Source organism: Bradyrhizobium sp. F1.4.3, assembly GCF_040548375.1.
GTDB lineage: Bacteria > Pseudomonadota > Alphaproteobacteria > Rhizobiales > Xanthobacteraceae > Bradyrhizobium.
Genome location: NZ_JBEPRN010000020.1, coordinates 1 through 113,451, shown reverse-complemented (window position 1 = coordinate 113,451; position 113,451 = coordinate 1). Strand labels below are relative to the sequence as shown.

Below are 113,451 nucleotides of genomic sequence, written 5' to 3'. Positions count from 1 at the left end.
GTGCACTGCAAACGGCGACGACCCTATGAACTCGTTCACAGCAGACGGCCCGCGGGACGAAGATGTCGTGGCAAAGCGCCACACCGGTTAAACCGATCGCAAGGTCTCGCCGACAGACTATAAATAGCGCTGCGCTTCGCCTGCACATTCGTGGCGCCAGGCCCCGGCCGCATGATCGGTCGGGAACGGCAGCCACGTCCCGCCGTTACCCCGGTCTCGCGGGCGGAGGACGCCAAACGGAGGCTGGTCAAGTGTTTTGGATTTATTGGGACACCGCCTGGTCGATCATCATCAGCGGCATCATGTTCGCCACCATCGTCACGCATCCGGATGCCGAGTTCGTGGAAATGCACGCCGCAAAGCGCCAGATGTGAACTTTCGTCCCTCCCTGGATGTCAAATTGCCGACCGCTGCGTCGCCTTCACGGCCAAGTCTGAGGTCCGGGTTGGATTCGCCTCCGTTTCCGGACCTCGTCCGGGGGGCTCGTGACGCCCACGCAATAGCCGGGAAATCGCTGCGGCTCACTGCATCGCAGCAGCGATTTTTTCCGCCGACATCAGCACCGGAAAATTGGTGTTGGCGCATGGCACCACCGGGAAGATCGAGGCGTCGACGACCCGCAGGCCCTGGACGCCTTTGACGCGGCCCTGGTTGTCCACTACCGCCATCGGATCGTCGGCCCGGCCCATGCGGCATGAGCATGAGGCGTGCCACACGCCGATGGTCGCCTTCCGCACAAACGCCTCCAGCGCCTCGTCGTCGTTCATCACGTCATCAAAGGTAAAGCCTTCGACCACGAAATTATCGATCATGTAGTGGCGCAGCGCCGACGGCCCGTCCATCAAGGCCGCGGCGATCGTGGTCAGAATTCGATTCTTGGTGTTGACGACGCCGATCTTGCGCACGCGGTCGGTATAGGAGGCCGGGAACGGCTTGTCTGTCACCGCTCTGACGGAGTCACTCATTTGCGCGACCGCCATCTTGCGGAAACCGCTCATCAGGCGATCGAGGTCGCGCCGATCCGACAGAAGGTTGAACTCGACGATCGGTTCGGCTGCGGGATCGCGCGAAGCAAGTTTGATCTGGCCGGTCTCGGAATAGGTCTTGTTTACGAAAGTCAGCAGCGAGCCGATTTGCGCGCCGACCGCGTGCCATGCCGATTTGCTGAGCACGACGACGAACATGTCGCCCTTCGGCACGCCTTCCAGCCCGGACGAATAGCGCAGGCCAAGCTGCATGTGGCGCCTGGTATGCTCGTTCATGCGCGCGCCGCGGCGGACAAAGGACGATAGCGAAATCGAGGGATGATCCATCAGGCGCTGACCGACGCCTTGCAGTCCCATCAGGACCGGAATCCCCAAGTCCTTGAGGTGACCGACCGGGCCGATGCCGGCGCGCAAGAGATGCGCCGGCGAATGGATGGCGCCGCTGGAGAGAATGATCTCGCGGCCACGGAATTCCTGCTCGCGTCCGTCGACCATTGCCTTCACGCCGACGCAACGCGTGCCTTCGAACAGCAGTTCCTGAACTTGCGTGTTGGTCGAGATCGTCAGGTTGGCGCGCTTGCGCGTGTCGCGATCGAGATAGCCCATCGCGGCCGAGACGCGTTGCTCGGCCTGATTGGAGTGCGTCACCGGGAAATAGCCATCGACGAACTCGCCGTTCTGGTCCGGTACGAATGGATGGCCGGCTTGCTGGAAGGCCTCGGCGAACGCCTGCGAATGCCGTGTCCAGTGCTCCCGCGGGATTCGGCGGACCGGGATCCGGCCATCCTTGCCGTGGAACGGCCCGTCGAAATCGAGGTCGCGCTCGACCTTCTTGAAATAAGGGAGCACTTCGTTCCAACTCCACCCCTCGGCGCCGCGCGCTTCCCATTCATCGTAGTCGGTTGGTGCGCCGCGGTTGGCCATCTGGCCGTTGATCGACGACCCGCCGCCGAGCACGCGCGCCTGCTCGTATTTGCGTAAGGGAGGACGTCCCTCGGTCGGATTGTTGTGGCTGACGATTTGGGTCGTGACCTTGAGTTCGGTCCAGTGGAAGCGCGGATCGAAATAGGCCGTGCCTGGATAGCTGTCCCTGATCTCGGCCGGCTCGTTGCCGGGTGGTGTATCTTGTCCGGCTTCGCAGAGCAGGACCTTGTTGGCACTCCTTGCGGAGAGCCGGTGGGCCAGCACGGACCCCGCCGAGCCGCCGCCCACGATAATGAAGTCGTACACGATTGGCGCTTCCTCTTGTTCTTGTCCCAAGAGGGTAGCGTGGTTTTATCGCGAGGTCACGTCGCTCTCGTTGATTGCCGATGAGGTCCGTAGGGTGGGTTAGCCCCGCGGCTGCGCGAAGCGCAGTCCGCCAAGTGTAACTTACCATGCCCGCGCGAGGTGCGCGGTGGGCCACATCATCCCGGACGGTGAACCCTATTGCAGCAGCACCTTCGGCATCACGACGACGATATCGACCTGCCGCTTCAAGACCCGCGCCGCGACAGACGCGATGTAGAGCGAATAGCCGTCCTCGATATCGGACGCGATCTCCTCGTCCTTGGCGAAGGCGTAGAGCATCGTGCCATCGATCTTGTCGAAGCGGATGCCCGCGAACAGTCGATCGAACGTCTCGGCGCCAACGACGCCGGCCATGAGCGCCTGGATAGCCTGGTCCTGGACGGGTGTGAGATTCGTCATCCCGATGAGATATTGAACCCTCGCTGGAATACAAGGTGCGAGGAACGATGTCGGCTTGCTCTCATGGATGAATTTCAACGGAGGGAGAGAGCGGCTGCCCGAGGCGAATCGGTTCCGAATTCGCCTCGGCGGCTCTTCGCCGCGCCAGCACTTGGAACGATGGCGAGATAGCCCGGTTCACAGGAAACAGAAATGGAGGTTTCCGATGCCCCGTGGAGACGAATCGAGCTACAGCGACAAGCAAAAGCGGATGGCTGAGCACATCGAGGATGGCTACGAGAAGCGTGGCGTTTCCGAAGACGAAGCCGAGCGCCGCGGCTGGGCGACCGTGAACAAGGAAACACACGGCGGCAAGAAAAGCGGCTCCGGACGAGGCACAGAGGAGGATCACGCTCCATCCCGCAAGGGTGGGAAGCTCGGCGGCGAAGCATCGGCGCACAGGCGCGCGGCAGAGCGCTCCGCTTCAGCCAGGAAGGCCGCCCGTACCCGCAAGAAACACGCCGCGTAGGCGTGCGTCATGACCGCGGAGATGACGCGCTGCATCGAGACATGCTTGTCCTGCTACAAGACCTGCCTCTCGATGGCGATGAACCACTGCCTGGAGATGGGCGGCAAGCATGTCGAACCCGCCCACTTCCGCCTGATGATGGCATGCGCGGAGATGTGTCGGACCTCGGCCCACATCATGTTGATCAACACGCCGCATCACAAGCACACTTGCAAGGAGTGCGCGGAGATCTGTGTGGAGTGCGCCAGGGACTGCAAGCGGATCGGTGACATGGACGAATGTGTCGCCGTCTGCGAGGCCTGCGCCGAATCCTGTCGCAAGATGGCGGCATAAGCGAACGCGCGGGCCAGCTCCTGCACGTCGCTGGATGACCGCGCGTTCTGGCGCCTGCTCAGGCTGCCATCAGGTTCGGTTGTGCTCGTACCGGTCCCGGACAAGCTGATCCGTCATCCGGTCCCGGCGGCTGTCCCGGTAATGCCAGTTCAGCGTCCCATAGATCAGTGTGACGAGGAGCACGAACGCTCCGATAAAATAGAAAATCTCCATGGCGTCTTTCCTTGGCGTCTTTCCTTGCGCTTGTGCGGGAAACACGGTGCACGCGTCGAGCGTTCCTATCGATAGCTCCTGCCAGGAGGCCAAGATGCGAGACAAGAGCCAAGGCATTACGCTCGACGAAAAGGATCACCCCAGCGATAAGCAACGAGCCCGGACCGCGCACAAGACCGAGCCGGGACACATGACAAGGACGACGAGCTTCAGCCGCTGCGCGAGAAGAGCGGCTTCTAGCTCAAGGTCGAAATAAGATCTGCGCATCCAGGCAAGTCCGGCGCTGGAGCCAAGTCTCCAGCCAAGTCTCCTAGTTCCTTTTAGCTCCCGGGATTTCTCCAAGCATCGCTCCTCGCGCGTCCCGGACCGACACCGTGCGCCCTGTCTGATCAGCGATCCGCTTTGCTAGCCTTAGTGCCTCCGCTTCGTCGGTGAGGTCGACAACCATCGAGAGAGCTCCGACGCCCGCGCCGGTTATGACGATATTCTTGCTCTTGTCGGTGTCGCTCTTATCCGCCATGGCGTGGTTCCTCGATCGGCCTTGATGTCACGACGGAGGCTGAAGGCAGCTTGTCAGGCGCCTGATGTCGTTTGAGATCAGCGGATCGGCGATCAACTTGGTCTCCATGAAACGACACTTCGGGCATCCAAAGATGCGCTTTTCGGAATTGTCGGGTTTGGGAGATGCGCTCAGCAGATCCATTCGCGTCTGGCATCTCCCACAACGCGGCCGTTCGATCGCGATCAATGAAAGCATTGTCGGAGAAGACATGGCCGCTCGCCGGCAAAGATAAAAAACTAACAAGCCGTGAAAATCCCGTCGGTCCGGAAGCCGACATAAGGGCTTAAAAATTCTGACTTGAGGGGTCCCGTGTCAGGACTAAAATCGCGCAACCAAACGAGTTGCCGATGACTGCAAAGCGAAGACGATTCAAGCAGACGCTTTCGCTCGATGAGCGTCTCAGGAAAACTGCGGAAGAATATCGCGCCAAAGCAAAGCTTCTTCAGGGGAAGGAGAAGCAGGAGCTTCTGGAAAAGGCACGCGCGTTCGAGGGGCAGGTCTCGATCAACAGGCTGTTCGACTAGAGCGTCTTCGAGCGAGGCGGATCCGGTTCGCGTCAAGAAAACGCGTCAAAACAGGAACTTGTAGCCCGTTCCGATTCCATCGGAACGGACATGGCTAGATAGCGTTCTGCTCGCGAAGTGTCTCAAAGCACTCGCAGGACCGTGCTTTCAATGCATCGCGGTCGAGGATGTTGATGACCCCGCGCGAGCAATTGATGAGCCCGGCCTCTTGCAGTTTTTGTGCGACCTCGGTGACTGACGTCCGGCGGACGCCGAGCATTTCAGACAGGAATTCCTGGGTGAGCTGAATGGTCGTGCTTTGCGTCACCGAGCTTGTCTGCAACAGCCACCTGCAAAATCGCTCCTCGATCAAATGCAGGGCATTGCAGGCGGCCGTAACGCGGGCCTGAGCAAGCAAGTTCTCGTTGAACCGCATGCACATTAACTGAAGAGCTTTGCTGGTCTCGCCGTGCCGCCTCATGGTCGCAGCGGGAATGAGGGCTGCGGTCATCGAGATTTGAATGATCGCCCGAACCTGCGACTTGTACAGGCCGAACGTCGCGGCAGCGCCAAACGCTCCGTCCTTGCCAATCGTCGATGTCTCAATGGCTTTGCCATTTTTCATGATGATGCGGAGTGAGATCATTCCGCCGAAGGGAAAATAGACCTGGTCGATTTCGTCGCCGACCTCGGCAAGTACCTTGCCTTGCGCCAGGGATGTCACTGTCATCTGCGGCCGAAGCTGGTCAAACTCGGCCCGCGGCAGACTGGCCAGCAGGGAGTTGGCGAGCGGAGCGGTCGGCATTGGGTATCCCGCCCGGTCGGTCTGGGCCGTCTTCCGCAGGGATTGACGCGGCGTTCCGAGTTGACGCCTCCACGGGAATTTCTAGGTAGGCTACAAACCGGCTGTTCGTCGGTACGATTTCCGACACATGCCAGGAGCTGAATTCCACGAGCGTTGTTAACTAGGCGCCCGATTCCGGCGTAATACTAGGGCGAATGAAATATTTAATGTCCGGAACCGGACTCAAGAGGGAAAGATGTCGCGATTCTTCTTTGTCGTCGCCGATGATCGAAACATGGAGGTCCAGAACGACGGGTTGGAACTTCCCGACCGGGAAGCCGCCTGGGTCGAAGCCACAACGGCATGCGGAGAACTGCTCCGCGACCTCAACGGCAAGCTCAAGCCGGGAGATCAGTGGAGCATGAAGGTCCAGGATGCTACCGGCGCTGACATCTATTTGTTGGAGTTCAAGACCAGGGCGATGTGACGACACAGCGTGCTGAAGGATCCGGAACTGCATCATCCGAAGGAACCAAGCGCCTCCCGTTGTGTCCGGTACACGACATAATATGATCTACCTTCATCACCGTCCCGTTCACGGCTTCGACCGGTGCCTGAGAGAGGATCGTGCTCCCGCCGGGTTGCTGGCCGTGCAGATGGATGACTCCCAATCCACGACGATTTTCGTTCAAGGCGGAACGTCTTGCGTAAACGCGGCTCGGCAGCCCCGATGAAAGCAATATCGCTGATGAAGGGCCGGGGATTTGCGAACGCGCGCTAAGCTGCCACCGCCTGCGCCGACAACAACAGTTTCAGCTTCGCCGCCGGCACGGCTGGGCTGAACAGCCAGCCCTGCATCTGGCTGCATCCGAGTTGCCGCAGCACGTCGCGCTGCGCCTCGGTCTCGACGCCTTCCGCCGTCGTCGCCATGTGGCGGGCCGCAGCCATGTGCACCACCGCCTGGACGATCGGGGAGGAATCCTCGGGCTCGCCGATGTCGCTGATGAAGCTGCGGTCGATCTTGATCTTGTCGAAGGGGAAGCGGTGCAGATAGCTCAGCGACGAATAGCCGGTGCCGAAATCGTCGAGCGCGATGCGCACGCCGAGCTCACGCAGCTGCTGGAGGATCGTCAGCGCCTCCTCGTCGTCGCGGATCAGCACCGTTTCGGTGATCTCGAGCTCGAGCCGTCCGGGCGCCAGGCCCGATTCCGCGAGCGCGGCGGCGACCTTCAGTGCCAGCGTCTTGGAGCGGAACTGCACCGGAGAGACGTTGACCGCGATGTGGATATCGCCTGGCCAGCTGGCAGCTTCGGTGCAGGCCTGCTTCAGCACCCATTCGCCGATCTCGCCGATCAGGCCGGTCTCTTCCGCGACCGGAATGAAGTCCACGGGCGAGACCATGCCGCGCTCCGGATGGTGCCACCGCAGCAGCGCCTCGCAGCCGGTGACGACATTGGCCGCAAGATCGACCAGCGGCTGGTAATGCACCTCGAACTCGCCGCGGGCGAGCGCCTGCCGCAGGTCGAGCTCGAGCTGGCGGCGCAGCCTGGCCTTGGCGTCGTATTCGGGCACGAAGATGCGGAAGGTGCCGCGGCCCTCGGATTTCGCCGCGTACATCGCGAGATCGGCGCGCTTGAGCAAATCGTCGAGATTGTCGCCGTGATCGGGCGCGACCGCGATGCCGATGCTGGCATCGGTCGAAATCTCCTGGCCCTTGCAGTCCACCGGCGTGCGCAGCGTCTTAAGGATCTGCTCGGCGAGCTCGGTCAGCTCGGCCTGGTCGCAGGTAGCAGCCTTGACGATCGCGAACTCGTCGCCGCCAAGCCGCGCGACGAGATCGTTGCCGCTGACGCAGGCGCGCAGGCGGTTCGCGACCTGGCGCAACAGTTCGTCGCCGACCTCGTGGCCGAGCGAGTCGTTGACGCCCTTGAACTCGTCGACATCGATATAGAGGATCGCGAACGGATTGCCCTGGCTGAGCTCCGCCACGCGGCGCTCGAGGTGCCCGCGCATCAGCACGCGGTTGGGCAGGTCGGTGAGCGCGTCGTAATGCGCCATATGCGCGATGCGCTCGTCGGCGCGGATGCGTTCGGTGACGTCGTCATGGGTGGCGAGCCAGCCGCCGGCCGTGCCGGGCTGGTTCTTGATTTCGATCAGGCGGCCGTCGGCAGTCTCCACGATGGCGCTCTGCGTCAGCCCGACACTGCTCAAAATGCCGTCGCAATAGGCGTCGACGTCGCCCTCGAATGAGCCGGTGTCGGCGCGGTGCTGGATCACGTCGCGGAAATGGGCGCCGGGCTTCACCACGCCGGTCGACAGCCGGTACATCTCGATGTAGCGGCGGTTGCAGACGATGAGCCGTTCGTCCTGATCGAACATCAGGAGGCCCTGCGTCATGGTGTTCATCGCGGTGTCGAGCCGCTGTTTCTCCGCCGAGAGCCTGCGCGTCACCTGGCGGAAGATCAGGAACAGTGTGAGCACGAGCAGGCCGATGGACAGCACGGCCACCGTGACGAAGAATTTCGTTTGCGTGCGCCAGGTTGCGAGCGTCGCGTCCAGCGATTTGGTTGCGACGATGACCAGCGGCTCGCCGGTCAGGAGGCGCGAGGCGACGATGCGGTCCTTGCCGTCGATCGGGCTCGCGAGCTGGGTCGTGACGAAGGTGCGTTCGAACACGGCTTTCTGTTCGGGCGAACCGGTGCGGTAATTCTGCCCGATCATGTCATCGACATGGGGGATGCGCGCGAGCAGCTGGCCGTTCTGGTGGTGCATGGCGATCGAGGAGTCCTCGCCCAATCCCGTCGAGGCGAAGAACGATTCGAGCTGGTCCGGTGAGATCGCGCGCGAGACCATTCCGAGGAATTCGCCATGCGGGCCGGATACGCGCCGTGCGAGCACGATCGCCGGACCGTTGCCGAACCGGCCGGGCACGACCTCGATCTCTTCCTGCGAAATCGGATCGTTCTTGAGCCGGTTGAAATAGCCGCGGTCGGCGACAGAGATCTCGGCGACCGGCCAGCGCCGCGACGAGTTGATCAGCATGCCCCTGGAATCGAACACATTGGCGCCGGCGACGTCGGACCAGCCGCTGGCCTTCGCGCGCAGCACCTCGTGCATGGCGAGCGTGCCCATCTCGCTGCGGAACAGGTCCGCGGATTCGATGCCATGGCTTTCGAGTTCCGCGATGACGCTCTTCTGCAGCACCGCGAAGTCCGCGAACTCACGGTCGAAATGACGGGCGAGCAGCCGCACCGCGCTCTCAAGGCTGTCGCGACCACTTTCGATGGCGTTCTGGCGGAAGCGATCGACAGTGAGCCCGGTGCCAACAGCGGTTGCGGCCATCAGCACGAAGCCGCCGACGATCAGCCACGTCAGCGGTGCTCCCCGCCAACGGCGAAGCAGCGCGCGCATGCGCGCGGTCCATCGAATTGATGTGCCCATCCAGCCCTCCCGTGGGATGCAAGATGCAGCAAAACCGACAAGACCCCGTTACCAGTGAGGGTTAGGGAAGTATGAATCGGAGCGGAATCAGGCGGTGGCGCTCCGGCCGGCGGAAGGCCAGTCCGTCGCGTGGGTTAGGCGTCGCCACCCCGCCCGGCAGTTCTACTTTGCATGGGGTTGTTTTCGAGATTTTTGTCCTGCGAGGCCGAAATTTTACCGGCGGATCTCCCATTTCAGCGCTTCCGCATTCTCCCTGGCGAACAGCGCCGGCACGTCGAAGCTCCCGGTCTTGAGATCATAGCGGCATTTCCAGTCGCCCAATCCCTTCACGGCGACGTTCTTCGGATGCTTGTCCATTTCGCCCGACAGCGAGATCACGAGGTAGCGGTTGTCGGGCCATTTCACGCCGAGCCAGCGATAGGCCTCTTCCGTGCCTTTCACGAGATTGGCCGAGATGTGGAAGTCGAGCTTCATCTTGGTGTCCGGCCGGCTGTGGAAATAGGCCCAGGCGAGATCGCTGAGCGATGTCTTGGTCGCGCTTGCGAAGGCCCCCTTCTCGACATGGTAGAGATAAAGGTCCTGCTCGCCCGAGCCGGTCTTCTGCATCCGCACCAGCCATTGCGAATCGTTGGTGAAGCGGAAGCCGGCCGGATAACCCTGCTCCGGCTTCAGCTCCGTCATCTGCTCGCCGTGCCGCGCCCAGGCCTGCCATTTGACGTCGAAATCCCCGCTGTCCCTCATATACTGCTCGAGCTTGGTGGCGCCGTCGGGCGAGGTGAAGGCGAGATCGGCATTGTCGGTGAGGATGTAGTCCGGCGGCGGGCCGGATGCGGCGAGCGCTGATGAGGCGGCCAGCGTCAGGGCAAGCGCCAGCCATGGCGCGGGACGGCAAAATGCGTTCACGGGAAAAAGCCCTTAAAAAAATGGCCGCAAGAAAGAAAATAGCCGCCTTGCGGCCTCGCTGATTTGACGCCGACAGGACCGCGCCGGTTCATCCCATCGACCGTCTTGCTGCCGCAGCCAAATCGGCGCAGGTTGCCGGGGCTGATTTGCGACCCAAGGTTTCGATCAAGGTTTCGATCAAGGTTTGTTTCCTGATGATAACCGCATCCAAGGCCTTCATTGCATTCTGTGTGGTCGCGGTAGCCGGGACCGTGCTGGTGATCGGCCCCACCGAGCTGCGCCGCCTGCTGCCGGGCGGGTCGAACAGCGAAATCGCCGTCGCCGCCAGGCCTGAGGCAAAAGCCGAATCCAAAGCAGCGCCGAAGGCGGAGGAACCGAAGCTCTCCGCCAGCGCACAGCCCACGCCATCCGCGTCTCCGGCGGCCGCGCCGCCGGCGGGCGCCCTGGCCGAGACCCAGAAGCAGGTTACGACCGCGCTTGCCGATCTCGCACCGGTCAAGGCGCCGCCGGCCGCAACCGACGCTGGGCCCCGTTTCGACGTGGCGCGCGTTGACGATCATGGCGAAGCGGCGGTGATCGCGGGTCAGGCCACCCCCGGCGCGAAGGTCGAGCTGCTGCGTGACGGCCAGCCGCTCGACACGGTGGTGGCCGATGCATCGGGCCAGTTCGTGATGACCCCGCCAAAACTTCCCGCTGGCAGCTATGAGCTGACCCTGCGCGCCAAGTCGCCGGACGGCACCGTCATGCAATCCAGCCGCACCATGCCGGTGACGATCGCCGAAGCGGAGCTGCCGCCCGTGCGCGTCGCACCGCCCGCCGCCAGGCCGGAGACGAAGCAAGCCGGCAAGCCGGACAAGGCATCGGACGTCGTTGCGTCCTTGCCGTCGCCGCGCCTGGCCTCGGCGGCGGACCGGCCCGCAGTTCGGCCCAGAATGATGGGCGCACCGAAACCCAGGATCATGGCGAGAGCGCCGGCGGTTGCTGCTGGTGCAACGGTCGCATCGGCCTCGCCCGCCGACGTCTTCAACACGGCGCCGGCGGAGGCCGGCGGAAGCCGGGTGGTATCCCGCGGCGACAGCCTGTGGGCCCTCAGCCGTCGCGCCTATGGCGACGGCGCCCGTTACGCAGTGATCTTCAACGCCAACCGCGAAAAAATCCACAATCCCAACCTGATCTATCCGGGTCAGACGGTTGTGCTGCCGCAAAAGGCGCAGTGACGTTCGGGCAGCTTCGCTGCCCGGCATTTCGACCCCTCCTTCTGCGACGCTTTGACCCGCGCCCCGGAACCTTTGGTTCCGCTGCGAGTCATATTCGTGCGACGCGATGTGCGCTTGGCGCTGGAGGAGAGCCAAGAAGTGGTCAGCTCAGTGGTCATGTCGAGATACCGCATGGGACTGGCGCTCGCCGGCGCGGCTATTCTGATTCTGACAGTGCCTGATACGGCGGAGGCGCAGTTCGGACTGCGCGGCGGACCCCTGGGTGTCGCGCGCTTCGCCGTCGGTCACGTGATCGGCCTGTCGCGGCTACGCCATGCCCGCATGGCGGTGCGGGGCGACCGCTATCGCTCCGCTGCGCTGAGGCCGCAAGACCCTCGCGGCGCCGAGCGCGACCAGCCCGCCAATCCCACCATCCTGCGCGCGGCACTCTCGGCGCAAGCTGCGCTGTCGGGCTGGCATGGTGGTCGCCGTCCGCAGGGCTGGTGGCGGCATCCCGACGGCAGCTACGGCTGGGTCGGGCCGGTATTCTGGCCGTTCGCGCATGACGATCTCACCAATGCAGTCATCTTCGGCGATGCGACCAGCGTCTCGCTCTATGGCTATGGCGATATCTATGCCGCGATCTTCGCACCCTATGCGGCCCCGGAGCTCGCGGCCTATACCGCGCCGCAAGGCAGGCGCGCGCGAAAAATTCCGTCGACGGAGAATGTCTGCGATGCCAGCGTCACCGGCGGCCTGCCGGTCGACCGCATCGCAGCTTTGGTACAGCCGAACGAATTGCAGCGCACCGCCCTCGATGAGCTTGCAGCCGCCTGGACGGCAGCGCGCGATACGATCCGGGCCTCATGCCCGACGCAGGCGCCGGCGACAGCCTCGGAGCGCCTCGGTGTGATGCAGGCGCGCCTGGATGCGATGATCAAGGCAACGGACGCGGTCGCACCACCACTCGCCAGATTTGTCGATCTCCTCGATGACGATCAGAAAGCAAAACTCGACGCGCCCGCCCAGGATCCGCTTGGAAAGGACCGCCGCGCCGCGCCTGCGTCAGGCCAGCACAAGGACGCGCTGGCTGTAGCCGCCTGCCAGTCGGACAGCGATCCCCGCTATGACGAGCAGGCCCAGCGCCAGTACGAACAGTTCGTGCAGCAGCAATGGCCCGCCGCCGACATCGCCACCACGTTGCGCCTCGACGACACCGCCCGCGCCCGGCTCGACGTGCTCCAGGACACCACGCTGCGCACCATGGAGACGCTGAGCGCCTGCCCGTCAAAGCCAGCAGCAGCGCCGCAGGCCCGCCTCACTGCTGTGAAGGCGCGGCTGGAGACGATGCTGCAAGCCGTCAACGGCGTCGGCGATGCGCTCGATGACTTCGTGTCCGGCCTGAGCGACGAGCAGAAGGCGGGGTTCGAGGCGATCGGACCGAAGCGGGGGGCGTGATTGGAAGCGGCTGGCGAGCGCATTCGTGCGCGCGCCAGTGAGATCACATCCTAGCTGAAGAAATGCCCGCCAGAGGCCTGCGCGTAGGCCTGCCATTGATGATCGAGCACGATGGTCTCGTGGCTGCCATTGCTCTGGCTGACGTCGATCACGAGGTCGTTGAGGCCACCGCGTTGGGCGGTGACGTCGGACGAAGCCTTGACGAGATCGGCCAGTGCCGCCATCGAGTTCACCACCACGCCGGAGCCAGCGCCCTCGCCAGTATTGAGCACGGTCGCAGGATGCGCTCCGGATGAGGCGAACGAGCCGGCCTCGTAATCGTAGAACACCAGCGCGTCGCCCTTGCCGAAATTGAGGTCGAACACCGTGTCGGTGGCGCGCTGGCCGGCCGCCTGGTCGGTGCCGTTGAAGCGGAACTGATCGGCGCCGGCGCCGCCATAGAGCAGGTCGTTGCCGCCACCGCCATTGAGCACGTCGGAATGCAGCCCGCCGATCAGGATGTCGTTGCCGCCCTTGCCATCGAGGAAGCTGCCGACCGGGCTGAACAGGTTCGCGACCAGCAGATTGTTGCCGTCATTGCCCTGGACGAAATTGTCCGAGACGAGGGTGATCTTGGTGCCGCCATGGCCGTCGGAGGCAAGCTGGTAGTTCAGCCCCGAGGCATAGGCATGCGAGTCGAGCTGAAGCGTGATGGTGCCGGATGCGCCACCACTGATCGTGAGCACGTTGTCGGCAGAGAGTGTTGCTTTTGTCGCTTTGCCGATGCCGGCGAGGTCGATGGTGTCGCCGACACCAAAGCCTTCGATGGTGTTGTCGAGGTGGCCGTGGTCCAGCGCCGCCTTGTCGATCTTCAGCGTTTGCGCGCCGCTCTCGAAGGTGATCGCCCCGGTGCCGGCCGCATCGAGTGCGGCGAGCTCCAGCGTGCCGGCATGCAGCGCCGTGCCGCCGGTATAGCTGCTGGTCTGGCTCAGCACAGTGGTGCCGGTGCCGGCCTGGTCGAGGCTGCCGCTGCCGGAGATCGTGGCGTTGAACACAAAGACGTCGGAATGCGTCGACGCAAACACGCCGTTGTTGGTGACGTTGCCCGTGAGCGACCCGCCGTCGGCGACGGCGAGCCTGGCGCCGGTCTCGATGGTGATGCCGGAGGTGAAGCTTTCGGCGTCGGTGACGCTCCAACTGCCGCCCTGCACGTCGAGCATTTCGAAATTCACGGTGTGCGCCAGCGTGCCGGAGCCGGTGCCGAGGAGGTTGAACGTATCGGTGCCGGTGCCGCCGTCGATCGTCGCGGTGAAGGTCGATCCCGTGTAGTCGTTGACAATGTCGTCGCCGCCGCCGAGCGCGACGCTGCCGTCGATCGTGCCGTGATTGGTGATGGTGTCGGCGAAGGTGTCGGTGATGGAGATGGCCTCGCCATTGCCGCCGTGGATGAGGCCCCAATTCGTGATCGTCGTGGGCGCCCAGCCATTGCCGCCATTGCTGCCGTTGCTGCCATTGGGCCCGCCGGTGCCGTCGCTGTCGTTGACGGTGATCGCGCGCTCGAAGCTGGTGATGACGCCGCCAATCTCGTTGATGATCGTGCCGCCGCCGATGGTGACGGCTTCCTGAAGATCAACCGTTCCGTCCGCCTCGATGACATGCACGCCGGTGGCCTGGATGGTGCCGAAATTATTGAGCGTCAGAAGACCGTCCACGTCGACGCCGTCGCCGTCCACGGCAGTGCCGGCGAGATAGCCGCCGGTGCCGATGATCGTGCCGTGATTGGTCACGGTGGTCATCGACAGGCTCGGCGTATCAAGGTTGATGCCGCTTCCGAGATCGCCGGTGATCGTGCCGTCGTTATTGACGGTCACCGGCTGGTCGCCGGTGATGCCGTGGCGCGTGCCCTCGATGGTGCCGCCTGTGTGGTTGTTGACGGTGCCACCGGCATTGCCCTGGAAGTCGATGCCGTCGTTGTCGTCGCCGCCCGAATTGCCGCCAAAGATCCTTCCGTAATTGTCGATCACCATGTTGACGCCGCCGCGGATCGCGTCGGCATCGGCCGCCTTGATCAGGCCGGTCGCCTCGTTGGTGAGATGGATGGTGCCATTGGTCGAGACCAGGTCGGTGAAATCGATCGCCTGACCGTTGCTGGATCCGGATCCGGTCGACTGGATGGTGCCGGCATTGTCGACCGTGACCGAATAGGTGGCGGATATAGTGAGCGTGGAGGCTGTGATACGGACCGCATCGCCCTGCGACTGGATCACGCCGTGCTGCTCGTTGTCCAGCGTGAACGAGGTGATGTTCGTGAGGTTCGAGGTGCTGAGGTTGATCGCGCGGCTTGCCGAGGCGGTTGCATCGATCAGCCCGTCATTGTCGATGGTAATGATGCCGGCGCCGGGCCGGATCGCGTCATTGCCGGAAGCGCCGATCACCGTGCCGGCGTGGTTGGTGATGTTGATCACCTCGCTCGCCGAGACGACCGCGGCGAAGTCGAGCGCCTGGCCGCTCGAGCCTGCAACGATGTTGCCGGACGCATCCACCGTGCCGGACACGATCGTTCCGGAATTGTCGACCGTGATCGTGCCGCCCGAAAGGGTGGTATTGATCCGGAACGCATCGTCGCCTGAAACCAGGCTGGCGCCGGCCTCGTTGACGAAGGTGAGGTTGCCCGAGGTGAAGCTGCCCTTGGTATCGATCCCGCGCGTGGTGGCCGCGATGGTGCCGGCGTTGTCGATCACGACGGTCTGGCCGGCTGTCCCGCCGGTCCAGGTGATATCGGTGGTGTCGGACAACGTGCCGCCTGCCGCGATGGTGCCGGTGTCGGTATTGCTGACGGTCTTGGCGGTCGTGACGGTCGAGCCGCTTGCCACGCTGAAAGAAGCCATGATTCCCCCTATCGAGACTTGGAAAAGCGACGCCCGGATAGCGTCATGAGTGACGTGGGCGCAGGCCGCGAGCGGTAACGGGAGTGGATGACGCTGGAATGACGCCCGGAGACGGAGGCGCCGGCGTTTTCGGGGTGGCCGGCGATCTTATAGTGACGTTGCCCAAATGAGCTGATCGAGGCGCTCGGCCTGAAGGAGGGTGACGAGCTGGAGTTGTTGCGGTCCGCGAAGGCGTGATTGAGCTCGTGCGAGCGCAGGGCCTGTCACGTAGCGATCAACGGGATCGCGACCGCCGGATCGACTGCCCCTTCGAAGGCACACCAGAGCGCGATGAATTTGGGAGGCTCGGCGCAGAAGCCCGATGATGCCATCCTGCCGGTGTTTTGCCCGACGAGTCAAACCGCGTCGTCACCCGCGTAAGTCATTGATCTTACCAGCCCCCGGCTACTGTGCATGGGGTTGTTTTCGACTTTTTTGGTTTTGGCTACCCTCGCCGCCTTGCCGCCGACGCATCCACCACGTTCTCCACGTCCTCGCGCCACGACAAGATCTCCATCGCCAGCACGGGATGATTGAATCCCTTCAGCACGAGATCGTCGAGCGCGCGGGCCTCGACGAAAGGTTCGACCATGCCGTAGACGCGGCGGCTGACGACGACCTGGCCGGCCTTGGCTTCGTCGCAGAGGCGCGAGGCGAGATTGGTGACGCTGCCGATCGCGGCGTATTCGAGCCGCTGCTCGAAGCCGATCTGGCCGAGCGTGGCGTAGCCCATCGCGACGCCGACGCCGAAGCCGAGCGAATGGCCTCGGTTCTTCCACTTCTCGGTCAAGGCGCCGATGGTGTCGCGCATCTCCACCGCCATCTTCACCGCACGCTTGGTGTGGTCGGCGAATTGAATGGGCGCGTTGAACAGGATCATCACGCCGTCGCCGGCGAAGCGGTCGAGCGTACCTTCATAGCGATGGATCAGTTCGCCGAGCGCCGCGTGATATTCGCGCAGCACGTTCATTGCCTCTTCCGGCTCGGTCGCCTCCGTGAAGGAGGTGAAGCCGCGCAGGTCGCAGAACACGACCGTCACCTCGCGGCGGTGGCTGTCGAGCAGCGCATCGTGGCCATCGGAGGAGGCGATGAGCTGCGCGACTTGCGGCGCGAGGAAGCGTTCGAGCCGCTTGATGCGGCCGATCTCGCCGAGTTGTTTTTCGACGCGCTCTTCCAGCGAGCGGTTCCAGTTGCGGAGCTGCTCGGTCTGCTCCTGGAGTTTTGCCGCCTGCTGCTGCACGGTGTTATGCGCGGCGGCGAGCTCGCGGCCCTTGTGGTCGACTTCGGTGAACAGCCGCGCATTGCGCATCGCCAGCACCGCCTGGTTGGCAAAGGTGCGCATCAAGGCGGTGAGGCTGCTCGCAAACTCGCCGCTCGGGCGGCGCAGCACCACCAGCGAGCCGAGCGTGCCCTGCTGGTCGACCAACGGCACCACCAGCACCGAGTGGAAGCCGGCATTGACGGCGACATCGCGCAGCGGCTGCTTGGCGGCATGGTCGAGATCGGCGATCGCGATCGGCTCACTGCTCGCCGCGGCATCGCTCAGGATGCTCTCACCTTCGTCGATCGTGACATGCGCGCCCTCGGCCGATTGGTCGATCCCGTTGGCCTCGACCAAATTGAACCGGTGCGTCGCCGCGTCGTAGCCGTAGATTAAAACCGCATCGGCATGGCTGATCTCGAGCGCGCGGGCGGCAATCGTCGGCAGCACGGCGTTGAGATCGAGCGAGGAGGCAACCGCGCGGCCGACCTCCTCCAGCACCTTGAGCTCGTTGATCGACTGCGCGAGGTCGCGGGTGCGCGCGTCGACCTTGGTTTCGAGGTCCGAATAGGTCTCCTGGAGCTGCCCGGCCATGCGGTTGAATTGGCCAGCGAGCTCTTCCAGCTCGTCAGAGGTGTGCACGTCGATGCGGTGGCTGAAATCGCCCTCGCCGAGCTTGTGCGCACCGTCGCGCAGCGCCGTGATCGGGATGATCATGCGGCGCGCGAGAAGCGTGCCGGCGAGGATCGCGACCATCAGGCCCATGCCGATCAGCAGCGCGATGCGCACGAGCTGGTCGCGAATCGGCGTCAGCGCCTGCATCGTCGGCTGCTCGAACAGCACGCTCCAGCCGAGCTTCGGCACGGTGCTTGCGGCTGATAGCACCGAGTGGCCGTTGAAGTCGGTGCCTGACGTGTCGGGCTCACGGCCGGGTGCGATCGCAGCAGCAACTTGCGGCAGCTTCGACAGGTCCTTGCCGACATCAGGCCCCTTCGACGACGTCGCCAGCACGCGGCCGCGCGGATCGACGACATAGGCAAAGGCCACCTTGCCGACCTGGGCATCCGACAGGAAATCGGAGAGGAAGCTGAGATCGATCTCGGCCACGGTGACGCCGGGCTTGAAGCCGGAATGCGCCACCGAGATAGACATCATCGGTTTCTGATCGACGAAATAGGCCGGCGCATAGCTCACGCCGCGCGCAACCGTGTCGGTGAAGCGCATGTCGCGGGAGAGGTCGGCATCGCTGCCGGTCGTGGTCGCCTGGCGCGAGACGCGCAGCACCTCGCGGCCTTCGCCGTTGAGCTGGAACAGCTGGGAGACCACAGAGACCTGATGCAGCAGCTGGGCGTAGTCGGCGCGGCGCTTCTCGAGCGTGTCCTGGCTTGCCCGCGTCACCCAGCTGATCTGGCGCTCGAGCTCGGAGACCGACTGCTCCATGCGCCGGGCGGCGGCCTGCGCCTTGTCCTCCAGGGCGTCGGTCAGCGACGTTTTGGTGGCACGGTAGGAGATCCAGGTCTCCATCGCGCCGTTGACGGCGAGCACGAACACGACGAGGCCGACGAGGGATACGACGTATTTGGCGAACAGGCCCTCGCGCAGAAACCGGGTCTTGTCTTTCGCTCCTGCCATCCGGATCCTCTCGCGCCACGACCGACGCCGGCGCTACGGGCCCTCCAGGCCCTTAGGGCCTTCTATCACAATTTGGGCCAAGGACCGGCAAGGGACCGGCAAGCGATCGGCTTGGTTACCCGCTGCAGGTGGCCGGCAGGGTGGTGAAATGTCGCAGTCGCCTTCTGCCTCATCCGTTCGGAGGAAGAAGTGGACGGGGGGCGGGTGTAAACACCGCCTCGGAGTCCAAAGCGTTGGTCTGCAAACTACCGATTGAAGAGCTGCCGCATCACGTCGTTCATCGGCTGGCTGTCCTGCTGCGCGGCCGGCGGGTTCTCCTGGGTTGGGGGCGCGGGCGAGGCCTGCGGTGCCGGCGTGGATGGCGTTGCGGGCAGGCTGCGGCTCCGGCCGGTGCCGGTTCCGGCGCCATTGGAAAGCCCCTGTTGGATCAGGTTGCCGATCGTCTCCCCCAGCTGGCCGCCGAGCAGATTGTTCTGGCCCGGCTGCTGCGGCTGTGGATTGGCATTGCCGGTCGCGTTGCCACCAGCCGGCGCCGCGCCGCCGAGCCCAAGGTTACCACCAAGGTTACCACCAAGGCTGCCCAAAATGTTTCCGAGCCCGCCGCCGTCAGGGCCGAACAGGCCCTTGCCCATCTCGCGCAGCTTGGCGTAGGCGGCGTCCGGATTGTCCAGCACGCCCGCCAGATCCGGAAAGATCCGCGGCTGCGACCATGAGCCCTGGATCATCACGGGGATGCCGAAGCCGACCGGCTCGGAGGTGCTGCCTTGGCCTTCAGTCGTCATCACGAGCTTCGGCTCGACGCGAAAACCCATCATCTTGGTGTCAAGGGCGATGGTGCCGGCGCCGGTGACGCGCACCAGCGGTCCGATCAGGTTGAGATCGGTTGTCACCGCCTGGCCCTTGTCGATGCGGAAGGAGGCGGAGAGCTGCGACAGGTCGGTGCTCTGCTCCTGACTGTCCTGCCAGCCCGACAGCGTGCCCGACGTCAACGAGCGGATCATCTGCGCGACATTGATGCCGCGGATGGCGCCGTCCTGGAAATTGACGAAGGCCGTGCCCTGCATGTTCGCCATCAGCGCGCGCTGGCTGCTGCCGGCGCTGCGCAGCGCGAGCTTGGCCTGCAGCTTGCCGTCGATCCGGTCGAATTCGGCAAGTCCCTGGAGCAGCGGCAGCGCGCGCACGCCGGCGAGATCGGAATGCATGGCAAAGCTCGGCGCGCCGCTGGTCGCATCGAGAATCACTTCGCCAGAGACCTGGCCGCCATAGGCGCCGAGATTGGCGGTGCCTGCCTTCAATATGCCGCCGGCGAGTTTTGCATCGAGCGCCAGCGGCGCAAGGCGCGCCTCGCCGATGACGGCTTCGTTCGCCGAGATCCTGATTTGCGCATCGACATAGTTGAGCGCGGAGACGTCGATCGGCGCATCGCTCCACGGCTGTCCGGACGCGCCCTCAGGCGATTTCGCCAGCGGGATCGCAAGCCGCTGGAAGTCGAGATCAACCTTGACCAAGGGCTTGCTCGCGATGTCGACCGAGGCCCAGCCGTTGAAAGCGCCATCGCCGAGCGTGCCATTGACGCCGTTGATCATCACGATCCCGCCGTTGAGGCGCAGCTCGGCATGGCCTGCGAGCTGCGACGACAGCACGTCGGGCATATCAATGGCGAAATCCGCCGGGATGGTCTGCCGCTCGAGCGGCGGCGCCGGCGTGGTCGCCTTGATGTCGAACTTGGTCGGGTGCTCACCGACGCGCGCGGTGCCGGTGACATTGACCTTGCGGTCGCGCCCCATGACGGCGTCGGTATTGATGGCGCTGATGCGGCCCTCAATGCGATCGCGCACGCGCGAGAATGCGACTTCACCGTCGGTGACCTTGATGCGGTCGATGCTCACGCCATCCATGTCGAGCGCGAGCGGCTTCAGCGACGCATCGGCGTTCGGCAGGCGCTCACGCAGCAGCGGCTGGTAGAGCACGGGATGGGTGATGACGAGCTCGCTGATTCTCGGGTGACCCGACCATGCGCTGGAGAGCGACATGTCGGCCTGCACACGGTCGATCGTCAGGCGGGTGATGCCGCTGCGGTCCTTGGGGTCGGCAAGCGCGAGGTCGTTCAGCGTGACGTTCAGCGTCGGCCACAGGCTGATTCTCGTCGTGCCGTCGATCGACAGGCGATAGCCGGTGGCGCTCTCGACGCGCGACGCAATCGTCGAGGTCAGGAAGCTCGAGGGGATCCCGACCACCAGGAGGAGTGCGATCACGATGATGACGGCGGCCACCGCCGCGCAGGCGAATTTCACTGCTCTCATGTCGACTTTCCAACGACGGACAAGCGGCGTCGAATCCGGCAGATTCCCGTCTTTTGCAGCTGAGTTTATCCCGGGACGGGAAGCGGGTCCAAGCGGACAAAAATAGTCAGGGGGAGCTGCAAAGTTATGTGACTTATGACACACTTCTCCGGCGCGGTTTTACGCGATTCTGATGTTGATGCTTCCAAGCGATTTGCCAAGGTAATTCACAAGGACGTTAAAATGAGCAAGCAGGCCGAATTTGCGGTCATTCTGAAAATGAATGCCATGTTCGCCGATCTCGGTTCGGACGAACTCCAGCGTTTGTCCAACCTCTGTCACACCCAGCATCTGGGGAACGGCGAGGTCCTGTTCCAGAAGGGCGATGCCGGCGATGCGCTGTTCGGCGTGCGTCGCGGCCAGGTCCGGATCGAGACCGGTGCCTCCGACGGCAGCCGGCTGACGCTGAACTTCATGGGCTCGGGGGACCTGTTCGGCGAGGTCGCGGTGCTGGATGGCCAGAGCCGCACCGCGGATGCGACCGCCGGCGAGGCCAGTGAACTGTTCGTGCTGCGGCGCGAAGACTTTCTCGCCTTCCTCGAGCGCGAGCCGAAGGTCGCGATCAAGATCATCGCGCTGCTGTGCCAGCGCATCCGATGGCAGAGCGAGCGCATGGAGGAATCCATGTTGCAGCCGCTGCCGGTGCGGCTGGCGCGGCGGCTCTGCGCGCTCGCCGCCGATTTCGGCTCCGAGGTGCACATTTCGCAGGAGCAGCTCGGCGTCTTCGTCGGCGCCGCCCGCGAGAGCGTCAACCGCCAGCTTCAGGCCTGGCGCAAGGAAGCGATCCTCGATCTCCAGCGCGGGCGGATACTGCTGAGGAACATGACCAAGCTGACGGCGATCGCGCGTAACGAGTAAGGGGTCAGGTGCGCGCCTCGCGACCGTGCCAGATTCGCGTGATGAGAATATCGCCTGTCTCTGGAACGATGGCGTATCGCACAATGTAGCCCGATGACCCAAAACGGACGATGATCTGACGGATGTCCGCATCGTCAGTCGGTTTACCCAAGGCCGGCAACTCCGGCAGCCGGTCGATCGCCTTCCAGATCAGCGTCAATGCACGCTTTGCTGCGTCTGGATTAGCGGTGTTAAGGAAGGTTCGCAGCCGCTCGATATCTTCGAGAGCGGCCGGCGAAAGCAGAATCATTTGATTTTGATCTTGCGTGGTTGGGGGCGAGGCAGCTCGTCAACAGAGCCCCAGCTCCCGACCCACGTCTTGACGTCATCGAGTGAGACCGCAAGCGCGGTGCGCTTATATTCTTCGTAACGGGTGCGATCTTCTTCGATATCCGGATCAGCAAGGTCAACGACCGAATCCAAAAGTGCAACGGCCTCGGCCAGCACTGTTGCGACATCCTTTCCGCGCTCAAGGGCTATCTCCCTGAGCCGGGCATCGGTGTCAGCGTCGATCTCAAGCGTGCGGCTTACGAGGTTCATGCACGAAAGATAGCACTTCGTTCGCCCATGTCGAGCCCGGGATTCCGGGGGAATATCTACTCCGCCGCCGGGTGCACGATGCTCTTCGGAACTGGCGCTGCGTCCGGGGGCGCAGCTCCGTGATGATCGCCAGTCTCGGCATCCTCGCTGTGCACGATCAGCCGCTTGCCGAAGCGCCAGATCAGGGCGCCGAGGTCGTCCATCACCATGAACATCGCGGGCACGAATACCAGCGACAGGATGGTCGAGAAGATCAGGCCGCCGATCACTGCGAGCGCCATCGGCGAGCGGAACTCGCCGCCGGCGCCGACCGCGAGCGCGCTCGGCATCATGCCGGCGGCCATCGCGATCGTGGTCATCACGATCGGGCGGGCGCGCTTCATGCCGGCGTCGATCATCGCCTCGTGGCGCGGCTTGCCGGCGCGGATCGCCTCGATCGCGAACTCCACCAGCATGATCGCGTTCTTGGTGACGATGCCCATCAGCATCAAAATGCCGATCCAGACCGGCGTGGTGAGCTGCTTGCCGGTGACGAGCAGGGCCGCGATGGCGCCGCCGATCGACAGCGGCAGCGAGAACAGGATGGTGATCGGTTGCAGGAAGGTGCCGAACAGCAGCACCAGCACCGCATAGACCATCATCAGGCCGGCCGTGATCGCAGTCGCAAAGCCATCGGACAGCTCGTTGAGGCTTTCGGCGTCACCGGACGGTGAGACCTTCACGCCCTTCGGCAGGCTCTTCATGACAGGGAGATCGTAGATCTTCTTGGTGGCATCGCCGAGCGCTGCGGAGCCGACGAGGTCGGCGGCAACAGTTGCCTGCCGCTCGCGGTCGTAGCGGTTGATGCTGGTCGGGCCCTGGTCGAGCTTGACGTCGGCGATGACCGAGAGCGGGACGCCGCCCTTTTCGCCGTGCTCGCCGAGCGGCACGCGCAACTGCTCGAGCGTCTTCAGATTGCCGCGCGCGGCGTCCTCGAGCTGCACACGGATCGGCACCAGGCGGTCGCCGACGTCGAATTTGGCGAGCGCGGGGCCGACGTCGCCGATGGTCGCGACGCGGATGGTCTGCGACAGGCTTTCGGTCGAGACGCCGAGCCGAGCGGCGAGGTCGGCGCGCGGCTCGATGCGCAACTCGGGGCGTTCCAGCGAGGTTTCCGAGATCACGTCGGAGATGGTCGGAATCCGCTTCATCTGCGTCGCGAGTTCGCTGGCGACGTTGTTGACGATGTTGGCGTCGACGCCGGTCACGACCAGCGAGATCGCGCGCAGGCCGTTCTCGTCCAGGAACCAGAACCGGATGTCGGGGATGTTCTCCAGCTCCTGGCTGATGGAGAATTCGAGCTCACGCTGGGTGATGTCGCGATCGGTCTTGGGCGTGTAATTGATGATCAGGGCGGCGCGGCGCACTTCCTGCGTTCCCGGCGGGACACGGCCGCCGTCGACGAAGATGCTCTTCACCTCGGAGCGCTTGCGCAGCCGCGCGACGATGTCTTCGGTGACCTTCTCGGTATAGGACAGCTGGGTGCCGGGCGGCAGCTCGATCGCGAGCAATGAGCGTGCGCTGTCCTGCGCGGGCAGGAAGCCCTGCGGCAGCAGCGTGATGCTCCAGATCGAGGCGGCGAAGATCCCGAAGCCGATCAGCACGGTGATGAAATAGTGCTTCACTGACCACGTTACGACCTTGTGATAGCCGCGCAGAACGCGGCCCGGCGGCGGCTCCTCGTGATTGGAGTGCTTGAGAAAATAAGCCGCCAGCATCGGCGTCACGAAGCGCGCGGCGAGCAGTGAAAAGAATACCTGCACCGACACGGTGATGCCGAACTGCTTGAAGAACTGTCCGGCGATGCCCGACATGAAGCTCGCAGGCGCAAAGATCGCGATGATGGTCAGCGAGATCGCGATCACGGCGAGGCCGATTTCGTCGGCGGCTTCGAGCGCGGCACGGTAGGGCGATTTGCCCATGTTCATGTGCCGCACGATGTTCTCGATCTCGACGATGGCGTCGTCGACCAAAATACCGGTCGACAGCGTGATGGCGAGGAAGCTGACGAGGTTGAGCGAGAAGCCGAGGATGTCCATCGCCCAGAAGGCCGGGAAGATCGACAGCGGCAGCGAGATCGCGGCGATGATGGTGGCGCGCAAATCGCGCAGGAACAGCAGCACGATGATGACGGCGAGGATGGCGCCTTCGAACAAGGTCGAGATCGCGGCCTCGTAATTGCCCTTGGTGTATTCGACCGAGGTGTCGATCAGCTTGAGGTCGACGTCGGGATAGGCGGCCTTCAGCGCGTCGATCCGCTTCTGCACGGCGGCTGCGACAACCACGTCGCTGGCGCCTTTGGAGCGCTTGATGCCGAGCGCGACCACCGGCTCGCCGTTGAAGCGGGCGAAGGTGCGGCGATCGGCGATGGTGTCGGTCACTGTGCCGAGATCGTCGAGCCGGACTTCGCCGCCGCCGAACAGCGGGATCATGGTGCCGGTGAGGTCGCTCAGCGTCTTGGCGCCGGCGAGCGTCCGGATCGCCTGGTCGTTCTTGCCGATCTCGGCGCGGCCGCCGGCGACGTCGACATTGGTGCCGCGCAGGCTCTGGCTGACATTGACGGCGGTCAGCCCCATTGCCTGCAAGCGGTCGGGATCGAGCGAGACCAGAATCTCGCGCTCGACACCGCCGATGCGCTCGACCTGGGCGACGCCGCGCACGCCTTGCAGTGCGCGCTTGACCACGTCGTCGACGAAATAGGACAGCTGTTCAGGCGTCTTGCCGGGCGAGATCGCGGCATAGGTGACGATCGGCAGGCCGATGACGTCGACGCGCTGGATCAGCGGCTCGGTGACGTTCTGCGGCAAATTGGAGCGCACGCGCGTCACCGCGTCCTTGACGTCGTTGAGCGCGCGGTCGGTGTTGGTCTCGAGCGCGAACTGGATGGTGGTGACCGACAGGCCGTCGGTGATCGACGAGGTGATGTGCCGCACGCCCTCGACGCCGGAGACCGCGTCTTCAACCGTCTTGGTGACCTGGGATTCGAGCTCGGCGGGCGCCGCGCCGAACTGCGACACCGCGACCGAGATCACGGGAATATCGGCCGAAGGCAGCCGCGTCACCGCGAGCTTGGTGAAGGAGACCCAGCCGAGGATCAGGAGAATGATCGAAAAGACGACCGACGGCAGCGGATTGCGGATCGACCATGCCGAGATATTGAGAGCCATCAGCGTACCCGCGTGCGATCGAGTTCATCGGCGAACATGGTCTTGATCTGGTCGCCGTCATGGAGCGAAGAGCCGGCGTCGGCCACGACGATTTCGCCGACGTCGATCCCTTCCAGGATTTCCGTTTGGCTGTCGGACGTCAGCCCGACCCGCACCTTGCGCGTCTCGATCGTGTTGTTCTTGACGACCTGCACGGTGAGATGGTCGATCGCGGTCTTGGGAACCGCAACGCCGCAGCTTCGCTTGGCATCGATCGAGGCGCGGGCGAACACGCCGACCTTGAGCGACGGATTGTTGGTGACACTGATACGGACGCGGCCGAGCTGTGTGGTGCGATCGATCTCGGGCGCGACCAGCCGGACCCGGCCAATCAGATCGGCGGCGTCATCCCTGCTGATCCGCACCGTCGCGCCGGGGCTGAGCTTTGGCATATGCACGGCCGGAACCTGCGCCTCCAGCTCGATCTCGCCGCTGACGGCAATGCGGAACATCGGGCCGGCCTGCGGCGAGGCCGGCGCGCCGACGACGGTGCGAACTTCGGTGACGAGGCCCGGTGCGGGCGCCTTCAGCGAGATTGGGCCCTGCGGGCCCGGCCTTTGCGGCTGGCCAGGCATCTGCGGCGGCGCCGTCAGGCGCGCCAGCTCCTGATTGTCGGTGACGACAGCGCCTTCGGTGACGAAGAGGTCGGTGACCTTCGATCCCTCCTGGTCGGCGATGACCACCGCCTCGCGCCGCGGCACGAAGAAGCCGGTCACCCGCACCAGATCGGAGAAGCAGGCATTGGTCGACTTCGTCACGATGACGAGCGCCTCGCCCGGGGTTTCCTTCGCCTCGGGGCGATGCCGATGCTCGAACCAGTAATAGCCGATGCCGAGGGCGACGATGAACACCACGGTTCCGGCAGGCTTGAGATATTCGGAGATGTTCATCGCCGGATCATCCTGGCCTGGCTCGCGGTTGCTGAGAGCGTTTCCCTGAAACGAAGCGGCGTCCCGCAAGGCTGCGGGACGCGCTTTGGGAGCAAGACTTTACACCACATCACGACTTGTCACTTCAACGGATTACGTCGTGGTCACTTCGATGCGGTGGTCTTGTTTTCCATATTGACGACCTGCACGCGGCGGTTCACCTCCGCCATCGGCTGGCTCGGGTCCTTCAGCTTGCTCTTGCCGTAGCCGACGGTGACGAGGTCAGTCGCGGCGATGCTGTACTTGTCGACGAGATAGCGCTTGATCGAATCCGCGCGCCGCTCCGACAGTTCCTGATTGTAGCCCTCGCCGCCGGCGGCGTCGGTGTGGCCGGCGACCACGAAGGTCGAGCCCTTCAGGTCGGGGCTGGTCAGCGCGCGACCGAGTGCCTGCACCGATGGCAGCGACTTGGTGCTGATATCGGCTGAGTTGTAGTCGAAGGTGATCTCGAGGTCGATGTTCGGCTTGTCCTTGGCGGCCGACGCGATCTCCTCGCGCTCGGTCGACGAGAGCGAACGCGTGGCCCGGCCGCGGACGATCTGGAGCAGCTTGGTCTCCGCCGCGCTCGGCGCTGGATCGGTCTGCGGGCCGATCGAGAGGCCACGGGTCAGGGGCTTCTTCGGCGGCGGCGCCAGCGCCCGGACAATCTCGTCCTCGGTGACGTTCTTGCTGTTGCCGTCGTCGCCTGCGAACGCGGGTGAGACCGGCAGCGACAGCGCGGCGCCGATGGTGATGATGGACAGGATCGCGGTAAGTCCTTTTGCAGCCAATCTCATTGCCAGTCCCTCCTGCGCTGCCCGCGCGGTTCCAAAATTCCTGCAACAGGCCCACGGCAAGTCCGCTTGCGGCATCCGTTCGACTAGTCTTGCCGATTAGTCTTGGCCATGCCGCCAGGGGTTCGAGGCGTGTCCGGCCTCAAATCAGAAAAATATCAACGCACTCCGTAACTTGCGAATTCCTGGACGATGTTCGGGTCCATCGCCTTGGCATTGGCGATGTCGAGCGCCCCTTCCTGGGCCGAGCCGTTGCGCTGCTTGGCGATCCCCCGCCCAAAGAGGGAGGAGGTCAGGCGCGGGTTGATCTTCAGCGCCGCGTCGAAATCGGCGATGGCGTTCTTGGCCGCCCCGGATTTCAGGTTGACCAGCCCGCGGCTGTCCAGCGCATCGACGAAATTCGGCCGCAGCCGCAGCGCCTCGTTGCAATCCTTCAGCGCGCCCTGCAGGTCTCCGACCACGGTGCGGGTCCAGCAGCGGTTGTTCAGGGCCTCGACGTCCTTCGAATTGATCCGAAGTGTGTCGTCAAAATCCTTGATGGCGAGTCCGTAGGCCCCCTTGCTGGCATAAACCTGGCCGCGCCGGTACAGCGCATTCACGTCGTCCGGATTGGAGGCGATCTTGGCCGTCAGGCTCTTGATGGTGGGGTCGTCGGCCAGCGTGGCCTGGCTCGGGCCAGAGTCTGTGCTCGGTGCGGTACCGGTATCAGCCGGTTTGACCGGCGGCGGCGAAGGCGGAGGCAGGGCGGCGTCGACCTGCGACTTCGGCGACGGGGGCGGTGATGGCGGCGCGGGAGATGCCGGTGGCGGATTGTTCGCGACCACGGGCGGCGGGGCGGGCGGAGCCGGTGACGGGTTGTTTGCGACGGCGGGGGCCGGGGGAGCAGCGGGAGGGGGCGGTGGCGGTGTCATCGCCGTCGGGCGCGATCCGCTGGCGCCCGGAATGAACGAGAAGTCCTCGGCCAGCGAGGAGGAGATCCACGGCACCTGCTCGCCGCGCGAGGCGCGGGTGACGCCCATCTTGGTGCGGTTCAGCGTCTCCTCCGCCATCAGATCGGGGACGCGGATTTCCTTGAGCAACTCCTGGACGAACAGGCTGTGGTCGCCGCCGACATCCGAGACCACGGAGGCCAGCGCGGCTGAATACATCACCAGCGTGCCGTTCGGCGCGATGACCGGCGTCAGACCGGCGGAGAAGCTGCGGAACCGGCGCTCGAACGGGTTGCGCCTTGAGGCGTCGATCAGCGCGATCTTGACGCCGGCGCCGCGGGTATTGAGCTCGCCAAGGATGGTTTCGATGCTGAAGCCGTCGCGGCGGACGTCGGATTCGGTCCAGATCTGGGCATCGACCGGGATCATGAAGCTCTGGCGCGCCGACTGGATGCCGAACCCGCTGTAGAACACGAGCGCCACCGAGCCCGGCTTGATCTTGCCGTAAAGCTTGTCGAAGGCGCGGCGCATGCCGTCGCCGGTCAGGTTCTCGCCGGTCTCCACGGAAAAGCCGTCGCGCTTGAGCTCGTCGGCGATATCGCGCGCGTCGTTGAGCGGTTCCTTCAGCGGGGCATCCGCGTCGGGATATTTGGCATTGCCGATGACGAGCGCATAGCGGTCGCCGGCCGCAAGCGACGGAGCGATCGGGACGAGCGAGGCAAGCAGAGGCAGAAGAAAAATGAAGCGAATTTTCATAATCAGCGCGGTCCAGCCAAAAAGGCGCCGTTCCCAGCTTGCGCCGCGGCGACCTTAACTTACGCAATGTGCATTATCAAACCGGGGATAGGAGGCGTCAACCGCTTGGAGATTCGGCACTATCGCGACAATTGACCGCGACGCATCGGCCCTCCGTGAGGGGAATAAACGGGCTGTTGCGGTTGAGCTCGGCATAATTTGTGTTCGGTGTTCCCTGAGCCACGCTAGGGCAGCCATAGCGACAAAAATGTGATTGGTCTCACATTGCGGGCCTGCGTCCGTCGCTGCCTTCGGCGTTTGACCTTTGCGACCGACAATGGCTTGGTGTGCCGGATCGTCCGGTCCAATCAGAAAAAAGCAAAACCATGGGAAACGCCTACGAAATCTTCGCGCTGCGCTATGCGACGATGTCGCCGCGCACCCCAAGTATGAACTTCCTGTCGCCGGATCCGCATGATAGCGCGGCGCAGGATCTCGACTATTTCGTCTGGCTGATCCGCGGTGGCGGCCGCGAGATCCTGGTCGATACCGGCTTCAATGCCGAAGAGGCGAGCCTGCGTGCGCGCAAGCTGACGCTCAATCCGGTCGACGCGCTGGAGCGCTTTGGCGTCGCGGCGTCGAGCATTCGCGACATTATCGTGACACATCTGCATTACGATCACGCCGGCAATCTCGATCGCTTCCCCAATGCGCGCTTCCATCTCCAGGAACGCGAGATGAGCTATGCGACGGGGCGCTGCATGTGCAACGGACTGCTGCGACATCCGTTCTCGGTCGAGCACGTCACGCAGATGGTGCGCCACGTCTATGGCGAGCGCGTCACGTTCTATTCAGGCGATGGCGAGGTCGCGCCCGGCGTGACCGTGCATCGCGTCGGTGGTCACTCCGATGGTTTGCAGGTGGTCAAGGTCGAGACCGCGCGCGGGCCGGTGGTGCTCGCCTCCGATGCCGCGCATTACTACGCCAATCTCCAGCGCCGGAGCCCGTTTCCGATCGTCTACAATGTCGGTGACATGGCAGTGGGCTGGGAGACGATCGAACGCCTCGCCGGCCATCCCGACCGCTTCATTCCCGGGCACGACCCGATCGTGACGCAGATCTATCCGCGTGCGAGCGATAAGGTCGACGCCTGGGCGCTGCATCTGCCGCCGTCGAGGTCGTTTGCGAAGTGACGAAGGCGGCTAATAGGCCTGCTTGGCGTCCGCCTCCTCGCTGGTCTGGATCAGGTCGAGACTCGCCTCGATCTTGCCGAGCAGCGCCGAGAGCTGCTTGCGCTCCTGCGCGGAAAGGCAGGCGAGGATCTCGTCTTCCCGCCGCAGCAGTTGCGGGAACAGCTCTTCGTAAAGCGCGCGGCCCTTCTTCGTCAGTTGCAGGCGGAATTCGCGGCGGTCGGCTTCGTTCTCGACCCGCTCGATCAGGTCTTCGTGCATCAGCGTGGTCACCGCGCGGCTGATGGTGGATTTGTGCGTGCGGGTGCATTGCGAGATGTACTGCGCGCTACAGGCATCGTTGCGGAAGCCGAGCGTTGCAATCACGCGCCAGGCCGGAATGTCGAGGCCGTGGCGCTCCTGATACTCGACCGCGAGCGCGGAACTGACTTCGGCTGCGAGCCGGTTGAGACGGAACGGCACGAACTTGAACAGATCGAGCCGCGACTTTGGCCGCGGCGACGACTCGTCCGCCTCGCTTGCCTTCACTGCGATATCGCTGGATGTCCTCGCCAAGAAGTGCGCTCCGAATTCCAGTTGACGGCCGGCCGGCTCCGGTCCAAAATAGTTGCACGTGAGACTATCTAGCAGATCAGTCCTCTCCTGACCAGAGCCGAGGTTAGCGCATGGCGCAGGCCAAGACCCAGCAGGCCAAGACCCAGTTCGGCTACCGCCGCCACCCCGACCAGGATCGTCCCGGCCAAAGCCCGGCCGAGCACGCGGTCGTTGTTGTCGGCGCCGGACCGGTCGGGCTGTCGCTCGCGATCGATCTCGCCCAGCGCGGCCAGCGCGTCGTCCTTCTGGATGACGCCGACCGCATCGGCGAAGGGTCGCGTGCGATCTGCTTCTCAAAGCGCTCGCTGGAATATTGGGACCGGCTCGGCGTCGGCGACCGCATGGTCGAGAAGGGCGTGGTGTGGAGCGTCGGCCGCATTTTCCACGGCGAGTCCCAGCTCTACCAGTTCAATCTTCTGCCGGAAGACGGCCACAAGCGGCCGGCGTTCATCAACCTCCAGCAATATTACGCCGAGGCCTATCTGGTCGATCGCATCAGCGATCTCAACGGGATCAACCTGCGCTGGCGCAACAAGGTGACGGCGCTGGAGCAACGCAACGATTCCGTGGCGCTGACGATCGAGACCCCCGAAGGCGCGTATCGCCTGCATGCGCAATATGTGATCGCCTGCGACGGCGCTCGCTCTTCCTTGCGGCAGATGGTCGGCGCCGAATTCGCCGGTCAGGTGTTCGAGGACCAATTTTTGATCGCCGACGTCAAGATGACGGCGGAGTTTCCGACCGAGCGCTGGTTCTGGTTCGATCCACCGTTCCACGCCGGCCGCTCGGCGTTGCTGCACCGGCAGCCTGACGACACCTGGCGCATCGATCTTCAGCTCAGCCGCGACGCCGACCCCACAGTCGAGAAGAAGCCCGAAAACGTGCGGCCGCGGATCGCGCGCATGCTCGGCCACGACAAGTTCGGGTTCGAATGGATTTCGCTCTATAAATTCCAATGCCGCCGGATGGACCGCTTCATCCACGGCCGCGTGATCTTCGCAGGCGATTCCGCGCATCAGGTCTCGCCTTTTGGCGCACGTGGCGCAAATTCGGGCTTGGAGGACGCGGAGAACCTGTCCTGGAAACTCGACCGCGTGTTGCGCGGCGTCTCACCCGCGGGCCTGCTCGAGAGCTATCATGTCGAGCGCAGTCTGGCCGCCGACGAGAACATCCGCGAATCCACCCGTTCGACCGATTTCATGGCGCCGAACTCGTCGCAGGAAGCGCGGTTGCGCAAGGCGGTGCTGTCGCTTGCCAAGGAAACCGAGTTCGGCAAACGCATGGTCAATGGCGGCCGGCTCTCGGTGCCTTGCAGCTATGATTCGCCGCTGTCATCGCCCGATGCGGCTGCGTGGCGCGGTGGGCCATCGCCCGGGTGCTCGATGCTCGATGCGCCAATCGTGGGCGAGAATGGCTATTTGACGGACGCATTCCGGGAAGGTGGAACGGATTTCACCTTGCTGTCGTTCAGCAATGGTGCGGCGATTGATGCGCCCGATGGTGTGAAAGACATCCGCATCGGCGGCGAGGGCGGACTTGCCGATCCCCTAGGCCTTGTCGCAAAGCGCTACGATGCCGAGTCTGGCTCAGCCTATCTGCTCAGGCCCGATGGGTATGTCGCCGCTCGCTTTCGCCATCCAACGCGCACGGCGATCACTGCCGCGCTGTTGCGGGCCGAAGGTCTGAATTGAGGTTTCGCATGCCGCTTTCCACCAACTCCAACTTCGCGCGGCCCGACGACGCCTTTCGCGCTATCGTGGAGGCACATCGTGGTCTCACGGACGAGCAGAGCGCGGATTTCGACACGGCGCTGGTGCTGATCCTCGCCAACCATATCGGCGACATCGACGTGCTGCGCGAGGCGATCATGCTTGCGAAGCGCCGAATGATCGACGGCCAGCAGCAACAACAGCAACAACAATAACCCAAAGACCTAAGGATGAACTGATGGCGAAGAACTTCGCATCCACCGGCGATCTCTCCGAGAAGAAAATCACCTTCTCCGAGATCGGCACCGATCTCTATGCTTTCACCGCCGAGGGTGATCCGAATACCGCGATCATCGTTGGTGACGACGGCTGTCTCGTGTTCGACGCGCAGTCGACGCCGGCGATGGCCAACAAGGTGATCGAGCGCGTGCGCACCGTCACCGACAAGCCGATCAAATATGTCGTGCTGTCGCATTATCACGCTGTCCGCGTGCTCGGTGCCTCCGCCTACAAGGCGCAAGGAATCGTGGCCTCGCAGGAGACTTATCGCCTCATCGAGGAGCGCGGCCAGCAGGATTGGGATTCCGAATATGGCCGCTTCCCGCGCCTCTTCCAGGATGCGGCAAGCATCCCCGGCTTGACTTGGCCGACGCTGACCTTCGAAGGCGAGATGTCGATTTATCTGGGAAAGCGCGAAGTTCGGCTGATGCAGCTTGGCGCCGGCCACACCTCCGGCGACATCGTCGCCTGGGTGCCGGACGCGGAGGTCATGTTCTCCGGCGACCTCATCGAATATCACTCGGCCTGCTATTGCGGCGATGCGCATTTGCGCGAATGGCCGCTGACGCTGAACGAGATCCGCAACTTCAATCCCAAGGCGATCGCGCCGGGCCGCGGCGATGCGCTGAAGGGCCTCGCCACGGGGCGCGAGGCGATTGCGATGACGCGCGATTTCGTTTCGACGCTCTATGGCGCCGCCGAGATCTCGGTCGCCAAGGGTCGTACGCTGAAGGAGACGATGGCCGCGTCGCGCGAGGTGATGGATCCGAAATTTTCGAGCTTCGCCATCTACGAGCACTGTCTGCCGTTCAACGTGTCGCGCGCCTTCGACGAAGCCTCGGGAATCGACGATCCCGTGATCTGGACCGACAAGCGCGACCAGGAGATGTGGGCCGCCCTGCAAGGAGGAGGATAGTCATGAACATCAACACCTCGCCCGATCAGATCATCCGCAGCTCGGCGCAGGTCACGCCGGGCTACATGTCCGGCTTCGGCAACAGCTTTGAGACCGAAGCGCTGCCGGGTGCGCTGCCGATCGGGCGCAACTCGCCGCAGCGCTGCGCCTACGGGCTCTATGCCGAGCAACTCTCGGGCTCGCCCTTCACCGCGCCGCGCGGCACCAATGAGCGCTCCTGGCTCTATCGCATTCGCCCGTCGGTGAAGCATTCCGGACGCTTCGAGAAGGCCGATGTAGGCCTGTGGCGCTCGGCGCCGTGCCACGAGAATGATTTGCCGATCGCGCAATTGCGCTGGGACCCGGCGCCGATCCCGAAGGAGGACACGACTTTTCTCCAGGGCGTGCACACCATGACGACGGCCGGTGATGTGAACACGCAGGCCGGCATGGCCGCGCATGTCTATCTCATCACCAAGTCGATGGTGGACCAGCATTTCTACAATGCCGACGGCGAGATGATGTTCGTGCTTCAGCAGGGCAATCTGCGCCTCGTCACCGAGTTCGGCCGCATCGACGCCGAGCCCGGCGAGATCGTGGTAATCCCGCGTGGTGTCAAATTCCGCGTCGAGATTCCGAACGGTCCGGCGCGTGGCTATCTCTGTGAAAACTATGGCGGCGCCTTCACGCTGCCGGAGCGCGGCCCGATCGGCGCCAATTGCCTGGCCAATGCGCGCGACTTCCTGACGCCGGTTGCCTGCTACGAGGACAAGGACACGCCGACCGAGCTGTTCGTGAAATGGGGCGGCGCGCTGTTCAAGACCACGCTGCCGCACTCGCCCATCGACGTCGTCGCCTGGCACGGCAATTACGCACCTTACAAATACGATTTGCGCACCTTCTCGCCGGTCGGCGCGATCGGCTTTGACCATCCCGATCCGTCGATCTTCACGGTGCTGACCTCGCCGTCGGAGACGGCGGGCACTGCGAATATCGACTTCGTCATCTTCCCGGAGCGCTGGATGGTCGCCGACAACACGTTCCGTCCGCCCTGGTATCACATGAACATCATGAGCGAGTTCATGGGCCTGATCTACGGCGTCTATGATGCCAAGCCGCAAGGCTTCGTGCCGGGTGGCATCTCGCTGCACAATTGCATGCTGCCGCATGGCCCGGACCGCGATGCCTTCGAGCACGCCAGCAACGGCGAATTGAAGCCGGTGAAGCTGACGGGCACCATGGCCTTCATGTTTGAGACCCGCTACCCGCAGCGCGTCACTGCGCATGCCGCGAACGCGTCCACGCTCCAGGATGATTATGCGGATTGCTGGAAAGGCCTCGAGAAGCGGTTCGATCCGAATAAGCCGTAGTTACGTTGTCATTCCGGGATGCGCCGAAGGCGCAGGCCCGGAATCCATAACCACGATCGTGAGTATGGATTCCGGGCTCGCGCTCCGCGCGCCCCGGAATGACGGCGGAGAAATGTCAAAAAACATTCCGCAGGAAACAAATGCCCCACCCCAACGACCCCAGCCTCCGCTCCTTCATCGACGTCGATCCCGCCTCCGACTTCCCGATCCAGAACCTGCCTTATGGCGTGTTCTCGACCGCGGCCAATCCGACGCTGCGCGTCGGCGTCGCGATCGGGAGTTACGTGCTCGATCTCTGGGAGCTCGAACAGGACTCTCGCCTCGATGTCGGCCCGCTCGGCGTGTTCTCGTCGCCGTCGCTCAATCCCTTCATGGCGCTGGGGCCGAAGGTCTGGGTGAAGACGCGGGCGCGGATCAGCGAGCTCTTGCGCCACGATCATCCCGAGTTGCGCGACAATGAAGAGCTGCGGAAGCAGGCGTTGGTGCTGATGCGCGAGGCGCGGCTGCATCTGCCGTTCGCGGTCTCCGGCTATACCGATTTCTATTCGTCGAAAGAGCACGCCACCAATGTCGGCGTGATGTTCCGCGGCAAGGACAATGCGCTGCAGCCGAACTGGCTGCATATGCCAATCGCTTATAATGGCCGTGCGTCCACCGTCGTGGTGTCAGGTACCAAGGTGAAGCGTCCGCGCGGGCAGTTGAAGCCGCCGAGTGTCGAGGTGCCGAACTTTGCGCCATGTAAGCGGCTCGACTTCGAGCTGGAGATCGGCGTCGTGGTCGGCCAATCTTCCCCGATGGGCGGCATGCTGACGGAGCAACAGGCCGAGGAGATGATCTTCGGCTTCGTGCTGCTCAACGACTGGAGCGCGCGAGATATCCAGCAATGGGAGTATGTGCCGCTTGGCCCGTTCCTGGCAAAAGCGTTCGCGACCTCGATCAGCCCGTGGGTGGTGACGCGTGAAGCGCTGGAGCCGTTCCGGCTGAAGGGGCCGGAGCAGGAGCCGGCGCCGCTGGACTATCTGAAGCAAAGCCGACCGCAGAACTACGATCTCGAGCTCGACGTCTCCCTGCACGCCGCCGGCGCCAATGCACCCGGCAGCATCAGCCGCACCAATTTCAAATACATGTACTGGTCGTCGGTGCAGCAGCTCATGCACCATGCCTCCAGCGGCTGTGCGATGAATGTCGGCGATCTCTTGGGCAGCGGCACCATCTCCGGTCCGGAGAAGAACCAGCGCGGCAGCCTGCTGGAGATCAGCTGGAACGGCACCGAGCCAGTCGAACTGCCCGGCGGCGCCAAGCGTACCTTCCTCGAAGACGGCGATAGTCTCGCGATGCGCGGATGGTGCCAGGGCGACGGCTATCGCGTCGGGTTCGGCGAGGTCGAAGGGACGATTCTGGCGGCGGAGTAAGGCGCGGCACACTCAGACTTCGTAGGATGGGCAAAGGCGCAAAGCGGCGTGCCCACCATTCTTCTCCGCGATTGCGGTCGTCTACAGATCATCGCTTCTCCGGCGGCACGTCGCGTATCCCTGCACAATGCGCGGCGACATCCTCCAGGCTGTACTTCAAATGCACCCGTTTGTCGGACGGCGCTTGCTTCGCCGTGCACAGGCCCGGTCGCCATTCCTGCGTTGGCCTGATCGGACGCGGCGCGAATCCGCCGCCGCAGTTCGGACAGACGTTGGAGAGTTTCGTCTCGACGCAGTCCGCGCAGAACGTGCATTCATAGGAGCAGATCCGCGCATCCGTTGCATTTGGCGGCAGGTCGCGGTCGCAATATTCGCAGTTGGGTCGAAGCTGGAGGGCCATGGCTGAATCTCCCGGATTGACGGGGATCATTGCAGATCGCGCGCGCGGCGCGAATGCCGCATTTCCCTCAATTTCCGCCAGGCTTGAGCTCCTTCAGCGGCAGCCGCGTGCTCTCCTTCAGCCTGTCAAGCACGATCGAGGAGCGCACATGCGCCACGCTCTGGTGCGGCATCAGCACGTCATTGACGAGGTTGGAGAGCCCCTTCAGGTCGCGCAGTACGGCCTTCAGCACGTAGTCGGCGTCGCCCGTGAGCGAATAGGCCTCCTGGATCTCGTCGATGCGATTCACGAGCGTGCGGAAGCGCTTGGAATTGTCTGGCGAGTGAGTGGCGAGCGTCACCTGGATGAAGGCGATTACGCCGAAGCCGAGCGCCTCGCTGGAAAGATCGGCGTGATAGCCGGCGATCACCTTCTCCTCCTCCAGCCGCATCCGCCGCCGCGAGCATTGCGAGGCCGACAGCCCCGCGAGCTCGGCGAGCTCCTGGTTGGTGAGGCGGCCGTCGTCCTGGAGCGCGCCCAATATCTTGAGGTCGAAGGCATCAACCGAAATCATGCGCCATTTGTCCATTTTATGCACAAACCGTGCGCAGGATAGCGAAACCACGTCCCATTTGCACGCTCCTTGCGCTCCCGATGAAGGATAGTTCAGGGCAGCAGCAATTTGGGAGAGCACCATGGGTCCGTTTCCGCACGATGCACCGCCGGCCACCATCACCGCCGACAATCCGATGGGCACCGACGGGTTCGAGTTCGTCGAATATGCGCATCCCAATCCGGAAGAGCTGCACACGCTGTTCAAGCTGATGGGCTATGCGCCCGTCGCGCGCCACAAGACCAAGACAATCACCGTCTACCGCCAGGGCGACATCAACTATCTCGTCAACGAGGAACCCGGTACCCATGGCTTCGATTTCGTCGCCGCGCACGGCCCCTGCGCGCCGTCGATGGCGTTCCGCGTGGTCGATGCAAACGCGGCCTATGAGCGGGCGATCGCGCTCGGTGCCGCGCCGGCCGATGTGTCATCCGTGCAGAAGACGCTGGATGTACCCGCGATCAAGGGCATCGGCGGCAGCCTGCTCTATTTCGTCGACCGCTACGGCGCCAAGGGCTCGGCCTATCATGCCGAGTTCGAATGGCTCGGCGCGCGAGATTCGCGGCCCGATGGTGCCGGCCTGTTCTATCTCGACCACCTCACCCACAACGTCCATCGCGGTCGTATGGATGTCTGGACCGGATTCTACGAAAAGCTGTTCAATTTCCGCCAGATCCGCTTCTTCGACATCGAGGGCCGTGCATCGGGCCTGTTCTCGCGCGCGCTGACCAGCCCGGACGGCAAGATCAGGATTCCGATCAACGAGGACGCCGGCGATTCCGGCCAGATCGAGGAATATCTGAAGATCTATCGCGGCGAAGGCATCCAGCACATCGCCTGCGGCTGTTGCGACATCCACCAGACCATCGAAGGCCTGCGCGAAGCCGGCCTGCCGTTCATGCCCGCGCCGCCGGAGACCTATTTCGAGCGGATCGACGCGCGCCTGCCCAAGCACGGCGAGGACATCGCGCGGCTCAAGACCAACGGCATCCTGATCGACGGCGAAGGCGTGGTCGACGGCGGCCAGACCAAGGTGCTTCTTCAGATATTCTCGGCCAACGCGATCGGCCCGATCTTCTTCGAGTTCATCCAGCGCAAAGGCGACGACGGCTTTGGCGAGGGCAATTTCAAGGCCCTGTTCGAGTCGATCGAGGAGGATCAAATCCGGCGTGGGGTGCTGAAGGTGGATGCGGCGTAAATAATCTCCGTCGTCCAAACTGCAGCGTCAAATACAACTGTCGTCCCGGCGAAGGCCGGGACCCATACCCCTAGGGAGTGGTGGTCGCACGACAGCGGTAACTCCGAGTCCCCGTAGCCACGATGTCCTGTGGTCATGGGTCCCGGCCTTCGCCGGGACGACAACGGAGTTTGGCGCGGTAGCGGAGATTATCGCTTCCACGCGCTCGTCACCGCCCCGATCTCCGCTCCCTCCGGCTCACGCACCGCGGATGGCGTGCGCGAGAACCGCGGCGCCGGTGCGGGTTGTTTCACGCCATGGCGTTCGAGGAAGACGTTGCGCGCGACCATGTGCGGATGCTCGGTCGCTTCCGACATGGTCAGCACCGGCGCGAAGCAGATGTCGGTGCCTTCCATGATCTTGCACCAGTCCTCGCGCGTCTTGCTCTTGAACACCGCTTGCAGCTTCGCTTTCAGCGCGGGCCAGGCCTTGCGGTCCATCTGCGCGTCGAAATCGGCGTCGGTCAGGCCGGCGTGCTCGCGCAGCAGCGCGTAGAACTGCGGCTCGATCGAGCCGATCGAGACGAAATGGCCGCAGGCGCATTCATAGACGCCGTAGAAATGCGCACCGCCGTCGAGAAAATTCTGCACGCGGCCTTCGGTCCAGCGGCCGATCGTGGTCATGTCGAAGAAGAACGACATCAGCGAGGCCGCGCCGTCGCACATCGCGGTGTCGACGACCTGGCCCTTGCCGGATTTTTGCGCCTCTAGCAGGGCGGCGAGCACGCCGACGACCAGATAGAGGGCACCGCCGCCGAAATCGCCGACCAGATTGAGCGGCGGGACCGGCGCTTCCCTGGTGCCGATCGCGGCGAGCGCGCCGGTGATGGAGATGTAGTTGATGTCGTGGCCGGCGGCGTTCGCGAGCGGGCCTTCCTGGCCCCAGCCGGTCATGCGGCCGTAGACGAGTTTTGGGTTGCGCGCGAGCACCACGTCGGGGCCGAGACCGAGCCGCTCCATCACGCCGGGGCGGAAGCCTTCGACCAGGGCATCCGCATTCGCAAGCAGGTCGAGCACCTCCGCGATCGCCGCCTTGTCCTTGAGGTCGAGCTCGATCACCTTGCGGCCGCGGCCGGCCACCGACTTCATGCTCTTCTTGGCGCCGACGCGGTCGAGCGTGACGACGTCGGCACCCATGTCGGCCAGCATCATGCAGGCGAACGGGCCGGGTCCGATGCCGGCGAATTCCACGATTCGAAACCCTGCGAGCGGGCCGGAGGTGCGGACGGAGGAGCCTTCTGATTTTTCTTGGGCTGGTTTATCGAGCACGTTGTTATTTCCTCGGGTCGCGGGCGGATTACCGATGGTCCGGCGATCGCCTCAGACATTCCTCTACGGGGCGAGTTAATTGACCGATTAACTTTTCTCGCCTTCATGCCAAGGAGGCAAGCGCTTTTCACGCATGGGCGCATAATAAAAGCGGCGCGCATTGCTGCGCGCCGCGAAAGATTTGTGTTGAGGCGCTAAGCGCGATCGTCAGCTTGCGGCGGCCGCCGCGCGCTGCGCCATAACCTTGATCAAGTTCGCGCGGTACTCCGCTGTGCCGTGGATATCGGCAAGCAGATTGCTCGCCGAAATGCTGACGCTGTCGATCGCTGCCGGCGACCAGTTCGCCTTCAGCGCGGCTTCGATCGCGGGCACCCGCATCACGCCGCTCTGCGAGGCGCCCGTGGCGGCAACGCGGATCTCGCCCGACTTCGTCTGCGCCACGAACACGCCGGTCAGCGCAAAGCGCGAGGCGGGATGCGGGAATTTTGCGTAGCCCGCTTTCGCCGGAACCGGGAACGAGACGGCGGTGACGATCTCGCCGTCCTCGAGTGCTGTGGTGAACAGGCCCTGGAAGAAATCCTCCGCCGAGATCGAGCGCTTGTTGGTCTTCACGGTGGCACCGAGCGCGAGCAGTGCGGCTGGATAATCCGCGGCCGGATCGTTGTTCGCGATCGAGCCGCCGATGGTGCCGCGATAGCGTACGGCGGGATCGCCGATCAGCGACGCCAGATAGGCAAGCGCGGGGATCGCCTTCTTCGCGGCATCGCTGGTCGCCACGTCGTAGTGCGGCGTGGCGGCCTTGATGGTCAGCGTATCGCCGGACGCTTCGACGCCGATCAGCTCCTTGATCTTGCCGAGATCGATCACATCCGAGGGGCTGGCGAGCCGCTGCTTCATCACAGGCAGCAGCGTCTGGCCACCGGCCAGGAATTTTGCCTCGGTGCCTTTGGCGAACAGGCTGGCGGCCTCGTCGACTGAGGAGGCACGATGATAAATGGTCTGGTACATCTTCGTTTCTCCTCTCAGGCCGCGTGGATCGTGCGCCACACCCGATCCGGGGTTGCGGGCATTTCCAGATTGTTCTTGCCGATCGCATCCGTGATCGCGTTGATCACGGCCGCGGAGGCGCCGATCGCGCCGGCCTCACCGCAACCCTTGATGCCGAGCGGATTGCCCGGGCACAGCGTCGTGGTGTGGGAGAGGTTGAACGACGGCAGATCGTCGGCGCGCGGCATGGAGTAGTCCATGAACGAAGCCGTGACCGGCTGGCCGTTGGCATCGTAGATGGCGTGCTCGAGCAGTGCCTGCCCAATGCCCTGGGCGAGGCCGCCATGGACCTGGCCCTCGACGATCATCGGGTTGATCAGGCGGCCGAAATCGTCGGCCGCGACGAAGTTGACGAAGGAGGTCTTGCCGGTGCCGGGATCGACCTCGAGCTCGCAGATATAGGCCCCGGCCGGGAAGGTGAAGTTGGTCGGGTCGTAGAAGGCGCTCTCCTTCAGGCCGGGCTCCATCCCGTCAGGCAGGTTGTGCGCGGTGTAGGCCGCGAGCGCGACCATCGGGAAGGCGATCGCCTTGTCGGTGCCGGCCACCTTGAACTCGCCGTTCTCGATGACGATGTCGCCTTCCGACGCTTCGAGTGCATGCGCAGCGATCTTCTTGGCCTTGGACTCCATCTTCTCCATCGCCTTCAGGATCGCGGTGAGGCCGACGGCCGCGGAACGCGAGCCATAGGTGCCCATGCCGAACTGCACCTTGTCGGTGTCGCCGTGGACGATCGAGACCTGGCTGATGGGAACGCCGAGGCGCTCCGCGACGAGCTGGCAGAACGTGGTCTCGTGGCCCTGGCCGTGGCTGTGCGAGCCCGTCAGGATCTCGATGGTGCCGACCGGGTTGACGCGGACCTCGGCGGATTCCCAAAGGCCGACGCCGGCGCCCAGGCTGCCGACGGCCTTCGACGGCGCGATGCCGCAGGCTTCGATGTAGCAGGACACGCCGATGCCGCGCAGCTTGCCGTCGGCCTTCGCCTTGGCCTTGCGCCCGGCGAAGCCGGCGTAGTCGATCGCCTTCATCGCGGCGTCGAGCGAGGCATTAAAGTCGCCGGTGTCATAAGCCATGATCACGGGCGTCTGGTGCGGGAATTCTGTGATGAAGTTGGTCCTGCGCAGCGCTGCCGGATCGACCTTGAGCTGCCGCGCCGCCGTCTCCATCAGCCGTTCGATCAGGTAGCTCGCCTCGGGGCGGCCCGCGCCGCGATAGGCGTCGACCGGCGTGGTGTTGGTGTAGACGCCGATCACCTCGGCATGGATCGCCGGGATGTTGTACTGGCCTGACAGCAGCGTCGCGTAGAGATAGGTCGGCACCGACGACGAGAACAGCGACATGTAGGCGCCGAAATTGGCGTAGGTCTTCACCTTCAACCCGGTGATCTTGTTGCTGGCGTCGAACGCCATCTCGGCATGGGTGACATGGTCGCGGCCATGTGCGTCGGTGAGGAAGGCCTCGGTGCGGTCGCCGGTCCATTTCACCGGGCGGCCGACCTTCTTCGAGGCCCACAGCGCCACCATCTCCTCGGGATAGATGAAGATCTTGGAGCCGAAGCCGCCGCCCACGTCGGGCGCGATTACGCGCAGCTTGTGCTCGGGGGCTATGTTGTAGAACGCCGACAGCACGAGGCGGGCGACGTGCGGATTCTGCGACGTCGTATAGAGCGTGAAATGCTCTTCCGCTTCGTCGTAATCGGCAATCGCCGCGCGCGGCTCCATCGCGTTCGGGGCGAGGCGGTTGTTGGTGACGTCGAGCTTCACGACATTGGCGGCCTTCGAGAAGGCAGCATCCGTCGCGCCCTCGTCGCCGATCACCCAGTCATAGACCTGATTGCCTGCCGCTTCGGGATGAAGCTGCGGCGCGCCGGCCTTGATCGCGGCGTGAACGTCGGCGACCGCCGGCAGCTCTTCATAATCAACGACCACGGCTTCCGCCGCGTCGCGCGCCAGATTCTTGCTGTCGGCGATCACGACAGCGACGGCCTGGCCGACGAAGCGCACCGTCTCCGGCGCCATCGCCGGCCATGCGCCCATCTTCATCGGGCTGCCGTCCTTGGAGGTGATGGCCCAGCCGCAGATGAGGTTGCCGACCTTGTCGTCGACGATCTGCTGCCCCGTGAGCACAGCGACCACGCCCGGCATCTTCAGTGCGGCGGAGGAGTCGATCCCCTTCACCTTGGCGTGCGCGTGCGGGCTTCTGATGAAATGGGCATGGGTCATGCCCTGCAATTTGATGTCGTCGACGTAGCGGCCCTTGCCGGTAATGAAACGCTTGTCTTCCTTGCGCACCACACGCGCGCCGATGCCTTCAACACCCATTGTCTGGTCCTCCCGACCGGAAATTTTTGTTCTGCGCTTTCCATCGAAAGCCGCAGTGGTGGTCTTTGTCGTTCGAGGCGTGCCGCTTTACTCGGCCGCCTGCGAAACCTTCATGCGTCCGGCTGCATCCAGCACGGCTTTGACGATGTTGTGGTAGCCGGTGCAGCGGCAGATATTGCCTTCGAGCTCGTGGCGGACGGTGGGCTCGTCGAGCTGGCCACCATGGCGGTGCACAATGTCGATCGCCGACATGATCATGCCCGGCGTGCAATAGCCGCACTGGAGGCCGTGATTGTCGCGGAAGGCGGCCTGCATCGGGTGCAGTTCGTCGCCCTTGGCGATGCCTTCGATGGTGGTGACGTTGGCGCCGTCGGCCTGGGCCGCCAGCATGGTGCAGGACTTCACCGCCTTGCCGTCCATGTGCACGACGCAGGCGCCGCACTGGCTGGTGTCGCAGCCGACATGGGTTCCGGTGAGGTTGAGGTTGTCGCGCAAGAGATGGACCAGCAGCGTGCGGTCCTCGACGTCGACAGCAACGGCCCTGCCGTTCACCGTCAGTTTGACTGTAGACACGGAACATACCTCCCGGGATTGATTTTGATTGTTTCTAATTAGAGACCGCGGTCCCCGGACTTGGCAACTAGGATTTTGGTCGCCCAGGTCCTGTCCAGTCGGCCTTTGGCCGATAAAGCCTGGGATTGCGCGGGCGTGACGAATTTACCGCCCTTTATTCATTCTGCCCTAGTTTTGCGCATCCGGGTCTGGGGGCGGGGCGCCTCCGGATCGCGGCTGAATAGAAAATGGGGGTTGGAATGTCCGGGCGTACCTTGTCGCCGTCTAAGCGCACCATATTTCCGACCCTCAGGTTCCGAGCCAAGATCATCCTCGGCTTCGCCGCAGTGCTGGTGATCTCCGCCGGCAGCATGGCCTTTGCCTATTTCGGCTTCGAGCGGGTCTCGTCCGGCGTCGGGTCCTACCGCTCTAGCGTTTCGGAGGCCGACCTCGCCCGCAATATCGACCGTGAGCTGCTCGCCTACCGCTCGGCCGTGAAATATTTCGTCGTTACCGGCAAGGAAGACGACGCCAAGGCGGCACAGGATTCCGAGGCCAGCCTGAAGAACGCCATCGACCAGGCCGTCAAGGGCGCCAAGACGCCGGCACGGCAGGAGGGCCTCAACAAGCTCGCCAAGGAGTTTTCGAACTTCGCTGCGACCTTTGCAAAGGTCCTCCAGGCCAAGCGCGACAGCGCGCTGCTCGTGCAGAACCAGCTCACGCGGAACGCCAACCTCCTGAAGTACAAGCTCGACGACATCGGCAACAATGCTTCGGATTCGGAGGCCCAGGCGATCGAGTTCGGCACCAAGCAGGTCTATGCCCAGTTCCAGACCGCAAGCGCAGCGGCGACAAATTTCGTGCTGACATCCGACCAGACGATTGCCACCAGCGCGCTGGCGCGGCTGAAATTCGTCGAGAACTCGCTCGGTGCGGTCTACTCGATGGATGACAAGATCGTCGCCGGGCTGAAGGACGCCAAGGCGCTGCTCGGGGCCTATCGTGAGGCATTGGAGAAGCTGATCGCCAACGCCAAGATGGTCGACGATCTCGTCACCGAGATGAGCGGTTCGGCGGGCGCGATCCTCCAGGGCGCCACCGCCATGAAGGCGGACCTTGTCTCCGAGCAGCAGCGGCTGGATTTGGAATCCGAAGCCACCATCGGGAAGACCGAACAGCTCATTCTGATGCTCGCCATCGGCGGCACACTGCTCGGCGCGGTCCTTGCCTTCCTGCTTGGCACCGGCATCTCGCGGCCGATGATCGCGATGTGCAAAGCGATGCGCGAGCTAGCCTCGGGTAATTTCGACGTCGTGCTGCCGGGCCTCGGCCGCAAGGACGAGGTCGGCGAGATGGCCGGCGCGGTCGAGGAGTTCAAGGTTCAGGCTGTGGCCAAGGCCGCGCGCGATGCTGCCGCGAGCGAAGCCCAGAACAAGGAGCAGGCCGCAAGCCGCCGCGGCGAGCTGATCCGTTTTGCTGACGACTTTGAGACTGCCGTGGGCGCCATCGTGTCCAACGTGTCGGCGTCCGCCGTGCAGCTCGAATCGGCCGCGTCCACGTTGACCCGTACCGCCGAGACCACGCAGAGCCTGTCGAGCCAGGTCGCCGGCGTGTCCGAGCAGGCCTCGAGCAACATGCAGTCGGTCGCCACCGCGACAGAAGAGCTATCAGCTTCCGTCGAGGAGATCGGCCGCCAGGTCCGCGACTCCAGCCGTATCGCGGAAGCCGCGGTGGTGCAGGCCAAGGAGACCGACGGCCGGATCGGCAAGCTGTCGCATGCCGCCCAGCAGATCGGCGAGGTCGTCAAGCTGATCACGGCGATTGCCGAGCAGACCAATCTGTTGGCGCTGAATGCCACCATCGAGGCGGCGCGCGCCGGCGAAGCCGGCCGCGGTTTTGCGGTGGTCGCGAGCGAAGTGAAGTCGCTGGCGAGCCAGACCGCCAAGGCGACGGATGAGATCTCGTCGCACATTACGGGCATGCAGGGCGCGACCGCCGAGTCCGTCGCTGCAATCAAGGAGATCGGGGCGACCATCGGCCAGATCTCGTCGATCTCGACGTCGATCGCCAGCGCGGTGGAGCAGCAGGGCGCCGCGACGCAGGAGATCGCGCGCAGCGTTCAGACCGTCGCCCAGGGCACCCAGACCGCCGCCACCGACATCGGCCAGGTCAACCGCGGCGCCGCCGAGACCGGCTCGGCTTCGGAAGAGGTGCTGAATTCGGCCAAGACCCTCTCGTCCGAAAGCACCCGGCTGCGCGCCGAGCTCGACCGCTTCATGGCGAATATCAGGGCGGCGTAAGTTCGCTGCGCGTTAGATGCTCAGCCGTTGCCCCATATTCCGGTGTCGTCCCGGCGAAGGCCGGCGAAGGCCGGGACGACGATGGAGAGAGGCCGCGCCCCAATCCCCCGCGTCACCTAACCGCAAGTTGCGACGCTACAAATTTACCGCGGCTTATCCTTTGCCCTTTACCGTGCAGACGAGTCGGGGAGCGGGCTGCTTCCGGCTGCGCCTGGTTTTCCGCGAATGGAATGGGTTGAGGAATGTCCGTCAAGTCCAAGCCGAACACATCGAAGCTGCTCACCCTGCGTTTTCGTGCAAAAATCATCCTTGGCTTCGTGGCGGTGCTGGCCATCCTCGCCGTCAGCATGGCGTTCGCCTATTTCGGTTTCGAGCGGATCGCGGGCGCCGTCGCCTCCTACCGGGCCAGTGTGGCGGAAGCCGATTTGGCACGAACCGTCGATCGCGAATTGATCAGCTATCAGGGGTTGACGCGTGCCTATGCACTGACCGGTGTCGCGGACGACGAGACCGCCGCCAAGGCGGCCGAAGAGCGTCTGAAGGCGGCGATCGCCAAGTCGATGGCGGCCACGACCGGCGCGGCACGCCGCGAGCAGATCGGCAAGCTCGAGGCTGATTTTCAGCGCTTCACAAAGGTATTCGGCGAGATCATCACGCTGACGCGCGAGAACAACAAGATCGCGGCCGATGAGCTGAACAGCGTCGGCAACAAGATTCGCTTCAAATTCGACGATCTCGCCGATACCGCGGCGCTCGCCGGGCTCGCATCGGTGCAGACCACGGCCAAGGACATCACCTCGCAATATCTTGCGGTCTCCACCTCGGTCAGCGCCTTCGTCGCCAAGCCGGAGCCGAAGACCGCCGACGGCGTGATCGCCCGCATCAAGTTTCTGGAGACCCTGCTGGTCTCGATCTATGCCAACGACCAGAAGATCACCGACCGCGTCACCGAGATCGGCAATCTGCTGAAGCAGTACCGCGGGTCGTTTGTAAAACTGTCCGACAACGTGAAGATCATCGTCAAGTCGAACGGCGAGATGACCAAGACGGCCGCGTCCATCCTCAAGCTTTCGGGCGAGCTGCGGTCGGACCTGACCGCCGATCAGCAGCGCATCGAGACGAGCGCCAATGCGACCATCGGGGAGATCGAGCGGCTGATGCTGGTGCTGGCGCTGGGTGGCCTTGCCGTCGGCGCCGTGCTGGCGCTGATGCTCGGCAATGGCATCTCGCGTCCGATGATCGCGATGTGCAAGGCGATGCGCGAGCTCGCCTCGGGTAATTTCGACGTCGTGCTGCCGGGCCTCGGCCGCAGGGATGAGATCGGCGAGATGGCCGGTGCTGTCGAGGAATTCAAGGTTCAGGCCGTGGCCAAGGCCGCGCGCGATGCTGCCGCGAGCGAAGCCCAGAACAAGGAGCAGGCCGCAAGCCGCCGCGGCGAGCTGATCCGTTTTGCTGACGACTTTGAGACTGCCGTGGGCGCCATCGTGTCCAACGTGTCGGCGTCCGCCGTGCAGCTCGAATCGGCTGCCTCCACGTTGACCCGTACCGCCGAGACCACCCAGAGCCTGTCGAGCCAGGTTGCCGGCGTCTCCGAGCAGGCCTCGAGCAACATGCAGTCGGTCGCCACCGCGACAGAAGAGCTATCGGCCTCGGTCGAGGAGATCGGCCGCCAGGTCCGCGACTCCAGCCGTATCGCTGAAGCCGCAGTCGTGCAGGCCAAGGAAACGGACGGCCGGATCGGCAAGCTGTCGCATGCCGCCCAGCAGATCGGCGAAGTCGTCAAGCTGATCACGGCAATTGCGGAGCAGACCAATCTGTTGGCGCTCAATGCCACCATCGAGGCGGCGCGCGCCGGCGAGGCCGGCCGCGGTTTTGCGGTGGTCGCGAGCGAAGTGAAGTCGCTGGCGAGCCAGACCGCCAAGGCGACGGATGAGATTTCGTCGCACATCACGGGCATGCAGGGCGCGACCGCCGAGTCCGTCGCTGCAATCAAGGAAATTGGGGCGACCATCGGCCAGATCTCGTCGATCTCGACGTCGATCGCCAGCGCAGTGGAGCAGCAGGGCGCCGCGACGCAAGAGATCGCGCGCAGCGTTCAGACCGTCGCCCAGGGCACCCAGACCGCCGCCACCGACATCGGCCAGGTCAACCGCGGCGCCGCCGAGACCGGCTCGGCTTCGGAAGAGGTGCTGAATTCGGCCAAGACCCTGTCGTCCGAAAGCACCCGGCTGCGCGCCGAGCTGGACCGGTTCATGGCGAATATCAGGGCGGCGTAAGCTTCTCCTTAGTCCTCAGCCGCCTCACACTCCGATGTCGTCCGGCCTTCGCCGGGACGACACGGAGGGTGGGGCGCTGTCCGAAGTCTACTCCCTCCCAAACGCCCGCTTCAGCTCGACCTTCGCCTTCTCTAATCGCTCTCGCCGCGTCTTCGGCAGCGTCTTGCCGGCGCGGTTGATGTAGAACGTCAGCATTGACAGTGCCGAGCGATAGGCGCCGGCCTTGCGGCGCGCGCTGTGCTCGGCCGAGCGCTTCAACGAGGCCGCGATCTTCTTCGGGCTTGTCAGCGTGAACACGCCGCGCTTCAGGTCGAGCGCGTCGCTCTCCTTTGTCACACGCTGAGACCAGCGTTTCGGCGCGGCGCGTTTCGGGCTCTTGCGCGCGGCCGTGCTGCGCCGAGCGCTGGTTTGCCCGCGCGCCGTCTTGCGTGCGCCGGTCTTTCGCGAATGTGTCGTCTTTCTGACCTGAGCCATGCGTCTACTCCTTGTGGCTCCATCGGAAACGGACGGCATTGGGCGCGGTTCCTGGCGGAACCTGCCGTTGCCGCAGACGTTGTCGCAGGTGGCAGGCGGAATGCCGCACCCCCATGATCGGATCGACCCCGTCTACATCCTGTGAATCGGGGTTGCCTCGGTTGGTCAGACGCAACAACGCGATGGAATTGCAGCAAAGCCCAGTGCTGAACTATGGACCTGCGGTCTCGGCTGCAGAAGCGGCCGACAGCATCATCGAGACCAGCATTCCTGCGCGGCTCGATGCGCTGCCGTGGAGCGGCTTTCACACCCGTGTCGTGCTGGCGCTCGGTATCACCTGGATTCTCGACGGCCTCGAGGTGACGCTCGCCGGTGCGCTTTCCGGCGCGCTGAAGCAGAGCCCGTCGCTGCATTTTTCCAATCTCGATCTCGGCGTCGCCAATTCCGCCTATCTTGCCGGCGCCGTGCTCGGCGCGCTCGGCTTCGGCTGGCTCACCGACCGCATTGGCCGCAAAAAACTGTTCTTCATCACGCTTGCGCTCTATCTGTCCGCGACCGCGGCAACGGCTTTGTCCTGGAATATCGCCAGCTATGCGCTGTTCCGCTTTCTCACCGGCGCCGGCATCGGCGGCGAATACACCGCGATCAATTCGACGATTCAGGAACTTGTGCCGGCGCGCTATCGCGGCTGGACCGACCTCGTCATCAACGGCAGCTTCTGGATCGGGGCGGCGATGGGCGCGATCGCGGCCATCGTCCTGCTCGACCCCGCCGTGGTCGGTCCCGATCTCGGCTGGCGCCTCGCTTATCTCATCGGTGCGAGCATCGGCCTCGTCGTGCTCCTGATGCGGATGTGGATCCCCGAAAGCCCGCGCTGGCTGATGATCCATGGTCATCCCCAAAAGGCGCATGAGATCGTCGACGAGATCGAACTCTCGGCGGTCAGACATCAGCAGGATGGCTGCGACGCCGGCTTTGCCAAGATACGCATCAAAATGCGCGACCACACGCCGATCAGTGAAGTCGTGCACACGCTGTTCTTCGTCTATCGCCAGCGCGCGCTGGTCGGCCTCGTGCTGATGATCGCGCAGGCCTTCTTCTACAACGCGATCTTCTTCACTTTTGCGCTGGTGCTGACCGATTTCTACGGCATCCGCGCCGATCATGTCGGCTGGTATCTGCTGCCGTTCGCCGCCGGAAATTTCCTTGGTCCGCTGCTGCTCGGCCGCCTGTTCGACACGCTCGGCCGCCGCACCATGATCATGTTTACCTACGGTGTGTCGGGTCTGCTGTTGGCACTGTCCGGTTATCTGTTCTCGATTGGCGCGCTGAGCGCACAGGGGCAGACCATCGCCTGGATGGTGATCTTCTTCTTTGCGTCGCCGGCCGCGAGCGCAGCCTATCTCACCGTCAGCGAAACCTTTCCGCTGGAAGTGCGGGCGCTGGCGATCGCGGTGTTCTACGCGGTCGGCACCGGCATCGGCGGCGTGATCGGGCCGGCGTTGTTCGGCGCGCTGATCGACACCGGCTCACGCACGAGCGTGTTCGCCGGGTATCTGCTGGGGGCAGCATTGATGATCGCGGCCGCGATCGTGGCGTGGCGCTATGCCGTCTCGGCGGAGCGCAAATCGCTTGAACAAATCGCGCGGCCGCTCGCCTTTATGGAGTAAGCTCATGAAATCTGAACTGGCGGAAATGTCGCTGAAAGACGAACGAACCATGCGCGATGACAAGGACAGGCCGGAAACGCCATCGCACGCGCTCGTACCGCATCTCAGCGAGACCGCGATTCTGCTCGATATCGACGGCACGCTGCTTGAGCTGATGCCGACGCCACGCGAGGTCTGGGTGCCGCCGGGTCTGTCGAATACGCTCAATGGGTTGACACAACGTACGTCCGGCGCGCTGGCGCTGGTCAGCGGACGCTCGCTCAATGACATCGATCTGATCTTCGCGCCCGAGGTGTTCTGCGCCGTCGGCGGTCATGGAGCGGAAATGCGCCTGGCCGTGGACAGCGAGGCCGACGACGTGCACGCGCCGCCGTTGGACAAGGAGTTGAAGCGGCGGTTGGCGGCGATCGCGAAGCTCAGCCCGGGCATTCTGCTCGAGGACAAGGGCTATTCGCTGGCGCTGCACTACCGCCTCGCACCACATGCGGAGAAGGCAATCTTCGAAGCCGTGTCGCTGATCCGCGCCGACCTGCCGAATGCGCCGATCGAGATATTGCCTGGCAAGTTCGTCTGCGAGATCAAGCATTCCGGCTTCAACAAGGCCAGCGGCGTGCGCGAATTGATGAAGCACGAACCCTTCAAGGGGCGTCGCCCGATCTTCATCGGCGACGACGTCACCGATGAAACGGTGTTCGCGATCATGCCCGACATGAACGGGCTCGCCTTCTCGGTCGGCCGCCGCGCCATCGGCGTCAATGGCCACTTCGATGCGCCGAGTGACGTGCGCGCGTTCCTCGCGCACCTGCTTGACGATCCGAAAGCATGATCCGGAAAACTGTGCCGCGGTTTTCCGAGAGGCGCATGCTCAAAAAAAATAATCTAAAGCGCGACCGCGCATTGGGTTAAAGCAAGGCGGCGCCACATCGCAGACGCAATGCCGTTCACGGGGTTCCATCGGGCGCGTCGTTCTTGCTGCGCAATACAACCGCAAAACCTGTCTTTGCAGCGAAAACCACCGGTTCCACAGGCGAAACCAGTTCCTACGCGGGCGCCCGATTTTGGTTTCAATTGGTTGAAACGATGATCAGGAACCATATTGATGAACATCAGTTAAACAGACTGGAATGAACAGGAGGGGACGACCTGTGAATCTTGTCGTCGTTTCAAATCGCGTTGCGCGTGGCAAACCCAACGAACCCATGACAGGCGGCCTTGCGGCTGCCCTGCTGCCCGTGGTGGAACATTCGGGTGCGATCTGGGTGGGTTCCTCGGGTCGCGTGCGTGATGGCCATCAGAACCATCAGAAAGAGCCTTTTGCCGAGATCGAGGCGCTCGGCACCGGCGCGATAGCGACGCTGGATCTGCCGGCGGCGCATTACGGCGGCTATTACGAAGGGTTTGCCAATTCGGCGCTGTGGCCGGCGCTGCATTCGCGCAGCGACCTGATCCGCGTTTCACGAGACGACTATGTCAGCTATCGCGAGGTCAACGCGTTCATGGCGCGCGCCCTGATGCGATTTCGCAAGCCTCAGACCGCGTTCTGGGTGCAGGACTATCATTTCCTCGCGCTTGCTGCGGAACTGCGCAATCTTGGCGTCGACGATCCGATCGGCTTCTTCCTGCATACGCCATGGCCAGTGGCCGCGGTGATGCAGGGCGTGCCAAATCATCGCGAGTTGGTCACGGCGATGCTGGCCTACGATCTGCTCGGCTTCCAGACTGAAGAGGATTGCCAGAATTTCCTCGGCTATGCCGGCAGCGAGCTCGACCTCACCGTCGACGACGGGGTTGTGATTTCACAGAACGGCCGCACGCGTTGCCAAGTCTTTCCAATCGGTATCGATGCGGAAAAATTCGCGCAATATGCCGCGAAGTCGGTTTCGCATCCCGACGTGTCGCGGCTACGCCGCAGCCTCAATGGTGAGCGGCTCGCGATCGGCGTCGATCGGCTCGACTATTCCAAAGGCCTCGTCAACCGCATCAGCGCGTTCGACCGGCTCTGGACCGAGCACCCGCAGTTTTCGCGCAGCATCTCGCTGCTCCAGATCGCCAACCCCTCGCGCGGTGCCATCGAAGCCTATGGCAATCTCCAGAACGACGTCGCCCGCCTTGTCAGCGACGTCAATGGCCGCCACGGCGAGGTCGATTGGACGCCGATCCGTTATCTCAACAAGGGCTTTAGCCAGGCCGTGCTCGCAGGCCTCTATCGCACCGCGCAGATCGGCGTGGTAACGCCGCTGCATGACGGCATGAACCTCGTTGCCAAGGAATATGTCGCAGCCCAAAACCCGGCCGATCCCGGCGTGCTGGTGCTGTCGAAATTCGCCGGCGCCGCCAACGAGCTTGATACCGCGCTGCTCGTCAATCCGCACGACATCGACGGCATGGCGCGCGCGATCGCGGTCGCGGCGGCGATGCCGCTCACCGAGCGCAAGATGCGCTGGGAAGCGATGATGAAGAAACTGCGCGGCCACACCATCCAGCAATGGTCCGCCGATTTCGTCGCCGAACTCGAGAAGTGCCGCATCGAGAAGGTCGCGGTAGCCCCGCTCGCCGCACAACCGCCGCAGGCGCTGCGCTGGCTGAAGTCGGCGATTTCGGGTGTGCGGTTGATTTAGACTCCGAGAAGCTTGCTCCGATCTTCCCCTCTCCCCTCACAAGGGGAGAAGGAAGAAGACCTCAATAACAATACGACACGCCATCCAATATCGCACAGCGCCGCTTGTTCGGCGCGTTGGGGTCATCCAGCGGCACCATGCCGTTGCCCTGGCCGACGAACACGCCGGGCCCGACATGCACCGAACTCTTGTTGCCGATGATCACGCTCTGATGCGGCGTGGTGCTCGAGCGCGTGCCGTCCGGCCAGATGATGGCATCGCCCGAAAGCACTCCGCGTCGCCCGTCGTCGCAGCTTACGTCGACGCCCTGGCGGGTGCAGACTTGTGCGGCGGCCGGCCCGGGGAGGGCGAAGCCAAGGGCCGAAATCAGGCTGAGTGCGGCGATGGCTTTTCGGATGGTCATGGCGTCCCCATGCGTGTTTGGCGATCTTCAGTGAATCGTCGCGGCAAAGCCGTCTCCGGTTCAGCTCACGCCGAACTACGACCGTCGGGCGGCGCCAGATATTCCTTTTGAAATACAACATCTTACGGAAAATTCACCCGATTTCCGCGCGATCCCTTGCAAAATCATCGGCGCCCCTTCAAGAGAGGGCGCTCCGGAGAGATGGCCGAGTGGCTTAAGGCGCACGCTTGGAAAGCGTGTGTGCGGGAAACCGTACCGTGGGTTCGAATCCCACTCTCTCCGCCAGACGCCCTGAAGCCCGATAAAACCTTATAAAACAAGGGCTTCGTAATGAGCAAGAAATCTCAAACCATACCCGCCAACCACACCCGCAGTGCGCAGCAACTTGCGGACCTCGCAACGCTCCTTGGCCTAATGCAGTCCGCCTCGAAGCTCAGCCAAGAACTCGACGTGCTCGCCAACCAAGTCGGCGGGTCGCTGGAGAAGATTGCGGAGCGCTTTGGGGTGCCCTTCATGGAAGTGCATCAGACCTACGTGGAGCAGCAAGGCACTCGGAAGCCGAAGGCCAAGAGAACACGCAAGGCACCGTCTCGGCGCTGATCAACACCATTCAACCACCACTTCGCCACTGAGAAGCCCCGGAGGACCCATGGACCCCGGGGTTTTCCATGTGACGTTTCCTCTATGCCCGATAGGCTTTACCGCGCGCCTGTACAGATATCGCAAACGGCATGGTTCATCGTGACGTTACTGTTTGACTGAAAAGGACCGATGAAGCCCCATGTGGGACCTCACCGGCCAAGTCTGATCAACCGCCCCTTTAGGCGGCTTGGTGCTTCTCAAGGAAGCTCTTCGCTCCTCTGCCTATGCCGGACACATACGCGACGCCGAGCCCTGAGAGAGCCCTGTGGGTGACGTGCGAGGCATCGCGCAAGACGGCTCGGAGTTTCGACATTCCACTATTCGTCAGCCCTAACTCTCGCTGTATGGTGCTGAGCGGGATGCTATCGCCCGACTCTATGTTGCGCATAAGCGTGATCAAGGCCGTGTGCGCAGTTCCCTCGCGAGGCCGCGACACCTTCGGTCCATCCATCTCGAAGGACCACGGCATCACCTCGATATCAGGCATGTCGGCCTTGATATCCGTCAGGATGGCATCACCCATGCTGTCGGCAGGAAGCACAATGAACACGTCGGTTGGCTCGCAGCCCCCGTGCTCGTCAACGACCTTGCGGCACCTAACGCGATTGATGGCCTGGATAATCTCCACGGACATTTGACGCTGCTGCATCAGGCGGCGGACGTTCATGTAGCCCTTCCACGTTGGCGTCTTCAGCCAATCATCGTCCTGCACGCCTTGGAGAGCGAAGAATACGTTGGTAGGCCAAATCAGGTCGCGATAGGGCAACCCGAATAGCACCGCCGTATCATAGTCCTTCCAATCGTTGCGGCCGTCCACGGCTCCCCAATGGCCGAAGCCAACGCGCTTGAAGGGATGCTTGAACCTCTCCGCAGCGTGCTCATAGTCCTTGTGGACGCAGACAAATAACGACCTCTCAGAGCCCAACTGTGCCTCAAGCGCCTCCAGCAAGCGTGCGTAGCGTGCCGCAAACGTCTTCTCCATTGTGGTCTTGCCAACGCCCTTGGCTCTCGCGACGTGAAGGGTCACGTTTCGATAATTGCGAGCACGGGCACAGATGGGCTCGATTTGTGCTCTGCCTTGGAATAGCTCCCACAAGAAGTTCTGGCTGGCTGTCGCATCCAACACCACCGCACCGGGGACAGCATAGGAGACCGTGAGCGTGGAGGAGTTGAGCGAGTGGTCTTTACCGATGCGAGCATAGTAGGCCCACCGATCCGTGAGAGCTTGGACGCTCGCGAGCGTATCGTCCACCAGCTTGGCAATGTTGCGCTTGGTGTTGCCCTCCCTGATCCTCCGGTCGTACTTCACCTTGCGCATGGCCTCACGCAGAGGCTTCATGGCGGCCGGGGGAGCGTCTAGTGCTTCGCTTGCCCCTGCATCCCTCCACATCAGTTTCGCCGTACCGTCGTTGGTGTCAGATTGCGCCTGTTGCACCAACGCGTCTTTGAGCGCCTCGACGAGCTTGACTTGATCAGGATGGGCTTGCGCCACATCAAAGGGCACACAGCCAAGAACAAACTGAAGGTTCTCCAGCGTGACCTTGTTCTCCTCCACCACGTTGGCTAACGCTTCATCAACGATGGTCAAGAGGCGATGACCTCCGTTCCACTGCACGAGGCGTGACCATGCGGCACCGGCAAGGGTCTCAGCGGCATTGACGAAGGCTTGGTGTGTCACGACCAGAACGTCATATCGGCCTATATCATCGGCATCAGTTCCGCTCTTAGAGTGATGAGCAACGGCAACGTCCGCACCTGCCATCGCGTTGACCTGAGCAGCGAGGTCGTCGGCCTGCTTGATCAGGCGGGTCACGAGGAGCACGCCAACAGGCTTGAGGTTGGCTTGAGCGTCCCGATTGCGCTTCGCCTGCATAGCCGAATACAGGCTCGCGCCTTGGGTCTTGCCGGACCCGGTAGGGGGCTGAAGCACCTTCCAGCGCGCATCACGCTCGCTGATGTTGTCGATAATTGATCGTTCAAAGACATTTCCCATCGTCTCCCAAAGGGAGCGCAGGGAGCCTGAGGATGGCATGTGGAGCGTCTGTGTCCAATGATCGTTCATTGCGGACACGAACTCCAGCGGTGGCACGAGAGCGTACTGCCCGTGCATACCGATATCGGTAGTCATGAGTTGTGGACCTTGATGGTTTGGATTGACGTTGAAGGCTGCGAGGGGGGGGCCGTGCCTGCTATGGAAGTCTAGAGGGCGCTCGAAAGGTCAAATACGCCCTTCAAGCTCTTACCCCTCTCTCTAGAGGTTTCAGGGGTGTGTTTATTGGTCGTAGACGGGATGGCTTCAGGAGCCTTCACGGAGTCCGTAGAGCCGATGCGGGACCGTCAGGCTATTGCCCGGCCTCCAGCAATCAAACGCACCAGTGAGTCCCGCTGCGAGTCCTGAGAGGCATTCCTGATGACGGTTACGGTCGTCATCCTTGATGCCCTCCAAGAGCTTTGGACATGACGCATGAATGCAACAGTGGCAACACTGAGTGCTCATTCCGCCTTTGGTGGTGCTTGCTTCAAAGCCGCCCTTGAGGTTTCTTCCCCTCCGCTGGAAGCTAATGGGGAACTCATGAGGGGCTTGGTTATCGTGCTGGCGCTAATGCTAGTAGGTTGCGTGACGCAAGAGGATGCTGGTGTCAGGGCAGCTAAGATGGAAGCACAAGACGACGCGTCATGCAGGCAACTATCGACTGGTAAGGGCGCTGATGCCTACACACAGTGCCGCAAGAATTTGCTCTATTATCGTCAACAGGCCGTGGTCGAGGAGCAGCAAGCACAGGCCAAGCGCGAACGCGTTTCCGACGCTCTGATGGCTGCTAGTCGGTCGTTACAGAGTATTAACCCGCCACCGCAGGAAGTGAACGTTAACGTCACCTGCACATTTGGGTGCCGGTAGACGCCTTCCAAGGTCCCTCAAGCCGCCCCAATCACAGGCGTCCTTCGAGGACGTGCTGGGGCGCGCTTCGTGCATTACGGTGATGGGGTTAGGTCGTGGTCTTTAAGTTGCTGGGTAGCGTGCTGCTCTTCGCAAGCCTATTTTCAATTGTTTCTCCTCCCAGCTTCTTAGGGTTGCATGGTCGCAAGAAGGCTATTGCGGGAGCGCTTGCTGCCTGTGCGCTCCTCATAGCCCTTCGCGAGGGATCACCCGAAACGAGTAAAGAAGCGAACGTAGCTCAAGCTGCTGCGACAACAGCACCACCAATCGAGCGGCCGAGCCCGGAGCCTTCACCACCTCCACGGCGACCCGCGCCTCCCACGACCGACCTTAGACAGGGCGTGGTGGACGGAGAGCACCGTGAGGTCGTTCGGGTGTCGGCGATGACCCTGTTCCGTGAGTACGATCAGAATGAAGTCGCGACTGATATGCGATTGAAAGGGAAGATCGTCGAGATCAACGGCAAGGTCACTGCGATCAACAAGGACTTCATGGACAAGGCGTATGTCGAGCTTCAGACACCAAACCAATTCATGTCCGCCACGGTGCGACCGATCAACTCCGATATTGATAAGGTTTCTCGGCTGCGCAAGAACCAACTCGTCACGTTTCGATGCGAGAAGATGGAGCGCTTCATGGGCTCTCCTTCAGGAAAGAAGTGCATGCTGGTGGATTGAAGTCCCGTAGGCGCGGCTTGACCGACTTAAGCCAAGCCGCGCTTATCTCACCGCTACTACCCGAGCCGGATTATCCAGTTCACAACACGGGAAGGCTGCACGTTGCTATGAGCCTGCCCGCCAGTGTTGGTGGACGACACGGAGCCGGACACCGAAGCGCTGCCTGAGAAGCTGCCAGAGACACTTGCGCTTCCGGCAAGGCCGAAGTTGCCACCGCCACCAACGCCGCCACCACCAGCCGTTCCACCAAGGATGACGTTGGAAGCGCTTCCAGAGATGGAGCCGGAGGCCGTACCCGTCATGGAGCCGTTTGAAGTGATCGTGGGTATCTGCGAGGCAGTGAGCGTGACGGTATCGGAGCCAAAGACGCCATTGAGGACACCTTTGAGGTTCGATGCGATGCTCGCAAGCAGCCCCGGAGCCGCAGCGCCTCCCATGCCACTCTTGCCGACCAGAACGACCTCTTGATAGTTCGGGACAGTGAAGGTCGTGCCGTTCGTTCCGCCCAAGCGCATGTACGCAGTTGGGAAGTCGGCCTTGTTGTAGGTTGCGCCATTGCACCAAACCCACATGCCTTCGTCGGTCGGAGGCAGCGTGTCGGAGTGCCAGACGATTGCCGAGCCGATAGGAGCCATTCCTGGCCCCTTGAGTTCTCCCGTGGCTTGGATGCTCCCGGAGACTTTGAAGAAGTTCACGCCGCCTGCGAGCTGGAAGGTCGCGGCGATGTTGCCCTGTAGAACAACGTCTATGTCACCGGCGATGGTGTTGCGGAGGCCATCGGTCGTATTGGTGTCGAAGTAGGTGCCAGCGCCCTTGAGCTTTGTAACGCCCGTGGCGAGGCTGTTGAGGTCCGCCTGAGTGGCAGTGACCGCACCAGTGATGTTCGGGAACGTGTTCTTCAGCGTGAGCTTGATGCCCCGCATGTGGTCGTCGCCGTTGACAAGGCCGTCCGAGACCACCGGGTTGTCGGGCACGAGGCTATCGATGAAGTTGAAAGTTTCGAGTGCCATGAGGCTTGGGTTGGATCTTTCTTGTGTGTTCGTTGCAGCGCTTCGCTCTTGGAGAGCGCTGGTTAGTGCGGCCAATCGCTATCGACGGCCGGAGCCTTCGGCATGAGCCAGAAAGCGCGAGAGGGCTGAGAGGCGTCGAAGACGTGCTCCGAGCCAATCTGAATTGCTTTGCGGTAGGCTGCCTTGCAGGGACTTCGCCCTCGCCATCCAACGAAGTTGAAGGTGCTTGCGAGGTCGATTAGGGACGGCGCGCTCCAGCCGTTGCGGTAGGCACGACCAAGGATGATGCGCTGAGCGAAGTGTGGGCAAACGCTGCGGAGCAGGTGAGATGCTCTCCGAGCGCACCCGGGGTCTGATGTGGTCAATTCCGTTGTTTGTTCATCTGGAAAGGCGAGAGGCATGCATGGCAATTGGCCGCTGCTCGCATTCCTTGAGGAACTGTTTAGCGAAGCGGTCGCGCAGCAAAGCCGAGTTAATCACTGCCATGAGCATGCGTCTGTTCACGGCGAAGAAGGGTTTGCCGGTATGCCATCTGGCGAACTCGGCAAGTGTGGCTTCGGTCCATCCCTGCTGGAGCACCGCCCTTAGCTTGGATAGCTCAATAGGGGTCATGCAGGCGTGGAAGAATGCACCGAAGTAGTCGTGAGGCTGAGTGAAGCGGATGGTTCGATAGTCTCCTTGCTGGCTGCGGGGCGCGGTCTCCATGTATAGGCGCACAGCTAGAGGTTTAACCCACTGTTCTCCTGTTCAATTCATCGAACAACGGCGGGGGCTTTAGCTCGTGTTTCTCGAAGTCGATTTCTGAGGTCGTTTGCAGGCGCGCGAAAGACGGCAGGACCCATGAGGCGGCAAGCGCGCCCCTCCGTGTATAGGTGGGCGATTAGAACCTCATCTGCCTGACTTCATTGGATAAACTTGCTCTTTAGGCTTGTCTCGTATATACGAGACAAAACACCATGGAGGTCTCGTGAAGGCTGAAGATTGCAGGGCGGCGCTGGAGCGGATCAGGTGGCCCCATGGGCCTGTGTGCCCTCATTGCAATGCAACGGGCCGCGCCGCTACGGAGATAGGCGGCACGTCGCACCGTCCCGGCCTTTACCTCTGCTCCGAGTGCAGGAGGCAATTCACTGTCACAGTCGGGACGCCTCTGGAAGGGTCCAAGCTCCCTCTCAGCGCGTGGCTAGAGGCGGCGCACATGCTCAACACGTTGCCCAAGCCAGTCACGGTGCGAGAGGTCGAGCAGGCGTTGGGTGTGACCTACAAGACCGCATGGCACATGGTGCAGAAGCTCTTGAAGGCCGTTGAAACCTATAAAGGCCCGTTGCCGCTGTTCGGTGCGACGGTCAAAGCGCACGTTGAGCCTTTCTTGCCCAAGCACAGGAACAGCAAGGCTAGTTGGGCGCGAAGGGAAAAGCAAAAGACCGCTGGCACCTACAAGGCTCCGCGAGTGCCTGTAGCGACTGGAGCGCTGTCGGGATTGCAATTTAGCCCTCCGGCCTCCAAGGCTCATGTAGAGCGCACAGAGCGTTTCTTGCGCTGGATACTGGAACACTAACTGCGAAGGACGAGAAATGGCCGCCAAAGAAGTGATGCCTACGCTTGGTCTAAGCTCTTTCTCATGCCCGCACTGCGGAGCACTAGCACACCAATTCTGGTTTCATGTCTTTCCTGACAGCTTCGATAGGAACTCGACGCCCGGAGTTGTTGAGCGGAACATGGTCGACGATTTCATACGCAACCTGCAGGTCGGCGATGACGCAATTTCGCGATGGCAAGCCTTCCACGATCGTTTCAAAGAGAATGAAGTCACCTATGAGGAGTTGAGGTCCGCCAGCAATTCTTCTCGACGCATGATGAACATGTTCATGAGTCGTTGCCATTCCTGTGAGGGTTTCGCAGTTTGGATCAAAGACCGGATCGTTTGGCCTGCCCACTCTGTAAAGGTTGAGCCGCATCCTGACATTCCCGCAAACCTAAGAGACGATTTCATCGAAGCGGCTGATGTTGTCGAGCGGTCTCCCAGAGGTTCGGCAGCAATCTCCCGACTCATGATCCAAAAGTTGATGGTTGCGCTTGGGGAGAAGGGCGAGAACATCAACGATGATATTGGATCACTGGTGAAGAAAGGACTGGAGGTCGAGATACAGCAAGCACTGGACGTTGTGCGCGTAGTCGGAAACAACGCGGTTCATCCCGGCGAGATAGACTTGAAGGACGATGCGCCAACAGCCATGGCGCTACTCCAGTTAATAAACCTAGTGGTCGAACGCCGCATCTCCACTCAGAAAAGGATTGCTGAGATGTTTGGCAATCTTCCGCCGGGGGCGCTCAACGGTATTGCAAAACGGGATGCGGCTAAAAATGTCCCTTCCGAGTAGCTCTTGGAGGTTTCCCACAGGCTCTCAATATAACCATATGCGGCTGGGCTCTACGAAGAGAGCAACCGCTGCGCGTCCTCCGCGCCCATCTTGGAGTGGCTCAGTAACGCCTTGGCAACTCGATGGACCGTCGCTTCGTGCAGAAGCAGCAAATCGCGAGCCCGCTGATGCGCATCCATCCGAAGCTTCAACCCCTCCTCTTCATCTTTGTCTTCAAGCAAATCCATCACATTTTGATGGTCGCCCCAACCAGCCAGGTCGTGCGTGGGGGCTTTGAAGACGTCCTGAGCCTCCAAGCCAGCCACACAAAGTGCAAGGCGATCTAGGAGGGGCAGGTGCTCGTCGTCCTGAACGTCAACTTCGCCGCTCCCGTCTTTGCCATCTGTGCCTATCTCCATTCGCGTAACAGCGAGCCCCAGCGCGCGCGCAACGACGGCGTGTCCCGCCTCGTGATAAGCGGCGCCGCGTCGGTCTTCGTCTCGCTTCGATTGAGGCTGCATGTCATTCCTTGGTAAAAGTGTTGGGTGGAGGAGGACCCTTCGCGCACCTGTGTAGATCAGCAGGACCCACAATTCTTCACGCGCCGATTAGGTCGAACAACAACGGCGGCTTTAAGCCCCGATTTTGAAGTCATTTCCATAAACATCTTACCAATTCAGGCGATGCCGGAGGACCCTAAGGTCCCTTGAGGCGCGCGCCAGCGAAGGAAGGCGAGAGAGCCAAGTGGCGCTTCAGCGCGCACGAAGGCCTCTTGCTATCGTTACAGCCATTGGAAATCGGTCCAACGCTTTCAGGCAATCGGTCACTCACGCCAATACGGCGCGCGCTCGAACAGCAGCGTAGCCTGTAAGTCAGTGAAGGTAGCAGGCACAGGAGAGATGGTGACGTACACCTCTACATGAGATGCATCAAAGGACACACTACAGCCCGGCCACATGTTATTCGCCCTCTCCTCAATCCATTCCAAGTGAGCGGGGTGTGGGTCATTTAGCTTCAGGACAAGCACAGTCCTAGCCAACATAAAGAGCCGCACCAAGACCAGCCAAGCTCCCAAGGATCATGGTGCGGTCCTGCATGAGGCCAGAGAGGATGAAGGCGGCGATGGCAATCTGGATCAGCATAGGTCTGCTTCCTCTCAGTGCTTAGGCGGCTTTAGGAAGGCGATTGAGGAGCCGCGCAACGGCGGTAGGGTGCCACTCGCCGCCACGAGGCGCGTTGATGCCTTGGCGGTTGAGTTCGTCAGTCACAGCGCGAACGCTCGTGATGCCTGAGCGCTTGATGCCCTCAATGATGCCCTGAAGGTCCATTGCGCGCCGTGCAGCCTTCTCCTTGATCCTCGCGACCGCCTCTGCGTTGCCCGTCTGCTTTCCACGGAGAGCACGAGCACCGTTCGGATTGCCGAGCTTCACCCCTCGTGCCTTGGCTGCTGCCAGCGCCTTCTTGGTGCGCTCGCCTATCAGGCCAGCCTCAAGCTCTGCCACGGACGCCATCTGAGTGAGCAGGAACTTCCCCATGGGGCCGGGAGGGACGCTTGGAAGGTCGCAGAACACCAAGTCAACGTCACTCGCCACTAGGGATCGTAGGAGGTCCACATTGCGGGTGAGGCGGTCGAGCTTGGCAAAGACCATCTTCGCACCAACGGCCTTGGCGTGAGAGAGCGCCGCAGCGAGCTTCGGCCTATCGGACTTCCGGCCGCTTTCCGTTTCGACGTACTCAGCCACCAATGTCCACCGGCCGCCGTTGAGGTAGCTCGTGACGGCTTCACGCTGAGCTTCGATCCCAAGGCCGCTTCGACCCTGCTTGTCGGTCGAGACCCGCAGATAGGAGATGAATTTTCCCTGTGCCACGCCTGAAAGACCCCTTACACATTTTGATGTAACGGACGTTAGATGAATTTGTGTACAAGTCAATTCCTAATGTGGGGACAACCTGCGGCGGCAAGAGAGGCTAAGGCCTGCTGGTGGTACAACGCCTGCGCTGATCCGTTGAGATGAGGTCAATGCTCCCAAACTTCGATGCGATGAACGAGACGGACGTGCGCGAAATCATCGTGCGTCCGCTTTTGACCCGGTTAGGCTACGCTCACGGAACGGTTGCTAATATTCGTACTGAAGTACCGCTCCGCTATGACCGGGCTTTCTTGGGGCGTAAGCAGCCGAAAAAGGACCCACCCTTGGCTGGACGAGCAGACTACATCTGTGACGCCACGTCTTATGGACGTTGGGCCGTAGAAGTTAAGGCGCCTTCGCAGGCCCTGACGCAAGATGATGTTGAGCAAGCTCATACCTATTGTGCTCACCCGGAGATTAGTGCGGCGTACTTTCTGCTGACGAACGGTCGGGAGTTTAGGCTGTACGCGACGGGGCAACTTGCGGAGCCCTATCTGAGTTGGGCTTACGAGGAGACCGAACAGAAGTTGATGAACCTCTTCAACGTCGTGGGTTACGATGCTATCCGCAGGCTCACCGAGATAATCCGTCCCGATATCAATAAGCCCCTTGGTCCGGGTCTTCCTTCTGAAGTGAAGATTATTGGTGGGGAGGTCTTGTACGGCGATCACCATTCCGACCATCCTCTGTTTCAGGCGAATGCGCTGAAGGGTTTGGTGGGCGCGGTTACGGGCGGTCACGTCAAGCGTAGCGAAGACGGGCGCCTTCTTGCCTCAGTGAGCGTAAGGAGCCCGTTGCAGCAGATCGCGGCACTGAACAAGCTCGCGGGGCTCGGAGATTTCAGCTTCTATTGTTCGGACGAGTTTATTTCCCGGAACATCGAAGGGCCAACGATCCTTCAGAACGTGGTGAGCGGTGAGCTTCCCCCGGGTCAGAAGGCGCAATTATTGCCCGGACTGCCCCTTATTCCTCTGCCCGGTTTTCAATTCACCGTATCTACTGAGGCCACAGGCTATGTAGACGGCGCGACGTTCGTTGGTGTGCTCGCGTTCGACTACAGATACCATATCCTTGGTGGCTTCTCTTCCGGTAATCCCGTTCTGGATGCCGCAATCACGGCGACTCCTGCAACAGCGCGGGTAGAAGGAGAAGGTACGTTCAAGGTGCTGCTCAATCTTCCGGCCTGAGGCCAACACGCCATCTCAGCACCCGTCATCCATTAGTTCAATGAAGCAATTCCTCAAAACATTCGTAGGTTCACTCGCGGCGAAAGTGCTCGCCGGTATAGCTCTCGCGTTTCTCGCGCTGCTCGGCTTTGGTTCCGATTATTGGGTGGGTCTCTTCATCCGATGGGCGTCTGATCCACTCGGCCTAAGTCTAAATGCAGCGCGTTTAACGATCATAATTGCGGGCATTGCACTTGTTGCATTGCTTGTGTGGCCGAGCATCAAGCGAAGATTTTGGCCTGGACCCGTCAACCATGTTGATGCTGTCAATCTCGCAGCGGGTATGACGCCGCATACAACGTCTCCCGTGCTGCTAATCGCCAATGCTAAGGGCGGCAACGACAAGCTCCAAATAGTTGTCGAATACAGTTCGTTTCATAGGTCGCTAGGCTGGGCGGGCTGGCTCAAGCCACGCCAAGTCCTGCTACAGAACCTGCAAGACGTAATTAAAGGCCAACAAATCCGTGTGCCCGTGGTGACCTGTAATGCCGACGCCAGCGAAGTCTGGTGGGGTGGTGCTAACGACGGCTCAGGAAACCTAATTCAGAAATCCACCAAGTATCGCGCCAACCTGAAACTGATCGGAGACGACAAGCTGGAGCAGAGTTTTCGATTTTGCCTTCTCAGGACTTCCTTGACTGAAGCGCCCTTCATCCTTGAAGTCTTTACCGAAACTGATTTGGATATTGTGTGATGCTCCAATGGAGGAGCGATCAACACGACCGCAATTGAATTGCAAAAGGTGACATTAGGTTCGTAGCAGCAAACGTGCCAGCGTTGCGGAGGATGATGGAGCCTCCCGCGATGACTGACAAGAAGTTCAAGTACGTCCCGTTCGTTACCGAAGTCATGACCGCGCGTTATCCGAAGCTCTCGGAGCCCGACACCAAGGGCGAGTACGCGGACGGCAAGTACAAGACCGAAGCGACTGCCGATGACGACTATACAGAACGCTTCAAGGCGGAAATTCAGGCCGTCATCGACACGCATTTTCCCGGCAAGAAGCGCATAGAGTTACCTTGGAAGGCGACAAAGGATGGAGCAATCGCCTTCAACTTCAAGTCCCCCAAGAAGCAACCGATACTTACCGATGCTAAGGGCGAACTGCTTAAGTCTGGCATCATCATTCGTGGCGGCTCCCTCATCCGCATCACCGGCGTCATTGCCGCGTGGGAGAAGGGCGTGAAGCGTGGAGTCTCGCTGTGGCCGGATGCCGTGCGGGTGATCAAGCTCGCTGAAGGCTTCGATAGCGCAGCGGCCTTCGGCGCGCCTGAAGATGGCTTCGACGGGAAAATCTACGCTCCTTGGTGCGACCATCCTGAGTGCAGATTTAGGCGCGGTCCGAGCCAATAGGCGAAGCCATCGCCTTCATCACTTCAGGTCCATAATCCACCCTGGCGATGATCTTGCGGAGGTCCAAGCGCTGGCCGGTGGAGTAGACGCCGTATGTGATATCCTCGCCCCGGTCGTGTCCAATGATTAGCTTCACTGTGCTCTCAGGCACCTCCAAGCCCTCCATCAGGTCTACGAAGGTCTTCCGAAGGGCGTGGAAGTCCTCGAAGCGCGCGCTAACACCAACGTCCTTCTGCTTGCGAAAGCGCCCATAGGCTTTGCTGACGTTCCAAGAGCGTTTGTCGTCGGGACCTCCCGGCACCAAACCTACAAACAAGTATTCATCATCGCCCTTCATGCGACGCTTCACGATGGGCTCAGCGAGCTTGTGGAGGGGGACTTCGCGTGCAGCAGCATCGGTCTTGCCTTCGTTGATGACGAACCAATAGCCATCGGCTCGCTTGTGAACATCAGCTCTCTTGAGGGAGCAAAGCTCATCAAGCCGGGCTCCATGCAGCAGGGCAAGGCGCGTAAGGTCTGCGAGCACGTTGGCGTAGCGAGGGGTGCGATACCGGCCCTTTAGGAGCTTCAGTAGCTTCTCGTTGGCGAGGCCCTTCCGAGTAGCCGCCTTTCCCTTGCGGGACCTCTTGCTGACGCCGTGCTCACGCCATGGATTGTCGCGGTTATTCGGGTCGGTGAGACCACTGCTCATCAGCCATCGCCAGAATGTGGATAGTGTCGAAAGATGCCTCTGGATCGTCTTGGGCGCTAATTTCTCGTCCCTCAGCAGTTGAACGTACTTGCCTGCCTTGGGCCGGTCAGTGGCTTGGATGGACGTATATTCGCCCGCCCAAGCGAGATAGCGCTTAATGGCGGCCTCGTGCTGCCCCTTCGTTTGCTCTGTACCCTCGCAGATGGTCAGCCAAGTTGGGTAATGGTCGCGGATTAGCGTCGCTTTGCCGGTCGCGAGGCTGCGGAACAGGCGCTCCGCTTCAGGGCCTTGAGCCTCCAATAGCGCTTCAGCCTCTTGGTTCACCACGTCAAGCAGTTCGCTGGCGGCAAGGCTCTCCTGATCGCCGTGTGCAAGGTACTCGTTGTCGGAGGACGCAAACGCTTCGCGGAAGGCGATGGCCGCTCCAATCGCTGCGGCGAGTGGATCAGCTTGCCCCTTCTCGAACATCTTGATGCGTCGCTTAAACTCCGCGACATGGCTGTGCTTGAGGCGGTTGGCCTCCGTGAGGCTTTCAGTGCCGAGCGATTTGACGAAGCGAGGCTTGCCGTTGGTCGCGTGTCGAAGGGGCTTCGGTATCTCCACGACCACCCGCCATGTGTTGCCCTTCTTCTGTAGATACTTGGTGTCTGCCATCAAACCATACCCGAAAACCACACCTTGCTATCCGGCTAAAGCCTGATAAACAAGGGATTATTGGCCTTCAGGCGCTTCTGGGGGAGGTTCCCACTCTCTCCGCCAGCGCCACTTGGCGCACCATCCTCGATCCACAGGAGTTTGAGAAACGTCCGTGGATCGGAATTCTCCTCACGATCGGCTGGCCGGAAGGCCCGTCAATGCGGCGATTTTCCTGGCGTGGGCAACTGCTGCGCGGCCGCCGGTTGTCTTCGTGAGCAGCTCGAGCATCTCTTCGTCATCGTCGCGGACCGGCGCGAGCGCCTGGTCTCTATAATCGTCGGCCCCCGGACCGTAGGCAATCAGCATTTGCCACATCAACAGCCATCCGGCGGCGCCCATCAGGATCATGTGCTTCACGAAGGCGTCCCGGCCGAAGCGCAGCCAGAACAACCACAGGCTCTCGCGCGGCAATTCGGGCCGGCGTTCGGATGGATGCTTGAGGCGGAAGATCCCTCCCTGCAGCGGGTGAACGTGCTCGAGGCGATCTGTCATCGAGAATGTCAGCAGGTACTTTGCCAAATTTCCAACGGGAACTCCGGTTGTCTTGGCCCGCCTCAGCAAGGTCTTCATGTGCGCCGGTGTGTAATAGAGCAACCAGGCCTCGTGGTAGATGTCCTGCCAATCCTTCCCGGTCATCCGGGAATGCGCGGTGCAGACGTGCTCGACGTCGTATTTGTTGAGATCGGGGTCCATGGCGATTCCATTCTTCCAGAGCGTCTGGTGATCCTCCGAGCCGGGCAACGGCGTCAGGCAGAAGAACTCAAGAAGATCGATGGGCAGCTCTTCCTTGATGATCTCGATATCGCGACGGATCGTCTCCGGCGTGTCAGCCGGAAAGCCCAGGATATATCCTGCAATGGTCAGGATGCCCTGCTTCTTCCAGGCGAGCAGCATCTTGCGATACTCGGTGATCTTGTTCTGACGCTTCTTCGCCGTCGCCAGATTGTCCGGGTTGATGTTCTCGAGCCCGATAAAGACCTTGTTGACGCCGGCCCGCTTCGCCTTCTCGATGAAATTGGGAATCTTGTGACAAAGTGTGTCCACCTGGATCATGAGGCCGAGGGGAATTCCATGCTCTTCACGAAGCTGAATGAGCCGATCAAAGGTCGCTTCCCACTCCTTGTTGCGGGCAAAATTGTCGTCGGTGATGAAGAATTTCCTGATGCCCTGAGCCCAATTGAGCCGCACGAGATGCTCAATGTCGTCGGCCGAGCGATAGCGTGATTTGCGGCCCTGCACGTTGATGATGGTGCAAAAGCTGCATTGGTAAGGGCAGCCGCGGCCGGCATCGAAGCTGGCGCTGGCACCAAGGGTGCGCTCGATATATCGCTTTGGAAGGAACGGCACGGGCATGCCTTCCATCCCCGGAAGATCCTTCATGTAATTGTACACCGGCGCCAGACGTTCTGCCGCCACGTCGGCGAGCATCGCTTCGAGGCGTCCTTCGGCTTCGCCTGCGAATATCGTCACCCCCATATCCCGGCAGGCGTCGAGGTCCACCGCGTGACCATCCAGCATCGACAGGCATCCCGACACGTGGAAGCCGCCCATGGCCACGGCAATTCCGGCGGCCCGGAAAGGACGCGCGATGTCGAGGGCGCGCGGATATTGATTGGATTGAACGCCGATGAGGGCGACACATCCGAACCCGTTGCTGCGCCCAAAGCGGGCGAGCAGCGCGGGCACGTCGACGCGTGTGTTGGTCTCGTCAATGACTTCGATCTCGATATCGACGTCTGCACCCAGCACCTGCCGCTCGGCGCAGTCGGCTGCGATGCCATAGACGGCGGCCAATGAATTGGACGGCGTCATCGCGCGCCACCAGCGGATCACATATCCGTCGTCGTCGTAATGCGACGGCTTGATGAGCACGAGTCGAAAGCGTCGCTTCGCCGCTATATTTGACTGCTGCATAGACGCTCCCCTGGACGGTGCGGCGACACTATCACACTGTGAACTCGATCCGCCGCCCATCTGGGAGCGAGTAAAATGTCCATGCCGGAAACAAAACGGCCTTTTTGTTGACGCTATCCGTTCGCCGTGGTGTCGAAGTCCGATCCTGGCAACGCCATCTGTCTTCCGGCATTCAGCTTGCCCTGGTCAACCGCCACCTCCCATCCCCCGCGCGCTTGAGCCCCGGATCGTCCACTCGCACATGCTCCGCCAGAAAATCGATGAACGCGCGCACGCGGGCGGGGAGCGGCGCGGTGTGGCCGACATAGACGGCATGGATGTCTTCGCGGTCGCCGGGATTGTAGTTCTGAAGAACCGGAACAAGACGTCCGGCTTCGATGTCGGGGCCGATGTGGAAGAGGGCGAGACGGGCGAGACCGACGCCGCCGAGGGTGAGGCGGCGGGCGGCTTCGCCGTCGCTGGCGCGCGCGGCCGGCGGCGGCACGGCTTCTTCGGAATGGTCGCCGCGCTTGAACGGCCAGCCGCGGATCGAGCGCGGAAAGGTCCAGCCGATGCCGCGATGCTCGGCAAGATCGGCCGGAATCTTCGGCATGCCGAAGCGCGCCAGATAGTTTGGTGCGCCGACCACGACCATGCGGCTGGTGCCGAGTTTTCGCGCGACGAGACGTGACGCCCGCAAGGGGCCGACGCGGATGGCGACGTCGGCGCGCTCCTGCATCAGGTCGATCAGCGTATCCGTCAGCACGAGATCGAGCGTGACGTCGGGATGTTGTTCGAGGAAGCGCGGGATCAGCGGCATCACATGCAGCATGCCGAAGGGGATGTTGCTGTTGACGGTGAGCCGGCCGCGCGGCGCGGCGCCGGAAGCGGCCTCGCGCTCGGCCTCCTCCATCTCGGCGAGGATGCGCACGGCGCGTTGATAGAAGGCCTGGCCCTCTTCCGTCAGCGTGAGCTTGCGCGTGGTGCGGTTGATCAACCGCGAGCCGAGGCGCGCTTCCAGCCGCGAGATCAGCTTGCTCACGCCTGACGGCGTCAGGCGCAGTTTTCGTGCGGCTTGCGTGAAACCCCCGAGGTCCACGACGCGAACAAAGACTTCCATCTCGGCGGAGCGGTTGGTGTCGAAACGAGCCATGTTGAATTCACGTCACAAATGATTGGATTGTGGACATTCTAATGGTTTTGCTGCGGCGCGGCTATCTGCGTGGCTCGTCCCTCGCATTGGAGCCACGCATGCCTCCCGCCGTCCTCGCGCTCACCGCCGGTGCCTTCGGCATCGGCACCACTGAATTCATCATCATGGGCCTGCTGCTCCAGGTCGCTGCCGACATGCACGTCTCCGTGCCGGTCGCGGGCCTGCTGATCTCCGGCTATGCGCTCGGCGTGTTCGTCGGAGCGCCGGTGCTGACCCTGGCGACGCGGCGGATGCCGCGGAAAACCGTGCTGCTCGCACTGATGGCGATCTTTACGCTCGGCAATGCGGCCTGCGCGCTGGCGCCGAACTACGAATTGCTGATGGCGGCGCGCGTGCTGACCTCGCTCGCCCACGGCACCTTCTTCGGCGTCGGCTCGGTGGTGGCAACGAGCCTCGTTGCCGAGGACAAGCGCGCCTCCGCCATATCGACCATGTTCATTGGGCTGACGGTCGCGACGCTCCTGGGCGTGCCCTTCGGCGCCTGGTTCGGCTTGATGCTTGGCTGGCGCGCGGCATTCTGGGCCGTGACCGTCATCGGCGTGATCGCCTTTGCGGTGCTGGCGGTGCTGGTGCCCGGCCATGTCGGCACCGGCGACAAGCCGATCTCGCTCACTGAAGAGGTCGCGGTGCTCGGTCGTCCGCAAGTATTGCTCGGCCTCGCCATGACCGTGTTCGGCTTTGCCGGCCTGTTCGTCGTCTTTACCTATATCCAACCGATCCTGACCCGCTTCACCGGCTTTTCGGAAACGGCAGTCTCGCCGATCCTGCTGGTGTTCGGTGTCGGGCTCGCGATCGGCAATATCGCCGGCGGCAAGCTCGCCGACCGTGGGCTGGCCCGCGCGCTTATCGGCACGCTCGCCGCACTTGCCGTTGTGCTGCTTAGTCTTGCCGCCGTGCTGCCGGTCAAGAGCCTCGCCATCGCGCTGATCCTGCTGCTCGGCATCACTTCGTTCGCAACCGTAGCGCCGCTCCAGCTTCGTGTGCTGGAGGCGGCCGGCTCCAGTGGCCGCACGCTGGCCTCGAGCCTCAACATCGCCGCGTTCAATCTCGGCAATGCGCTCGGGGCCTGGGCCGGCGGTGTCACGATCGATCGCGGGCTCGGCCTCTCCGCACTGCCGCTGGTCGCGGCCGGGATCACGGCGGTGGGTCTCGTGCTGGCGCTGTGGAGCCTTCGGCTCGACCGCGCGCCGGCCACCGTCGCAGCGTGCCCGGCGGAATAGGAGTGCAATCATGGAATACCGCAATCTCGGCGCCTCCGGCCTCAAAGTTCCGGTCCTCAGCTTCGGCACCGGCACCTTCGGTGGACAAGGCCCATTGTTCTCGGCCTGGGGCCGCAGCGGCACTGAGGAGGCGCGCAGGCTGATCGACATCTGCCTCGAGGCCGGCGTCAATCTGTTCGACAGCGCCGATGTCTATTCGAACGGCGCCTCCGAGGAGATTCTTGGCGCCGCCATCAAGGGCCGCCGCGACAAGGTGCTGATCTCCACCAAGATGAGCCTGCCGATGGGCGACGGCCCGCTTGACGCGGGCTCGTCGCGGCATCGCCTGCTGACCTCGGTCGAATCGGCACTCCGGCGGCTCGGCACCGATCATATCGACCTGCTCCAGCTTCACGCCTTCGATGCCTTCACGCCGATCGAGGAGGTGCTGTCGACGCTCGATACGCTCGTGCGCGCCGGCAAGCTGCGCTATGTCGGCGTCTCCAATTTCGCCGGCTGGCAATTGATGAAGTCGCTCGCGGTTGCCGATCGCCACGGTTGGCCGCGCCATGTCGCGCACCAGGTCTATTATTCACTGCTTGGCCGCGACTATGAGTGGGAGCTGATGCCGCTCGCCCGTGACCAGGGTGTCGGCGCACTGGTGTGGAGCCCGCTCGGCTGGGGCCGGCTCACCGGAAAGATCCGGCGTGGCCAGCTGTTGCCGCAAAACAGCCGCCTGCACGCCACCGCGCAATTCGGTCCGCCCGTGGACGAGCAGCGGCTTTACGCAATCGTCGATGTGCTGGACGCGATTGCCGCGGAGACCGGCCGCACCGTGCCCCAGGTCGCGATCGCCTGGCTGCTGGCGCGCCCCACCGTCTCCTCCGTGATCATCGGCGCGCGCGACGAGGTGCAGTTGCGCGACAATCTCGGCGCGGTCGACTGGTCGCTGAGCGTTGATCAGATCAAACGTCTCGACGAAGTCAGCGCGGTGATGCCGCCCTATCCCTATTATCCCTATCGCATCCAGGAAGGCTTTGCGCGGCTGAACCCGCCGCCGGTGTAAGGTCTGACGACAATTCGCCGCATTGGCCACTCCTGCCAATGCGCCATGCAGAAACGCCGCTGTACAGGTTCCATCGTCCTCCGTAACCTCCGCCGCGCAATTTCAGGAGATGCGACGTGGCGAAGAAGACGGCAACCAAGAAGAAAAGCGCTTCCAAGAAGACGGCAGCGAAGACCTCGAGCAAGAAGACCACCGCCCGCAAGGGCGCAGTTGCGAAACAAGCAAAGAAGACGGTCAAGAAGGTCGCCCTTCGCAAACCAGCCACGGTGCGCCGCCCCAGGGGACCGGTCTGGCAATGGTCGGCGGTGGAGACCGCGGCTGCGATCCGTGCTGGCGCAATCTCCGCGGTCGAGACGGTCGAGGCACATATCGAGCGGATGCGCGCCGTCAATCCGAGGCTCAATGCCGTCGTGGTCGATCTCAGTGAGCAAGCATTGAAGGCCGCGCACGCGGCCGACAAACAGCGCGCCAAGGGTGGCGAGCTCGGCTTGCTGCATGGCGTGCCTGTTACCATCAAGGAAAACGTCGACTTCGAGGGCCGGCCCAATTTCAACGGCGTTCCCGCCAACAAGGATCTCATCGCGCCGTCGGATTCGCCGGTCGTGCGCAACCTGAAGAAGGCCGGCGCAATCGTCATCGGCCTCACCAACACGCCGGAATTTTCCTTCCGTGGCTTCACCGACAATCCGCTGCACGGGCTGACGCTCAACCCCTGGGATCCGAACATCACCTGCGGCGGCTCTTCGGGTGGCGCGGGTTCGGCGGTCGCCGCCGGCATCGGCACAATCGCGCACGGCAATGACATCGGCGGCTCGCTGCGCTGGCCGGCGCATTGCAATGGCGTTGCCACCATCAAGCCGACGCAGGGACGCATCCCCGCCTTCAACCGGAGCGCAACGGCCGAGCGACCGATGCTGGCGCATCTGATGTCGGCGCAGGGGCCGCTCGCCCGCCACGTCGCCGACGTTCGCCTTGCGCTCGAGGTGATGAGCCAGCGCGATGCGCGCGATCCCTGGTGGGTGCCGGCGCCGCTCACCGGGCCGAAGCCGAAGGGGCCGATCAAGGTCGCGCTGGCAAAAATCCCCGAGGACATGGACGTCGATCCGCAGGTTACCGCGGCGCTGCGCCAGGCCGCCGATCATCTGGAGCGCGCGGGCTATCGCGTTAGCGAGGTCGAGGTGCCCGACATCAACGGCGTCTGGCAGACCTGGTGCGACATCATCACCAACGAGACGGTGGTGATGCAGGAAGCCGGCATGCTGAAGGTGACGTCGGAGGATTTCCACAAGGCGTGGAATGGCATGAAGACCAAGGCCAGCGTGCTCGATCTGCCCGCCTGGATGCGCGCCACCGCCGCGCGCAACGGCCATATCCGCGCCTGGCAGTTGTTCTTCGAGGAATATCCGGTGGTGCTGGCGCCGACCACGGTGAAGCCGACGCCGGGCCCGCGCGATGACACAGTCAGCGCCGAGCGCGTGCAGGAGATTTTCTGGGGCGAGATCCGCTTCATCTCCGCGATCAACGTGCTGGGCCTGCCCGGCGCCGTGGTACCGGTAGCGCTGCACGACGGCAAGCCGATCGGCGTGCAGCTCATCGCCGGCCGCTACCGCGAGGATCTCGCGCTAGATGCGGCGGCCGCGATCGAGAAGCGTGCGGGCGTGCTCACCCATCGGCTCTGGGAGCAAATGGGCTGATGGAGTACGATGGTCTCACCCTCTCTCCTTGCGGGAGAGGGTGACTTCGCGCCACATCAATTCATTAATCCAAATTGACTCAAATTTTAGCCAATTCACCAATAACCGTTAGGGTTACTTCATCGATCTCTAGGCGAATTATTGCTCGCTTTACCGCCCGCCTCTAACACGAGGACCGCGGACAACGCACATCGTCATTCAGGCCAATAAGTGCGGCCCGCGCCACGCGGAGGTGGACGATGCGCAACGAGACGATCGCGATTCACGCCGGCTACGAACCCGAAGCCACCACGCACGCGGTTGCCGTGCCGATCTACCAGACCGCCGCCTACGCCTTCGACAGCGCCGATCATGGCGCCGCGCTCTTCAATCTCGAAGCCGAAGGTTATCGCTACAGCCGCATCGCCAATCCGACCAGCGCCGTGCTGGAGAAGCGCATCAGCGAGCTCGAAGGCGGCGTCGGCGCGCTTGCGGTCGCGACCGGCCAGGCCGCGCTGCATTTCGCCTTCGTCAACGTCGCCGATCACGGCGGCAACATCGTGTCGGTGCCGCAGCTCTACGGCACCACGCACACGCTGCTCTCCCACATCCTGCCGCGCCAGGGCATCACCGGCCGTTTCGCCGAGAGCGACAAGCCCGAGGCGGTCGAAAAGCTGATCGACGAGAACACCCGTGCGGTGTTCGCCGAGACCATCGGCAATCCCGCCGGCAATGTCTGTGACATCGAGGCGCTGGCAAAAATCGCGCACGCCCATGGCGTGCCGCTGATCGTCGACAACACCGTCGCGACGCCCATCCTGCTCAAGCCGTTCGACTACGGCGCCGACATCGCGGTGCACTCGCTGACCAAGTTCCTGGGCGGCCACGGCACCACACTCGGCGGCGCCATCGTCGATTCCGGAAACTTCCCCTGGGCCAAGCACGCCAATCGCTTCCCGGGCTACAACAAGCCGGACGCCTCCTATCACGGCCTCGTCTATGCCGAGCGTTTCGGCAAGACCGCCTATATCGAGCGCGCGCGCAGCGTCTATCAGCGCACCATGGGTTCGGTGCTGTCGCCGTTCAACGCCTTCCTGCTGCTCCAGGGCATCGAGACGGTGGCGCTGCGCATGGAGCGCCATGTCGAGAACGCCCGCAAGGTCGCCGAATTTCTGCGCACCGATCCGCGCGTCGCCTGGGTCAACTACACGGGTTTTCCCGACAGTCCCTATTATCCGCTCGTCCAGAAGTATCTCGACGGCAACGCCTCCTCGCTGTTCACCTTCGGCATCAAGGGTGGCATGGAAGCCGGAAAGAGCTTCTACGATGCGCTGAAGCTGATCACGCGGCTCGTCAATATCGGCGACGCCAAGTCGCTGGCCTGCCATCCGGCCTCCACCACGCACCGTCAGATGTCGGCGGAGCAGCAGCGCACAGCCGGCGTGCTGCCGGAGACGATCCGCCTTTCGATCGGCATCGAGCATTCCGCCGACATTATCGAGGACATCGACCAGGCGCTGGAAGAGGCCTGCCCGGCCGCGCGTCTTCAGGCCGCGGAGTAGGCGATCGCCCCGATGAGCATCTTGATCGACAGGGATCAAGGTATCTCGAGTCCGGCCCTGGTGCCGGCCGAAGCCGATCTCGCACGCGATCAGGGCGGCGCCGAGCTCACCATCGGGTTGATCAACAACATGCCGGATCCAGCGCTGAAGGCGACCGAGCGGCAGTTCATGAAGCTGCTCCAGGCCGCCGCGGGGCCGCGCCGCATCCGCTTCCATTGCTTCTCGCTGCCGTCGGTGAGGCGTTCGCCGGAAGCGAAGTGGCATGTCGAGAGCGAATATTCCGATCTCTCCGACCTCAAGCGCCAGAAGTTCGACGGGCTGATCGTGACCGGCGCCGAGCCGGTCGCGCCCGAGATCGACCAGGAGCCGTATTGGGGCGACCTCACCGCTCTCATCGACTGGGCCAGGACCAACACGCGCTCGACGATCTGGTCATGCCTCGCCGCGCACGCGGCGGTGCTGCATCTCGATCGCATCGAACGGCAGCGCCTGCCGTCCAAATGTCACGGCATCTTCGACTGCGACGCCGTGACCAGTGATTCGCTGACACGCGAGGCGCCGTCGCCGCTCAAGATCTCGCACTCGCGCCTGAACGAAGTCACTGAGCGCGATCTCGTGCAGGCCGGCTACCAGGTGCTGACGCGTTCGGCGCGGGCCGGCGTCGACATCTTCGTCCGGCAATATGCCAGCCGTTTCGTGTTCTTCCAGGGCCATCCCGAATATGACGCGCTGTCGCTCCAGCGCGAATATCTGCGCGACATCGGCCGCTATCTCGCGCGCGAGCGCGAGAACTATCCAGTCGTGCCCGTGAGTTATTTTGACGCAGCGACCGAAGAGAAACTTGCGCGATTCGAGAAGCGGGCGAAGAACCAGCGCCATCCGGCGCTCACCAACGAGCTGCCCGCGCTGAATTTGCGCGGCAATATCGCGGCCGGCAGCGCCGCGGCGGCGCTCTTCCGCAACTGGCTGCACGATCTCGTCGCGGACACCAGGGCGCCGCTGCTTCGCGTGAGGTGAAGAGCGCGGGTTCCGCGTTAGGTTTAACCAAGTGTAAAGCTTGCCTCAGCCAGCGCACGAATGCTTCAGTCACGAGGTACGGAATTACAGGGAATGCAATCGTGTGGTCGGCACTCCAGGGACGCGTAAGCAATCGACTGGCCCGGCATTTCCACGCCGCGCCGCACCGCTTGCCGGCGCATGCGCCGATGGTGAGCTTTACCTTCGATGACGCGCCCGATAGCGCCGCAGGCGAGGGCGCGTCGCTGCTGGAAGAGCATGGCGGGCGCGGTACGTTTTATCTCGCCGGAAGCCTAGTCGATCTGCGGGGAGATCACTGGCACGGCCTGTCGAACGACGCGATCGTGCGGCTGCATCGCGGCGGCCACGAGATCGGCTGCCACACCTTCTCTCACCTGCGTGCGGTCGATCTCGACCAGACCACCATGGCGCTTGAGATCGAGCAGAACCGCAATTACTTTCGCGGCCTCGATTCCTCGATCAGGCTGGAGAATTTCGCCTATCCGTATGGTCTCGCCTCGGTCTGGCGCAAGCCGCAACTCGCCAAAAGCTTCCGCTCTGCGCGCGGCATCCTGCCCGGCGTCAATCGCGATGTCATCGATCTCCAGTTCCTGCGCGCTTCGCCTCTGGTCAATTACGAGATCGATCAGAGCGGCGTTGATCGCTATTTCGACGAGGCGGTGGCAAGCGGCGGCTGGCTGATCTTCTACAGCCACGATGTCGTCGATGCCCCGAGCCCCTATGGCTGCACGCCGGCCCTGCTGCGCCACGCGCTAAAAGCGGCCGAGACGCGCGGCATGCCGATCGTGACGGTCGCAGAGGCGCTACGAAGGATAGGGGCGTAGCTTCTTCACCTCGCCCCGCTTGCGGGGAGAGGTCGGATCGCTCTTGCGATCCGGGTGAGGGGGTACAGGTCCCGCAACAATCTCATCCGTGGAGAGAGGCCGTCCCTCACCCCCAACCCTCTCCCCGTAAGAACGGGGAGAGGGAGAACAAGCAGCGCAAACAGTCTTGCCACGCCCGCGCGGTCATGCGACTGGCCTTGTGACGAATCCCACGGCCCGGTCCTGTTCCGCCCATGTCCGCTCCCTCCACCGCTTCGCTGCCTGCGCCGGCCGATGGCCGTGACGCGCTGTCGGTGCTGCATTCGGTGTTCGGCCTGCCGGGCTTTCGCGGCGCGCAGGGCGAGATCATCCGGCATGTCAGCGATGGCGGCAATTGCCTGGTGCTGATGCCGACCGGCGGCGGCAAGTCGTTGTGCTACCAATTGCCGGCTCTGTTGCGCAAAGGCTGCGGCATCGTAGTGTCGCCGCTGATCGCGCTGATGCGCGACCAGGTCGCGGGACTGCTCGAATCAGGCGTCAACGCTGCCGCGCTGAATTCATCGCTGACGCCGCAGGAGGCCTCCGAGGTCGAGCGCCGCCTGATCGCTGGCGATCTCGACCTGCTCTATGTCGCGCCGGAGCGGCTGGTGACGCCGCGCTGCCTCTCGCTGCTGGCGCAGGCCAAGGTGGCGCTGTTCGCGATCGACGAAGCGCACTGCGTCTCGCAGTGGGGCCATGATTTCCGGCCCGAATATGTCGGCCTCTCTATCATCGCCGAACGCTTTCCCGACGTGCCGCGGATCGCACTGACCGCGACCGCCGACGAATTGACGCGGAAGGAGATCGTCGAACGGCTTCGCCTCGCAGACAGTCCGCAATTCGTCTCGAGCTTCGACCGGCCCAACATCCGCTACGAGATCGTCGACAAACGCAATGCGGTGTCGCAGCTGAAGGAGTTCATCAGGGAGCGCCATGCGGGCGATGCCGGCGTGGTCTATTGCCTGTCTCGCAATCGGGTCGAGGAGGTCGCCGCAGCGCTCGACGATGCCGGAATTGCGGCGCTGCCCTATCACGCCGGACTCGACAGCAGCGTACGCTCGCGCAACCAGGACCGCTTTCTCAACGAGGACGGCATCATCATCGTCGCGACCATCGCCTTCGGCATGGGCATCGACAAGCCCGATGTGCGCTTCGTCGCCCATCTCGATCTGCCCAAGAGCATCGAGGCCTATTACCAGGAAACGGGCCGCGCCGGCCGCGACGGCGAGCCGTCGGCGGCCTGGATGGCCTACGGTCTCTCGGACATCGTGCAACAGCGCCGCATGATCGACGAATCCACGGCGTCCGACGATTTCAAACGGGTCTCGATCGGCAAGCTCGATGCACTCGTCGGCCTTGCCGAGACCGCGCAATGCCGGCGCAAGCGGCTGCTCGGCTATTTCGGCGAACTCCTCCATGGCGAGAGTTGCGGCAATTGCGATAACTGCCTGACGCCGCCGCAGATGCGTGACGGCAAGGTGCTGGCGCAAAAACTGCTCTCCTGTGCCTATCGCACCGGCCAGCGTTTTGGCGCGATGCATCTGATCGACGTGCTGATCGGGCGCCTGACCGAGAAGGTGACGCAGTTCGGCCACGACAAACTGTCGGTGTTCGGCATCGGGCGCGAACTCAACGAAAAGCAGTGGCGCACCGTGCTGCGGCAAATGGTGGCGATGGGGCATTTGCGGAGCGATAGCGAAGCCTTCGGCGCGCTGAAGCTGACGGAGACGTCGCGCGGTGTGTTACGTGGCGAGACCGAGGTATGGTTGCGCGAGGAGGCGCCCGGCACCCGCATCCGGTCAAGCCGCGCAAAATCCCGCCGCGGCGACCTCGCGCCTGCGGCCAGCGCACCGCAAGGCGACGTCGATCCCGAATTGCGCGCGCGGCTGCGGTCCTGGCGTTCCGATGTCGCGCGCGAGCGCGGCGTGCCGGCTTACGTGGTGCTGCACGACGCCACCATCGACGGCATCGTGCGGGCCTGGCCGACCACGCTCGACGAATTGCGCAACGTGCCGGGCATCGGCGACAAGAAGCTCGAGCACTACGGGGAAGAGCTGCTGCAGATCGTGCGGACGCGGTAGGGGCGTGGTGGCTGTTAGAGCGCCCAGATCCCTCCACATCGTCATCCCGGACAAGCGTAGCGCAGATCCGGGATCCATACCGCGTGATCTACCTTAGGGCACACACGACGATGTTCTTCGCCAAACTACTCCCTGGGGGTATGGGTCCCGGCCTTCGCCGGGACGACAGGGGAGGGGAGGCGCGAGCTGGGCTACCTCACCCATTCCTAAACGCGTAAGCGTACCCGTTCAGCGCCGGCGCGCCGCCGAGATGGGCGTAGAGGATCTTCGCGCCCTTCTCGAAATAACCCTTCTTCGCAAGATCGATCATGCCCTGCATCGATTTGCCCTCGTAGACGGGGTCGGTGATCATGGCTTCGAGACGTGCGGAGAGGCGGATCGCTTCCTTGGTTTCTTCCGACGGCACGCCATAGGCGGGATAGGCGTAGTCCTCGATCAGCACGACGTCGTCAGCGACGAGATCCTTGCCGAGTTCGACGAGTTTTGCGGTGTTCTGCGCGATCGAGAGCACCTGCGCTTTCGTCTGCGCCGGGGTGAACGACGCATCGATGCCGATCACCTTTCGCGCGCGGCCGTCCGCCGCAAAACCGACCAGCATGCCGGCATGGGTCGAGCCGGTCACGGTGCAGACGACGATGTAGTCGAACTTGAAGCCGAGCTCGGCTTCCTGCTTGCGCACCTCTTCGGCGAAGCCGACATAGCCGAGCCCGCCAAATTTGTGCACGGAGGCGCCGGCCGGAATCGCGTAGGGCTTGCCGCCGGCGGCCTTCACCTCGTCGATCGCCTGCTCCCAGCTTTTGCGGATGCCGATGTCAAAGCCGTCCTCGACCAGGCGCACGTCGGCGCCCATGATGCGCGAGAGCATGATGTTGCCGACGCGATCATAGACCGCGTCCTCGTGCGGCACCCAGGCTTCCTGCACCAGGCGGCACTTCATGCCGATCTTGGCGGCGACCGCTGCGATCATGCGGGTGTGGTTCGACTGCACGCCGCCGATCGACACCAGCGTGTCGGCGTTCGAGGCGATCGCGTCGGGGATGATGTATTCGAGCTTGCGCAGCTTGTTGCCGCCATAGGCGAGACCGGAATTGCAGTCCTCGCGCTTGGCATAGATCTCGACATTGCCGCCGAGATGCTTTGACAGCCGCTCCAGCTTCTCGATGGGGGTCGGGCCGAAGGTCAGCGGGTAGCGCGCGAATTTTTCCAGCATCGTCAGGTCGTCCCGATTGGTGTTGATCTGGCTGCAGCGACTAGCACGCGTCATGAGAAATGTGCTCTCGAATGCTGCACCAATATTGCATGGGATCTTGCGTTATTTTCTTCGATAGGTAAGATTTCTTCCAGAAATAGATCGAAGACTGGAAGTTTCTTCCATGTCGTCCCGGCTCGACCGTATCGACCTCAAGATATTGAGATTACTTCAGAATAACGGCCGGCTCAGCAATGCCGAGCTGGCCGAAACCGTCGCGATCAGTCCCGCCACCTGCCACCGCCGCACCCAGCGCCTGTTCGAGGACGGCTTTATTGCCGCCGTCCGCGCCATGGTGGCGCCGAAGAAGGTGGCCAAGGGCACGCTGGTGATGGTCGGCGTCGTGCTCGACCGCTCGACGCCAGAGAGTTTTGCCACCTTCGAGCAGGCGATCGCAAAACTGAAATTCGTGCTCGACTGCCATCTCGTCGCCGGCGACTTCGACTACTTCCTGAAGATCCGCGTCGGCGACATGGAGGATTTCAACCGCATCCATGGCGAGCAACTCATCGCGCTGCCCGGGGTGCGCCAGACCCGCACCTTCTTCGTGATGAAGGAGGTCGTCGACAACGCACCGCTGGAGTTTTGAGCGGCCTCACGATGCCTGCTCGACGACGCCGTCCTCGACCTGCTCCCGCCCGGTATCCTCCGGCCGCATCGCGATCACGGAGATGAGGCCGAGGCCGACGCCGATCATCACATAGAAGATCGGCGCCAGCGGGGAGCCGGTGAGTGTGATCAGCCAGGTCACGAAGAACTGGGCGAAGCCGCCGAACACCAGCACTGCGACATTGTTGACGATCGCAAGCGCTGTCGAGCGGACGCGGATCGGGAATAGCTCGACAAGCGTGGTGCAGTAGACGCCGAGGAAGAAGGCGCTGAGGAAGCCGATCACGACCTGGGCGATCAGGAGCTTTGCGATCGACGGCTCGGAGATCACCCATGCATAGAGCGGATAGAGCGAGACGAAATAGCCGATGAGCGAGACCAGTAGCAGCGGCCTGCGCGGATAGCGATCAGAGATGGCGCCGGCGATGGGAACGACAATCACCATCACGATCGCCGCGATCATCTGCACCAGGAAGCTCTGCATCAGCGGCAGCTTCAGCACCTCCTTGGCGTAGGTCACGGTGTAGCCGAAGGTGACGTAGAACGACACGGCGCTCGCCACCACCATGCCCATACCGATCAGGAAGTTGCGGCCGGGATTCTTCAGCGCGGCAATGAAATTGTCCCTGTGCACCGTCGCCATGCTGCGCCGGGATGCTTCGGGCTCGATGACGCTGGCGCGCATATAGAGCAGGATCGGAACGATCACGAGGCCGACGAAGAAGGGGATGCGCCAGGCGCCGGCGGCAAGTTGCTCCTGCGTGAACGTCAGCGTGAGGACGGCGCCCAGCACTGCGCCGAGCACGTTGGCCATGAGCTGGCCGGCGATTTGCCACGAACCATAGAAGCCGGTGCGGCCGGGGGGTGCCGCTTCGATCAGATAGGCGGTCGAGGTGCCGAACTCGCCACCGACCGAGAAGCCCTGGAGCAATCGTGCCAGCAGCACGATCAGCGGCGCGGCGACGCCGGCCGTGGCGTAGGTCGGCGTCAGCGCCAACAGCGCGACCGACAGCGCCATGATGCCCATGCCGAGCGTCATCGCCGCCTTCCGCCCCTTGCGATCGCCGAAATAGCCGAGCACGAGGCCGCCGATCGGCCGCATGAAGAACCCGCTGCCGAACAGTGCGGTGGTCAGCAGCAGCGCGTTGATCTCACTGCCCGGAACTTTCGGGTCGACTAGGAAGAACAGGTTCTTGATGACCGGGGTCATGAGCGCGAACACCGTGAAATCGTACCATTCCATCGCATTGCCGGCGATCGCTGCGACGATGGCCTTCTTGTTCTTCTGCATCTGCGTTTGCCTGTCCGGTTAGGCCTGTTCGGCGGTTTGATGGGTGGCGTCGGCATCCTGCCATTCGTCGCCGGCGAGCTCGGGCGTGGCAAACGCCCTGAGATTGGCGAAGTGAATTTCGCGATCCTCGACGAAGAGGCGACGGACGATGCCGCGCGCGAGCCGGTCGGCGCCCTCGCTGATCGCGGGAATGTCGCCGGAGAGTTTTCCGTGGCTCAGCGTCGCCGGGTAGTTGAAGCAGTGCAGCCGTGCCAGCATCGGGCAGGTGCCGGGCTCTTTCTCCAGGAACTGAAAGCTGTCACCGAGGTCGGGCGAATTCTCCAGCTCCGCATTGTCCATGCCGTCAGGCGTCGGGAAGCGGTCGCGCCAGAACCGGATATGCGGCGCGAACGCGGCAAGCTCGTCGCGCAGCGCAAGGTCGACCTTGAAGCCGGTGCCGAAGATCATGAAATCGGTCGCGTAGCGGCCCTTCGGCGTCGTCACCATGAGACGATCTCCCTCGACGATGAGGTCATCGATCGGGCTTGAGAGATGGAAATGCGCCTGCGGATAAGCGGAGACGCGCAGCACGCTTTGGCGCGGCGGTGGCGTCTGCGCCTTCAGCGTGTGATCGAGGAAGCGCCATTTCCAGTCGTCCGTCAGGCCGGCAAAGCCGTGTACGACACCCTGGCTGCCGATGCCGGTGAACTTGTTGACGCGCGGGATGTCCGCGCGCCGGATGAAGAGGTCGAGGCGCGCGGCGCCGGCTTCCAGCGCCGCCGCCGCGTTGTCCATCGCGGATGCGCCCGCTCCGACGACGGCGACGCGTTTACCGCGCAGGCCTCCAAAATCGATGGGGTCGGAGGAATGCGCCCAGAACCGCCGGTCGATTCCGTCAGCCAGCGGCGGCATGTAAGCGCCACCGAGACCGTCGCGGCCCGTCGCCAGCACGACGTGGCGCGCGAGAATTTGCCGCGACGTGCCGCCCTCGCTGACGTCGAGCGCGAACAAATCGTCCGAGCGTGCGTGGATGCGCTCAACCGAGACCTCGTTGCGGACCGGCAGGCCCAACACCTTGCGGAACCAGATCAGGTAATCCATCCACATCGTGCGCGGCGCGCGGTCGAGCGTCTGCCAGCCCTCCTTGCCATATTGCGCCTCGTAGAAGGCGCGGAAGGTCAGCGCCGGCATGCCCATCGCGGGTCCGGTCAATTCCTTGGGCGAGCGCAGCGTCCGCATCCGGGCGAACGTGACCCAGGGACCTTCCTCGCCGGCGCGCGCTCGGTCGAGCACGAGATGGTTGTCGACGCCGAGGCGCTTCAGCATCGCGGAGGCGACGAGGCCGGCCATGCCGGCGCCGATAATGACGACGTCGACGACGCGCTCGCCATTGATCACGCGACGAGGCACCCATGACTTGGCCGGCAATTCCAGCCAGGCGAGATCCTGCTTCAGGCGCTCTTCGAGTGCGGCAAGACCGGTTGGGCCCGGTGTGGAGGCGCTCATGAATTTGTCTTCTCGAATTCGTCGGTTTCGTCGTCGGGCTCGAGCGATGCTGCCGCCCCGCTGTGCAGCTTCGCGCCAGGCATCAGCGCGACCGCCGCGCGCAGCGCGTCGTTGAGCGCCCTGACCGTCGGCGTCAGCTCGCGCCCGGTCGGCGAGAGAGCCGCGAAAAGGAAGGGAATCGAAACATCGAGACGGCGGGTGACGACGCCTTCCACAGCAAGGCTGGAGGTCAGGACCGGTTCGACGACGGCGATGCCGAGCGATTGCTTTGCCATGGCGATCGCGGTCATCGAGGAATTGGTGTCGATGACCTCCGCGGGCACGACGCCTTCGCGCTCCAGCGCCTCCTCGACCCGGCGTCGAAGCCGATAGGGATTGGCCATCGTCAGCAACCGGCCGCCGCTGAGATCCTTCAACCGGATCACCTTCTTCCTCGCGAGCGGATGATCCATGGCGAGGCAGGCGACGCAGGGCACCTCGCAGACCCATTGCACGTCGAGGCCGGGATGCTGGATCGGCAGGCTGGCCAGGCCAAATTCCACCGATTGCGACAGCACCGATTGCACGACATTCTCCGCCGAGAGCGCCTGGACGTGGACCTGGCTCGGCAACAATTCGCGCTCCAGCGCGGCCAGCGCTGCCGGAACGAAGCCTGCGGCCAGCGCCGGAATCGCGGCCACGCTGAGCACCGGAAGCGCGCCCGCGCCGATCGCGTTGGCGCGCTGGCGGATGTGCTTCAGGCCCATCAGCAGCCGCTCGACCTCGGCGTGAAACAGCACGCCCTTCGGCGTCGGGCTGATGCGCGGGCCATTCCGGGTGAACAGGAGATAGCCGACGTCGGTCTCGAGATCCTGGATCTGACGCGTTACGACCGGCTGCGAACGGCCGAGTAACCGTGCCGCGCCCGTGATGCTGCCGGCCGACATCACTGCGGCGAAGGCCTCGAGGAGGCGGATGTCGATAATGTCCTGGTTCATGCCATGCCGATTATATTATGTGGATATAGAATGAACAATATTTCTTGATGTGCAAGAAGTATTATGAGAGGGTTCTGGTGATGCCGATGGAGCCACCCCCTTTCCGCCACCACAATCCGGCCGGGCCGGCCTATCGGCGCGGCTGGGTCGACGAGGCCGTGGCCGCGATCGAGGCTGACCAGTGCCGCACGGCGGACACGCATCTGATCCGGCTGATCGTGCCGGCGCTCGCCGGCATCGACATCTATCTCAAGGACGAGTCCACGCATCCGACCGGCAGCCTGAAGCACCGGCTGGCGCGCTCGCTGTTCCTTTACGCGCTCTGCAACGGCCACATCCACGAAGCTACACCCGTCGTCGAGGCATCGTCGGGGTCGACCGCAGTGTCGGAAGCCTATTTCGCGCAGATGATCGGCGTGCCCTTCTACGCGGTGATGCCGCGCACGACCTCGGCGGAGAAGATCGCTGCGATCGAGCATTATGGCGGCAACTGCCATCTGATCGACGACGGCCGTACGCTCTATGCGGAGGCCGCCGCACTCGCGGCCCGGCTGGGCGGTCACTACATGGACCAGTTCACCTTCGCCGAGCGCGCCACTGACTGGCGCGGCAACAACAACATCGCCGAATCGATCTTCACGCAATTGAAGGGCGAGCCGTGCCCGCTGCCGGACTGGATCGTGATGGGCGCAGGCACCGGCGGCACCACGGCGACCATCGGACGCTATTTGCGCTATCGCCAGTATCCGACGCGGCTGTGCGTGGCCGATGTTGAGCACTCCGCCTTCTTCGACTGCTTCCGTTCTCAGGACCGCTCCCATGTTTGCGAGCGTCCCTCGCTGATCGAAGGCGTCGGCCGGCCGCGCTGCGAACCCTCCTTCGTGCCGGGCGTGGTCGATCGCATGATGAAGATCCCGGATGTGGCAACGATCGCGGCGATGAACGTGCTGTCGCGCCGGCTGCGCCGCCCGGTGGGCGGCTCCACGGGCACCAATTTCCTGGCGCTGTGCCGCATTGCCTCGGAGATGCGCAGCGCCGGCCAAACCGGATCGCTGGTCACGCTGATCTGCGATTCCGGCGAGCGCTACCGGCAAACCTATTATGACCCCGCGTGGCTCAAGGCCCGCGGCCTCGATCCGGCGCCGTTCGAGTCCGCCCTTTCGTCGTTCCTCGATAGGGCGCAGCCGCTGACGCTCGCAGTCGAGGACGTCGCCAATCCCCAGAGCCCGCGGAGTGCTGCTTGACCACGCTGATCGAAACCATTGCCGGCGTGCCCATGGCGTCGCGGCTGGGCCAGGCTCTGAACGCCCGCTCCGAGATTTTGCGCCTCAGCGAAGCCGCCCATGACGCAGTGCTGCTGCCGCGCGAGCCCGGCGGCCTGAGCCACGGCTTGCGGGCGGCGCTCGCGGCGCGGATGTGCCGGCATGTCGGCGACGATGCGCTGACCGCGCATTACGAATCCTATCTGGCGCATTCGGGCGATCTCGACCTGGCCGCCCTCGCCCGGCCCGGCGGCGGGTGTGGCGATCCCCCGCACGACGCCATGGCCCGCCACACCGACCTGCTGACGCTTTCGCCGCGCGAGGCGACGCGACAGGACATCGCGGCGTTGAAGGCGGCCGGCGTCAGTGAGGGCGACATCGTGCGCCTGTCCGAGCTTGCCGCCTTCGTGAATTACCAGTTGCGGGTCCTGGCCGGCATCAAGCTCCTGAAAGAGGTCGAAGCCCGATGAGCGAGGTCGTCCACAGCTTCACCGCCACGATCCCGACATGGTCGCCCTATGTCATGCCGGTCGAGCTCGCCTCGGCAACGCCCGAGCAACTTGCCGCGATGAAGGTCACGCCCTCCAACAAGGGCGTCTCCCGTTACGTGCTGACGCTGGCGCACGATCCGGAATCGCTCGCGGTGCGCTCGCCGCTGTTCAACCTGATTATGTACGGCAAGGACGGCCTGACGTCGGCGGAGCGCGAGCTCGGCGCGCTTTCTGCCTCCATCGTCAACCGCTGCATCTACTGCGCAGCCGTGCACGCCTCGCGCTTCATCGGCCTGACCGGGCAGAGCGATGTCGTCGAAGAGATTTTTGCCGACGAGCGCGATGCCACGCTGGAGGCGCGCCAGCAGGCGCTGTTCAATTTCGCCACGAAACTCTCGACGACGCCGATCGAAGCCACCGCGGACGACGCGTGTGCGCTTGGCGAGGCCGGGCTGAGCGAGCTCGAGCAGCTCGACCTGGTGCTGTCGGCCGCGATCTTCGGCTGGGCCAACCGGCTGATGCACACGCTGGGCGAGCCGCTGGCGCGCCCGGAGGCATCGTAACCGACGCCATCCGGTTACCCGCCCGAGAGCCGGATGTCACGGCAACTTCACTTGCCTTGCGCCGGGGCGCAGGCGACGTTCGCGGCCTCTCAACGAGGAGGTCCTGCCGTGCGCCTTCCCATTCTCGATCCGAAAGATCTGACCGACGAACAGAAGCCGCTCTATGACGACATGCGAGCGGGAATCAAGGACCACTTCAAGGGCTTTGTGAACATGCGCGACGATGGCGCGCTGCTCGGGCCCTGGAACCCCTGGATCCGCGAGCCGCGCTTCGGCAAGGCGGTGTGGGAGCTGGTCAAGGCGATCGCATCGAATCCGCTATTGCCGGCGCCGGTACGCGAGGTCGCGATCCTCGTCACCGGCTCGCATTTCCGCTCCGGCTACGAGCTCTATGCCCATGTGCTGGTCGCCGAGCAGCGCGGCCTGTCCGACGAGAAGCTCGCGACCATCGTCGCCGGGCAACGGCCGGTCGATCTCACCAAGCAGGAGGCGGTCGCCTATGACGTGGCCTCCGCGCTGGTCGGCGGCGGTGTGCTGCCTGAACTGACTTGGCGCGCAGCGGTGAAGGAATTCGGCGAGCACGGCGCGGCCGAGCTGTCCTATCTCGTCGGCGTCTACTGCATGGTCTCGGTCACGCTCAACACGTTCGACGTGCCGGTGCCGGAATAGCCGGGACGGCAGAGCAGGGCGCCTAATTGCGCACCGCGTAAAGCGGCGTCCGCAGCGTCACCTGGTAGGACGGCTTCGGGATCCACGCGATCTGGGCGGTGATGCCGAACAGGCGGTTGTCGTTGTCGTCCATGCGATCGAGGTCCAGCCGCAGGATCGGCTGGGTGAAGGACTTGACCGGCGTCTGGTTGAGAAGCTCCGCGCCGCCGAACGACTGCACGCCGAGACGGCCGGTGAATTTCCAGTTGCTCGGCCATTGGTAATAGCCGCCGGCGTAGAGGATCGTGTTCGGCCTGATACGGGCGAATTGACTTGCGATGTCGGTGTAGGTGTATTGCACCCCGGCAAGCCACCCCCGTGTCTCGTCCTCGTCCAGCGCGTAGTCGAACTCCAGGACGTTGTTGAATGACGTCGTCATGCCCTGCTCGTTCGGCACCGACTGCGTCAGCGTCGATTGCAGCGTGATCGTCGGGACCTTCCCGCCGTTCTGCTGGTAGAGGTCGGCCTGCACGCCGATGTTCCAGCTCGTGATGTCGAACGACGACCAGCCGCCGCCGAGATCGGTCGCCGAGCCGGAGACGCCGCCATAGAGCGATACGCGATCGCTGACGTCGACGGTCAGCGGGAGATCGACGACGATCGATTTCGCAGCCGGCAAGCCGCCCGGCAGCGTCGCGCCTCTGTGCGCCGCCAGCGCTTCGAAAGCTGCCGCCAGCGAATTGTTGCCGAAGCCGAGCCCGAGTGTTCCCGCAGGGATCGTCGCATAGGTCGTGCGCAGATCGAGATAGATGTTCGGGACCACCGGCCTTGCGGGTGCGTCCTCTTCGGCCTCAGAGGCGAGGGTGCTGCCTGCCGACGTCATCAGGCAGAACAATCCGGTTGCGAAATTTCGCAACGCCGAGCGGGATGATTGGCTGCGATGAGACACGTGACAATCCGATGCGTGGCACCCTGATGACGGAACCGTTCGTTAGATGGAACGTGATCGTTCGTGTGGTCAAGCGCTATCCGCAAGCGATGGACGGCATGGATGTGCGCGGTTACTCTTGTGATCGCACTGACACACTCGCCCGCCAGAGTGCAGGCTGGACAATGAGGGACGACCGCCATGAACACGTCACGCCGCATCCTGCTCGCCGGAATGGCGGGGCTCGCCGTGGCTCCAACCGTTGCGGGAGCCGCACCGGCACTTGTTGGCGACGATACGACGGTCGCCGAAGAGCGTTTTGCACGGATGATCGCGGCCGCGCATGCGCCCGATGTCACTTGCGCGCGGCAGGCCGAACGCTATGCGGATGCGCGTTGGCCTGAATATGTTGTGGCAGCCAGGGCCGTGCTCGACGCGCGCGTGTAATTCACGCTCTTACCGCTCCACCGCCCGCCGCACCTGTTCGCCGATCTGCGACAGCACGAGTTGCGCCTGCGGCAGGATTGCGCCCATGGCGTGAAAATTGTGAACCATGCCGTCGTGGCAGACGTGCTCGACGGTGACGCCCGCGGCGAGCAGCTTGCGCGCGTAGGCATTGCCCTCGTCGCGCATCGGGTCGAATTCGGCGGTGTGGATGATCGCGGTCGGCAGGCCCGCGAGCCGCGTCGCGCGTAGCGGCGAGATGCGGGGATCGGCGGCGTCGATGCCGTCGGGCAAATAGTCGGCGAGATCCGCCTCGATGGTGATGCGGTCGATCAGATGACCTTCGGCGAATGCCTCGCGCGAGGGCGAGGTCTCCTCGAAATCCAGCACCGGGCAGATCAGGCATTGCGCGACGATCGAGAGGCCGGCGCTTTGCTGCGCCTCCTGGCACACGATCGCAGCCAGCGTGGCGCCGGCGGAATCGCCGCCGATCACCAATCGTTCGGCGTCGATGCCGAGCGATGTTGCTTCGCGCGCGACCCATTCGGTCGCAGCGATTGCGTCGTCGACGGCGGCGGGGAATTTATGCTCGGGCGCGAGCCGATAGTCGATCGAGACGAGACGGCAGCCGGTCACATGCGCAAGCGCGGCGGCGATGCGGTCGTGCGTCAGAATGCTGCCGGCGACGAAGCCGCCGCCGTGAAAGAACACGAAGCCTGGCGCGCGCTCGCCGGCGCTCGCGGGCGTGTAGAGGCGATAGGGAAGCTCGCCACCGGGGCCGGGAAGCGCGCCGTCGGAGGCTGTGACATCGGGCGTCTCGGCGCGCGCGAACTGCATCAGCTTTGCCAGCGATTGCCGCCGTGCCTCGACACTCGGCCGGCTCCACCCCTGCGGCGCGGCCGCAGCCATCATGGTCAACAAACGCTTTGCAAGCGGATCGAGCGGCATGGGAGACTCCGTAACATGCCCCGCACTATAGCCGCTTTGTGCCCGATTTGATGTCGCTCCGCACTGTCGCTTATCCGCCAGGAGAGGTGCCATTCCCGCAGGAAATCCTTTAGAAGTTGGGGGAATAGTGCCTGGATATTTCCAAGGGGAGGCCGGTCATGGCCGAGATCAAGAAGCCCATCGAATATTCGCCCAGCTGGACCTTCTTTGAGGGCCAATGGCATGACGGCAACGTGCCGATCATGGGCCCGCGCACGCATGCGGCCTGGCTCGGCTCGGTGGTGTTTGACGGCGCACGCGCGTTCGAAGGTGTCGCGCCCGATCTTGACCGTCACGTCGCCCGCGCCAATCAATCTGCGATCAACTTTGGCCTGAAGCCGGTGGTCGATGCCGGCACCTGGTTCGCGCTCGCCAACGAAGGCATTGCGCGCTTCGCGGCCAATGCCGAGCTCTATGTCCGCCCGATGTACTGGGCGCAGAATGGCTCGGGTGGCGGCGTGCTGTTCGACCCCGAGACCACCAACTGGTGCCTCTGCATCTACGAGGCGCCGATGCCAAAGCCGGTCGGCAACGCGATCACGCTGTCGCCGTTCCGCAGGCCCACCGCCGAATGCGCACCGGTCGAAGCGAAGGCCGCCTGCCTCTACCCGAACAATTCGCGCGCGCTCGCGGAAGCGGCCTCGCGCGGCTTCCAGAACGCGCTGATGCTCGACATGCTCGGCAACGTCGCGGAGTTCGGCAATTCGAATGTGTTCATGGCCCGGGACGGCGTGGTGTTCACGCCGGTGCCGAACGGCACGTTCCTCAACGGCATCACGCGCCAACGTGTCATCAGCCTGCTTCGCGGCGACGGCGTCACCGTGGTCGAGAAGACGCTACGCTATGCCGATTTCCTCGCCGCCGACGAGATCTTCTCCACCGGCAATTTCGCCAAGGTCGCGCCCGTGATCCGCATTGACGAGCGCGAGCTGAAGCCAGGCCCGCTCTACACCAAAGCGCGCAAGCTCTATTGGGATTTTGCCCATGCGGTGAGGCTGGCGGCGTAGGCTTCCCAGCGTCGTCCTGGCGAAAGCCAGGACCCCCGCGCGAGCGCTTTGCGCTCGTCGCGATTACCCCAGGGAGCAGTTTGGCGACGACTTATCGTCCGGTACGGCCATCGATCTCTACCGAGAAATCACGCGGTATGGGTCCTGGCTTTCCGCCAGGACGACGTTGTGGGTGATCGGCGCAAAATCGCTAAGCGCGAGCCCGCGGCAATCGCTTGCGGCGGGCGCGGACGAACGGCCTACTCGTCCTTCTTCGACATACGCTCGAGGCGTTCCTGCATGTCCTTCATCTGCTGGCGCAGATCGTCGATGTTGGTGTCCTTTGCCGGCTCCGCGCTGGCGTCGGGCTCGGACTCCGTGGTGGCCGTTGCAGGGCGGCCTGCCGTGGGGACAAACGGCTTGAACATCGAGAAGGTCTGCTGGAACAGCTCCATGTTGCGGCGGACCTGTTCTTCCAGCGGCGCAAACGGGGTTCCAGAGAGCGAGTTGGCGATCTGCTTGCGGAACTTCTCCTGCTCCTGGGTCAGCGTCGCGATCGACTGCTCCAGATATTTCGGCACCACCATCTGCATGCTGTCGCCGTAGAAGCGGATCAGCTGGCGCAGGAAGGTGGTCGGCAACAGGTTCTGGCCGGCCTTGTTCTCCTGCTCGAAGATGATCTGGGCCAGCACTGAACGGGTGATGTCGTCACCGGTCTTGGCGTCGTAGACCAGGAAATCTTCGCCGTCCTTGACCATGGAGGCGAGGTCTTCCAGCGTCACGTAGGTGCTCGTTCCGGTGTTATAGAGCCGGCGGTTCGCGTATTTCTTGATGGTGGTGGGTTGGTCTGATTTCGCCATGGGCTCTCACTTGCAAACGCTGAGAACGGGAACCTGACGGGCCAATGCCGCAGGGCGGGAAGAGTACGCAACGCAACAAAATAAGCATTTTCAACGGGCTCACGCTACCGTTTTGTGCGGCACGGTTAATTGCACAGCAAAAACGTGCTTGCGAAATCGCCAAGAACGCTATTTTGAATGCGCTGCGGCATCAATTCGGTCACCAGCCGATTGACATGCCTCAACGACGTTAACAGGATGCCATTCGAGACTGGCGAGCCTTTTCCCAGCCCCGTCTGCCCCCCTTTCAACCCCAGGAGATGCCCATGTCAGACGATGTCGTCATCGTCAGCGCCGCCCGCACCCCGGTCGGAAGCTTCAACGGAGCGTTCGCGACCCTTCCCGCCCACGATCTCGGCGCCATCGCTATCAAGGCCGCGCTGGAGCGTGGTGGCATCGAACCCGGCCGGGTCTCCGAAGTCATCATGGGCCAGATCCTCACCGCCGCTCAGGGCCAGAACCCGGCCCGCCAGGCCTCGATTGCCGCTGGCATTCCGGTCGAGAGCCCGGCCTGGGGTGTGAACCAGCTTTGCGGCTCCGGCCTGCGCACGGTCGCGCTTGGCTACCAGGCGCTGCTCAACGGTGATTCCGAGATCGTCGTTGCCGGCGGCCAGGAATCCATGAGCATGGCTCCGCACGCCCAGTATCTGCGCGGCGGCGTCAAGATGGGCCCGGTCGAGTTCGTCGACACCATGATCAAGGACGGTCTGTGGGATGCCTTCAACGGCTACCACATGGGCAACACCGCCGAGAACGTCGCGCGGCAGTGGCAGATCACCCGCGCCCAGCAGGACGAGTTCGCGGTTGCTTCGCAGCAGAAGGCCGAGGCCGCGCAGAAGGCCGGCAAGTTCAACGACGAGATCGTCCCCGTCACCATCAAGACCCGCAAGGGCGACATCGTCGTCAGCGCCGACGAATATCCGCGCCACGGCGCAACGATCGACGCGATGGCGAAGCTCAAGCCTGCCTTCGAGAAGGAGGGCACGGTCACCGCAGGTTCGGCCTCGGGCATCAATGACGGCGCTGCCGCGGTGGTGCTCATGACCGCGAAGCAGGCTGCCAAGGAAGGCAAGAAGCCGATCGCGCGGATCGTGTCCTGGGCGCAGGCCGGCGTCGATCCGAAGATCATGGGCTCGGGCCCGATCCCGGCCTCGCGCGCCGCGCTTAAGAAGGCCGGCTGGAACGTCGGCGATCTCGACCTGATCGAGGCCAACGAGGCCTTCGCGGCGCAGGCCTGCGCCGTCAACAAGGACCTCGGCTGGGACACCTCCAAGGTCAACGTCAATGGCGGCGCGATCGCGATCGGCCATCCGGTCGGCGCCTCTGGTGCGCGCGTGCTGGTGACGCTGCTGCACGAGATGCAGAAGCGCGATTCCAAGAAGGGCCTCGCCACGCTGTGCATCGGCGGCGGCATGGGCATCGCGATGTGCATCGCGCGCGACTGAAAGGCTTACGTGTAACTTACGTGTGCCCTGCGCGTGCGTTGCACACATGACTGAGTGCGTTGCACGCGACTAAAAAGGCGGCGGTTGCAAATCAAATATTCTTCGCAATCGTGCATGCCTCGACTAAAGAGAAACGCCCGGCTCGATGCCGGGCGTTTTGTTCTTGATGTCCGTCGAACGTCCCGCATAATCCGTACCTAAAACGATCACTCAGAAACGTCCGAAGAGTCCAAGGGAAGGAATACGATATGGCACGTGTTGCATTGGTGACGGGTGGTACGCGGGGCATCGGAGCTGCGATCAGCAAGGCGCTGAAGGCGGCCGGCTACAAGGTCGCGGCAAGTTATGCCGGCAATGATGCGGCGGCGGAGAAATTCAAGGCCGAGACCGGCATCGCCGTCTACAAATGGGACGTCAGCAATTTCGATGCCTGCGCCGAAGGCGTGAAGAAGGTCGAGGCCGATCTCGGTCCCGTCGACGTGCTCGTCAACAATGCCGGCATCACCCGCGACACCGCCTTTCACAAGATGACGCTCGACCAGTGGAACGCCGTGATCAACACCAATCTCGGCTCGCTGTTCAACATGACACGGCAGGTGATCGAAGGCATGCGCGCTCGGAAGTTCGGGCGCGTCATCTCGATCTCGTCGATCAACGGCCAGAAGGGACAGTTCGGCCAGGTCAACTATTCCGCGGCAAAGGCCGGCGACATCGGCTTCACCAAGGCGCTGGCGATCGAGAACGCCAAGGGCGGCATCACCGTCAACGCGATTGCGCCGGGCTACATCAATACCGAAATGGTGCAGGCCGTGCCGAAGGACGTGCTGGAGAAGAACGTGATCCCGCAGATCCCGGTCAACCGGCTTGGCGAGCCCGAGGAGATCGCGCGGGCCGTGGTGTTCCTTGCGGCAGACGAGGCCGGCTTCATCACCGGCTCGACGCTGACCATCAACGGCGGCCAGTACCACGCCTGATAGCGCGCCAAGCATGTAGCTTCAGGCGCGACAAGACGATAATGAAGACGCCATGCCCGGCCTCGTGCCGGGCATCCGTGTCCTCAGAGCCTCTCGATCGATGAATCCGCGCACTGCCACTCTGATTGGACTGACCGCGATCCTGATGTGGTCGCTACTCTCCGTGATGACGGTGGCGACGGGAAAGATCCCGGCGTTCCAGCTTGCCGCGATGACCTTTGCGATCGGCGGCCTCGTCGGCCTCCTGACCTGGATCGGCCGCAGCGAGGCGGCCAGGAGCCTGCGCCAGCCGCTCGTCGTCTGGGCGGTCGGTGTCGGCGGCTTGTTCGGCTATCATGCGCTCTATTTCCTCGCGCTGCGCTTCGCGCCGCCGGCTGAAGCCGGTTTGCTCAATTATCTCTGGCCGCTGCTGATCGTGCTGTTCTCGTCTTTCCTGCCGGGCGAGCGGCTTGCCGTGCATCATGTCATTGGCGCCATGCTCGGCCTCGTCGGCACCGTCATGCTGTTCGCCGGCAATACCAGCGGTTTTGCGCCGGGCCAGTTGCCCGGATTGATCGCAGCCTTCATCGCTGCGTTCGTGTGGGCGACCTATTCGGTGCTGTCGCGCCGGTTGAAGGCAGTGCCGACCGATGCTGTTGCAGGATTTTGTCTTGCCACCGCTGCGCTCGCCGCGCTGATGCATGCGGCGCTGGAAACCACCGTGTGGCCGGAGACGACGCTGCAATGGCTCTCCGTCCTCGCGCTCGGCATCGGCCCGGTGGGCGCTGCGTTCTATGCCTGGGACATCGGCATGAAGCGCGGCGACATCCGCGTGCTCGGCGCCGCATCCTATGCAACGCCGCTATTGTCGACCGGCTTCCTCATCGCCGCCGGCTTCGCCAAGGCCAGCGCCAACATCGCCATCGCCGCGATCCTGATCGCGGGTGGCGGCCTGATCGCGGCGAAGGATATGGTGTGGCGGAAGCGATGATTGTCATTCCGGGGCGCGCGAAGCGCGAGCCCGGAATCCATTCATCCGCGCCAGTGGTGGCGAGATGGATTCTCCGATGCGCAACTGTGCATCATAGTTCGCCGCGATGCGGCGCCCGCCCCGGAATGACATTTCGCTACGGCTCCCAGCCATTCGGCGCGAGCTCGAATTTTGCGAACTCGAAGGCGGGCGCCACGGTGCAGCCGACCAGCGTCCATTCGCCGGTAGTCTCCGCCATCTGCCATGCATCGGCCGGCACGATCGCCTGCGGCCGCTCGCCGCGCATGAGATCCGTGCCGAGGCGTACCTCATGCTGGGAGCACCCCTCATGCGCGATGCGCAGCGTCAGTGGACTACCGGCATAATAATGCCAGATCTCGACGGCATCGATGCGATGCCAGTGTGAGCGCTCGCCGCGCGCGAGCAGGAAATAGATCAGGGTCGAGCGCGAACGGCCATTGGCGTCGGTGGTCTGGTCGCGAAATGTCTCGCGATAGTGCCCGCCTTCCGGATGCGGGCGGAGTTCGAGGCGCGCGATGATCTCGGCTGCGGTCGGCATCGATCCCCGTCAGGACTTGTTCTTGCGCTCGCGCAGCTCGCCGAACACCGCGGCGGCATCCGCGCCCTTCATGTGTAGCCTGGCTGCGACCGAGGGTTCATCAGCGCGCAGGAACACGTTTGCTCGCTTCTCATCACCAAGCAGTGAGGGAATCGTGGGCTTGTTCTCGGCCCGCAGTTTCGTCACCTCGGCCGCGCGCGCCTGGAGCGCCGCATTGTCGGGCTCGACGGTGAGCGCGAACTTGACGTTGGAGGCGGTGTATTCGTGGCCGCAATAGAGCTTGAAGTCGTCGGGCAGGGCGCGCAGCTTCAGCAGCGAATCCCACATCATCGGGTAGTTGCCTTCGAACACGCGGCCGCAGCCGATCGAGAACAGCGTGTCGGCGGCGAACAGCGTCTTCTCGGTGTCGAACACGTAGGAGATGTGGTCGAGCGTGTGGCCTGGCGTCTCCAGCACACGCGCCAGCAGGTTGCCGATCTTGACCACGTCGGCATTGGCGACGCGCAGGTCGGCGTTTGCGATTTTCGTGGTCTTGTCATACGGCGCGACGACGCGGCAATTGTATCTCTGCTTGAGTTCGGCGACCCCGCCGACATGATCGCCGTGATGATGGGTGATCAGGATGTCGGTGAGCTGCCAGCCTTCGCGCTCGAGCGCGGCCAGGATCGGGCCAGCCTCCGGCGCGTCGATCGACGCCGTCGCCTTGGTTTCCACATCGTGGATCAGATAACCGAAATTGTCGTTTAAACAGGTGAAAGTACGAATTTCGGCGGCCATGACATCTCCATCGGGCTCAGCCCCGTCAGACAAATATGGCGTTAACGTTGCGCAGGCAATGCAATATTCCGCGCGCAGCCGTCGCCTTGTGCATGTTACATTGCCGTCATGACCATCGATGTCGTCGACCTTCGCGAGTTCTACTCCCGTCGCCTCGGGATCGTGGCGCGTCAAATGATCAATCGCGGCATCAAGGAGCGCTGGCCGACGGCCGAGGGCCAGCGCATGCTCGGTATCGGCTACCCCACGCCCTATCTCGGGCTGTTCCGCGAGGACGCGGAGCGCTGCATCGCCTTCATGCCGGCGGCCCAGGGCGTATTGAAATGGCCGACCGGGCGGCCGGCACTGGCCGCGCTGGTCGACGAGTTCTCGCTGCCGCTTCCCGACGCCGCGGTGGACCGCATCCTGCTGGTCCACGCGCTGGAGATGTCGGACGATCCAGCCGCGCTGTTGCGCGAGGTATGGCGGGTGCTGTCGCCGTCCGGCCGCGTCATCGCGGTGATCCCGAATCGGCGCGGAGTGTGGACGCGCAGCGACAATACGCCGTTCGGTCACGGCCGGCCCTATTCGCGCTCGCAGATCACGGACCTGTTGCGCCGGACCTGGTTCACGCCGACGGCCTGGGGCGAGGCGTTGTTCATGCCGCCCTATGCCGGCGGCTGGGTGCTGAAATCGGCGCAAATGTGGGAGCGCGCCGGCGCGGCGCTGTCGCTGCCCTTTGCCGGCGTCCACATCGTCGAGGCCACCAAGCAGGTCTATCGCGCGATCCCCGCCAAGCGGGAACGGGCGCGGCTGATTCCCTCCCTGAAGCCGGTGCTGGTGCCGTCGTCGACGACGGTGACGCACACCTGAAGACACATCGTCCCGGCGAGGCCGGGACGATGCAGTTCAGGACATCAGAACGAGCGTCGCGGTTTACTCGCCGGGGGCGAGATCGTCGCTGGAAGCGGCCGGAGCTGCCTCGCGCTCGGGGCGCGGGCCGCTATGCGGCCGGCGGCGCCGCCGCGGGAAGCGCTCGCCACCACCTGCAGCACCACCCTCGAAGCCGGCCTGGCCGCCATTCACCTGCGGCTGCGCGCCGGTGATGAAGGAAGGCAGGCGGTCGACGTTGCCGGCGTCGGCGACAACAGGCTGCGGCTGGATCTGCGGTTGCGGCTGGGGTTGATACTGCGGCTGCGGACGGTGATCGCGCTCACGATGCTCGCGCGGCTGCTGGTTGTCGCGCTGATAAGGCTGCTGCTGGCTGTCGCGCTGCTGATAGTCACGCTGACCGTCGCGCACATAGGGCTGCTGCTGCGGCTGCGGAACGAAGCCCGGCTCCTGGCCGAAATTCGAAAAATTCTCGCCGTCGTCCTCGCTGTCGTCACCGCTCGCGATGGGCTCGTCGCCGCGTGGCTGCTGCTGGTTCTGGCGGAACTGCTCCTGGGCCGCCGCGATCAGGCGGAAATAGTGTTCGGCATGCTGGTAGTAGTTTTCGGCGGCGACCGGGTCGCCGGAGGAGCGCGCGTCGCGCGCCAGCTGAAGATATTTTTCGGCGATGTGCGAGGCGGTGCCGCGGATCTTGATGTCGGGCCCGTTCGATTCGTAGACCCGGGTCATCGGGTTCTGGCCGCGCCGGTTGTGATTGTTGTTGTTGTTATTATTGCTGTTGCGGTTGCGCATCCGCTGCTTGTTCTGACCGTTTCTCATGTCCTGCCTTTAATTCCAGCCCTAAAGGTTGCACGCGTTACTGATTGCTAAGAGTGACCCAATGACAGCGGTTCACATGCCTCGCGCGCGCCGCGCGCAAGAGCGGGTTAGACCCTGCCGATGTTCGTCGACCGTCCGATGTTCGTCGACCGTCGCGTTCAACAAAGACGCGTTCCCCACCCGCCAGCATTCATCGCCAGCGAACCCATTCATTTTGCCTGCCAAAACAAGCCCTGGTTTCTTGCGTTAGTCTTCGCGCGCAATATCAGGCTTTCGTTCACTTTGCGGTCGGAAAGCAGCGCGGCTCAATGGGCCATCGCGCTTAACAGGACCTGCGGCTTGGAACCTTAAATCAGTGAAGCTCTCGCTTGAGAGCCCGGCTTTCGCCCGTAGGTCTACGGGGCCGACACCGATATGTTAAGCAGAAGGTAGTCGTTCCGATCGGATATTCCAAGAGGTTTTTTACCGCCCAATCCGGCTTTTATGGGGGCATTTTTCGGGCCGAAACGGCCCTGGGGATGCCCGCCAGGTCGGCCTTGGGCGGCCTGTCCATCGATAACGCGGCGGCCCCCATCAGGGTTTCAATATTTCGGGCCTGACCCTGTCCCGCCTCGACGATCAGTGCCCCGCCCGGGACGAGGCGCTCAGCCGCCTGGGGGATCAAGGCGCGATAGGCGTCATATCCGTCGTTGCCGCCATCGAGCGCCAGATGCGGATCGTGCTCGCGCACTTCGATGCTCAATTTCGGGATTTCAGCCGAGGGAATATAGGGTGGGTTCGACACGATGAGATCGAACGGGCCCGAGAGCGCTGCCGCATAGGAGCAGGCGACGAAGGCGGCGCGGTCGGCAAGACCGAGAGCCGCGGCATTGCCCCTCGCGGTGCCGAGCGCGGTAAGGCTGAGGTCGGTGCCGACGCCGAAGGCATCGGGAATTTCGTGCAGCAGCGCGAGCAGGATCGCGCCGGAGCCGGTGCCGATATCTGCGATGCGCGGTCTCCGCCCCGTTGTGGCGCTCTCACGAAAAATCTCGAGCGCCAGCTCAACGACAGCCTCGGTGTCCGGCCGCGGCACCAGCGTCGCGTCTGATAGTTGAAACGGCAGGCCCCAGAATTCCCGGGTGCCGAGGATTCGTGCAACCGGCTCGCCGGCGAGCCGACGCTGCGCATATTGCTGGAGCTGCGCGGCCTCCTGAGGCGTGATCGGGCGTGCCGCCTGCGTGACCAGGCCGGTCAGGTCGAGGCCGAGCGCGGCGCCGGCAAGCATGCGTGCCTCGAGCTCGGCTTCCTCGGCGCCGGCGGATCTCAGCCGCGCCGCCAGGCCGCGTCTTGCGCTCTCAATGCTGCTTCCGGAAACGAAATCTGCCACTGATGGATCGATCCTGCCTGGCATCGTGGATAGGACGACGGCCATGCTTGCGTCAACGGACGCGGTCACGTTTGATCGGACCGACAGGCACGGTGATACCCATGGCGGCTTACGACGACCAGAACCCCTTCGCTAAAATCCTGCGCGGCGAGATTCCCTGCTTCAAGGTCTACGAGAGCCAGCGCAGCTTGGCCTTCCTCGACATCATGCCGCGCTCGCCCGGCCACACGCTGGTCATCCCAAAGGCGCCTGCGCGCGGGATTCTGGACATCGAGGAGGACGATCTCGCCGCGGTTGCCCGGACTGCCAAGCGGATCGCGGTGGCCGCGATGAAGGCTTTCGATGCGGGAGGCATCATCATCCAGCAGTTCAGCGAGCCCGCCAGCGGACAGGTGGTCTTTCACCTGCACATGCATGTGATGCCGGTGACGGCGGGCGCCGCGTTGCTGCCGCCCCAGACCCGCAAGGAAGACCCCGCGGTTCTTGCCGAGCACGCCCGGCGGATGATCGCAGCGCTCGACGGCTGAGCCCAGGTCCCGCGAAACTAGACGCCGAGATAGCGCTGCAGCAATTCCGGTTGCGCCTTGAGTTCCTGCGCCGGCCCTTCGTGCACGATGTGGCCGTTGTTGATGATGTAGATGCGGCTTGCCAGCGCCAGCGTCGCTGCAAGGTTCTGCTCGACCAGCACGATGGTCTGGCCGGCGGCGGCGAGATCGCGGCAGGCTTTCACGAGGTCGTGGACGATCACGGGAGCAAGGCCCTCGAACGGCTCGTCCAGCAGGATGATCTTGGGGTCGCGCACCAGCGCGCGGGCGATCGCCAGCATCTGCTGCTCGCCGCCGGACAGCTCGGTGCCGCGGTTGTTGCGCCGTTCCTTCAGCCGCGGAAACATCTCGTAGACGCGATCGAGCGGCCAGCGCCTGGCCGCAGTGATCCCGGCAATGACGATGTTCTCCTCGACCGAGAGGCTGCCGAAGATGCGGCGCTCCTCGTGAACGAGCTGCATGCCGGCCTGCGCGATCTTGTGGCTCCTGCGCCCGGCGATATCGGCGCCGTCGAACATCACGGTGCCGCTGCGCGGCGTCACAACGCCCATCAGGCTCTTCAGCGTCGTGCTCTTGCCGGCGCCGTTGCGGCCGAGCAGCGCGACCACCTCGTGCCGCTCGACGCGCATGGCGACGTCGAACAGGATGTGGGAGTCTCCATAATAGCTGTTCAGGCCGTCGACCTCGATCAGGCTCATGCGGCGATCTCTCCGTGGACGCCGCCGAGATAGGCTTCCTGCACTGCGGCGTTGGTCTTGATTTCCTCGGGCGTGCCCTCGACCAGTACACGGCCTTCCTGGAGCACCGTCACGCGTTCGACCAGCTCGAACAACGAGTCCATGTCATGGTCGATGATGATCATGGTCCGGTCGCGCGCGATCGACTTGAGCAGCCGGACCGTTTCGACCCGCTCACGCGGGCTCATGCCGGCGAGCGGCTCGTCGAGCAGGAGCAAGCGTGGCGAGGTGGCGAGCGCAAGCCCGATCTCGAGCCGGCGCTTCTCGCCATAGGCGAGCTCGGCGACCGGCGTGTCGGCCCGCCTGGTCAGGCTCACTAGCGCGAGCGTATGCTCCACCTGCTCCGACAGGCCCTTCACATTGGAGAGCTTCCGGAACAGGTCGAGCCGGAACTTGCCGCGCAGTTCGGCGAGCGCCGCAATCGTGAGATTCTGGCGCACCGTCAGTCCGGTAAACAGCTGGTTGACCTGGTAGCTCTTGGTGAGCCCGAGCTGGCACACTTCGGTAACATGCAGTCCCGTGATGTCGCGGCCTTCGAACACGATCTGACCGGACGTCGGCGCGATCTCGCAGGTCAGCATCTTGAAGAAGGTCGACTTGCCGGCACCGTTGGGCCCGATGATGCCGCGGAGCTCACCCTGATTGACGCTGAAATCGATATCGCTGTTGGCGACGAGACCGCCATAGCGCTTGGTGAGGCCGCTGGCTTTCAGGATCGGGCCGGAATAGGCGGCATGTTCGACATCCTTTGCCAGCAGCGGGGCCGGCACGGCCTGCTTGGCGGCCTCGACCTCGGCCGCCTGTTGCTCCGCTTCGGCGGTCAGGCCGGAAGGGGCTTCCGCCTCGGGCTCTCTGGTCCGTTTGCCGGCCAGGAAGCGATAAAGATCCGCGAGCCCGCCGATGATGCCGCCGCGCAGGAAACAGACCAGCAAGACGAACACGAGGCCCAGCACCAGCTTCCAGGCCGCACCCAATCCGAGCGCAGCCTGGAGGAAATCCTGGAGGAACAACCATACGGCTGCGCCGACCAGCGGTCCGAACAGCGTGCCACGGCCGCCGATCGCGGTCTGCATCACGAGCTGGCCGGACGTGTCGAACGTGAAGGCGTCGGGCGGCATGAAGGCCTGAAGCACGCCGAGCAGTCCGCCGGCGAACCCGGCATAGGCGGCGGCGATCACGAACGCGGTCAGCTTGTATGCATGGATGTTGTGGCCGACCGCCGTGGCGCGTAGCGGATTGTCGCGGATGGCACTGAGGATGGCGCCGACCGGCGAGCGAACGATCCGCAGCGCGATCACGACGCCGATAAAATAACAGAGCGCGATGAACTGATAGAGCGACCAGCCATTGGTGAAGTGCAGGGTGGTGAATCCGAGATTGAAGCTCGGTGTCGGTACGCCGGGCAGGCCGTTCTCGCCGCCGGTGAAGTCCGACAGCGGATTGAACTCGACGAAGAAGAACACCTCGGCAATCGCCACCGTGATCATCGCGAAATAGATGCCGGTGCGCCGAAGCGCGATCAGTCCGATCAGATATCCGGTCGCGGCAGCGGCGATCATGCCGATGATCAGCGCGCCCAGCACGTTGCCGAAGCCGGCGCGGGTCAGAAGATAGGCCGCGACAAAACCGCCCGTGCCGTAGAAGGCCGATTGCCCGAACGACAGCAGGCCGGTGAAGCCGAACAGGATATCGAAGCCGAGGCCGAACAGACCCCACACCAGAATGCGGTTGACGGTGTTGGGTGCAAAGCCGAGATGGGGGAGCACGAAGGGCGCCACGATCAGCCCAATGGCCGTCAGCGTCTCGATCAGGAAGGGGCGTTGCTTGAGCATCGGATTGACTTACTCTCGGCCTTGCACGCCCAGCAGCCCGTGCGGCCGCACCACGAGGACGAGCGTCATCGCCGCGAACAGCATCACATAGGCGTAGCCCGGGTTGAACATCGAGGTGACGCTGATGATCTCTCCGGCGATCAGGCCGCCGAGGATCGCGCCCGGGAACGACCCGACCCCGCCGATCACCACAACGACGAATGTCTCGACCAGGATGTCGTCGCCGACGCCCGGCGTCAGCGACACCACCGGCGCGTTGACGATGCCGGCAAAGCCGGCGGCCATCGCGCCGATGCCGAACACCACCATGAAGACACGGTAGACGTTGATGCCGAGCGAATCCACCATCACCGAATCCTCGATGCCGGCGCGCACGATCATGCCGAGCCGGGTGCGGTAGAGGACGAGGAACAGCGCGCCGAGTGCGATCGCGACGATGCCGACCACTGCAAGGCGGTAAGTCGGATAGAACATGAAGCCGAGATTGGTGATGCCCTGGAATAACGCCGGAGGCGGCACGACCTGCGACTGGCTCGAGAAGATCAGGCGCACGATCTCGACGAAGCAGATGCCGAGCCCGAACGTGACGAGCAGCTGGTCCTCGTGCGGGCGGTGATAGAAATGGCGGATGATGACACGTTCCATCGCCACGCCCAGCAGCATCACGAACAGGGAGCCGGCGAGGACAGCGAGGATGAACGAGTCGGTGTACTGGAAGGCGACGAAGCCGGCGTAGCCGCCGATCATGAACATCGCGCCGTGCGCGAGGTTCAGCACGCCGAGCGTGCCGTAGATGATGGTCAGGCCGGAGCTGATCAGCGCGAGCAGCGCGCCGAGCGCGAGCCCGTTGAAGAGCTGCGAAACGAGATTGGGCCAATTGATCATGCGGCGATCACGGTTGAGCTACGCAAACGGGGCGCTCTAAAAAAGGTGACGCCGCAGGGGCGGATGCAGCCCGCGGCGTCACAGGGGTCAACGCGGGTTCAGGTGTAGTCGCCGAGATGGCAGCCGAACGCGTCGGGCTTCTGCATCAGGCTATCGCCTGGAACGATCTCGACGACGTCGTACCAATCCTCCTTGTTCTTCATGTCCTTCTGCATCTTGCCCTTCACGATGATGACCGGGCGGATGCATTGATGGTCCTCGGCGCGATAGTGCACGTCCCCGACGAGGGACGGCAGGGTCTCGCCCTTCTCATAGGTCTTGATCACGTCAGGCGGATTGAAGCTGCCGGCTTCCTCGCACATGTGGGCCCAGTGCGCGAAGCTGACATAGGCGTTCTCCGCGCCCCATTCCGGCTTGTAGCCGTACTTCTTCTCGAAGGCTTCGTTGAACATCTTGGCCAGAGGGAACTTGTCCTCGATCGTCCACCAATAGTCGGTGGCGGCGTAGACGCCCTGCATCAGCCCGCCGGTCTCGCGCGCGATGAACGGCACCTGGTAGGGGACGACCAGCTTCATCTTGTCGAGCACGCCGAACTGCTTGGCCTGCTGGGTCGACAGCACCGCGTCGTGGCCCCAGTTGACGTTGATGAGCACGTCCGCCCCGGAATTCGCGACGTTGAGAAGGTAAGAGGAATAGTCGGGCGCGCCGAGCGGCGCGACCTGGTTGGTCGTCGTCGTCCAGCCCGCGGCCGCGAGGAAGTCCTGCATCGACTTGGTGACGGTGTGGCCGTAGGTGTAGTCCGGCGTCAGATAGGCCGCCTTCTTGTTCTTGCCGAACTCCCTCACCATGACCGGCCCGATCGCCGCGGCGGCGGTCTGGCCGAAGAAATTCTGCCGGAAGCCGTAGCGAACGCAGTCCTTGCCGGTGGTGTCGTTCGAGCCGGAAATGCCGCACACGAACAGGACATGCTCGCGCTGCGCGAGTTTGTTGAGGGCAACTGCAACGGCGCTCGACGTGCCGCCGGTGATCATGATCGCCTTGTTCTCGCTGATGAAGCGCTGCTGCGCCTGCACTGCTTCGTTCGGCTTGGCGGCGGAGTCCGCGACGCCGAACTTCAGCTCCTTACCGAGCACGCCCTTGCTGGTCTTGGGCGAGATCTTTTTGATCAGGTCGTGACCCTCGTTGATGTGCTCGATCGCGAGCTGATAGCCCTTGAGCTCGTCTTCGCCCTGCACGGCATAGGTACCGGTGCGCGGCACCGAAATTCCGATGAAAGCCGTGGAACCCGAGACGCCGGCGGGATAGGAGCCGATCGCCGGCTTGTCGTCGGCAAACGCCGGCAGCGCGGGCAGCAGCGTGCCGCCGACGAGTCCCGCGCTCGTTTGAAGCAGGCTGCGGCGCGAGATGCCGTGGCTCAGGCCACGGCGGATGAGCTTGTCAGTCATGATGGCTTCCTCCGAACAACGTTCTTGCTTGCGAGCACAACGCAACCCGCCCGGCGTTGTCCGGCATCGAGGGCCGGAACGCCGGGCACGTCACATCCGCGTGTAGTTCTTGCCCCTATGCATTGCTTGTGAAGGCCTCCTGTCAATTTCGCCTTTGGTCGAACAACGAAAATTATCTCGTGAAAACATATCGGGTAACGATATATATTAGTCTTTGTGAGTATGAGACCGGCGGGTTCGGCGAGCGACATGGCGCGACAGACCAGAATGACGAGTGCCCGGAAACGGCAGTCCTGGCCGCAAGAGGCGGAGCGGCAGGCGGCGGAGGGCGCCGACCCGCGCGCGGCGCCGCAGCCCGATGCGTCTCCCATGTCGGAGCCGCGCAACCGGCCAGCCGGCTGGCGCGGGCCGCCCGCAGGCACCGTTCAGGTGAAACGTGCGCCCGGCCCGATGAAGACGCTGAGCGTCCGCGCCCAGAACGTCCTCAAGGAGCTCGCGGTCGAGCTCACCGGCGAGCAGCCGCCGAAGGGGAAATGGTCGCCGTCGCGCGAGTTGCTGCTCGCGCTGACGGCCGAGCGCCTCGCAACCGCGCGCAATTGCGGCCCTCACACGATGCACGAGATCATCACCTGGGCGCAGGGCTGCGGGGTGACCATCAAGCCGGTGATCCGGCCCGGCGGCTCCTTGTCGGAGATGTGGGCGGGATTGATTGCCAATGCGTCAGCCGGTGCCTTGACCAGTGCCGAGATCGTCGGCGCGCTCCAGCGTTCGATCAGGCGGAAAAGCGTCCGCATCCCGATCGCGTTTCAGGTCATCCTGGTGAAGATCCTGCTTTCCAGCTTCGAATAGGCGGCCGGCTCGTTGACTTTCGGACCTCGATAATTGTGCATCCGCAGCGCCGGTCGGTTGGCCCGGCTGATCCTTCCTTGCTAATCTTGCGCTAGGCTCCACGGGTTGGGTCGAAGCCGAAGGCGCGGAATGGTTCAATCGACGCGGAAGACGGGGCGCCCGGCGTCCGCGCGGCCATCAATGCGCGGCGCGATGCGCGAGTCCGACTATGCGGCGCTGGCGCAGTTCCGCTACCAGATCCGGAGCTTTCTGGCGTTCAGCGAAACCGCCGCGGCGGAGCAGGGATTGACGCCGACACAGCATCAGGCGCTGCTCGGCATCAAGGGCTTTGTTCGGCCGGGTCCGGCAACCGTTGGCGACGTCGCGCGATTCCTGCTGATCCGGCATCATTCCGCAGTCGAGTTGATCGACCGTTTGGCCAAGCTCGGGCTGGTCAGTCGGGGTGCCGATCCCGAGGACGCCAGACGCGTTCACCTCAAGCTGACGAAGAAGGGGGAGCAGAAACTCCATGCGCTCTCGCGGCGGAATCTCGAGGAGCTCCGTCGCGCGGCGAGCCCGGCGCTCAACCGCCTGTTGAAGTCATTCCCGGAATCCGGCGAGTCCTGAGCGCTGGGTCCGCGCCTGTTACGCCGCCGCGCCTTGTGCGGCGAGCTGGGCGGCCTGGTGCTCGGTGGTCAGCGCGTCAATCAGCTCGCCGATTGCTTCTCCCGCGATCACCTGCGGCAGCTTGTAGAGCGTCAAATTGATGCGATGGTCGGTGACGCGGCCTTGCGGGAAATTATAGGTGCGGATGCGCTCGCTGCGGTCGCCGGAGCCGACCTTCTCCTTGCGCTCGGCCGAGCGCGCCGCGTCGACGCGCTGCTGCTCCGCGTCGTAGATGCGCGAGCGCAGGATATTCATCGCGGAGGCGCGGTTTTTATGCTGCGAGCGGCTGTCCTGCATCATCACCACGATGCCGGTCGGGATGTGGGTGATGCGGATTGCCGATTCGGTCTTGTTGACGTGCTGACCGCCGGCGCCCTGCGCGCGCATGGTCTCGATGCGCAGATCGTCGTTCTTGATGTCGACGTCGACGTCCTCGACCTCGGGCAATACGGCCACCGTCGCCGCCGAAGTGTGGATGCGCCCCTGTGTCTCGGTGTCGGGCACGCGCTGCACGCGGTGCACGCCGGATTCGAATTTCAGCTTCGAGAACGCGCCGCGGCCCTGCACCTCCGCGATGATTTCCTTGTAGCCGCCGACGGTGCCTTCGCTCGCCGAGATCACCTCGACCTTCCAGCCCTGAAGGCTCGCAAAGCGCTCGTACATCCGGAACAAATCGCCGGCGAACAATGAGGCCTCGTCGCCGCCGGTGCCGGCGCGGATTTCCAGCACCACGTTGCGGTCGTCCATGGCGTCCTTGGGCAACAGCGCGACGCGGATTTTCTGGACGAGCTCCTCGATCTTCGGCTGGAGCTCGTCGCGCTCGGCTTCGGCCATGCTGCGCATTTCGGCGTCGGTGGCGGGATCGGCGATCAGCGCCTCGGTATCCGCGAGCTCCTTGACGGCGGAACGATAGGTTTTCACCGCCTCGATCAGCGGGGTGATCTCGGCGAGCTCGCGCGTCACCTGCACATAGCGCTCGGAGGAGAGCTGGCCGAGCGATTCAGCCTCGAGCGAGGCGTGATGCGCGAGCAGGAGGTCCAGTTTGGCTTCAGGAAGTGACGACATCGGTATGGTCTCAAGGGGCGGAAGGAGGCGAGGCGGCTGGTAGAGGCGACTGGCCCGCTACAAAGCCAGGCCTTCGGCCTCGGCAAATTCCGTCAGTTTCTGCCGGATCGAGACGCTGCCGGTCGGCGCATCCAGCAACGGGCCGAGCATCGCTTCGGCCTTTTTCGCATCGAGATCGATCACCATCGCCTTGACCGGGCCGAGCGCAGTCGCCGAGAGCGACAGCGAGCGATAGCCCATCGCGATCAGGGCGAGCGCGCCGATCGGCTTCGAGGCCATCTCGCCGCAGAGCGAGAGCGACTTCTTTGCCGCGTTGGACTTCCGTGCGATCTCGCGCAGCACGCGCAGGATCGGCGCCGACATGGTGTCGAAACGCTCCGACACCTTGGCATTGCCGCGGTCGACCGCGAACAGGAACTGGAACAGATCGTTGGAGCCGACCGAGATGAAGTCGACCTTCTTCAGGAGTTCGTCGAGCTGATAGAGCAGCGCCGGCACCTCGACCATAGTGCCGATGTCGATGCGCTCCGGCAGCGTGTGGCCGTGCTGGCGCAGATAAGTGAGCTCGCGCTCGACCAGCGCCTTCGCCGAATCGAACTCGGCGACCTCCGAGATCATCGGGAACATCACGCGCAGCGCACGGCCGCCGCCGGCGCGCAGCAGCGCGCGGATCTGGCCGCGCAACAGGCCGGGACGGTCGAGCCCGAGCCGGATCGCACGCCAGCCGAGCGCGGGATTCTCCTCGATCACGGTCTCCATATAGGGCAGCGCCTTGTCGCCGCCGATGTCGAGGGTGCGGAAAGTGACCGGCTTGCTGCCGGCGGCATCCAGCACGGCGCGATAGAGCGCGAGCTGGTCGCTGGTGCGCGGCAGGCTCTGGCCGACCATGAATTGCAGTTCGGTGCGGAACAGGCCGATGCCGGCGCTGCCGGTGTCCTCGATATGCGGCAGGTCGATCGCAAGACCTGCGTTGATCAGGAGCTCGACCTTCTCGCCGTCCCTGGTGACGCAGGGCCGGTCGCGCAGCGCCAGATATTGCGCCTGGCGCCGGGCGCGGAAGCGCACCCGCTCGGCAAAGGCCGCCTCGATTTCCTGCGACGGACGCACATAGATGGTGCCCGACGTGCCATCGACGATGACGGCGTCGCCGGGATCGGCGATGCCCGGCGCGTTCGGCACCTCGCCGACCGCGGGAATGCCGAGCGCGCGCGCCACGATCGAAACGTGGGAATTGGCGGTGCCTTCCTCCAATATGATGCCGCGCAGGCGCTTGCGGTCGTAGTCGAGCAGCGCCGCCGGTCCCATCGCGCGCGCGATGACGATGGCGTTGTCGGGCAATTGCTCGCGCGAGGGCGCGTGATCCTGGCCGACCAGCTGGCGCATCAGGCGGTAGCCGAGATCCTCGAGATCGTGCAGCCGGTCGCGCAAATAGGGGTCGGTCACGCGCAGCATGCGGGCGCGGGTGTCGGACTGCACGCGCTCGACGGCGGCTTCCGCCGTGAGGCCGGTGGCGACCGCCTCGTGCAGCTTGTGCGACCAGCCCTGGTCGTTGGCGAACATGCGATAGGCTTCCAGCACGTCGCGATGCTCGCCGCCTTCGGCGACGTCGCCGCGCTCCAGCATGCGATCGAGGTCCGAGCGCAGCTTGGCGAGCGCGGTGTCGAGCCGCTTGATTTCCTTCGGCAGGTCCTCGGCGATGTAGTCCTTGATGACGACGCGCGGCTCGTGCAGCACGACATGGCCGAGCGCGATGCCTTCCGAGAGGATGGCGCCGGCCTTCTGCGTGGAATGGCGCGCGGCAGGCTCATGGCCCGGCTGGGCGAGCGCGGACAGTTCGCCGGAGGCGATCAGCTCCGCCAGCACCATGGCGGTGGTTTGCAGCGCCTCGAGCTCCTCCTCGACATAGGTGCGCTTGGCGCGGTTCTGCACCACCAGCACGCCGAGCGTGTTGCCGGCGCGCAGGATCGGCACACCGAGGAAGGAGTGGTAGATTTCTTCACCGGTCTCGGGGCGGAACGAGAAAGCCGGGTGGCTTTGCGCGTCGTTCAAGTTGAGCGGCGTCGCATCGCTGGCGACGAGGCCGACCAGGCCCTCATGGGCGCTCAGCACGGTATGGTGCACCGCTTCGCGGTTGAGGCCTTCGGTGGCGTAGAGCTCGAGCGTGTTGTCGACGCGCAGCACGTAGACCGAGCACACCTCGGCCACCATGTTGGCGGCGATCAGCACTACGATCTTGTCCAGCCGCTCCTGGGCCGAGACCTGCTCCGCCATGGTTTCGCGGAGCCGTCTCAACAAGACGCGGGGACCTCCCGACGCGCTCCGCATGTGCCGTCAATCTCCTCCGTCAGCCGGGCCCGAAACGGACTCCGGCGGCTCGCCCGAAAATCCAGAAAAACAACGAATTTGCTCATCCGGCGCCGGCCCAAGCTGTTGCCTGAGCCGAATCAGCACCGCCTCAACTGGGGCACAGTATGTGGCAGCCCACCCTGTTCGCCGTATAGCGAATTGGGGCTTGTTTTGCCAAGCAAAACGCCTGCCAGACGCGAAGGTGTGTACACCTTCGCGTTTGCTGCGACCGCTAAGAGAAAATTAGTCTAAGCCTGATCAAGCCCGTAGAGCGTGTGCAGGGTGCGCACCGCAAGCTCGGTATAGGCGGTGTCGATCAAAACCGAGAATTTGATCTCGGAGGTTGTAATGGCCCGGATGTTGATATTCCGTCCGGCGAGGGCCGAAAACGCCTGGGCGGCGACGCCGGCATGGCTGCGCATGCCGCTGCCGATCACCGAGATCTTGGCGACGTCGGTGGCGGTGTCGAGCCTGATGTAGCCGATCTTGTCCTTGGCGGCGGTGATCGTGTCCCTGGCGCGGGTGTAGTCCGCGGCCGGCACCGTGAAGGTGAGGTCGGTGGTTTTGCCGTCCTCGGAGACGTTCTGCACGATCATGTCGACGTTGATGTTGGCGTCCGCGAGCGGGCCGAAGATCGACGCCGCCACGCCGGGCTTGTCCTCGATCTGGCGCACCGAGATCTGGGCCTCGTCCTTCGAAAAGGCGATGCCGGTGACGACGTGGCTTTCCATGATCTCCTCCTCGCTGCAGATCAGCGTGCCGGGCGGCTGGTTGGCATGCGGGTCGATATCCTCGGGCTTGTCGAAACTCGAGCGGACGAAGATCGGCATGTTGTGGACCATGCCGAGTTCCACCGAACGGACCTGGAGCACTTTTGCGCCCTGGGAGGCCAGTTCCAGCATGTCTTCGAACGCGATCTTGTCGAGACGGCGGGCCTTCGGCACGATTCGCGGGTCGGTGGTGTAGACACCGTCGACGTCGGTGTAGATGTCGCAGCGGTCCGCCTTGACGGCGGCGGCGATTGCGACGGCCGAGGTGTCGGAGCCGCCGCGGCCGAGCGTGGTGATTCGATTCGTCTCGGGATTGATGCCCTGGAAGCCGGCGATGACGGCGACCTCTTTCCGCTCCTTGAAGCGGTTGATGATCTCGGTGCCATCGATGTCCTCGATCCGGGCCGAGGCATGGGCGTCGCTGGTCTTGATCGGGATCTGCCAGCCCTGCCAGGAGCGGGCCTGAATACCCATGCCCTGGAGCGCGATGGCGAGCAGGCCCGATGTCACCTGTTCGCCGGAGGCGACCACGGCGTCGTATTCACGCGCATCATGCATCGGCGAGGCCTCAGTGCACCAGGCCACCAGCTCGTTGGTCTTGCCGGACATCGCGGAGACGACCACGGCCACCTGATGGCCGGCGTCGACCTCACGCTTCACATGGCGTGCGACGTTGCGGATGCGTTCGATGTTGGCGACGGATGTGCCGCCGAATTTCATCACGAGGCGGCTCATGACGACGCGTGCATTCCCTCATAAGGATCAGTATGGTGACCGCGCTGGACGGGTGCCCCGCGGATACCGACCGCGCGTATACATAGCGGCGGCGCCGGGGGCAAGCGGGTTCCTGCGGGGGGCAGGGTGCGGGGGTATGGGTTAACCGAGATCATGGCGCGTTATATCGACGAGATCCTGCAACAGGGCGAGCGGGTGCTGTATTCGACCAATGCGCACTGGATCTTCTATTTTCCGGCGATTGTGGCCTGGATCGCGGCTGTGGCCCTGTTCGTGGCGTCGCGGCAGATCGACGTCTATAGCGTGATGGTGCTGTGCCTGATCGGAGCCGGCCTGGTGGCGCTGGCGGCGCTCTACTGGACTGTGAAGGGCTGGTTCCACCGCTTCACCACCGAGACCGACGTCACCAATTTGCGGGTCGTGCACAAGACCGGGTTCATCAAGCGCCGCACCTTCGAGATGGCGCTGGACAAGGTCGAGAGCGTCGATGTGAACCAGTCGATTCTTGGACGTATTCTCAACTATGGCGACGTGACCATCAACGGCGTTGGCGAAGGTCGCGAAACCATCCGGACCATCGCCTCGCCGCTCGCCTTCCGTAGTTCGATCACCACGCGGTAGGACCGCGCTACTTCATGAGCATGCAGCAAAATACTTTCGCAACCGCAGCCCCGCAGCCAGGTTCGACCGTCGACGCGGCCGAGATTGCAAAGTTCTCAAAACTCTCGGCGGAGTGGTGGGACCCCAAGGGCAAGATGGCGCCGCTGCACCGGATCAATCCGCTACGGCTCGGCTACATCCGCGATGCCGCCTGCCGCAAGTTCGAACGCAATGTGCGCAGCCTCAACTGCCTCGGTGGCCTGCGCGTGCTCGACATCGGCTGCGGCGCCGGCCTGTTGTGCGAGCCATTGTCGCGGCTGGGCGCGCAGGTCATTGGCGTGGATCCCTCGGTCAGCAACATCGCGGCCGCCAAGCTCCATGCGGACAAAGGGCATCTGTCGATTGACTACCGCTGCACCACGGTCGAGGAGATTGATCCGCGCGAACGCTTCGACATCGTGCTGGCGATGGAGGTGGTCGAGCACGTCGTCGACGTCGGCGTTTTCCTGAAGCGCTGCGCTTCGATGCTGAAGCCGAACGGCCTGATGGTGGTCTCGACGCTGAACCGGAACTGGAAGAGCTTTGCGCTCGCCATCGTCGGCGCCGAATACGTCCTGCGCTGGCTGCCGCGTGGCACCCATGAATGGAACAAGTTCGTCACCCCCGACGAGCTGACGAGATATCTCCTCGACAACCGCCTCGTCATCACCGAGCAGACCGGCGTCGTCTACAGCCCCTTCGCCGACAAATGGACCCTCTCCTCCGACATGGACGTGAATTACATGGTCGTGGCGGAAGGGATGGTGTGAGGGCGGGCTGCCCGCAGCGGCTGAGTTGCTTGTAAGGGGCCGTCTGCGACAACAAATCCGGTGTCGGGGGGGGGGGGGGGGGGGGGGGGGGGGCGGGGGGGGGGCGGGGGCGGGGCGGGGGGGGGGGGGCTGCCGCCCGCAGAGAGCTCGCGC

At 63.4% G+C, this 113,451-nt stretch carries 102 protein-coding genes, 1 tRNA gene and 1 pseudogene; 53 read left to right on the top strand and 51 right to left on the bottom strand.

Translation table 11 applies throughout. The annotated features are described in order from the left end of the window. The first annotated feature begins 251 nt into the window (after positions 1-251). A complete protein-coding gene (locus ABIB73_RS32900; protein ID WP_354230976.1) occupies positions 252-374 on the top strand; it encodes a hypothetical protein in 123 nt (40 codons plus the stop codon). 147 nt (positions 375-521) lie between these two features. Here ABIB73_RS32900 and ABIB73_RS32895 read toward each other — a convergent pair whose 3' ends face one another. Both ABIB73_RS32895 and ABIB73_RS32890 read right to left on the bottom strand, forming a co-directional pair. Further along, positions 522-2,216, bottom strand: a complete 1,695-nt coding sequence (locus ABIB73_RS32895; protein ID WP_354230974.1) for a GMC family oxidoreductase — start codon at positions 2,214-2,216, stop codon at positions 522-524. Between the two features lie 195 nt (positions 2,217-2,411). Further along, entirely contained in the window at positions 2,412-2,675 is a 264-nt protein-coding gene (locus ABIB73_RS32890; RefSeq protein ID WP_354230973.1) for a hypothetical protein, read from the bottom strand. Between the two features lie 205 nt (positions 2,676-2,880). On the opposite strand from ABIB73_RS32890, the gene ABIB73_RS32885 reads away from it, so the two are divergent. After that, a complete protein-coding gene (locus ABIB73_RS32885) occupies positions 2,881-3,183 on the top strand; it encodes a plasmid stabilization protein (RefSeq protein ID WP_354230971.1) in 303 nt (100 codons plus the stop codon). A 9-nt stretch (positions 3,184-3,192) separates the two neighbouring features. Further along, on the top strand, positions 3,193-3,516 hold the full coding sequence (locus ABIB73_RS32880; RefSeq protein WP_354230969.1) for a four-helix bundle copper-binding protein: 324 nt from the start codon (positions 3,193-3,195) through the stop codon (positions 3,514-3,516). A gap of 69 nt (positions 3,517-3,585) precedes the next feature. Here the strand turns inward: ABIB73_RS32880 and ABIB73_RS32875 are convergent, their stop codons facing one another. After that, entirely contained in the window at positions 3,586-3,729 is a 144-nt protein-coding gene (locus ABIB73_RS32875) for a hypothetical protein (protein ID WP_354230967.1), read from the bottom strand. Between the two features lie 310 nt (positions 3,730-4,039). Further along, positions 4,040-4,249, bottom strand: coding sequence for a hypothetical protein (locus tag ABIB73_RS32870; RefSeq protein ID WP_354230965.1), 210 nt, complete (start codon positions 4,247-4,249; stop codon positions 4,040-4,042). 389 nt (positions 4,250-4,638) lie between these two features. Between ABIB73_RS32870 and ABIB73_RS32865 the strand changes: the two genes are divergently transcribed. After that, a complete protein-coding gene (locus ABIB73_RS32865; RefSeq protein ID WP_354230963.1) occupies positions 4,639-4,815 on the top strand; it encodes a hypothetical protein in 177 nt (58 codons plus the stop codon). 94 nt (positions 4,816-4,909) lie between these two features. Here ABIB73_RS32865 and ABIB73_RS32860 read toward each other — a convergent pair whose 3' ends face one another. After that, positions 4,910-5,599, bottom strand: coding sequence for a Crp/Fnr family transcriptional regulator (locus ABIB73_RS32860; protein ID WP_354230961.1), 690 nt, complete (start codon positions 5,597-5,599; stop codon positions 4,910-4,912). Positions 5,600-5,834: 235 nt separating this feature from the next. Here ABIB73_RS32860 and ABIB73_RS32855 point away from each other — a divergent pair, with 235 nt between their 5' ends. Further along, the gene (locus ABIB73_RS32855) at positions 5,835-6,065 is read left to right on the top strand and encodes a DUF6894 family protein (RefSeq protein ID WP_354230959.1); all 231 of its coding nucleotides are present in this window, start codon (positions 5,835-5,837) and stop codon (positions 6,063-6,065) included. Between the two features lie 290 nt (positions 6,066-6,355). Here ABIB73_RS32855 and ABIB73_RS32850 read toward each other — a convergent pair whose 3' ends face one another. Together ABIB73_RS32850 and ABIB73_RS32845 are read right to left on the bottom strand one after the other, a co-directional pair. After that, entirely contained in the window at positions 6,356-9,019 is a 2,664-nt protein-coding gene (locus ABIB73_RS32850) for a bifunctional diguanylate cyclase/phosphodiesterase (RefSeq protein ID WP_354230957.1), read from the bottom strand. Positions 9,020-9,232: 213 nt separating this feature from the next. After that, the gene (locus tag ABIB73_RS32845) at positions 9,233-9,922 is read right to left on the bottom strand and encodes a hypothetical protein (RefSeq protein ID WP_354230955.1); all 690 of its coding nucleotides are present in this window, start codon (positions 9,920-9,922) and stop codon (positions 9,233-9,235) included. Between the two features lie 194 nt (positions 9,923-10,116). Between ABIB73_RS32845 and ABIB73_RS32840 the strand changes: the two genes are divergently transcribed. Beyond that, positions 10,117-11,139 carry a LysM peptidoglycan-binding domain-containing protein gene (locus ABIB73_RS32840; protein ID WP_354230953.1) on the top strand — a complete coding sequence of 341 codons (1,023 nt, stop codon included), beginning with the start codon at positions 10,117-10,119 and terminating at the stop codon, positions 11,137-11,139. A gap of 138 nt (positions 11,140-11,277) precedes the next feature. After that, positions 11,278-12,576, top strand: coding sequence for a Spy/CpxP family protein refolding chaperone (locus ABIB73_RS32835; protein WP_502918474.1), 1,299 nt, complete (start codon positions 11,278-11,280; stop codon positions 12,574-12,576). Positions 12,577-12,626: 50 nt separating this feature from the next. Here ABIB73_RS32835 and ABIB73_RS32830 read toward each other — a convergent pair whose 3' ends face one another. From ABIB73_RS32830 to ABIB73_RS32820, 3 genes are all read right to left on the bottom strand, one after another. After that, positions 12,627-15,443, bottom strand: coding sequence for a beta strand repeat-containing protein (locus tag ABIB73_RS32830; protein ID WP_354230951.1), 2,817 nt, complete (start codon positions 15,441-15,443; stop codon positions 12,627-12,629). Between the two features lie 484 nt (positions 15,444-15,927). Continuing rightward, entirely contained in the window at positions 15,928-18,375 is a 2,448-nt protein-coding gene (locus ABIB73_RS32825) for an adenylate/guanylate cyclase domain-containing protein (protein ID WP_354230949.1), read from the bottom strand. Between the two features lie 245 nt (positions 18,376-18,620). Continuing rightward, positions 18,621-20,678, bottom strand: coding sequence for an AsmA family protein (locus tag ABIB73_RS32820; RefSeq protein WP_354230947.1), 2,058 nt, complete (start codon positions 20,676-20,678; stop codon positions 18,621-18,623). A 222-nt stretch (positions 20,679-20,900) separates the two neighbouring features. Between ABIB73_RS32820 and ABIB73_RS32815 the strand changes: the two genes are divergently transcribed. Next, positions 20,901-21,575 carry a Crp/Fnr family transcriptional regulator gene (locus ABIB73_RS32815; protein ID WP_354230945.1) on the top strand — a complete coding sequence of 225 codons (675 nt, stop codon included), beginning with the start codon at positions 20,901-20,903 and terminating at the stop codon, positions 21,573-21,575. A gap of 4 nt (positions 21,576-21,579) precedes the next feature. On the opposite strand, the gene ABIB73_RS32810 is transcribed toward ABIB73_RS32815, so the two are convergent. The 6 genes from ABIB73_RS32810 to ABIB73_RS32785 all read right to left on the bottom strand — a co-directional run bounded on the left by ABIB73_RS32810 (position 21,580) and on the right by ABIB73_RS32785 (position 28,786). Further along, positions 21,580-21,864 (bottom strand): type II toxin-antitoxin system RelE/ParE family toxin, encoded by a 285-nt coding sequence (locus tag ABIB73_RS32810; RefSeq protein WP_354230943.1) that lies wholly within the window; start codon positions 21,862-21,864, stop codon positions 21,580-21,582. After that, positions 21,861-22,154, bottom strand: coding sequence for a hypothetical protein (locus ABIB73_RS32805; protein ID WP_354230941.1), 294 nt, complete (start codon positions 22,152-22,154; stop codon positions 21,861-21,863). The genes ABIB73_RS32810 and ABIB73_RS32805 overlap by 4 nt, the downstream gene beginning before the upstream one ends. A gap of 56 nt (positions 22,155-22,210) precedes the next feature. Continuing rightward, complete coding sequence (locus tag ABIB73_RS32800) at positions 22,211-25,360, bottom strand: efflux RND transporter permease subunit (RefSeq protein ID WP_354230939.1); 3,150 nt, start codon at positions 25,358-25,360, stop codon at positions 22,211-22,213. Next, the gene (locus tag ABIB73_RS32795; RefSeq protein ID WP_354230937.1) at positions 25,360-26,289 is read right to left on the bottom strand and encodes an efflux RND transporter periplasmic adaptor subunit; all 930 of its coding nucleotides are present in this window, start codon (positions 26,287-26,289) and stop codon (positions 25,360-25,362) included. Before ABIB73_RS32795 ends, ABIB73_RS32800 begins: the two co-directional genes overlap by 1 nt. A 143-nt stretch (positions 26,290-26,432) precedes the next feature. Next, complete coding sequence (locus ABIB73_RS32790; protein ID WP_354230935.1) at positions 26,433-27,104, bottom strand: OmpA family protein; 672 nt, start codon at positions 27,102-27,104, stop codon at positions 26,433-26,435. 155 nt (positions 27,105-27,259) lie between these two features. Beyond that, positions 27,260-28,786: a caspase family protein gene (locus ABIB73_RS32785; protein WP_354230933.1), complete on the bottom strand. Its 1,527-nt coding sequence runs from the start codon at positions 28,784-28,786 to the stop codon at positions 27,260-27,262. Positions 28,787-29,151: 365 nt separating this feature from the next. Between ABIB73_RS32785 and ABIB73_RS32780 the strand changes: the two genes are divergently transcribed. Then, positions 29,152-29,958, top strand: a complete 807-nt coding sequence (locus tag ABIB73_RS32780; protein WP_354230931.1) for an N-acyl homoserine lactonase family protein — start codon at positions 29,152-29,154, stop codon at positions 29,956-29,958. 9 nt (positions 29,959-29,967) lie between these two features. On the opposite strand, the gene ABIB73_RS32775 is transcribed toward ABIB73_RS32780, so the two are convergent. After that, positions 29,968-30,510 carry a MarR family winged helix-turn-helix transcriptional regulator gene (locus tag ABIB73_RS32775; protein WP_354230930.1) on the bottom strand — a complete coding sequence of 181 codons (543 nt, stop codon included), beginning with the start codon at positions 30,508-30,510 and terminating at the stop codon, positions 29,968-29,970. A gap of 110 nt (positions 30,511-30,620) precedes the next feature. Here ABIB73_RS32775 and ABIB73_RS32770 point away from each other — a divergent pair, with 110 nt between their 5' ends. The 5 genes from ABIB73_RS32770 to fahA all read left to right on the top strand — a co-directional run bounded on the left by ABIB73_RS32770 (position 30,621) and on the right by fahA (position 36,214). After that, positions 30,621-32,240, top strand: a complete 1,620-nt coding sequence (locus ABIB73_RS32770; protein WP_354230928.1) for an FAD-dependent oxidoreductase — start codon at positions 30,621-30,623, stop codon at positions 32,238-32,240. A gap of 8 nt (positions 32,241-32,248) precedes the next feature. Continuing rightward, complete coding sequence (locus ABIB73_RS32765; protein ID WP_354230926.1) at positions 32,249-32,473, top strand: DUF2783 domain-containing protein; 225 nt, start codon at positions 32,249-32,251, stop codon at positions 32,471-32,473. Between the two features lie 23 nt (positions 32,474-32,496). Then, complete coding sequence (locus ABIB73_RS32760; RefSeq protein ID WP_354230924.1) at positions 32,497-33,453, top strand: MBL fold metallo-hydrolase; 957 nt, start codon at positions 32,497-32,499, stop codon at positions 33,451-33,453. A gap of 2 nt (positions 33,454-33,455) precedes the next feature. Further along, positions 33,456-34,802, top strand: a complete 1,347-nt coding sequence (gene hmgA, locus ABIB73_RS32755; protein ID WP_354230922.1) for a homogentisate 1,2-dioxygenase — start codon at positions 33,456-33,458, stop codon at positions 34,800-34,802. 140 nt (positions 34,803-34,942) lie between these two features. Further along, entirely contained in the window at positions 34,943-36,214 is a 1,272-nt protein-coding gene (fahA, locus tag ABIB73_RS32750) for a fumarylacetoacetase (protein ID WP_354230920.1), read from the top strand. An 88-nt stretch (positions 36,215-36,302) separates the two neighbouring features. Here the strand turns inward: fahA and ABIB73_RS32745 are convergent, their stop codons facing one another. Both ABIB73_RS32745 and ABIB73_RS32740 read right to left on the bottom strand, forming a co-directional pair. Further along, positions 36,303-36,614 (bottom strand): DUF1272 domain-containing protein, encoded by a 312-nt coding sequence (locus ABIB73_RS32745; RefSeq protein ID WP_354230918.1) that lies wholly within the window; start codon positions 36,612-36,614, stop codon positions 36,303-36,305. Positions 36,615-36,681: 67 nt separating this feature from the next. Beyond that, positions 36,682-37,167 carry an Lrp/AsnC family transcriptional regulator gene (locus ABIB73_RS32740; protein ID WP_354230916.1) on the bottom strand — a complete coding sequence of 162 codons (486 nt, stop codon included), beginning with the start codon at positions 37,165-37,167 and terminating at the stop codon, positions 36,682-36,684. A 121-nt stretch (positions 37,168-37,288) separates the two neighbouring features. On the opposite strand from ABIB73_RS32740, the gene hppD reads away from it, so the two are divergent. Further along, positions 37,289-38,404, top strand: a complete 1,116-nt coding sequence (gene hppD, locus ABIB73_RS32735) for a 4-hydroxyphenylpyruvate dioxygenase (RefSeq protein WP_354230914.1) — start codon at positions 37,289-37,291, stop codon at positions 38,402-38,404. Between the two features lie 188 nt (positions 38,405-38,592). On the opposite strand, the gene ABIB73_RS32730 is transcribed toward hppD, so the two are convergent. From ABIB73_RS32730 to ABIB73_RS32715, 4 genes are all read right to left on the bottom strand, one after another. Continuing rightward, positions 38,593-39,711: a CaiB/BaiF CoA transferase family protein gene (locus tag ABIB73_RS32730; RefSeq protein WP_354230912.1), complete on the bottom strand. Its 1,119-nt coding sequence runs from the start codon at positions 39,709-39,711 to the stop codon at positions 38,593-38,595. A gap of 207 nt (positions 39,712-39,918) precedes the next feature. Next, positions 39,919-40,719 carry an FAD binding domain-containing protein gene (locus ABIB73_RS32725; protein ID WP_354230910.1) on the bottom strand — a complete coding sequence of 267 codons (801 nt, stop codon included), beginning with the start codon at positions 40,717-40,719 and terminating at the stop codon, positions 39,919-39,921. A gap of 14 nt (positions 40,720-40,733) precedes the next feature. Further along, positions 40,734-43,076: a xanthine dehydrogenase family protein molybdopterin-binding subunit gene (locus ABIB73_RS32720; RefSeq protein WP_354230908.1), complete on the bottom strand. Its 2,343-nt coding sequence runs from the start codon at positions 43,074-43,076 to the stop codon at positions 40,734-40,736. An 87-nt stretch (positions 43,077-43,163) separates the two neighbouring features. Continuing rightward, positions 43,164-43,649, bottom strand: a complete 486-nt coding sequence (locus tag ABIB73_RS32715) for a (2Fe-2S)-binding protein (RefSeq protein WP_354230906.1) — start codon at positions 43,647-43,649, stop codon at positions 43,164-43,166. Positions 43,650-43,888: 239 nt separating this feature from the next. On the opposite strand from ABIB73_RS32715, the gene ABIB73_RS32710 reads away from it, so the two are divergent. Beyond that, positions 43,889-45,928, top strand: a complete 2,040-nt coding sequence (locus tag ABIB73_RS32710; protein WP_354230904.1) for a methyl-accepting chemotaxis protein — start codon at positions 43,889-43,891, stop codon at positions 45,926-45,928. A gap of 242 nt (positions 45,929-46,170) precedes the next feature. Then, positions 46,171-48,204 carry a methyl-accepting chemotaxis protein gene (locus tag ABIB73_RS32705; RefSeq protein WP_354230902.1) on the top strand — a complete coding sequence of 678 codons (2,034 nt, stop codon included), beginning with the start codon at positions 46,171-46,173 and terminating at the stop codon, positions 48,202-48,204. An 87-nt stretch (positions 48,205-48,291) separates the two neighbouring features. Here the strand turns inward: ABIB73_RS32705 and ABIB73_RS32700 are convergent, their stop codons facing one another. Then, positions 48,292-48,678 carry a DUF3175 domain-containing protein gene (locus ABIB73_RS32700; RefSeq protein ID WP_354230901.1) on the bottom strand — a complete coding sequence of 129 codons (387 nt, stop codon included), beginning with the start codon at positions 48,676-48,678 and terminating at the stop codon, positions 48,292-48,294. A gap of 182 nt (positions 48,679-48,860) precedes the next feature. Between ABIB73_RS32700 and ABIB73_RS32695 the strand changes: the two genes are divergently transcribed. The 3 genes from ABIB73_RS32695 (at position 48,861) to ABIB73_RS32685 (ending at position 52,966) form a co-directional block, all read left to right on the top strand. Continuing rightward, positions 48,861-50,348, top strand: coding sequence for an MFS transporter (locus ABIB73_RS32695; protein WP_354231026.1), 1,488 nt, complete (start codon positions 48,861-48,863; stop codon positions 50,346-50,348). 4 nt (positions 50,349-50,352) lie between these two features. Beyond that, positions 50,353-51,174 carry a trehalose-phosphatase gene (gene otsB, locus ABIB73_RS32690; RefSeq protein WP_354230899.1) on the top strand — a complete coding sequence of 274 codons (822 nt, stop codon included), beginning with the start codon at positions 50,353-50,355 and terminating at the stop codon, positions 51,172-51,174. Between the two features lie 319 nt (positions 51,175-51,493). After that, positions 51,494-52,966, top strand: a complete 1,473-nt coding sequence (locus tag ABIB73_RS32685; RefSeq protein WP_354230897.1) for a trehalose-6-phosphate synthase — start codon at positions 51,494-51,496, stop codon at positions 52,964-52,966. Positions 52,967-53,027: 61 nt separating this feature from the next. Here ABIB73_RS32685 and ABIB73_RS32680 read toward each other — a convergent pair whose 3' ends face one another. Next, positions 53,028-53,369 carry a hypothetical protein gene (locus ABIB73_RS32680; protein ID WP_354230895.1) on the bottom strand — a complete coding sequence of 114 codons (342 nt, stop codon included), beginning with the start codon at positions 53,367-53,369 and terminating at the stop codon, positions 53,028-53,030. Positions 53,370-53,564: 195 nt separating this feature from the next. Between ABIB73_RS32680 and ABIB73_RS32675 the strand changes: the two genes are divergently transcribed. Together ABIB73_RS32675 and ABIB73_RS32670 are read left to right on the top strand one after the other, a co-directional pair. Continuing rightward, positions 53,565-53,654 (top strand) — tRNA-Ser (locus ABIB73_RS32675). A gap of 45 nt (positions 53,655-53,699) precedes the next feature. Continuing rightward, positions 53,700-53,969 (top strand): hypothetical protein, encoded by a 270-nt coding sequence (locus ABIB73_RS32670; protein WP_354230893.1) that lies wholly within the window; start codon positions 53,700-53,702, stop codon positions 53,967-53,969. A gap of 220 nt (positions 53,970-54,189) precedes the next feature. Here ABIB73_RS32670 and ABIB73_RS32665 read toward each other — a convergent pair whose 3' ends face one another. Then, positions 54,190-56,139 carry a DEAD/DEAH box helicase family protein gene (locus ABIB73_RS32665; RefSeq protein WP_354230891.1) on the bottom strand — a complete coding sequence of 650 codons (1,950 nt, stop codon included), beginning with the start codon at positions 56,137-56,139 and terminating at the stop codon, positions 54,190-54,192. Between the two features lie 336 nt (positions 56,140-56,475). Between ABIB73_RS32665 and ABIB73_RS32660 the strand changes: the two genes are divergently transcribed. Together ABIB73_RS32660 and ABIB73_RS32655 are read left to right on the top strand one after the other, a co-directional pair. After that, positions 56,476-56,910 carry a hypothetical protein gene (locus tag ABIB73_RS32660; RefSeq protein WP_354230889.1) on the top strand — a complete coding sequence of 145 codons (435 nt, stop codon included), beginning with the start codon at positions 56,476-56,478 and terminating at the stop codon, positions 56,908-56,910. Between the two features lie 95 nt (positions 56,911-57,005). Beyond that, the gene (locus tag ABIB73_RS32655; RefSeq protein ID WP_354230887.1) at positions 57,006-57,626 is read left to right on the top strand and encodes an OB-fold protein; all 621 of its coding nucleotides are present in this window, start codon (positions 57,006-57,008) and stop codon (positions 57,624-57,626) included. A gap of 56 nt (positions 57,627-57,682) precedes the next feature. Here the strand turns inward: ABIB73_RS32655 and ABIB73_RS32650 are convergent, their stop codons facing one another. Then, positions 57,683-58,636, bottom strand: coding sequence for a tail fiber protein (locus ABIB73_RS32650; protein WP_354230885.1), 954 nt, complete (start codon positions 58,634-58,636; stop codon positions 57,683-57,685). 378 nt (positions 58,637-59,014) lie between these two features. Next, positions 59,015-59,341, bottom strand: a complete 327-nt coding sequence (locus ABIB73_RS32645) for a hypothetical protein (RefSeq protein ID WP_354230883.1) — start codon at positions 59,339-59,341, stop codon at positions 59,015-59,017. Between the two features lie 262 nt (positions 59,342-59,603). Here ABIB73_RS32645 and ABIB73_RS32640 point away from each other — a divergent pair. The 3 genes and pseudogenes from ABIB73_RS32640 to ABIB73_RS32630 all read left to right on the top strand — a co-directional run. Continuing rightward, a pseudogene (locus ABIB73_RS32640) lies at positions 59,604-59,747 on the top strand (transposase); the annotation flags it as partial. An 84-nt stretch (positions 59,748-59,831) separates the two neighbouring features. Then, entirely contained in the window at positions 59,832-60,191 is a 360-nt protein-coding gene (locus tag ABIB73_RS32635; RefSeq protein ID WP_354231032.1) for a hypothetical protein, read from the top strand. 160 nt (positions 60,192-60,351) lie between these two features. Beyond that, positions 60,352-61,014: a DUF4145 domain-containing protein gene (locus ABIB73_RS32630; protein ID WP_354230881.1), complete on the top strand. Its 663-nt coding sequence runs from the start codon at positions 60,352-60,354 to the stop codon at positions 61,012-61,014. A gap of 50 nt (positions 61,015-61,064) precedes the next feature. Here the strand turns inward: ABIB73_RS32630 and ABIB73_RS32625 are convergent, their stop codons facing one another. Both ABIB73_RS32625 and ABIB73_RS32620 read right to left on the bottom strand, forming a co-directional pair. Next, positions 61,065-61,514, bottom strand: a complete 450-nt coding sequence (locus tag ABIB73_RS32625) for an ATP-dependent metallopeptidase FtsH/Yme1/Tma family protein (protein ID WP_354230879.1) — start codon at positions 61,512-61,514, stop codon at positions 61,065-61,067. Between the two features lie 642 nt (positions 61,515-62,156). Then, positions 62,157-62,861, bottom strand: coding sequence for a recombinase family protein (locus ABIB73_RS32620; protein ID WP_354230877.1), 705 nt, complete (start codon positions 62,859-62,861; stop codon positions 62,157-62,159). A 188-nt stretch (positions 62,862-63,049) separates the two neighbouring features. Between ABIB73_RS32620 and ABIB73_RS32615 the strand changes: the two genes are divergently transcribed. From ABIB73_RS32615 to ABIB73_RS32605, 3 genes are all read left to right on the top strand, one after another. Further along, positions 63,050-64,090, top strand: coding sequence for a type I restriction enzyme HsdR N-terminal domain-containing protein (locus tag ABIB73_RS32615; protein ID WP_354230875.1), 1,041 nt, complete (start codon positions 63,050-63,052; stop codon positions 64,088-64,090). A gap of 40 nt (positions 64,091-64,130) precedes the next feature. Further along, the gene (locus tag ABIB73_RS32610) at positions 64,131-64,823 is read left to right on the top strand and encodes a hypothetical protein (RefSeq protein ID WP_354230873.1); all 693 of its coding nucleotides are present in this window, start codon (positions 64,131-64,133) and stop codon (positions 64,821-64,823) included. A 110-nt stretch (positions 64,824-64,933) separates the two neighbouring features. Continuing rightward, positions 64,934-65,482: a hypothetical protein gene (locus tag ABIB73_RS32605; RefSeq protein ID WP_354230871.1), complete on the top strand. Its 549-nt coding sequence runs from the start codon at positions 64,934-64,936 to the stop codon at positions 65,480-65,482. On the opposite strand, the gene ABIB73_RS32600 is transcribed toward ABIB73_RS32605, so the two are convergent. From ABIB73_RS32600 to ABIB73_RS32590, 3 genes are all read right to left on the bottom strand, one after another. Continuing rightward, a complete protein-coding gene (locus ABIB73_RS32600; protein ID WP_354230869.1) occupies positions 65,460-66,827 on the bottom strand; it encodes a DUF6538 domain-containing protein in 1,368 nt (455 codons plus the stop codon). The two genes, ABIB73_RS32605 and ABIB73_RS32600, sit on opposite strands and share 23 nt — an antisense overlap. A gap of 171 nt (positions 66,828-66,998) precedes the next feature. Further along, positions 66,999-68,783, bottom strand: coding sequence for a B12-binding domain-containing radical SAM protein (locus ABIB73_RS32595; RefSeq protein WP_354231024.1), 1,785 nt, complete (start codon positions 68,781-68,783; stop codon positions 66,999-67,001). A 172-nt stretch (positions 68,784-68,955) separates the two neighbouring features. Then, positions 68,956-69,915, bottom strand: coding sequence for a LysR family transcriptional regulator (locus ABIB73_RS32590; protein WP_354230867.1), 960 nt, complete (start codon positions 69,913-69,915; stop codon positions 68,956-68,958). 98 nt (positions 69,916-70,013) lie between these two features. Here ABIB73_RS32590 and ABIB73_RS32585 point away from each other — a divergent pair, with 98 nt between their 5' ends. The 7 genes from ABIB73_RS32585 to recQ all read left to right on the top strand — a co-directional run bounded on the left by ABIB73_RS32585 (position 70,014) and on the right by recQ (position 79,436). Further along, entirely contained in the window at positions 70,014-71,195 is a 1,182-nt protein-coding gene (locus tag ABIB73_RS32585) for an MFS transporter (RefSeq protein WP_354230865.1), read from the top strand. A gap of 10 nt (positions 71,196-71,205) precedes the next feature. Continuing rightward, entirely contained in the window at positions 71,206-72,240 is a 1,035-nt protein-coding gene (locus ABIB73_RS32580) for an aldo/keto reductase (RefSeq protein ID WP_354230863.1), read from the top strand. Positions 72,241-72,356: 116 nt separating this feature from the next. Continuing rightward, positions 72,357-73,934 (top strand): amidase family protein, encoded by a 1,578-nt coding sequence (locus ABIB73_RS32575; protein ID WP_354230861.1) that lies wholly within the window; start codon positions 72,357-72,359, stop codon positions 73,932-73,934. 239 nt (positions 73,935-74,173) lie between these two features. Further along, on the top strand, positions 74,174-75,475 hold the full coding sequence (locus ABIB73_RS32570) for an O-acetylhomoserine aminocarboxypropyltransferase/cysteine synthase family protein (protein WP_354230859.1): 1,302 nt from the start codon (positions 74,174-74,176) through the stop codon (positions 75,473-75,475). Positions 75,476-75,487: 12 nt separating this feature from the next. After that, positions 75,488-76,492 carry a homoserine O-succinyltransferase MetA gene (metA, locus tag ABIB73_RS32565; protein ID WP_354230857.1) on the top strand — a complete coding sequence of 335 codons (1,005 nt, stop codon included), beginning with the start codon at positions 75,488-75,490 and terminating at the stop codon, positions 76,490-76,492. A 101-nt stretch (positions 76,493-76,593) separates the two neighbouring features. Beyond that, positions 76,594-77,337, top strand: coding sequence for a polysaccharide deacetylase family protein (locus tag ABIB73_RS32560; protein WP_354230855.1), 744 nt, complete (start codon positions 76,594-76,596; stop codon positions 77,335-77,337). A 233-nt stretch (positions 77,338-77,570) separates the two neighbouring features. Further along, the gene (recQ, locus tag ABIB73_RS32555; protein WP_354230853.1) at positions 77,571-79,436 is read left to right on the top strand and encodes a DNA helicase RecQ; all 1,866 of its coding nucleotides are present in this window, start codon (positions 77,571-77,573) and stop codon (positions 79,434-79,436) included. A 196-nt stretch (positions 79,437-79,632) separates the two neighbouring features. Here recQ and ABIB73_RS32550 read toward each other — a convergent pair whose 3' ends face one another. Continuing rightward, positions 79,633-80,646 carry a 1-aminocyclopropane-1-carboxylate deaminase gene (locus ABIB73_RS32550; protein WP_354231022.1) on the bottom strand — a complete coding sequence of 338 codons (1,014 nt, stop codon included), beginning with the start codon at positions 80,644-80,646 and terminating at the stop codon, positions 79,633-79,635. Positions 80,647-80,809: 163 nt separating this feature from the next. On the opposite strand from ABIB73_RS32550, the gene ABIB73_RS32545 reads away from it, so the two are divergent. Further along, positions 80,810-81,274: an Lrp/AsnC family transcriptional regulator gene (locus ABIB73_RS32545; RefSeq protein WP_354230851.1), complete on the top strand. Its 465-nt coding sequence runs from the start codon at positions 80,810-80,812 to the stop codon at positions 81,272-81,274. A gap of 6 nt (positions 81,275-81,280) precedes the next feature. On the opposite strand, the gene ABIB73_RS32540 is transcribed toward ABIB73_RS32545, so the two are convergent. Genes ABIB73_RS32540 through ABIB73_RS32530 form a run of 3 tightly spaced genes read right to left on the bottom strand, consistent with a single transcriptional unit; the run spans position 81,281 to position 85,047 of the window. Continuing rightward, the gene (locus ABIB73_RS32540) at positions 81,281-82,585 is read right to left on the bottom strand and encodes a citrate-proton symporter (RefSeq protein WP_354230849.1); all 1,305 of its coding nucleotides are present in this window, start codon (positions 82,583-82,585) and stop codon (positions 81,281-81,283) included. Between the two features lie 18 nt (positions 82,586-82,603). Next, positions 82,604-84,070 (bottom strand): NAD(P)-binding domain-containing protein, encoded by a 1,467-nt coding sequence (locus ABIB73_RS32535; protein WP_354230847.1) that lies wholly within the window; start codon positions 84,068-84,070, stop codon positions 82,604-82,606. Beyond that, complete coding sequence (locus tag ABIB73_RS32530) at positions 84,067-85,047, bottom strand: LysR family transcriptional regulator (protein WP_354230845.1); 981 nt, start codon at positions 85,045-85,047, stop codon at positions 84,067-84,069. The genes ABIB73_RS32535 and ABIB73_RS32530 overlap by 4 nt, the downstream gene beginning before the upstream one ends. Positions 85,048-85,133: 86 nt before the next feature. Here ABIB73_RS32530 and ABIB73_RS32525 point away from each other — a divergent pair, with 86 nt between their 5' ends. From ABIB73_RS32525 to ABIB73_RS32510, 4 genes are all read left to right on the top strand, one after another. Beyond that, complete coding sequence (locus ABIB73_RS32525) at positions 85,134-86,291, top strand: PLP-dependent cysteine synthase family protein (protein ID WP_354230843.1); 1,158 nt, start codon at positions 85,134-85,136, stop codon at positions 86,289-86,291. A 32-nt stretch (positions 86,292-86,323) separates the two neighbouring features. Further along, a complete protein-coding gene (locus ABIB73_RS32520; RefSeq protein WP_354231020.1) occupies positions 86,324-86,779 on the top strand; it encodes a CMD domain-containing protein in 456 nt (151 codons plus the stop codon). Then, a complete protein-coding gene (locus ABIB73_RS32515; protein ID WP_354230841.1) occupies positions 86,776-87,363 on the top strand; it encodes a peroxidase-related enzyme in 588 nt (195 codons plus the stop codon). The genes ABIB73_RS32520 and ABIB73_RS32515 overlap by 4 nt, the downstream gene beginning before the upstream one ends. A 108-nt stretch (positions 87,364-87,471) precedes the next feature. Beyond that, positions 87,472-88,032 carry a carboxymuconolactone decarboxylase family protein gene (locus ABIB73_RS32510; protein ID WP_354230839.1) on the top strand — a complete coding sequence of 187 codons (561 nt, stop codon included), beginning with the start codon at positions 87,472-87,474 and terminating at the stop codon, positions 88,030-88,032. A gap of 22 nt (positions 88,033-88,054) precedes the next feature. Here ABIB73_RS32510 and ABIB73_RS32505 read toward each other — a convergent pair whose 3' ends face one another. Next, a complete protein-coding gene (locus ABIB73_RS32505) occupies positions 88,055-88,927 on the bottom strand; it encodes a hypothetical protein (RefSeq protein WP_354231018.1) in 873 nt (290 codons plus the stop codon). 213 nt (positions 88,928-89,140) lie between these two features. On the opposite strand from ABIB73_RS32505, the gene ABIB73_RS32500 reads away from it, so the two are divergent. Further along, positions 89,141-89,386: a hypothetical protein gene (locus ABIB73_RS32500; RefSeq protein ID WP_354230837.1), complete on the top strand. Its 246-nt coding sequence runs from the start codon at positions 89,141-89,143 to the stop codon at positions 89,384-89,386. A gap of 9 nt (positions 89,387-89,395) precedes the next feature. Here ABIB73_RS32500 and ABIB73_RS32495 read toward each other — a convergent pair whose 3' ends face one another. After that, positions 89,396-90,331 (bottom strand): alpha/beta hydrolase, encoded by a 936-nt coding sequence (locus tag ABIB73_RS32495; RefSeq protein ID WP_354230835.1) that lies wholly within the window; start codon positions 90,329-90,331, stop codon positions 89,396-89,398. Positions 90,332-90,489: 158 nt separating this feature from the next. Here ABIB73_RS32495 and ABIB73_RS32490 point away from each other — a divergent pair, with 158 nt between their 5' ends. After that, complete coding sequence (locus ABIB73_RS32490) at positions 90,490-91,377, top strand: branched-chain amino acid aminotransferase (RefSeq protein ID WP_354230833.1); 888 nt, start codon at positions 90,490-90,492, stop codon at positions 91,375-91,377. 239 nt (positions 91,378-91,616) lie between these two features. Here ABIB73_RS32490 and phaR read toward each other — a convergent pair whose 3' ends face one another. Continuing rightward, the gene (gene phaR, locus ABIB73_RS32485) at positions 91,617-92,216 is read right to left on the bottom strand and encodes a polyhydroxyalkanoate synthesis repressor PhaR (protein WP_354230831.1); all 600 of its coding nucleotides are present in this window, start codon (positions 92,214-92,216) and stop codon (positions 91,617-91,619) included. 305 nt (positions 92,217-92,521) lie between these two features. Here phaR and ABIB73_RS32480 point away from each other — a divergent pair, with 305 nt between their 5' ends. The 3 genes from ABIB73_RS32480 (at position 92,522) to yddG (ending at position 95,644) form a co-directional block, all read left to right on the top strand. Then, a complete protein-coding gene (locus ABIB73_RS32480; RefSeq protein ID WP_354230829.1) occupies positions 92,522-93,700 on the top strand; it encodes an acetyl-CoA C-acetyltransferase in 1,179 nt (392 codons plus the stop codon). Between the two features lie 248 nt (positions 93,701-93,948). Then, on the top strand, positions 93,949-94,674 hold the full coding sequence (gene phbB / locus ABIB73_RS32475) for an acetoacetyl-CoA reductase (protein ID WP_247495537.1): 726 nt from the start codon (positions 93,949-93,951) through the stop codon (positions 94,672-94,674). A gap of 100 nt (positions 94,675-94,774) precedes the next feature. Beyond that, the gene (gene yddG / locus ABIB73_RS32470; RefSeq protein ID WP_354230827.1) at positions 94,775-95,644 is read left to right on the top strand and encodes an aromatic amino acid exporter YddG; all 870 of its coding nucleotides are present in this window, start codon (positions 94,775-94,777) and stop codon (positions 95,642-95,644) included. Between the two features lie 136 nt (positions 95,645-95,780). On the opposite strand, the gene ABIB73_RS32465 is transcribed toward yddG, so the two are convergent. Next, a complete protein-coding gene (locus tag ABIB73_RS32465; RefSeq protein WP_354230825.1) occupies positions 95,781-96,203 on the bottom strand; it encodes a cupin domain-containing protein in 423 nt (140 codons plus the stop codon). Positions 96,204-96,212: 9 nt separating this feature from the next. Then, on the bottom strand, positions 96,213-96,980 hold the full coding sequence (gloB, locus tag ABIB73_RS32460; RefSeq protein WP_354230823.1) for a hydroxyacylglutathione hydrolase: 768 nt from the start codon (positions 96,978-96,980) through the stop codon (positions 96,213-96,215). A gap of 108 nt (positions 96,981-97,088) precedes the next feature. On the opposite strand from gloB, the gene ABIB73_RS32455 reads away from it, so the two are divergent. Further along, positions 97,089-97,832 (top strand): methyltransferase domain-containing protein, encoded by a 744-nt coding sequence (locus ABIB73_RS32455; RefSeq protein ID WP_354230821.1) that lies wholly within the window; start codon positions 97,089-97,091, stop codon positions 97,830-97,832. A gap of 63 nt (positions 97,833-97,895) precedes the next feature. Here ABIB73_RS32455 and ABIB73_RS32450 read toward each other — a convergent pair whose 3' ends face one another. Next, complete coding sequence (locus ABIB73_RS32450; protein WP_354230819.1) at positions 97,896-98,669, bottom strand: DUF4167 domain-containing protein; 774 nt, start codon at positions 98,667-98,669, stop codon at positions 97,896-97,898. A 481-nt stretch (positions 98,670-99,150) separates the two neighbouring features. Further along, entirely contained in the window at positions 99,151-100,035 is an 885-nt protein-coding gene (gene prmC, locus ABIB73_RS32445; protein WP_502918473.1) for a peptide chain release factor N(5)-glutamine methyltransferase, read from the bottom strand. 101 nt (positions 100,036-100,136) lie between these two features. Between prmC and ABIB73_RS32440 the strand changes: the two genes are divergently transcribed. Continuing rightward, positions 100,137-100,562 (top strand): HIT family protein, encoded by a 426-nt coding sequence (locus ABIB73_RS32440; RefSeq protein WP_354230817.1) that lies wholly within the window; start codon positions 100,137-100,139, stop codon positions 100,560-100,562. Positions 100,563-100,579: 17 nt separating this feature from the next. Here the strand turns inward: ABIB73_RS32440 and ABIB73_RS32435 are convergent, their stop codons facing one another. The 4 genes from ABIB73_RS32435 to ABIB73_RS32420 form a co-directional block, all read right to left on the bottom strand. After that, positions 100,580-101,278: an ABC transporter ATP-binding protein gene (locus ABIB73_RS32435; RefSeq protein WP_354230815.1), complete on the bottom strand. Its 699-nt coding sequence runs from the start codon at positions 101,276-101,278 to the stop codon at positions 100,580-100,582. Then, a complete protein-coding gene (locus ABIB73_RS32430) occupies positions 101,275-103,149 on the bottom strand; it encodes a branched-chain amino acid ABC transporter ATP-binding protein/permease (RefSeq protein ID WP_354230813.1) in 1,875 nt (624 codons plus the stop codon). Before ABIB73_RS32430 ends, ABIB73_RS32435 begins: the two co-directional genes overlap by 4 nt. A gap of 9 nt (positions 103,150-103,158) precedes the next feature. Further along, on the bottom strand, positions 103,159-104,034 hold the full coding sequence (locus ABIB73_RS32425; protein WP_354230811.1) for a branched-chain amino acid ABC transporter permease: 876 nt from the start codon (positions 104,032-104,034) through the stop codon (positions 103,159-103,161). 98 nt (positions 104,035-104,132) lie between these two features. Further along, complete coding sequence (locus ABIB73_RS32420) at positions 104,133-105,479, bottom strand: substrate-binding protein (protein WP_354230809.1); 1,347 nt, start codon at positions 105,477-105,479, stop codon at positions 104,133-104,135. A gap of 267 nt (positions 105,480-105,746) precedes the next feature. Here ABIB73_RS32420 and ABIB73_RS32415 point away from each other — a divergent pair, with 267 nt between their 5' ends. Then, entirely contained in the window at positions 105,747-106,328 is a 582-nt protein-coding gene (locus ABIB73_RS32415; protein WP_354230807.1) for a hypothetical protein, read from the top strand. A 180-nt stretch (positions 106,329-106,508) separates the two neighbouring features. Next, on the top strand, positions 106,509-106,934 hold the full coding sequence (locus ABIB73_RS32410) for a MarR family winged helix-turn-helix transcriptional regulator (RefSeq protein ID WP_354230806.1): 426 nt from the start codon (positions 106,509-106,511) through the stop codon (positions 106,932-106,934). Positions 106,935-106,952: 18 nt separating this feature from the next. Here ABIB73_RS32410 and prfA read toward each other — a convergent pair whose 3' ends face one another. From prfA to ABIB73_RS32395, 3 genes are all read right to left on the bottom strand, one after another. After that, positions 106,953-108,038 (bottom strand): peptide chain release factor 1, encoded by a 1,086-nt coding sequence (gene prfA, locus ABIB73_RS32405; protein WP_354230804.1) that lies wholly within the window; start codon positions 108,036-108,038, stop codon positions 106,953-106,955. 57 nt (positions 108,039-108,095) lie between these two features. Continuing rightward, positions 108,096-110,363 carry a phosphoenolpyruvate--protein phosphotransferase gene (gene ptsP / locus ABIB73_RS32400; RefSeq protein ID WP_354230802.1) on the bottom strand — a complete coding sequence of 756 codons (2,268 nt, stop codon included), beginning with the start codon at positions 110,361-110,363 and terminating at the stop codon, positions 108,096-108,098. A gap of 269 nt (positions 110,364-110,632) precedes the next feature. Then, positions 110,633-111,889 carry an aspartate kinase gene (locus tag ABIB73_RS32395; RefSeq protein ID WP_354230800.1) on the bottom strand — a complete coding sequence of 419 codons (1,257 nt, stop codon included), beginning with the start codon at positions 111,887-111,889 and terminating at the stop codon, positions 110,633-110,635. Positions 111,890-112,042: 153 nt separating this feature from the next. On the opposite strand from ABIB73_RS32395, the gene ABIB73_RS32390 reads away from it, so the two are divergent. Then, positions 112,043-112,510 carry a PH domain-containing protein gene (locus ABIB73_RS32390; protein WP_354230798.1) on the top strand — a complete coding sequence of 156 codons (468 nt, stop codon included), beginning with the start codon at positions 112,043-112,045 and terminating at the stop codon, positions 112,508-112,510. Positions 112,511-112,524: 14 nt separating this feature from the next. Continuing rightward, the gene (ubiG, locus tag ABIB73_RS32385) at positions 112,525-113,298 is read left to right on the top strand and encodes a bifunctional 2-polyprenyl-6-hydroxyphenol methylase/3-demethylubiquinol 3-O-methyltransferase UbiG (RefSeq protein ID WP_354230796.1); all 774 of its coding nucleotides are present in this window, start codon (positions 112,525-112,527) and stop codon (positions 113,296-113,298) included. The last annotated feature ends 153 nt before the right edge of the window (positions 113,299-113,451 follow it).

Coding starts and splice junctions, on each gene's coding strand:
- ABIB73_RS32840 (WP_354230953.1), top strand. CDS start 10,117: ATGATAACCGCATCCAAGGCCTTCATTGCATTCTGTGTGGTCGCGGTA.
- ABIB73_RS32670 (WP_354230893.1), top strand. CDS start 53,700: ATGAGCAAGAAATCTCAAACCATACCCGCCAACCACACCCGCAGTGCG.
- ABIB73_RS32480 (WP_354230829.1), top strand. CDS start 92,522: ATGTCAGACGATGTCGTCATCGTCAGCGCCGCCCGCACCCCGGTCGGA.
- ABIB73_RS32440 (WP_354230817.1), top strand. CDS start 100,137: ATGGCGGCTTACGACGACCAGAACCCCTTCGCTAAAATCCTGCGCGGC.
- ABIB73_RS32435 (WP_354230815.1), bottom strand. CDS start 101,278: ATGAGCCTGATCGAGGTCGACGGCCTGAACAGCTATTATGGAGACTCC.
- ABIB73_RS32825 (WP_354230949.1), bottom strand. CDS start 18,375: ATGGCAGGAGCGAAAGACAAGACCCGGTTTCTGCGCGAGGGCCTGTTC.
- ABIB73_RS32740 (WP_354230916.1), bottom strand. CDS start 37,167: ATGATTTCGGTTGATGCCTTCGACCTCAAGATATTGGGCGCGCTCCAG.
- ABIB73_RS32795 (WP_354230937.1), bottom strand. CDS start 26,289: ATGAACATCTCCGAATATCTCAAGCCTGCCGGAACCGTGGTGTTCATC.
- recQ (WP_354230853.1), top strand. CDS start 77,571: ATGTCCGCTCCCTCCACCGCTTCGCTGCCTGCGCCGGCCGATGGCCGT.
- ABIB73_RS32680 (WP_354230895.1), bottom strand. CDS start 53,369: ATGACCATCCGAAAAGCCATCGCCGCACTCAGCCTGATTTCGGCCCTT.
- ABIB73_RS32430 (WP_354230813.1), bottom strand. CDS start 103,149: ATGCTCAAGCAACGCCCCTTCCTGATCGAGACGCTGACGGCCATTGGG.
- ABIB73_RS32855 (WP_354230959.1), top strand. CDS start 5,835: ATGTCGCGATTCTTCTTTGTCGTCGCCGATGATCGAAACATGGAGGTC.
- ABIB73_RS32650 (WP_354230885.1), bottom strand. CDS start 58,636: ATGGCACTCGAAACTTTCAACTTCATCGATAGCCTCGTGCCCGACAAC.
- ABIB73_RS32645 (WP_354230883.1), bottom strand. CDS start 59,341: ATGGAGACCGCGCCCCGCAGCCAGCAAGGAGACTATCGAACCATCCGC.
- ABIB73_RS32540 (WP_354230849.1), bottom strand. CDS start 82,585: ATGCAGAAGAACAAGAAGGCCATCGTCGCAGCGATCGCCGGCAATGCG.
- ABIB73_RS32590 (WP_354230867.1), bottom strand. CDS start 69,915: ATGGCTCGTTTCGACACCAACCGCTCCGCCGAGATGGAAGTCTTTGTT.
- ABIB73_RS32455 (WP_354230821.1), top strand. CDS start 97,089: ATGACCATCGATGTCGTCGACCTTCGCGAGTTCTACTCCCGTCGCCTC.
- ABIB73_RS32395 (WP_354230800.1), bottom strand. CDS start 111,889: ATGAGCCGCCTCGTGATGAAATTCGGCGGCACATCCGTCGCCAACATC.
- ABIB73_RS32570 (WP_354230859.1), top strand. CDS start 74,174: ATGCGCAACGAGACGATCGCGATTCACGCCGGCTACGAACCCGAAGCC.
- fahA (WP_354230920.1), top strand. CDS start 34,943: ATGCCCCACCCCAACGACCCCAGCCTCCGCTCCTTCATCGACGTCGAT.
- ABIB73_RS32600 (WP_354230869.1), bottom strand. CDS start 66,827: ATGGCAGACACCAAGTATCTACAGAAGAAGGGCAACACATGGCGGGTG.
- ABIB73_RS32770 (WP_354230928.1), top strand. CDS start 30,621: ATGGCGCAGGCCAAGACCCAGCAGGCCAAGACCCAGTTCGGCTACCGC.
- ABIB73_RS32800 (WP_354230939.1), bottom strand. CDS start 25,360: ATGGCTCTCAATATCTCGGCATGGTCGATCCGCAATCCGCTGCCGTCG.
- ABIB73_RS32425 (WP_354230811.1), bottom strand. CDS start 104,034: ATGATCAATTGGCCCAATCTCGTTTCGCAGCTCTTCAACGGGCTCGCG.
- ABIB73_RS32530 (WP_354230845.1), bottom strand. CDS start 85,047: ATGAACCAGGACATTATCGACATCCGCCTCCTCGAGGCCTTCGCCGCA.
- ABIB73_RS32765 (WP_354230926.1), top strand. CDS start 32,249: ATGCCGCTTTCCACCAACTCCAACTTCGCGCGGCCCGACGACGCCTTT.
- ABIB73_RS32780 (WP_354230931.1), top strand. CDS start 29,152: ATGGGAAACGCCTACGAAATCTTCGCGCTGCGCTATGCGACGATGTCG.
- ubiG (WP_354230796.1), top strand. CDS start 112,525: ATGAGCATGCAGCAAAATACTTTCGCAACCGCAGCCCCGCAGCCAGGT.
- ABIB73_RS32720 (WP_354230908.1), bottom strand. CDS start 43,076: ATGGGTGTTGAAGGCATCGGCGCGCGTGTGGTGCGCAAGGAAGACAAG.
- ABIB73_RS32785 (WP_354230933.1), bottom strand. CDS start 28,786: ATGAAAATTCGCTTCATTTTTCTTCTGCCTCTGCTTGCCTCGCTCGTC.
- ABIB73_RS32700 (WP_354230901.1), bottom strand. CDS start 48,678: ATGGCTCAGGTCAGAAAGACGACACATTCGCGAAAGACCGGCGCACGC.
- ptsP (WP_354230802.1), bottom strand. CDS start 110,363: ATGCGGAGCGCGTCGGGAGGTCCCCGCGTCTTGTTGAGACGGCTCCGC.
- ABIB73_RS32390 (WP_354230798.1), top strand. CDS start 112,043: ATGGCGCGTTATATCGACGAGATCCTGCAACAGGGCGAGCGGGTGCTG.
- ABIB73_RS32890 (WP_354230973.1), bottom strand. CDS start 2,675: ATGACGAATCTCACACCCGTCCAGGACCAGGCTATCCAGGCGCTCATG.
- ABIB73_RS32525 (WP_354230843.1), top strand. CDS start 85,134: ATGGAGCCACCCCCTTTCCGCCACCACAATCCGGCCGGGCCGGCCTAT.
- ABIB73_RS32420 (WP_354230809.1), bottom strand. CDS start 105,479: ATGACTGACAAGCTCATCCGCCGTGGCCTGAGCCACGGCATCTCGCGC.
- ABIB73_RS32870 (WP_354230965.1), bottom strand. CDS start 4,249: ATGGCGGATAAGAGCGACACCGACAAGAGCAAGAATATCGTCATAACC.
- gloB (WP_354230823.1), bottom strand. CDS start 96,980: ATGGCCGCCGAAATTCGTACTTTCACCTGTTTAAACGACAATTTCGGT.
- ABIB73_RS32535 (WP_354230847.1), bottom strand. CDS start 84,070: ATGAGCGCCTCCACACCGGGCCCAACCGGTCTTGCCGCACTCGAAGAG.
- ABIB73_RS32805 (WP_354230941.1), bottom strand. CDS start 22,154: ATGAACCTCGTAAGCCGCACGCTTGAGATCGACGCTGACACCGATGCC.
- ABIB73_RS32550 (WP_354231022.1), bottom strand. CDS start 80,646: ATGCTGGAAAAATTCGCGCGCTACCCGCTGACCTTCGGCCCGACCCCC.
- phaR (WP_354230831.1), bottom strand. CDS start 92,216: ATGGCGAAATCAGACCAACCCACCACCATCAAGAAATACGCGAACCGC.
- ABIB73_RS32810 (WP_354230943.1), bottom strand. CDS start 21,864: ATGATTCTGCTTTCGCCGGCCGCTCTCGAAGATATCGAGCGGCTGCGA.
- ABIB73_RS32850 (WP_354230957.1), bottom strand. CDS start 9,019: ATGGGCACATCAATTCGATGGACCGCGCGCATGCGCGCGCTGCTTCGC.
- ABIB73_RS32595 (WP_354231024.1), bottom strand. CDS start 68,783: ATGCAGCAGTCAAATATAGCGGCGAAGCGACGCTTTCGACTCGTGCTC.
- ABIB73_RS32625 (WP_354230879.1), bottom strand. CDS start 61,514: ATGCAGCCTCAATCGAAGCGAGACGAAGACCGACGCGGCGCCGCTTAT.
- ABIB73_RS32515 (WP_354230841.1), top strand. CDS start 86,776: ATGAGCGAGGTCGTCCACAGCTTCACCGCCACGATCCCGACATGGTCG.
- ABIB73_RS32630 (WP_354230881.1), top strand. CDS start 60,352: ATGGTCGACGATTTCATACGCAACCTGCAGGTCGGCGATGACGCAATT.
- ABIB73_RS32520 (WP_354231020.1), top strand. CDS start 86,324: ATGGCGTCGCGGCTGGGCCAGGCTCTGAACGCCCGCTCCGAGATTTTG.
- ABIB73_RS32665 (WP_354230891.1), bottom strand. CDS start 56,139: ATGACTACCGATATCGGTATGCACGGGCAGTACGCTCTCGTGCCACCG.
- ABIB73_RS32725 (WP_354230910.1), bottom strand. CDS start 40,719: ATGTACCAGACCATTTATCATCGTGCCTCCTCAGTCGACGAGGCCGCC.
- ABIB73_RS32545 (WP_354230851.1), top strand. CDS start 80,810: ATGTCGTCCCGGCTCGACCGTATCGACCTCAAGATATTGAGATTACTT.
- ABIB73_RS32585 (WP_354230865.1), top strand. CDS start 70,014: ATGCCTCCCGCCGTCCTCGCGCTCACCGCCGGTGCCTTCGGCATCGGC.
- ABIB73_RS32635 (WP_354231032.1), top strand. CDS start 59,832: ATGCTCAACACGTTGCCCAAGCCAGTCACGGTGCGAGAGGTCGAGCAG.
- ABIB73_RS32820 (WP_354230947.1), bottom strand. CDS start 20,678: ATGAGAGCAGTGAAATTCGCCTGCGCGGCGGTGGCCGCCGTCATCATC.
- ABIB73_RS32610 (WP_354230873.1), top strand. CDS start 64,131: ATGAAGCAATTCCTCAAAACATTCGTAGGTTCACTCGCGGCGAAAGTG.
- ABIB73_RS32745 (WP_354230918.1), bottom strand. CDS start 36,614: ATGGCCCTCCAGCTTCGACCCAACTGCGAATATTGCGACCGCGACCTG.
- ABIB73_RS32500 (WP_354230837.1), top strand. CDS start 89,141: ATGAACACGTCACGCCGCATCCTGCTCGCCGGAATGGCGGGGCTCGCC.
- ABIB73_RS32415 (WP_354230807.1), top strand. CDS start 105,747: ATGACGAGTGCCCGGAAACGGCAGTCCTGGCCGCAAGAGGCGGAGCGG.
- yddG (WP_354230827.1), top strand. CDS start 94,775: ATGAATCCGCGCACTGCCACTCTGATTGGACTGACCGCGATCCTGATG.
- ABIB73_RS32605 (WP_354230871.1), top strand. CDS start 64,934: ATGACTGACAAGAAGTTCAAGTACGTCCCGTTCGTTACCGAAGTCATG.
- ABIB73_RS32710 (WP_354230904.1), top strand. CDS start 43,889: ATGTCCGGGCGTACCTTGTCGCCGTCTAAGCGCACCATATTTCCGACC.
- ABIB73_RS32450 (WP_354230819.1), bottom strand. CDS start 98,669: ATGAGAAACGGTCAGAACAAGCAGCGGATGCGCAACCGCAACAGCAAT.
- ABIB73_RS32705 (WP_354230902.1), top strand. CDS start 46,171: ATGTCCGTCAAGTCCAAGCCGAACACATCGAAGCTGCTCACCCTGCGT.
- ABIB73_RS32760 (WP_354230924.1), top strand. CDS start 32,497: ATGGCGAAGAACTTCGCATCCACCGGCGATCTCTCCGAGAAGAAAATC.
- prfA (WP_354230804.1), bottom strand. CDS start 108,038: ATGTCGTCACTTCCTGAAGCCAAACTGGACCTCCTGCTCGCGCATCAC.
- ABIB73_RS32815 (WP_354230945.1), top strand. CDS start 20,901: ATGAGCAAGCAGGCCGAATTTGCGGTCATTCTGAAAATGAATGCCATG.
- ABIB73_RS32410 (WP_354230806.1), top strand. CDS start 106,509: ATGCGCGGCGCGATGCGCGAGTCCGACTATGCGGCGCTGGCGCAGTTC.
- ABIB73_RS32875 (WP_354230967.1), bottom strand. CDS start 3,729: ATGGAGATTTTCTATTTTATCGGAGCGTTCGTGCTCCTCGTCACACTG.
- ABIB73_RS32830 (WP_354230951.1), bottom strand. CDS start 15,443: ATGGCTTCTTTCAGCGTGGCAAGCGGCTCGACCGTCACGACCGCCAAG.
- ABIB73_RS32495 (WP_354230835.1), bottom strand. CDS start 90,331: ATGCCGCTCGATCCGCTTGCAAAGCGTTTGTTGACCATGATGGCTGCG.
- hppD (WP_354230914.1), top strand. CDS start 37,289: ATGGGTCCGTTTCCGCACGATGCACCGCCGGCCACCATCACCGCCGAC.
- ABIB73_RS32865 (WP_354230963.1), top strand. CDS start 4,639: ATGACTGCAAAGCGAAGACGATTCAAGCAGACGCTTTCGCTCGATGAG.
- ABIB73_RS32465 (WP_354230825.1), bottom strand. CDS start 96,203: ATGCCGACCGCAGCCGAGATCATCGCGCGCCTCGAACTCCGCCCGCAT.
- phbB (WP_247495537.1), top strand. CDS start 93,949: ATGGCACGTGTTGCATTGGTGACGGGTGGTACGCGGGGCATCGGAGCT.
- ABIB73_RS32580 (WP_354230863.1), top strand. CDS start 71,206: ATGGAATACCGCAATCTCGGCGCCTCCGGCCTCAAAGTTCCGGTCCTC.
- metA (WP_354230857.1), top strand. CDS start 75,488: ATGAGCATCTTGATCGACAGGGATCAAGGTATCTCGAGTCCGGCCCTG.
- ABIB73_RS32660 (WP_354230889.1), top strand. CDS start 56,476: ATGAATGCAACAGTGGCAACACTGAGTGCTCATTCCGCCTTTGGTGGT.
- otsB (WP_354230899.1), top strand. CDS start 50,353: ATGAAATCTGAACTGGCGGAAATGTCGCTGAAAGACGAACGAACCATG.
- ABIB73_RS32880 (WP_354230969.1), top strand. CDS start 3,193: ATGACCGCGGAGATGACGCGCTGCATCGAGACATGCTTGTCCTGCTAC.
- ABIB73_RS32885 (WP_354230971.1), top strand. CDS start 2,881: ATGCCCCGTGGAGACGAATCGAGCTACAGCGACAAGCAAAAGCGGATG.
- ABIB73_RS32790 (WP_354230935.1), bottom strand. CDS start 27,104: ATGAGATTGGCTGCAAAAGGACTTACCGCGATCCTGTCCATCATCACC.
- hmgA (WP_354230922.1), top strand. CDS start 33,456: ATGAACATCAACACCTCGCCCGATCAGATCATCCGCAGCTCGGCGCAG.
- ABIB73_RS32695 (WP_354231026.1), top strand. CDS start 48,861: ATGGAATTGCAGCAAAGCCCAGTGCTGAACTATGGACCTGCGGTCTCG.
- ABIB73_RS32490 (WP_354230833.1), top strand. CDS start 90,490: ATGGCCGAGATCAAGAAGCCCATCGAATATTCGCCCAGCTGGACCTTC.
- ABIB73_RS32860 (WP_354230961.1), bottom strand. CDS start 5,599: ATGCCGACCGCTCCGCTCGCCAACTCCCTGCTGGCCAGTCTGCCGCGG.